General features: G+C 70.2%; 113 protein-coding genes, 3 tRNA genes, 1 other RNA gene and 2 pseudogenes (2 of these 119 cut by a window edge). 76 read left to right on the forward strand and 43 right to left on the reverse strand.

All coding sequences use genetic code 11. The features are described from left to right. Window positions 1-342, forward strand: the 3' portion of a protein-coding gene (locus IZR02_RS06875; RefSeq protein ID WP_029989217.1) for a hypothetical protein. It extends 93 nt beyond the left edge of the window; the window shows 342 of its 435 coding nt (coding positions 94-435); the start codon falls outside the window, past its left edge; the stop codon is at window positions 340-342. Window positions 343-354: 12 nt separating this feature from the next. Here the strand turns inward: IZR02_RS06875 and IZR02_RS06880 are convergent, their stop codons facing one another. The 3 genes from IZR02_RS06880 to IZR02_RS06890 form a co-directional block, all read right to left on the reverse strand. Then, a complete protein-coding gene (locus IZR02_RS06880; protein WP_025103215.1) occupies window positions 355-780 on the reverse strand; it encodes an OsmC family peroxiredoxin in 426 nt (141 codons plus the stop codon). A gap of 84 nt (window positions 781-864) precedes the next feature. After that, the gene (locus tag IZR02_RS06885; protein ID WP_025103216.1) at window positions 865-1,437 is read right to left on the reverse strand and encodes a DUF4395 family protein; all 573 of its coding nucleotides are present in this window, start codon (window positions 1,435-1,437) and stop codon (window positions 865-867) included. Window positions 1,438-1,457: 20 nt separating this feature from the next. Then, complete coding sequence (locus tag IZR02_RS06890; RefSeq protein ID WP_217316586.1) at window positions 1,458-1,871, reverse strand: TlpA family protein disulfide reductase; 414 nt, start codon at window positions 1,869-1,871, stop codon at window positions 1,458-1,460. Window positions 1,872-1,984: 113 nt separating this feature from the next. Between IZR02_RS06890 and IZR02_RS06895 the strand changes: the two genes are divergently transcribed. The 3 genes from IZR02_RS06895 to IZR02_RS06905 are packed head-to-tail and all read left to right on the forward strand — an operon-like array spanning window position 1,985 to window position 4,028. Continuing rightward, window positions 1,985-2,794 carry a thymidylate synthase gene (locus IZR02_RS06895; RefSeq protein WP_025103218.1) on the forward strand — a complete coding sequence of 270 codons (810 nt, stop codon included), beginning with the start codon at window positions 1,985-1,987 and terminating at the stop codon, window positions 2,792-2,794. Beyond that, window positions 2,791-3,267 carry a dihydrofolate reductase gene (locus IZR02_RS06900; protein ID WP_025103219.1) on the forward strand — a complete coding sequence of 159 codons (477 nt, stop codon included), beginning with the start codon at window positions 2,791-2,793 and terminating at the stop codon, window positions 3,265-3,267. Before IZR02_RS06895 ends, IZR02_RS06900 begins: the two co-directional genes overlap by 4 nt. Continuing rightward, window positions 3,267-4,028 (forward strand): SDR family NAD(P)-dependent oxidoreductase, encoded by a 762-nt coding sequence (locus IZR02_RS06905; RefSeq protein WP_025103220.1) that lies wholly within the window; start codon window positions 3,267-3,269, stop codon window positions 4,026-4,028. The genes IZR02_RS06900 and IZR02_RS06905 overlap by 1 nt, the downstream gene beginning before the upstream one ends. A gap of 7 nt (window positions 4,029-4,035) precedes the next feature. On the opposite strand, the gene IZR02_RS06910 is transcribed toward IZR02_RS06905, so the two are convergent. Next, window positions 4,036-4,575 carry an NUDIX domain-containing protein gene (locus tag IZR02_RS06910; RefSeq protein ID WP_025103221.1) on the reverse strand — a complete coding sequence of 180 codons (540 nt, stop codon included), beginning with the start codon at window positions 4,573-4,575 and terminating at the stop codon, window positions 4,036-4,038. Window positions 4,576-4,653: 78 nt separating this feature from the next. Between IZR02_RS06910 and dapA the strand changes: the two genes are divergently transcribed. From dapA to dapF, 13 genes are all read left to right on the forward strand, one after another. Further along, the gene (gene dapA / locus IZR02_RS06915) at window positions 4,654-5,631 is read left to right on the forward strand and encodes a 4-hydroxy-tetrahydrodipicolinate synthase (RefSeq protein WP_025103222.1); all 978 of its coding nucleotides are present in this window, start codon (window positions 4,654-4,656) and stop codon (window positions 5,629-5,631) included. Between the two features lie 53 nt (window positions 5,632-5,684). Beyond that, window positions 5,685-7,361: a ribonuclease J gene (locus IZR02_RS06920; RefSeq protein ID WP_025103223.1), complete on the forward strand. Its 1,677-nt coding sequence runs from the start codon at window positions 5,685-5,687 to the stop codon at window positions 7,359-7,361. Between the two features lie 91 nt (window positions 7,362-7,452). Beyond that, on the forward strand, window positions 7,453-10,167 hold the full coding sequence (locus IZR02_RS06925; protein ID WP_062766562.1) for an FtsK/SpoIIIE family DNA translocase: 2,715 nt from the start codon (window positions 7,453-7,455) through the stop codon (window positions 10,165-10,167). Further along, window positions 10,167-10,742, forward strand: a complete 576-nt coding sequence (gene pgsA / locus IZR02_RS06930; RefSeq protein WP_025103225.1) for a CDP-diacylglycerol--glycerol-3-phosphate 3-phosphatidyltransferase — start codon at window positions 10,167-10,169, stop codon at window positions 10,740-10,742. The genes IZR02_RS06925 and pgsA overlap by 1 nt, the downstream gene beginning before the upstream one ends. After that, window positions 10,739-11,227, forward strand: coding sequence for a CinA family protein (locus IZR02_RS06935; protein ID WP_062766565.1), 489 nt, complete (start codon window positions 10,739-10,741; stop codon window positions 11,225-11,227). The genes pgsA and IZR02_RS06935 overlap by 4 nt, the downstream gene beginning before the upstream one ends. 141 nt (window positions 11,228-11,368) lie before the next feature. Further along, window positions 11,369-11,677, forward strand: a complete 309-nt coding sequence (locus IZR02_RS06940) for a helix-turn-helix domain-containing protein (protein ID WP_025103227.1) — start codon at window positions 11,369-11,371, stop codon at window positions 11,675-11,677. A gap of 18 nt (window positions 11,678-11,695) precedes the next feature. Beyond that, a complete protein-coding gene (locus IZR02_RS06945) occupies window positions 11,696-11,920 on the forward strand; it encodes a DUF3046 domain-containing protein (RefSeq protein WP_025103228.1) in 225 nt (74 codons plus the stop codon). A 260-nt stretch (window positions 11,921-12,180) separates the two neighbouring features. Continuing rightward, window positions 12,181-13,227, forward strand: coding sequence for a recombinase RecA (recA, locus tag IZR02_RS06950; RefSeq protein WP_025103229.1), 1,047 nt, complete (start codon window positions 12,181-12,183; stop codon window positions 13,225-13,227). A 389-nt stretch (window positions 13,228-13,616) separates the two neighbouring features. After that, window positions 13,617-14,090, forward strand: a complete 474-nt coding sequence (locus tag IZR02_RS17880) for a regulatory protein RecX (protein ID WP_231729436.1) — start codon at window positions 13,617-13,619, stop codon at window positions 14,088-14,090. Window positions 14,091-14,139: 49 nt separating this feature from the next. Then, window positions 14,140-15,684 carry a tRNA (N6-isopentenyl adenosine(37)-C2)-methylthiotransferase MiaB gene (gene miaB, locus IZR02_RS06960; RefSeq protein WP_025103231.1) on the forward strand — a complete coding sequence of 515 codons (1,545 nt, stop codon included), beginning with the start codon at window positions 14,140-14,142 and terminating at the stop codon, window positions 15,682-15,684. Then, complete coding sequence (miaA, locus tag IZR02_RS06965) at window positions 15,681-16,592, forward strand: tRNA (adenosine(37)-N6)-dimethylallyltransferase MiaA (protein WP_025103232.1); 912 nt, start codon at window positions 15,681-15,683, stop codon at window positions 16,590-16,592. The genes miaB and miaA overlap by 4 nt, the downstream gene beginning before the upstream one ends. A 34-nt stretch (window positions 16,593-16,626) precedes the next feature. After that, window positions 16,627-17,175, forward strand: a complete 549-nt coding sequence (locus IZR02_RS06970) for a dihydrofolate reductase family protein (protein ID WP_025103233.1) — start codon at window positions 16,627-16,629, stop codon at window positions 17,173-17,175. Window positions 17,176-17,184: 9 nt separating this feature from the next. Continuing rightward, entirely contained in the window at window positions 17,185-18,057 is an 873-nt protein-coding gene (dapF, locus tag IZR02_RS06975; protein ID WP_025103234.1) for a diaminopimelate epimerase, read from the forward strand. An 18-nt stretch (window positions 18,058-18,075) separates the two neighbouring features. On the opposite strand, the gene IZR02_RS06980 is transcribed toward dapF, so the two are convergent. Continuing rightward, on the reverse strand, window positions 18,076-18,717 hold the full coding sequence (locus IZR02_RS06980; protein WP_025103235.1) for a class I SAM-dependent methyltransferase: 642 nt from the start codon (window positions 18,715-18,717) through the stop codon (window positions 18,076-18,078). A 66-nt stretch (window positions 18,718-18,783) separates the two neighbouring features. On the opposite strand from IZR02_RS06980, the gene hflX reads away from it, so the two are divergent. Beyond that, a complete protein-coding gene (hflX, locus tag IZR02_RS06985) occupies window positions 18,784-20,295 on the forward strand; it encodes a GTPase HflX (RefSeq protein ID WP_025103236.1) in 1,512 nt (503 codons plus the stop codon). A gap of 10 nt (window positions 20,296-20,305) precedes the next feature. On the opposite strand, the gene IZR02_RS06990 is transcribed toward hflX, so the two are convergent. After that, window positions 20,306-20,971, reverse strand: coding sequence for an SIMPL domain-containing protein (locus tag IZR02_RS06990; RefSeq protein WP_025103237.1), 666 nt, complete (start codon window positions 20,969-20,971; stop codon window positions 20,306-20,308). A gap of 142 nt (window positions 20,972-21,113) precedes the next feature. Between IZR02_RS06990 and ssrA the strand changes: the two genes are divergently transcribed. Further along, window positions 21,114-21,483, forward strand: a transfer-messenger RNA (tmRNA) gene (gene ssrA / locus IZR02_RS06995). An 80-nt stretch (window positions 21,484-21,563) separates the two neighbouring features. Here ssrA and IZR02_RS07000 read toward each other — a convergent pair. Beyond that, window positions 21,564-21,836 (reverse strand): annotated as a pseudogene (locus IZR02_RS07000) (tyrosine-type recombinase/integrase); the annotation flags it as partial. On the opposite strand from IZR02_RS07000, the gene IZR02_RS07005 reads away from it, so the two are divergent. Further along, complete coding sequence (locus tag IZR02_RS07005) at window positions 21,815-22,186, forward strand: hypothetical protein (RefSeq protein ID WP_025103238.1); 372 nt, start codon at window positions 21,815-21,817, stop codon at window positions 22,184-22,186. The pseudogene IZR02_RS07000 and the gene IZR02_RS07005 sit on opposite strands and share 22 nt — an antisense overlap. 202 nt (window positions 22,187-22,388) lie before the next feature. Here IZR02_RS07005 and IZR02_RS07010 read toward each other — a convergent pair whose 3' ends face one another. The 3 genes from IZR02_RS07010 to IZR02_RS07020 form a co-directional block, all read right to left on the reverse strand. Further along, on the reverse strand, window positions 22,389-22,646 hold the full coding sequence (locus IZR02_RS07010; RefSeq protein ID WP_025103239.1) for a hypothetical protein: 258 nt from the start codon (window positions 22,644-22,646) through the stop codon (window positions 22,389-22,391). Between the two features lie 678 nt (window positions 22,647-23,324). Beyond that, entirely contained in the window at window positions 23,325-23,756 is a 432-nt protein-coding gene (locus IZR02_RS07015; protein WP_025103241.1) for a hypothetical protein, read from the reverse strand. A gap of 356 nt (window positions 23,757-24,112) precedes the next feature. Next, on the reverse strand, window positions 24,113-24,619 hold the full coding sequence (locus IZR02_RS07020; RefSeq protein WP_025103242.1) for a hypothetical protein: 507 nt from the start codon (window positions 24,617-24,619) through the stop codon (window positions 24,113-24,115). Window positions 24,620-24,860: 241 nt separating this feature from the next. Between IZR02_RS07020 and IZR02_RS07025 the strand changes: the two genes are divergently transcribed. From IZR02_RS07025 to IZR02_RS07035, 3 genes are all read left to right on the forward strand, one after another. Continuing rightward, entirely contained in the window at window positions 24,861-25,238 is a 378-nt protein-coding gene (locus tag IZR02_RS07025; RefSeq protein ID WP_157544449.1) for a hypothetical protein, read from the forward strand. Between the two features lie 157 nt (window positions 25,239-25,395). After that, on the forward strand, window positions 25,396-25,614 hold the full coding sequence (locus IZR02_RS07030; protein WP_257721409.1) for a DUF3263 domain-containing protein: 219 nt from the start codon (window positions 25,396-25,398) through the stop codon (window positions 25,612-25,614). A 277-nt stretch (window positions 25,615-25,891) separates the two neighbouring features. Further along, window positions 25,892-26,401, forward strand: coding sequence for a hypothetical protein (locus tag IZR02_RS07035; protein WP_025103244.1), 510 nt, complete (start codon window positions 25,892-25,894; stop codon window positions 26,399-26,401). 27 nt (window positions 26,402-26,428) lie between these two features. Here IZR02_RS07035 and IZR02_RS07040 read toward each other — a convergent pair whose 3' ends face one another. Then, window positions 26,429-26,773 (reverse strand): hypothetical protein, encoded by a 345-nt coding sequence (locus IZR02_RS07040; protein WP_025103245.1) that lies wholly within the window; start codon window positions 26,771-26,773, stop codon window positions 26,429-26,431. A 213-nt stretch (window positions 26,774-26,986) separates the two neighbouring features. Here IZR02_RS07040 and IZR02_RS07045 point away from each other — a divergent pair, with 213 nt between their 5' ends. Beyond that, window positions 26,987-27,214, forward strand: coding sequence for a DUF2188 domain-containing protein (locus tag IZR02_RS07045; RefSeq protein WP_025103246.1), 228 nt, complete (start codon window positions 26,987-26,989; stop codon window positions 27,212-27,214). Window positions 27,215-27,281: 67 nt separating this feature from the next. Then, window positions 27,282-27,596: a DUF7882 family protein gene (locus tag IZR02_RS07050; protein ID WP_025103247.1), complete on the forward strand. Its 315-nt coding sequence runs from the start codon at window positions 27,282-27,284 to the stop codon at window positions 27,594-27,596. A gap of 57 nt (window positions 27,597-27,653) precedes the next feature. On the opposite strand, the gene IZR02_RS07055 is transcribed toward IZR02_RS07050, so the two are convergent. The 3 genes from IZR02_RS07055 to IZR02_RS07065 all read right to left on the reverse strand — a co-directional run bounded on the left by IZR02_RS07055 (window position 27,654) and on the right by IZR02_RS07065 (window position 29,284). Then, a complete protein-coding gene (locus IZR02_RS07055) occupies window positions 27,654-27,827 on the reverse strand; it encodes a hypothetical protein (protein WP_157544451.1) in 174 nt (57 codons plus the stop codon). 94 nt (window positions 27,828-27,921) lie between these two features. Further along, window positions 27,922-28,470: a hypothetical protein gene (locus IZR02_RS07060; RefSeq protein WP_025103249.1), complete on the reverse strand. Its 549-nt coding sequence runs from the start codon at window positions 28,468-28,470 to the stop codon at window positions 27,922-27,924. A gap of 16 nt (window positions 28,471-28,486) precedes the next feature. Then, window positions 28,487-29,284 (reverse strand): inositol monophosphatase family protein, encoded by a 798-nt coding sequence (locus IZR02_RS07065; RefSeq protein WP_025103250.1) that lies wholly within the window; start codon window positions 29,282-29,284, stop codon window positions 28,487-28,489. 155 nt (window positions 29,285-29,439) lie between these two features. Here IZR02_RS07065 and IZR02_RS07070 point away from each other — a divergent pair. Then, window positions 29,440-29,512 (forward strand) — tRNA-Lys (locus IZR02_RS07070). Between the two features lie 197 nt (window positions 29,513-29,709). Here the strand turns inward: IZR02_RS07070 and IZR02_RS07075 are convergent. The 8 genes from IZR02_RS07075 to IZR02_RS07110 form a co-directional block, all read right to left on the reverse strand. Further along, window positions 29,710-29,985: a hypothetical protein gene (locus tag IZR02_RS07075; protein WP_025103251.1), complete on the reverse strand. Its 276-nt coding sequence runs from the start codon at window positions 29,983-29,985 to the stop codon at window positions 29,710-29,712. Window positions 29,986-30,014: 29 nt separating this feature from the next. Further along, window positions 30,015-30,284, reverse strand: a complete 270-nt coding sequence (locus IZR02_RS07080) for a hypothetical protein (RefSeq protein ID WP_126893022.1) — start codon at window positions 30,282-30,284, stop codon at window positions 30,015-30,017. Window positions 30,285-30,348: 64 nt separating this feature from the next. Then, window positions 30,349-30,690 carry a DUF7882 family protein gene (locus tag IZR02_RS07085; protein ID WP_025103253.1) on the reverse strand — a complete coding sequence of 114 codons (342 nt, stop codon included), beginning with the start codon at window positions 30,688-30,690 and terminating at the stop codon, window positions 30,349-30,351. Between the two features lie 144 nt (window positions 30,691-30,834). Next, the gene (locus IZR02_RS07090; protein ID WP_025103254.1) at window positions 30,835-31,527 is read right to left on the reverse strand and encodes an SOS response-associated peptidase; all 693 of its coding nucleotides are present in this window, start codon (window positions 31,525-31,527) and stop codon (window positions 30,835-30,837) included. Window positions 31,528-31,605: 78 nt separating this feature from the next. After that, a complete protein-coding gene (locus tag IZR02_RS07095) occupies window positions 31,606-32,088 on the reverse strand; it encodes a YbaK/EbsC family protein (RefSeq protein WP_025103255.1) in 483 nt (160 codons plus the stop codon). 22 nt (window positions 32,089-32,110) lie between these two features. Beyond that, window positions 32,111-33,349, reverse strand: a complete 1,239-nt coding sequence (locus IZR02_RS07100; protein ID WP_025103256.1) for an MFS transporter — start codon at window positions 33,347-33,349, stop codon at window positions 32,111-32,113. Continuing rightward, a complete protein-coding gene (locus IZR02_RS07105; RefSeq protein WP_025103257.1) occupies window positions 33,346-33,783 on the reverse strand; it encodes a MarR family winged helix-turn-helix transcriptional regulator in 438 nt (145 codons plus the stop codon). The genes IZR02_RS07100 and IZR02_RS07105 overlap by 4 nt, the downstream gene beginning before the upstream one ends. A 35-nt stretch (window positions 33,784-33,818) precedes the next feature. Then, window positions 33,819-34,607 (reverse strand): IclR family transcriptional regulator, encoded by a 789-nt coding sequence (locus IZR02_RS07110; RefSeq protein ID WP_025103258.1) that lies wholly within the window; start codon window positions 34,605-34,607, stop codon window positions 33,819-33,821. A 103-nt stretch (window positions 34,608-34,710) separates the two neighbouring features. Here IZR02_RS07110 and IZR02_RS07115 point away from each other — a divergent pair, with 103 nt between their 5' ends. Genes IZR02_RS07115 through IZR02_RS07125 form a run of 3 tightly spaced genes read left to right on the forward strand, consistent with a single transcriptional unit; the run spans window position 34,711 to window position 37,331 of the window. After that, window positions 34,711-35,484 (forward strand): CoA transferase subunit A, encoded by a 774-nt coding sequence (locus tag IZR02_RS07115; protein WP_025103259.1) that lies wholly within the window; start codon window positions 34,711-34,713, stop codon window positions 35,482-35,484. Between the two features lies 1 nt (window position 35,485). Further along, window positions 35,486-36,154, forward strand: coding sequence for a CoA transferase subunit B (locus tag IZR02_RS07120; protein ID WP_025103260.1), 669 nt, complete (start codon window positions 35,486-35,488; stop codon window positions 36,152-36,154). After that, window positions 36,147-37,331 (forward strand): acetyl-CoA C-acetyltransferase, encoded by a 1,185-nt coding sequence (locus IZR02_RS07125; protein WP_025103261.1) that lies wholly within the window; start codon window positions 36,147-36,149, stop codon window positions 37,329-37,331. The genes IZR02_RS07120 and IZR02_RS07125 overlap by 8 nt, the downstream gene beginning before the upstream one ends. A gap of 21 nt (window positions 37,332-37,352) precedes the next feature. On the opposite strand, the gene IZR02_RS07130 is transcribed toward IZR02_RS07125, so the two are convergent. After that, entirely contained in the window at window positions 37,353-37,652 is a 300-nt protein-coding gene (locus IZR02_RS07130) for a hypothetical protein (protein WP_025103262.1), read from the reverse strand. A gap of 207 nt (window positions 37,653-37,859) precedes the next feature. Between IZR02_RS07130 and IZR02_RS07135 the strand changes: the two genes are divergently transcribed. The 8 genes from IZR02_RS07135 (at window position 37,860) to IZR02_RS07170 (ending at window position 47,995) form a co-directional block, all read left to right on the forward strand. Further along, window positions 37,860-39,116, forward strand: a complete 1,257-nt coding sequence (locus tag IZR02_RS07135) for an MFS transporter (protein ID WP_025103263.1) — start codon at window positions 37,860-37,862, stop codon at window positions 39,114-39,116. Between the two features lie 65 nt (window positions 39,117-39,181). Beyond that, a complete protein-coding gene (locus tag IZR02_RS07140) occupies window positions 39,182-40,588 on the forward strand; it encodes an alpha,alpha-trehalose-phosphate synthase (UDP-forming) (protein WP_025103264.1) in 1,407 nt (468 codons plus the stop codon). Between the two features lie 42 nt (window positions 40,589-40,630). Continuing rightward, on the forward strand, window positions 40,631-41,428 hold the full coding sequence (otsB, locus tag IZR02_RS07145) for a trehalose-phosphatase (RefSeq protein ID WP_025103265.1): 798 nt from the start codon (window positions 40,631-40,633) through the stop codon (window positions 41,426-41,428). 9 nt (window positions 41,429-41,437) lie between these two features. After that, window positions 41,438-43,156 carry a dihydroxy-acid dehydratase gene (gene ilvD, locus IZR02_RS07150; protein WP_025103266.1) on the forward strand — a complete coding sequence of 573 codons (1,719 nt, stop codon included), beginning with the start codon at window positions 41,438-41,440 and terminating at the stop codon, window positions 43,154-43,156. A gap of 70 nt (window positions 43,157-43,226) precedes the next feature. After that, window positions 43,227-45,026, forward strand: coding sequence for an acetolactate synthase large subunit (locus IZR02_RS07155; RefSeq protein ID WP_025103267.1), 1,800 nt, complete (start codon window positions 43,227-43,229; stop codon window positions 45,024-45,026). Between the two features lie 3 nt (window positions 45,027-45,029). Next, complete coding sequence (gene ilvN / locus IZR02_RS07160) at window positions 45,030-45,539, forward strand: acetolactate synthase small subunit (protein WP_025103268.1); 510 nt, start codon at window positions 45,030-45,032, stop codon at window positions 45,537-45,539. A 59-nt stretch (window positions 45,540-45,598) separates the two neighbouring features. Next, on the forward strand, window positions 45,599-46,627 hold the full coding sequence (gene ilvC / locus IZR02_RS07165; protein WP_025103269.1) for a ketol-acid reductoisomerase: 1,029 nt from the start codon (window positions 45,599-45,601) through the stop codon (window positions 46,625-46,627). A 102-nt stretch (window positions 46,628-46,729) separates the two neighbouring features. Then, entirely contained in the window at window positions 46,730-47,995 is a 1,266-nt protein-coding gene (locus tag IZR02_RS07170; protein ID WP_025103270.1) for an alpha-L-fucosidase, read from the forward strand. 19 nt (window positions 47,996-48,014) lie between these two features. On the opposite strand, the gene IZR02_RS07175 is transcribed toward IZR02_RS07170, so the two are convergent. Beyond that, the gene (locus IZR02_RS07175) at window positions 48,015-49,166 is read right to left on the reverse strand and encodes an ROK family transcriptional regulator (RefSeq protein ID WP_025103271.1); all 1,152 of its coding nucleotides are present in this window, start codon (window positions 49,164-49,166) and stop codon (window positions 48,015-48,017) included. Window positions 49,167-49,365: 199 nt separating this feature from the next. Between IZR02_RS07175 and IZR02_RS07180 the strand changes: the two genes are divergently transcribed. The 6 genes from IZR02_RS07180 (at window position 49,366) to IZR02_RS07205 (ending at window position 56,408) form a co-directional block, all read left to right on the forward strand. Continuing rightward, on the forward strand, window positions 49,366-50,625 hold the full coding sequence (locus IZR02_RS07180) for an ABC transporter substrate-binding protein (protein WP_025103272.1): 1,260 nt from the start codon (window positions 49,366-49,368) through the stop codon (window positions 50,623-50,625). 43 nt (window positions 50,626-50,668) lie between these two features. Beyond that, entirely contained in the window at window positions 50,669-51,574 is a 906-nt protein-coding gene (locus tag IZR02_RS07185) for a carbohydrate ABC transporter permease (protein WP_025103273.1), read from the forward strand. Then, window positions 51,564-52,478: a carbohydrate ABC transporter permease gene (locus tag IZR02_RS07190; protein WP_025103274.1), complete on the forward strand. Its 915-nt coding sequence runs from the start codon at window positions 51,564-51,566 to the stop codon at window positions 52,476-52,478. Before IZR02_RS07185 ends, IZR02_RS07190 begins: the two co-directional genes overlap by 11 nt. Beyond that, complete coding sequence (locus IZR02_RS07195) at window positions 52,475-53,449, forward strand: ROK family protein (RefSeq protein WP_081811553.1); 975 nt, start codon at window positions 52,475-52,477, stop codon at window positions 53,447-53,449. Before IZR02_RS07190 ends, IZR02_RS07195 begins: the two co-directional genes overlap by 4 nt. A gap of 65 nt (window positions 53,450-53,514) precedes the next feature. Beyond that, window positions 53,515-55,062, forward strand: coding sequence for a M81 family metallopeptidase (locus IZR02_RS07200; RefSeq protein ID WP_302183168.1), 1,548 nt, complete (start codon window positions 53,515-53,517; stop codon window positions 55,060-55,062). Then, window positions 55,059-56,408 carry an alpha-L-fucosidase gene (locus IZR02_RS07205; protein ID WP_025103277.1) on the forward strand — a complete coding sequence of 450 codons (1,350 nt, stop codon included), beginning with the start codon at window positions 55,059-55,061 and terminating at the stop codon, window positions 56,406-56,408. The genes IZR02_RS07200 and IZR02_RS07205 overlap by 4 nt, the downstream gene beginning before the upstream one ends. Before the next feature lie 58 nt (window positions 56,409-56,466). On the opposite strand, the gene IZR02_RS07210 is transcribed toward IZR02_RS07205, so the two are convergent. Then, window positions 56,467-59,301, reverse strand: a complete 2,835-nt coding sequence (locus IZR02_RS07210) for an FAD-binding and (Fe-S)-binding domain-containing protein (RefSeq protein ID WP_025103278.1) — start codon at window positions 59,299-59,301, stop codon at window positions 56,467-56,469. A gap of 74 nt (window positions 59,302-59,375) precedes the next feature. Between IZR02_RS07210 and IZR02_RS07215 the strand changes: the two genes are divergently transcribed. Continuing rightward, complete coding sequence (locus IZR02_RS07215) at window positions 59,376-60,038, forward strand: GntR family transcriptional regulator (protein WP_029989224.1); 663 nt, start codon at window positions 59,376-59,378, stop codon at window positions 60,036-60,038. A 2-nt stretch (window positions 60,039-60,040) separates the two neighbouring features. Here IZR02_RS07215 and IZR02_RS07220 read toward each other — a convergent pair whose 3' ends face one another. After that, complete coding sequence (locus IZR02_RS07220) at window positions 60,041-60,979, reverse strand: hypothetical protein (protein WP_025103280.1); 939 nt, start codon at window positions 60,977-60,979, stop codon at window positions 60,041-60,043. An 83-nt stretch (window positions 60,980-61,062) separates the two neighbouring features. Here IZR02_RS07220 and IZR02_RS07225 point away from each other — a divergent pair, with 83 nt between their 5' ends. The 3 genes from IZR02_RS07225 (at window position 61,063) to serA (ending at window position 63,601) form a co-directional block, all read left to right on the forward strand. Next, window positions 61,063-61,533 carry a hypothetical protein gene (locus tag IZR02_RS07225; protein WP_025103281.1) on the forward strand — a complete coding sequence of 157 codons (471 nt, stop codon included), beginning with the start codon at window positions 61,063-61,065 and terminating at the stop codon, window positions 61,531-61,533. Further along, window positions 61,530-61,865, forward strand: a complete 336-nt coding sequence (locus IZR02_RS07230; protein WP_025103282.1) for a hypothetical protein — start codon at window positions 61,530-61,532, stop codon at window positions 61,863-61,865. Before IZR02_RS07225 ends, IZR02_RS07230 begins: the two co-directional genes overlap by 4 nt. A 131-nt stretch (window positions 61,866-61,996) precedes the next feature. Continuing rightward, window positions 61,997-63,601 carry a phosphoglycerate dehydrogenase gene (gene serA, locus IZR02_RS07235; RefSeq protein WP_025103283.1) on the forward strand — a complete coding sequence of 535 codons (1,605 nt, stop codon included), beginning with the start codon at window positions 61,997-61,999 and terminating at the stop codon, window positions 63,599-63,601. Between the two features lie 73 nt (window positions 63,602-63,674). On the opposite strand, the gene IZR02_RS07240 is transcribed toward serA, so the two are convergent. Then, a complete protein-coding gene (locus tag IZR02_RS07240) occupies window positions 63,675-64,217 on the reverse strand; it encodes a TetR/AcrR family transcriptional regulator (protein ID WP_025103284.1) in 543 nt (180 codons plus the stop codon). 96 nt (window positions 64,218-64,313) lie between these two features. Here IZR02_RS07240 and IZR02_RS07245 point away from each other — a divergent pair, with 96 nt between their 5' ends. The 9 genes from IZR02_RS07245 (at window position 64,314) to IZR02_RS07285 (ending at window position 73,927) form a co-directional block, all read left to right on the forward strand. Beyond that, window positions 64,314-65,849: an MFS transporter gene (locus IZR02_RS07245; RefSeq protein ID WP_025103285.1), complete on the forward strand. Its 1,536-nt coding sequence runs from the start codon at window positions 64,314-64,316 to the stop codon at window positions 65,847-65,849. A gap of 82 nt (window positions 65,850-65,931) precedes the next feature. Further along, entirely contained in the window at window positions 65,932-66,975 is a 1,044-nt protein-coding gene (locus IZR02_RS07250; RefSeq protein WP_025103286.1) for a 3-isopropylmalate dehydrogenase, read from the forward strand. 62 nt (window positions 66,976-67,037) lie between these two features. Next, a complete protein-coding gene (locus tag IZR02_RS07255; RefSeq protein WP_062766578.1) occupies window positions 67,038-68,138 on the forward strand; it encodes a branched-chain amino acid aminotransferase in 1,101 nt (366 codons plus the stop codon). Between the two features lie 190 nt (window positions 68,139-68,328). Continuing rightward, the gene (locus IZR02_RS07260; RefSeq protein WP_025103288.1) at window positions 68,329-69,309 is read left to right on the forward strand and encodes a type IV toxin-antitoxin system AbiEi family antitoxin domain-containing protein; all 981 of its coding nucleotides are present in this window, start codon (window positions 68,329-68,331) and stop codon (window positions 69,307-69,309) included. A 114-nt stretch (window positions 69,310-69,423) separates the two neighbouring features. Beyond that, window positions 69,424-70,203 carry a fumarylacetoacetate hydrolase family protein gene (locus IZR02_RS07265; RefSeq protein ID WP_025103289.1) on the forward strand — a complete coding sequence of 260 codons (780 nt, stop codon included), beginning with the start codon at window positions 69,424-69,426 and terminating at the stop codon, window positions 70,201-70,203. Further along, complete coding sequence (locus IZR02_RS07270; RefSeq protein WP_025103290.1) at window positions 70,200-71,459, forward strand: MFS transporter; 1,260 nt, start codon at window positions 70,200-70,202, stop codon at window positions 71,457-71,459. The genes IZR02_RS07265 and IZR02_RS07270 overlap by 4 nt, the downstream gene beginning before the upstream one ends. After that, window positions 71,456-72,220, forward strand: coding sequence for a class I SAM-dependent methyltransferase (locus IZR02_RS07275; protein WP_025103291.1), 765 nt, complete (start codon window positions 71,456-71,458; stop codon window positions 72,218-72,220). The genes IZR02_RS07270 and IZR02_RS07275 overlap by 4 nt, the downstream gene beginning before the upstream one ends. Window positions 72,221-72,249: 29 nt before the next feature. After that, window positions 72,250-73,755, forward strand: coding sequence for a glutamate--tRNA ligase (gene gltX / locus IZR02_RS07280; protein ID WP_025103292.1), 1,506 nt, complete (start codon window positions 72,250-72,252; stop codon window positions 73,753-73,755). A gap of 100 nt (window positions 73,756-73,855) precedes the next feature. After that, window positions 73,856-73,927 (forward strand) — tRNA-Gln (locus IZR02_RS07285). A 61-nt stretch (window positions 73,928-73,988) separates the two neighbouring features. On the opposite strand, the gene IZR02_RS07290 is transcribed toward IZR02_RS07285, so the two are convergent. Together IZR02_RS07290 and IZR02_RS07295 are read right to left on the reverse strand one after the other, a co-directional pair. After that, the gene (locus IZR02_RS07290; protein ID WP_051582188.1) at window positions 73,989-74,840 is read right to left on the reverse strand and encodes a class II glutamine amidotransferase; all 852 of its coding nucleotides are present in this window, start codon (window positions 74,838-74,840) and stop codon (window positions 73,989-73,991) included. Window positions 74,841-74,929: 89 nt separating this feature from the next. After that, window positions 74,930-75,724: a hypothetical protein gene (locus tag IZR02_RS07295; RefSeq protein WP_025103294.1), complete on the reverse strand. Its 795-nt coding sequence runs from the start codon at window positions 75,722-75,724 to the stop codon at window positions 74,930-74,932. An 84-nt stretch (window positions 75,725-75,808) separates the two neighbouring features. On the opposite strand from IZR02_RS07295, the gene IZR02_RS07300 reads away from it, so the two are divergent. From IZR02_RS07300 to pepN, 4 genes are all read left to right on the forward strand, one after another. Further along, complete coding sequence (locus IZR02_RS07300; RefSeq protein ID WP_025103295.1) at window positions 75,809-77,086, forward strand: MFS transporter; 1,278 nt, start codon at window positions 75,809-75,811, stop codon at window positions 77,084-77,086. Window positions 77,087-77,095: 9 nt separating this feature from the next. After that, complete coding sequence (locus tag IZR02_RS07305) at window positions 77,096-77,602, forward strand: hypothetical protein (protein WP_025103296.1); 507 nt, start codon at window positions 77,096-77,098, stop codon at window positions 77,600-77,602. Between the two features lie 73 nt (window positions 77,603-77,675). Continuing rightward, a complete protein-coding gene (locus tag IZR02_RS07310) occupies window positions 77,676-78,686 on the forward strand; it encodes a DNA topoisomerase IB (RefSeq protein ID WP_217316587.1) in 1,011 nt (336 codons plus the stop codon). A gap of 49 nt (window positions 78,687-78,735) precedes the next feature. Further along, a complete protein-coding gene (pepN, locus tag IZR02_RS07315) occupies window positions 78,736-81,219 on the forward strand; it encodes an aminopeptidase N (protein ID WP_217316588.1) in 2,484 nt (827 codons plus the stop codon). On the opposite strand, the gene IZR02_RS07320 is transcribed toward pepN, so the two are convergent. Continuing rightward, on the reverse strand, window positions 81,216-81,746 hold the full coding sequence (locus IZR02_RS07320; RefSeq protein WP_029989230.1) for a GNAT family N-acetyltransferase: 531 nt from the start codon (window positions 81,744-81,746) through the stop codon (window positions 81,216-81,218). The genes pepN and IZR02_RS07320 overlap by 4 nt on opposite strands. Then, window positions 81,743-82,381 (reverse strand): MBL fold metallo-hydrolase, encoded by a 639-nt coding sequence (locus tag IZR02_RS07325; RefSeq protein WP_025103300.1) that lies wholly within the window; start codon window positions 82,379-82,381, stop codon window positions 81,743-81,745. The genes IZR02_RS07320 and IZR02_RS07325 overlap by 4 nt, the downstream gene beginning before the upstream one ends. A gap of 151 nt (window positions 82,382-82,532) precedes the next feature. Here IZR02_RS07325 and IZR02_RS07330 point away from each other — a divergent pair. Then, window positions 82,533-82,605 (forward strand) — tRNA-Glu (locus tag IZR02_RS07330). A 61-nt stretch (window positions 82,606-82,666) separates the two neighbouring features. Here IZR02_RS07330 and IZR02_RS07335 read toward each other — a convergent pair. From IZR02_RS07335 to IZR02_RS07350, 4 genes are all read right to left on the reverse strand, one after another. Further along, complete coding sequence (locus IZR02_RS07335; RefSeq protein ID WP_025103301.1) at window positions 82,667-83,908, reverse strand: MFS transporter; 1,242 nt, start codon at window positions 83,906-83,908, stop codon at window positions 82,667-82,669. Beyond that, window positions 83,908-84,456, reverse strand: a complete 549-nt coding sequence (locus tag IZR02_RS07340) for an ArsR/SmtB family transcription factor (RefSeq protein WP_025103302.1) — start codon at window positions 84,454-84,456, stop codon at window positions 83,908-83,910. The genes IZR02_RS07335 and IZR02_RS07340 overlap by 1 nt, the downstream gene beginning before the upstream one ends. 64 nt (window positions 84,457-84,520) lie before the next feature. Continuing rightward, the gene (locus tag IZR02_RS07345) at window positions 84,521-85,609 is read right to left on the reverse strand and encodes a DUF4349 domain-containing protein (protein WP_025103303.1); all 1,089 of its coding nucleotides are present in this window, start codon (window positions 85,607-85,609) and stop codon (window positions 84,521-84,523) included. Next, window positions 85,606-86,163, reverse strand: coding sequence for an RNA polymerase sigma factor (locus tag IZR02_RS07350; RefSeq protein ID WP_025103304.1), 558 nt, complete (start codon window positions 86,161-86,163; stop codon window positions 85,606-85,608). Before IZR02_RS07350 ends, IZR02_RS07345 begins: the two co-directional genes overlap by 4 nt. A gap of 267 nt (window positions 86,164-86,430) precedes the next feature. Between IZR02_RS07350 and IZR02_RS07355 the strand changes: the two genes are divergently transcribed. Then, complete coding sequence (locus tag IZR02_RS07355) at window positions 86,431-87,438, forward strand: TerC/Alx family metal homeostasis membrane protein (protein ID WP_025103305.1); 1,008 nt, start codon at window positions 86,431-86,433, stop codon at window positions 87,436-87,438. Between the two features lie 16 nt (window positions 87,439-87,454). On the opposite strand, the gene IZR02_RS07360 is transcribed toward IZR02_RS07355, so the two are convergent. Then, a complete protein-coding gene (locus IZR02_RS07360; RefSeq protein ID WP_025103306.1) occupies window positions 87,455-88,768 on the reverse strand; it encodes an LLM class flavin-dependent oxidoreductase in 1,314 nt (437 codons plus the stop codon). Continuing rightward, window positions 88,765-90,060, reverse strand: coding sequence for an O-acetylhomoserine aminocarboxypropyltransferase/cysteine synthase family protein (locus IZR02_RS07365; RefSeq protein ID WP_025103307.1), 1,296 nt, complete (start codon window positions 90,058-90,060; stop codon window positions 88,765-88,767). Before IZR02_RS07365 ends, IZR02_RS07360 begins: the two co-directional genes overlap by 4 nt. A gap of 188 nt (window positions 90,061-90,248) precedes the next feature. Here IZR02_RS07365 and leuC point away from each other — a divergent pair, with 188 nt between their 5' ends. The 6 genes from leuC to IZR02_RS07395 all read left to right on the forward strand — a co-directional run bounded on the left by leuC (window position 90,249) and on the right by IZR02_RS07395 (window position 96,609). Continuing rightward, window positions 90,249-91,685, forward strand: coding sequence for a 3-isopropylmalate dehydratase large subunit (gene leuC, locus IZR02_RS07370; RefSeq protein WP_025103308.1), 1,437 nt, complete (start codon window positions 90,249-90,251; stop codon window positions 91,683-91,685). 2 nt (window positions 91,686-91,687) lie between these two features. Then, window positions 91,688-92,308 (forward strand): 3-isopropylmalate dehydratase small subunit, encoded by a 621-nt coding sequence (gene leuD / locus IZR02_RS07375; RefSeq protein ID WP_025103309.1) that lies wholly within the window; start codon window positions 91,688-91,690, stop codon window positions 92,306-92,308. 61 nt (window positions 92,309-92,369) lie between these two features. Beyond that, a complete protein-coding gene (gene murA / locus IZR02_RS07380) occupies window positions 92,370-93,737 on the forward strand; it encodes a UDP-N-acetylglucosamine 1-carboxyvinyltransferase (protein WP_025103310.1) in 1,368 nt (455 codons plus the stop codon). 5 nt (window positions 93,738-93,742) lie between these two features. After that, on the forward strand, window positions 93,743-94,498 hold the full coding sequence (locus IZR02_RS07385; protein ID WP_029989231.1) for a lysophospholipid acyltransferase family protein: 756 nt from the start codon (window positions 93,743-93,745) through the stop codon (window positions 94,496-94,498). After that, on the forward strand, window positions 94,488-95,627 hold the full coding sequence (locus IZR02_RS07390) for an NAD(P)H-dependent glycerol-3-phosphate dehydrogenase (RefSeq protein ID WP_025103312.1): 1,140 nt from the start codon (window positions 94,488-94,490) through the stop codon (window positions 95,625-95,627). Before IZR02_RS07385 ends, IZR02_RS07390 begins: the two co-directional genes overlap by 11 nt. Then, window positions 95,527-96,609: a D-alanine--D-alanine ligase family protein gene (locus IZR02_RS07395; RefSeq protein WP_036292401.1), complete on the forward strand. Its 1,083-nt coding sequence runs from the start codon at window positions 95,527-95,529 to the stop codon at window positions 96,607-96,609. The genes IZR02_RS07390 and IZR02_RS07395 overlap by 101 nt, the downstream gene beginning before the upstream one ends. Before the next feature lie 20 nt (window positions 96,610-96,629). Here IZR02_RS07395 and IZR02_RS07400 read toward each other — a convergent pair whose 3' ends face one another. Further along, a complete protein-coding gene (locus IZR02_RS07400) occupies window positions 96,630-97,112 on the reverse strand; it encodes a DUF3515 domain-containing protein (RefSeq protein ID WP_025103314.1) in 483 nt (160 codons plus the stop codon). 23 nt (window positions 97,113-97,135) lie between these two features. Here IZR02_RS07400 and thiL point away from each other — a divergent pair. Beyond that, a pseudogene (gene thiL / locus IZR02_RS07405) lies at window positions 97,136-98,130 on the forward strand (thiamine-phosphate kinase). Here thiL and rsmD read toward each other — a convergent pair. After that, on the reverse strand, window positions 98,100-98,714 hold the full coding sequence (gene rsmD / locus IZR02_RS07410; RefSeq protein ID WP_025103316.1) for a 16S rRNA (guanine(966)-N(2))-methyltransferase RsmD: 615 nt from the start codon (window positions 98,712-98,714) through the stop codon (window positions 98,100-98,102). The pseudogene thiL and the gene rsmD sit on opposite strands and share 31 nt — an antisense overlap. Before the next feature lie 60 nt (window positions 98,715-98,774). Between rsmD and IZR02_RS07415 the strand changes: the two genes are divergently transcribed. The 6 genes from IZR02_RS07415 to mutM all read left to right on the forward strand — a co-directional run bounded on the left by IZR02_RS07415 (window position 98,775) and on the right by mutM (window position 103,880). Further along, window positions 98,775-100,949 (forward strand): ATP-dependent DNA helicase RecG, encoded by a 2,175-nt coding sequence (locus IZR02_RS07415; protein WP_025103317.1) that lies wholly within the window; start codon window positions 98,775-98,777, stop codon window positions 100,947-100,949. Between the two features lie 31 nt (window positions 100,950-100,980). Continuing rightward, on the forward strand, window positions 100,981-101,478 hold the full coding sequence (gene coaD / locus IZR02_RS07420) for a pantetheine-phosphate adenylyltransferase (RefSeq protein ID WP_025103318.1): 498 nt from the start codon (window positions 100,981-100,983) through the stop codon (window positions 101,476-101,478). Window positions 101,479-101,614: 136 nt separating this feature from the next. Then, window positions 101,615-102,109, forward strand: a complete 495-nt coding sequence (locus IZR02_RS07425) for a YceD family protein (protein ID WP_025103319.1) — start codon at window positions 101,615-101,617, stop codon at window positions 102,107-102,109. A 2-nt stretch (window positions 102,110-102,111) separates the two neighbouring features. Further along, the gene (gene rpmF / locus IZR02_RS07430; RefSeq protein WP_013586329.1) at window positions 102,112-102,321 is read left to right on the forward strand and encodes a 50S ribosomal protein L32; all 210 of its coding nucleotides are present in this window, start codon (window positions 102,112-102,114) and stop codon (window positions 102,319-102,321) included. Between the two features lie 10 nt (window positions 102,322-102,331). Next, window positions 102,332-103,024, forward strand: coding sequence for a ribonuclease III (gene rnc / locus IZR02_RS07435; RefSeq protein WP_029989233.1), 693 nt, complete (start codon window positions 102,332-102,334; stop codon window positions 103,022-103,024). Continuing rightward, window positions 103,017-103,880 carry a bifunctional DNA-formamidopyrimidine glycosylase/DNA-(apurinic or apyrimidinic site) lyase gene (gene mutM / locus IZR02_RS07440; protein WP_025103321.1) on the forward strand — a complete coding sequence of 288 codons (864 nt, stop codon included), beginning with the start codon at window positions 103,017-103,019 and terminating at the stop codon, window positions 103,878-103,880. Before rnc ends, mutM begins: the two co-directional genes overlap by 8 nt. Before the next feature lie 51 nt (window positions 103,881-103,931). Here the strand turns inward: mutM and IZR02_RS07445 are convergent, their stop codons facing one another. The 4 genes from IZR02_RS07445 to IZR02_RS07460 all read right to left on the reverse strand — a co-directional run bounded on the left by IZR02_RS07445 (window position 103,932) and on the right by IZR02_RS07460 (window position 107,516). Beyond that, window positions 103,932-105,251: an FtsX-like permease family protein gene (locus IZR02_RS07445; RefSeq protein WP_025103322.1), complete on the reverse strand. Its 1,320-nt coding sequence runs from the start codon at window positions 105,249-105,251 to the stop codon at window positions 103,932-103,934. Continuing rightward, entirely contained in the window at window positions 105,248-105,943 is a 696-nt protein-coding gene (locus tag IZR02_RS07450; protein WP_025103323.1) for an ABC transporter ATP-binding protein, read from the reverse strand. The genes IZR02_RS07445 and IZR02_RS07450 overlap by 4 nt, the downstream gene beginning before the upstream one ends. Before the next feature lie 99 nt (window positions 105,944-106,042). After that, a complete protein-coding gene (locus IZR02_RS07455; RefSeq protein WP_025103324.1) occupies window positions 106,043-107,122 on the reverse strand; it encodes a GNAT family N-acetyltransferase in 1,080 nt (359 codons plus the stop codon). Between the two features lie 109 nt (window positions 107,123-107,231). Beyond that, window positions 107,232-107,516: a hypothetical protein gene (locus tag IZR02_RS07460; protein ID WP_025103325.1), complete on the reverse strand. Its 285-nt coding sequence runs from the start codon at window positions 107,514-107,516 to the stop codon at window positions 107,232-107,234. A 521-nt stretch (window positions 107,517-108,037) separates the two neighbouring features. Between IZR02_RS07460 and smc the strand changes: the two genes are divergently transcribed. After that, on the forward strand, window positions 108,038-109,820 hold the 5' portion of the coding sequence (smc, locus tag IZR02_RS07465) for a chromosome segregation protein SMC (RefSeq protein ID WP_025103326.1). The gene runs 1,763 nt beyond the window's last position; only the first 1,783 of its 3,546 coding nucleotides appear in the window; the start codon lies at window positions 108,038-108,040; the stop codon falls past the right edge of the window.

A 109,820-nucleotide genomic window follows, 5' to 3' on the forward strand; every position in this document is an offset into this window, starting at 1 on the left:
ACGCCTGTCTCCATCGGGATGGGCATCACGCTCCTCGTGCTCGCACCCGTGGGCGGGTGGGCGCTGGTGCGCGAGATGCTCTTCGGGTTCGGTGCCGACCGTCTGGGACGCCTGCTCGACGCCGAGGGCGGTATGCCGCCCGTAGAGACCGAGCTCACGCCCAGCGGACGCATCGCCCGCAAGGATGCCGACGCGCTCGTCGCGCGCTACACGGCGGAGGCGGACGCGGCGCCCACCGACTGGCGGGCGCGCTACCGTCTCGGCGTTGTGCAGGACGCGGCGGGACGCCGTAAGGACGCCAGGGCGAGCATCCGACAGGCGATCAGCCTCTCCCGCGCCTGACGTCCACGCGGCTCAGGCGAGAGTCGCCTCGAGCGTGATCTCGATGCCCGCGAGAGCCTGGGACACCGGGCAACCGGTCTTCGCCCCCTCGGCGATCTCCTGGAACTTCTCCGCGGTCAGACCTGGCACCGTCGCGTTGACGTTGAGGTGGCTGCCGGTGATGCCGACGCCCGGCTTGAAGGTGACCGAGGCGCTGGTGTCGACGCGCTCCGGGGGCGTGCCGTTCTCGGCGAGTGCGTGCGAGAGCGCCATGCTGAAGCAGGAGGCATGGGCCGCGGCGATGAGCTCCTCCGGCGTCGTGGTCGTGTCGCTGCCCTCGCTGCGCGACTTCCAGTCGATCGGGAACGTCCCCAGATGCGAGGAGGAGAAGGCGACCGTGCCGGAACCCTCCGTGAGCGATCCGGTCCAGGTGGCGGCGGCTTCACTGGTGACGGGCATGGTTCCTCCGGTTCTGACGCCACCGGGGGAGCGACGTCGCTTGCTCGTCAGCCTACCGAGCGACCGGGCCTTCGGGAACCGGCGTCAGGCGGCGCGGCGCGGTCGGCCGGTGAGCCCGACGCGCTGCAGCAGGAGGTAGAGCTGGCACCCGAGGCACAGTCCGAACACGGCGTTGAGGAAGGCGGCGAGGAACGCGGCGGCGGTGGCGATCGGAAGGGCCCACGGCACCCCGGCGAGGTGGAGCAGGAGGCCGAGTCCCACGACGACGAGACCCACGCCCTGGGCGAACCGCGGGGGACGGGGATCCTCCAGCTCGGCGGGCGGCGCGAGGCGCGGACGGACGAGGCGGCGGTAGAGGACGCCCCACGGTGCGGTGGCGGGAGAGACGACGCCCCAGAGGAACAGGAGCGCGATCAGTGTGGCGAGGAGGAAGCCCGGGTCGAGGACACGCGCGACCGGCCCCGCGGCGGAGACCGCCCACCCGCCTCCTCCGATGAACGCGAACTCCGACGACGCCGTGAGCGCGAACCAGCCATCGGTGGTCCGCGCGGTGGAGATCCCGATGAGGGCCAGGAACGTCGCGACGGCGAGCAGGAGTGCGGTGATCCCGGCGGCGAAGCGGGGCCCGCGCGGATCGATTCCGGGGGGAGGCGTCATCATCTGCTCCAGACGGGGTCTCAGACGGCGGCGAGGGCGTGGGTCAGGCTCTCGCGAGCGGGTATGCCCGCGCACCGGGCCCTGACGCGCCCGGTGGCGTCGAGCACGAAGGTGGTCGGAGTCTGCAGCACACGGTAGCGCGCCGAGAGATCCGGGCGGTGCGTGAGATCGACCTCGATGTGCGCGAGGCCGGCGTCCTCGGACGCAAAGGAGCCGAGAAGACGACGCACCTGGGGGCAGCGGGCGCAGGTCTCCGTGCTGAACTGCACGAGCGTCGCCGCGGCCCCCAGCGCCGCGCCCTCCGCATCAGCGGGATCGAACCGCAGGTCGCCGCCGTCGCGGCGGCGACCCTCTCTCCCGCGGAGCACGAGCCCGACCACGGTGGCGAGCACCAGAAGCGCGGCCAGGGCGGCGAGAGCGAGCGCGGGGGACATCCTTCGAGGCTAGAGCCGTGACCGCAGAAGCGTCGCGATGTTTCGGTCCGTGACGTGCGGATCGCGTCACGGCCACCGCCTCCGCCGGGAGCGGGGCGGGTATCCTGACAACCATGAGCGCCGCTGTCCCGACTCCGTACGAAGACCTGCTCCGCGACGTGCTCGAGACGGGCACGCACAAGAGCGATCGCACCGGGACCGGGACCACGAGCGTGTTCGGGCGGCAGATCCGCTTCGATCTCGCGGAGGGCTTCCCCCTCATCACCACGAAGCGCGTGCACTTCAAGTCCATCGCGTACGAGCTGCTGTGGTTCCTGCGCGGCGACTCCAACGTCCGCTGGCTGCAGGAGAACGGGGTCTCTATCTGGGACGAGTGGGCGGATGCAGACGGCGATCTCGGCCCGGTGTACGGCGTCCAGTGGCGGTCCTGGCCGACTCCCGACGGCGGCAGCATCGATCAGCTGACCGAGGTCATCGAGCAGATCCGGCGCACACCCGACTCGCGGCGCCTGCTCGTCTCCGCCTGGAATCCCGCTGACATCCCGGACATGGCCCTCGCACCGTGCCACGCACTGTTCCAGTTCTACGTCGCCGACGGAAAGCTCTCCTGCCAGCTCTACCAGCGCAGCGCCGACATGTTCCTCGGCGTCCCCTTCAACATCGCCTCCTACGCGCTGCTGACGATGATGATCGCGCAGCAGGTGGGGCTGGAGCCCGGCGACTTCGTGTGGACCGGCGGGGACTGCCACGTCTACGACAACCACGTCGAGCAGGTGCGCGAGCAGCTCACGCGAGAGGCCTTCCCGTACCCGACGCTGCGCTTCGCGCGGAAGCCGGAGTCGATCCTCGACTACCGGTTCGAGGACTTCGTCCTCGAGGACTACCAGCACCACGCACCGATCAGGGCGGCGGTGGCGGTATGACCTGGGTGGGGCTCATCTGGGCCGAGGCCGCCGGAGGCGTGATCGGCGCCGAGGGCGGCATGCCCTGGTACGTGGCGGAGGATCTGGCGCACTTCAAGGAGACCACGCAGGGCGCTCCGGTCGTCATGGGACGCAAGACCTGGGACTCGCTGCCCGAGCGATTCCGCCCCCTGCCCGGTCGCGACAACATCGTCGTGACTCGCCAGCAGGACTGGACGGCGGAGGGCGCCCGCCGTGCGTCCACGGTGTCCGAGGCCGTACGCGGCCAGGAGAAGGTGTGGATCATCGGCGGTGCGGAGATCTTCCGTCAGGTGATCGCCGACGCCGACCGGCTCGAGGTCACCGAGCTCGACCTCACGGTCGACGGCGACACGTTCGCTCCGCCCAAGACCGGGTGGCGAGTGGTGGACGAGGGGGACTGGCAGACGTCCCGCACCGGCGTCCGGTATCGCTTCCTGAGGTACGAGCGCTGATGCCCACCGCACTGATCACCGGAGCCAGCGCGGGGCTGGGCGCGGAGTTCGCCCGTCAGCTGGCACGTCGACGCGCCGACCTCGTGCTCGTGGCCCGTTCGGAGGAGTCGCTCTCGGCTCTCGCGGGGGAGTTGCGCGGCGAGTGGGGAGTGGCTGTCGAGGTGCTCCCGGCCGATCTGTCCGAGGAGGTCGGCGTCGAGCTCGTCGCGGCTCGGCTCCGTGATCGGGACGATCCGATCGACCTGCTCGTGAACAACGCCGGTTTCGGATTGCCGCTGCAGTTCGCCGACAACGACATCGAGGACGAGGTGCGGCATCTGCGTGTGCACGTCGAGGCCTCCATGCGCCTGATGCACGCGGCCCTGCAGACCATGCGGGGGCGGGGCGGTCGGATCATCAACGTCGCCTCGGTGGCCGGTTTCATCTCACGGTCGACGTACTCCGCCTGCAAGGCCTGGCTCATCGACTTCAGCCGGTGGGCGAACACCGCCTACGGCCCGGACGGCGTGAGCGTCACGGCACTCTGTCCCGGTTTCACGCACACGTCCTTCCACGAGCGGATGGGTCTCGCGGTCGGCGAGGAGGGCGTGCCGACCTTCCTGTGGCTCGATGCCCGAGACGTCGTGCGCGAGGGGCTCCGCGACGCGGCGCGGGGCAAGGCCGTGTCGATCCCCTCCGTGCGTTACAAGGCCGTCGTGGCCGCGACGAAGGTGCTGCCTCGGTCCCTCATCGCGGCGGTCGCCCGTCGGGGTCGGGTCTGACCCGCCGTCAGCGGAACCTCCCGAGACGGATCCCGGCGAGGGCGATGGCGGCGATCGTCTCGCCGTCCGTGATGCGGCCGTCGGCGATCATCCGCAGGACCTCGCTGAACGCCACCCACTCCACGGTGTCGATGCCCTCTTCCGCGCGGCTGTCGACCGCATCGTCGACGCGCTCGATCTCCCGGGCCAGGAAGACGTGCTCCGTGGCCTCCGCGACGCCGTCGAGCGCGTGCGTCGTACCCAGATGCTCCCACCGGAGCGCCCGGTACCCGGACTCCTCGAGGAGCTCGCGTTCCGCGGCGGCACGCGGGTCCTCGCCGTCAGTGCCGCCGGCGGGCACCTCGACGGACGGGCCGATCGTGTAGCGATCGACGGTGACCAGGCAGACCCGGTCGTCGGCGTCCATCGCGACGATGAACACCGCCGGGTTCCGCACCGTCATGACGCCGTAGACGCCCCGGCCACCCGGTCCGGTGACGTCGTCCTCGCGGACGCGGATCCAGGCGTTCTCGTAGGTCGTGCGTGAGGCGTGCGTGATCCAACCCATGGTGCGAGCCTACGGCCGACAGGGGAGGAGGACCGGACACGTCCGCGACAGCGGCATCCGACCCGATACGCTGGACGCATGACGCACTCGGGCAACCCCTTCGGACAGGTTCTCGTCGCGCTCGTCACTCCGATGACGGCCGACGGCGAAGTCGACTGGCCCGCCGTCGAGAAGCACATCGATGACGTGATCACCGCAGGCGCGGACGGCATCGTCGTGACGGGAACGACCGGCGAGACCTCGACCCTGACGGACCCGGAGAAGCTCAAGCTCGTCGAGGTCGGCAAGTCCGTCTCGGCGGGACGCGCGAAGATCATCACGGGTGGCGGATCGAACGAGACCGCGCACGCCATCGAGCTGTACAAGGCCAGCGAGAAGGCCGGTGCCGACGGCATCATGATCGTTACGCCGTACTACAACAAGCCGACGCAGGCGGGCATCCTCACGCACTTCCGGCTCGTCGCCGATGCGACCGACCTGCCGGTCATCCTGTACGACATCCCCGGGCGGACCGGTGTCCCGATCAAGTACGAGACGATCCTCCGGCTCGCCAAGCACCCGAACATCCTCGCGGTGAAGGACGCCAAGGGCGACTTCTCCGAGGTGAGCCGTGTGCTCAACCAGACCGACCTCATGTACTTCTCCGGTGACGACGCGAACGTGCTGCCGCACCTGTCGATCGGGGCGACCGGCCTCATCGGCGTGACGGCGAACGTCGCCGCCGCTCCGTACCGGACCATCATCGATGCGGTGAACCGGGGCGACCTCGCCACCGCGACCGCCGAGCACAAGCGGCTGGAACCGCTGGTCCGGGCCGTCATGACGCACGTCCCCGGCACGGTCGCCGCGAAGTACATCCTGCACGGGCTGGGCCGCATCTCCAGTCCGCGTGTCCGCCTTCCCCTCGTCGGCCCGGAGGAGTGGGAGGCCGCCCTCATCGAGGACGAGCTCGATCTCGTCAGCGGCGTGCCGGGGGCGGACTTCTCGAACTTCCGGCCCGACCGCAACGCGGCCGCGGGCGGCGCCCTGCCGAAGGTGCACGGCACGACGCGCTGAGCCGCGTCACCCTGAACGAACGGACGCGTGGAGTGTCCGACTGAGGAGACAGCATGTCCATTCCCCTGGCCGAACCGTCCGCTCTCGACGAAGGGACGCTCCGGGTCATCCCGATCGGCGGCCTGGGGGAGATCGGTCGCAACATGACCGTGTTCGAGTACGCGGGCAAGATCCTCATCGTGGACTGCGGGGTGCTCTTCCCGGAGGAGCACCAGCCCGGCGTCGACCTCATCCTCCCCGACTTCGAGCCGATCCGTGACCGTCTCGACGACATCGTGGGCGTGGTGCTGACGCACGGGCACGAGGACCACATCGGGGCGGTTCCGTACCTGCTGCGGCTGAAGAGCGACATCCCGCTGATCGGCTCCGGACTCACGCTCGCCCTCGTCGAGGCGAAGCTGAAGGAGCACCGCATCAAGGCCTTCACCCTGACCGTGAAGGAAGGCCAGCACGAGAAGGTCGGGCCGTTCGACCTCGAGTTCGTCGCGGTGAACCACTCCATTCCGGACGCGCTGGCCGTCGCGATCCGCACCCCCGCGGGCATGGCCCTCGCCACCGGCGACTTCAAGATGGACCAGCTGCCCCTGGACGGCCGCATCACCGATCTGCGCGCGTTCTCGCGCCTGGGGGAGGAGGGCGTCGACCTCTTCCTCGTCGACTCCACCAACGCCGACGTCCCCGGCTTCACGCCCACGGAGCGCTCCATCGGCCCGGTCCTCGACCAGGTCATCGGCAAGGCTCCGCGCCGCGTGATCGTCGCGAGCTTCTCCAGCCACGTGCACCGCGTGCAGCAGGTGATCGACGCCGCGCACGCGCACGGGCGTCGGGTCGCGTTCCTCGGCCGCAGCATGGTCCGCAACATGACGATCGCGGAGCAGCTCGGCTACCTCAAGGTGCCGGCGGGCGTCCTGATCGACTTCAAGAAGGCACGCGACCTCCCGGACGAGCAGATCGTCTACATGTCGACCGGTTCGCAGGGCGAGCCGATGGCCGTGCTGAGCCGCATGGCCAACATGGACCACGCCATCGAGGTGAGCGAGGGCGACACCGTGATCCTGGCGTCGAGCCTCATCCCGGGCAACGAGAACGCCGTCTACCGCGTCATCGACGGGCTCACGAAGCTGGGCGCGAACGTCGTGCACAAGGCCAACGCGCGGGTGCACGTGTCGGGGCACGCCGCGGCCGGCGAGCTGCTCTACTGCTACAACATCCTCAAGCCGAAGAACGTCCTCCCTGTCCACGGGGAGTACCGGCACCTGATCGCCAACGCCAAGCTCGCCCAGGACACCGGGATCCCCGAGCAGAACACGATCATCGCCTCCAACGGCACCGTCATCGACCTGAAAGACGGCGTCGCCCGGGTGGCCGGGCAGCTCGACCTCGGGTTCGTCTACGTCGACGGCTCGACCGTCGGCGAGATCACCGATGCCGATCTCAAGGACCGCCGCATCCTCGGCGAGGAGGGGTTCATCTCGGTCATCGTCGTCGTGGATGCCGCGACCGGGCGCATCATCTCGGGGCCGGAGATCCACGCGCGCGGCGTCGCCGAGGACGACGCCGTGTTCGACGACGTCGCTCCGAAGATCGTCGCCGCGCTGAAGGAGGCGTCCGGCAACGGTGTGCGCGACACGCACGCGCTGTCGCAGGTCGTCCGTCGGACGATCGGCCGCTGGGTGAACCAGAAGCTGCGTCGGCGCCCGATGATCGTCCCTCTCGTCATCGAGGCCTGACCCTCCGATCACGGCGTGCCGTCGCGCGCCGTGATCGTCGAGTTCCGCGTGGTGACGCGGAGATGTCGGTCGCGGGTCGTACCGTGGAGGCATGGCCAGGAGCAGCACCAAGACCGAGCGCGCCTCGACGAGCGCCCCGTCGCGCCCCAAGCGGCAGGCGGCTCCGAAGGCGCAGCCCGCACCCAAGAAGTACATCGACGAGGCGGACAAGCCGCCCGTCGCCGCGCGCGCATGGAACGGGCTCGCGCACGGCGTCGGCGGACTCTTCCGGGCCTTCGGGCCGGAGACGCTGCAGAAGGACGACCGCAGGGACGGATTCCCGTTCCTGCTGGTGATCCTGGCGGCGCTCGGTGCCGTCAACGAGTGGTTCTTCATCGGCAACGAGGTCGCGGCGAACATCAGCGCCTACTCGGTGGGGCTCTTCGTCGGTCGGGTGGCCTTCATCATGCCGGTGCTGCTGCTTCTCCTGGCGGGATGGCTGTTCCGGCACCCGTCGTCCGTGCACGACAACGGGCGCATCGGGATCGGCTTCGGGATGTTCGTGCTCGCTCTGGCGGGCATCTTCCACGTCGCCGGCCCTCGTCCCCACCCGAACCAGGGCATGCCCGCGCTGAGCGAGTCGGGTGGTCTGCTCGGATGGCTCGTGGGGCAGCCCCTGACGTACCTGACCGACATTCCGGCGTACCTCATCCTCGGGCTGCTCGCCGCCCTGAGCATCCTCATCCTCACGAAGACGCCGCCGAACCGCATCGGTGCCCGCCTGGGAGACCTCTACGCGTGGATGTTCGACGCGGAGCGCCCGGAGAAGCCGGCGAAGGACACCGCGGCCGCGGTCGACGAGGCCGACAAGGTCGACGACCCGGACGTGCTGCCCTGGTGGCGACGCAACAAGACCGGTCGCGAGGAAGACCCCGACGAGGGCACGCTCGCGTCCGACGACATCACCGCGCTCCTGTCCACCACGGAGGCCACGCCGGCATACGACCAGGCCGTGACGGTGGCGAACCCGTACGACGCGGCGACCGAGGTGCTCAGCGACGTGCGCTCCGTGACGGACGCGCTCGCGGAGCAGCAGACGACCGCGCTGCTGGACGACGAGTCGGACACCGGCGAGATGCCGGAGCTGCCCGGACTGGACGGCTTCGGCACGGAGGGCCCCGGCGACCGCGGTCCGCAGGCCCCCGTGGCCCCCTACATCCTCCCGTCGCCGGGCGTGCTGTCCGAGGGACCGCCTTCGGTGGCCCGCTCGGAGGCGAACGACCGCATCGTCGAGCAGATCACCAGCGTCCTCGACCAGTTCAAGGTCGACGCCAAGGTCACCGGCTTCTCCCGCGGTCCGACGGTCACGCAGTACGAGGTCGAGGTCGGCCACGGCGTCAAGGTCGAGAAGATCCTGCAGCTCAGCAACAACTTCGCCTACGCGGTCGCCTCCAACGACGTACGCATCCTCTCGCCGATCCCCGGCAAGAGCGCGATCGGCATCGAGATCCCGAACACCGACCGCGAGACGGTCGCCCTCGGCGACGTGCTGCGCTCGGCGGCCGCGCAGAAGAGCACGCACCCGCTCACGATCGGCGTCGGCAAGGACGTGGGCGGCAACTTCGTCGTCGCCAACCTCGCGAAGATGCCGCACCTCCTGGTGGCGGGCTCGACGGGGTCCGGTAAGTCCAGCTTCGTGAACTCGATGATCACGAGCCTGCTCATGCGGGCGCGCCCGTCCGACGTGCGCATGGTCCTCATCGACCCGAAGCGTGTGGAGCTGACGAGCTACGCCGGTGTCCCGCACCTGATCACCCCCATCATCACGAACCCGAAGAAGGCCGCCGAGGCGCTGCAGTGGGTCGTGAAGGAGATGGACATGCGGTACGACGACCTCGCGTCGTTCGGCTTCCGCCACATCGACGACTTCAACCGCGCCGTGCGTGCGGGCGAGGTGGAGGTGCCCCCGGGCAGCGAACGGGTGCTCAAGCCGTACCCGTACCTCCTCGTCGTGGTCGACGAGCTCGCGGACCTCATGATGGTCGCCCCGCGCGACGTCGAGGACTCGATCGTCCGCATCACGCAGCTCGCCCGCGCCTCCGGCATCCACCTGGTGCTCGCCACGCAGCGCCCGAGCGTCGACGTCGTCACCGGCCTCATCAAGGCGAACGTGCCGTCCCGTCTCGCGTTCGCGGTCACGAGCGTCACCGACAGCCGCGTGATCCTCGACAGCCCCGGCGCCGACAAGCTCATCGGACAGGGTGATGCGCTCTTCTCGCCCATGGGCTCGTCGAAGCCGTTCCGACTGCAGGGTGCGTGGGTCGACGAGAAGGAGATCGACGCGGTCGTCAAGCACGTCACGCGTCAGGCGCGTCCCGAGTACCGTGCCGACGTCCAGGAGGCGATGGAGCCGACGAAGAAGAAGGAGGTCGACGAGGACATCGGCGACAACCTCGAGCTCCTGCTCGCGGCGGCCGAGCTCATCGTCTCCTCGCAGTTCGGATCGACGTCGATGCTGCAGCGCAAGCTGCGGGTCGGCTTCGCCAAGGCCGGACGCCTCATGGATCTCCTCGAGTCGCGCGAGGTCGTCGGCCCCTCGGAGGGCTCGAAGGCGCGCGATGTGCTCGCGACCCCCGAGCAGTTGCCGCAGGTCATGGCGAAGCTCCGCGGCGAAGACGTTCCGTCGGCTCCTGCGGCTCCGGCTGCGCCCGCCGCCGCAGCGGTGCCGCCGGCCGAACGGGATCCGTTGGAGGCGCAGTACGACGGTCTGCCGGTCGTCGAAGCGGAGGGCGACGAAGACGCCTGGGGCCTGACGGGACGCGACTGATGGCGATCCCTCGGCAGCTCCCCAACGCCATCACGGTGGCGCGCATCCCGCTCGCCGTGGTGTTCTTCGTCCTCCTGCTCGTCGGCGGGACGTACGGCCTCGCCGATCTCACCGTGCGCTGGATCGCCGCCGTCCTCTTCATCGTCGCCATCTCGACCGACTGGGTCGACGGCTACCTCGCACGTCGCTACGACATCGTCAGCGACTTCGGCAAGCTCTGGGATCCGATCGCGGACAAGCTCCTCACCGGCGCCGGATTCGTCGGGTTGGCGATCCTGGGCGAGGTCTCCTGGTGGATCGTCGTGATCATCCTCGTCCGCGAGTGGGGGATCACCATCCACCGGCTGGTCGTCGCGAGCGAGCACGTTGTCGCGGCCGCCTGGATGGGCAAGATCAAGACGGCCTTCCAGGGCGTCGCCCTCGGCTGGGCTCTCCTGCCGCTGCACGTGTTCATCGGGCTCGGCCCGTGGACCGTCGTGACGACCGTCCTCATGGTCATCGTGCTCGTGCTCACCGTCGTCAGCGGGATCGACTACATCGTCGCGCAGGTGCGCGGCGCGCGTCAGAGCCGATGAACGGCACGACGCCGGCCGAGGCTCTGGAAGCTCTGCGTGAGCGCGGCTGGACCCTCGGTGTCGCGGAGTCGCTCACCGGCGGTGCGGTGTGCGCGGCGCTCGTCGCGGTTCCCGGCGCCTCCGCGGTGCTCCTCGGCGGCGTCGTCGCCTACGCCACCCCCGTCAAGCACACGCTGCTCGGCGTCGACACCGAGCTATTGGAGCGATACGGACCGGTGCACCCGGAGGTCGCGCGGCAGATGGCTGCCGGAGTGCGCGAGGCCGTCGGGGTGGACGGTCTCCCCGCCGATGTCGGGGTGTCCACCACGGGGATCGCGGGCCCGGAGTCCCCGGATGGGCAGCCCGTGGGCACCGTCCACATCGGCGTGGTCACCCCGACGGTGAGCCGGACCCGACCGTTCCGCTTCGAAGGGGACCGCGACGCGGTGCGAGCACAGACGGTCGCGGCGGTCCTCGACGTGCTGGCTGCTGCGCTGCGGGAATAGCGACCCGCCGCGTCATGTTGATACGGATGTGCTCACATTTAAACCACAGAGTGCAAGGGTAGATTCTGTGCAAGCCAGGAGGACTAGACTGGCCGTCTCTTCGAGGGAGACCTCGATTCACGAACTGCGGAGGAGGTTCCGATGATTCTTGTACGACAGGAGATCGGCGACGTGCTGAGGGACTTCCGTCTGCAGAAGGGTCGGACGCTCCGGCAGGTCGCGAGCAAGGCATCCGTCGCTCTCGGTTATCTCAGTGAGGTCGAGCGCGGACAGAAGGAGGCCTCGAGCGAGATCCTCGCCTCGGTGGCAGAGGCGCTCGACGTCCCCATCTCCACGATCATGCGCGAGGTCGGGGACCGCATCTCGGTGCTCGAAGGCATCCAGGTCTTCCCGGACGTCGTTCCGGACGACCTGGTCGCGTCCGTGGAGCCCGAGCTCTCGCTCCGCTGACACGCGGAGATCACCCTTATGCGACGCAGTGAGTTCCTGCGCGCCGTCGACGCCGAGTTCCATACCCGAGCCTCTTCTCTGGTGAATGACCTCGTGCTCTCCGGCATGGGGGGACGAACGGCGCTCGAGGCTCTCGAAGCCGGGGTACCTCCGCGCGACATCTGGCTCGCGCTCTGCGCCGACATGGATGTCCCCGAATCCCGTCGCCACGGCGTGGGGCGTCTGGAGCCGCGCGGCCGGTGACGGCGGCTTCCCGGGTGTGCGGAAGTCCGACACGCCGGACCGGCGTGTTGTCGAAAATCTGTTCGAACCAGGCGTAGTCTTCTGCACAAGTGGTCAGACGGTTCTGGTCCCCACGATCCGCGGCTCCTCGACGCAATGTCGGAGGCCCGCCGTACCGTGAGGTCCAGGCTGAAAAGCCATACGCCTTGTCGGAGAGTTCCTTCCGCCGGAAGAGCCGCGACAGCCTACAGGCGGCAGCACACGCGCAGAAGGAGCACACCATGCCATCACCCGCCGACCGCGAGAAGTCCCTCGAGACCGCCCTCGCCCAGATCGACCGCCAGTTCGGAAAGGGCTCGGTCATGCGGCTGGGCAGCGATGAGCGTGCCCCTGTGGCCGTCATCCCCACCGGCTCCATCGCCCTCGACGTCGCCCTCGGCGTGGGAGGTCTGCCGCGTGGCCGCATCGTCGAGATCTACGGCCCGGAGTCCTCGGGTAAGACGACGCTGACGCTGCACGCCATCGCCAACGCCCAGCGGGCCGGCGGTATCGCGGCATTCATCGACGCGGAGCATGCGCTCGACCCCGACTACGCCGCGAAGCTCGGCGTCGACATCGACGCCCTTCTCGTCTCGCAGCCCGACACGGGTGAGCAGGCTCTCGAGATCGCCGACATGCTCGTGCGCTCCGGTGCCATCGACCTCATCGTCGTCGACTCGGTGGCGGCCCTGGTGCCGCGTGCGGAGATCGAGGGCGAGATGGGAGACTCCCACGTGGGTCTCCAGGCCCGCCTCATGTCGCAGGCGCTGCGGAAACTCACCGGTGGCCTGAACCAGACGAATACGACGATGATCTTCATCAACCAGCTGCGCGAGAAGATCGGCGTGTTCTTCGGCTCCCCGGAGACCACTGCCGGTGGTAAGGCGCTGAAGTTCTACGCCTCCGTGCGTATGGACATCCGCCGCATCGAGACGCTCAAGGACGGCACGGACGCCGTGGGTAACCGCACCCGCGTCAAGATCGTCAAGAACAAGATGGCCCCGCCCTTCAAGCAGGCGGAGTTCGACATCCTCTACGGCGTCGGCATCTCCCGCGAGGGCAGCCTGATCGACTTCGGCGTCGAGCACGGCATCGTCAAGAAGTCGGGATCGTGGTACACCTACGACGGCGATCAGCTGGGCCAGGGCAAGGAGAACGCGCGCACGTTCCTGCTCAACAACGCCGACATCGCCCTGGCGATCGAGAGTCAGATCAAGCAGAAGCTCGGTATCGGCGGCCCGGCCGCGGCTCCGGGTGCTGATGAGCTGGCCGAGCGTCGCCCGGCCTGATGAGTGACCAGCGTGGGGGCGATTCCGAGCGGATCGCCCCCATCATCCCTCTCTTCGGCGGACCCACGCGTGCGGAGCATCCGGCCGCAGGCGGTGCAGACGAGTCGTCGTCCGCGCCGCCTGCGCGGTCGGGGCCGCCCGCGGACGGGGCGGGACTCTGGCGCTCGACGTGGCACGAGCCCGCGTCGGCAGGGTCCCCGTCGGTCGACGACGGTTCTCCCAGCGCGAGGCACCCCGCCCGGGGTGCCGCGGCGCGGGCCGCTTCCCGAGGCGGGAAGACCACCACATTGCGCGCCGTCGGCGATGCGTCCCGATCGCCCGGCGGGGGCGAGAGCGCGGAGAACGGCCCCTCGGCGGCGGAGATCCGAGCGACGGCGGAGGAATCGTTGGTGCGGAAGCTCCGCACGCGGTCGCTGTCCGTCTCCGAGGCCCGGCTGGTGTTGAAAGGGCACGGGCTTGCGACGGACGCCGTCGAAGACGTGGTCGACGACTTCGTACGGCGCGGATACCTCGACGACGCCGTGCTCGCCGAGCTCCTCGTCACGTCCGGCGTCGAACGCAAGGGCCAGGGGCGGGTCGCGCTGTCTCGAGCGCTCGCGCAGCGGGGCATTCCTCGTGACGTCATCGACGCCGCGCTCGACGAGCTGCCCGACGACGATGCGGAGCGGGCACTGGAGTTCGCCCGGACCAAAGCGCGTTCGATGGGACGCCTCGACCCCGACGCGGCGCTCCGCCGGTTGGTCGGGCAGCTGTCGCGCCGCGGGTACGGGGGATCGGTCGCCATGAACGCGGCGAAGACGGCGCTGCGGGAAGCCTCGTTCGGCGGGGGCGTCTCCGGCGTCCGGTTCGTGGATTCCGACTGACGGTTCGCACGCGATCTGCTCTCGGCGACGCTCGTACAATGGGAGCATCATGACTATCCCCCGCAGTGAACCGACGATCATCAGCGCGTCGTCGGCGGCCGTCGACGATGACGGGCGCCAGCGATCCTACGAAGTGCGCACCTTCGGCTGCCAGATGAACGTCCACGACTCCGAGCGTCTGTCCGGATCCCTGGAGAGCGCTGGCTACATCCGCGCCGAGGCCGGAGCCGAGGCCGACGTGGTGATCATCAACACCTGCGCCGTCCGGGACAACGCCGCCGGGAAGCTCTACGGGACGCTCGGGCACCTGGCCGCCGTCAAGCGCCGCAAGGCCGGGATGCAGATCGCCGTCGGCGGCTGCCTGGCGCAGATGGACAAGCAGGCCGTGCTCGACAAGGCCCCCTGGGTCGACGTGGTCTTCGGCACGCACAACATGGGATCCTTGCCCGGCCTCTTGGAGCGCGCGCGCCACAACGGTGACGCCGAACTCGAGATCCTCGAGTCCCTCGAGGTCTTCCCGTCGACGCTTCCCACCAAGCGCGACTCCGCGCACAGCGGCTGGGTGTCGATCTCCGTCGGCTGCAACAACACCTGCACCTTCTGCATCGTCCCGAGCCTCCGGGGCAAGGAGAAGGACCGTCGCCCGGGCGACATCCTCAACGAGATCCGTCTGCTGGTGGAGGACGGCGCCATCGAGGTGACGCTCCTCGGGCAGAACGTGAACTCCTACGGGGTGGAGTTCGGGGATCGTCAGGCGTTCGGAAAGCTCCTCCGCGCCGCCGGCGAGATCGAGGGGCTCGAGCGCATCCGCTTCACGAGCCCGCATCCCGCCGCCTTCACAGACGACGTGATCGACGCGATGGCGGAGACGCCCGCCGTCATGCCGCAGCTCCACATGCCGCTGCAGTCGGGGAGCGACCGGATCCTCAAGGCGATGCGTCGCTCCTACCGCAGCGAGCGCTTCCTGGGCATCCTGGACCGCGTCCGCGAGCGCATCCCGCACGCGGCCATCACGACCGACATCATCGTCGGCTTCCCCAGCGAGACCGAGGAGGACTTCGAGGACACGATGCGCGTCGTCGAGCAGTCGCGCTTCTCCGGAGCCTTCACCTTCCAGTACTCGATCCGCGAAGGCACCCCTGCGGCCACGATGCCGGACCAGGTGCCCAAGGACGTCGTGCAGGCTCGCTATGACCGGCTGATCGCGCTCCAGGAGCGCATCTCGCTCGAGGAGAACCAGAAGCAGGTCGGCCGGGAGGTCGAGGTTCTCGTGTCCACGGGCGAAGGCAAGAAGGACACGGAGACGCGTCGCCTGACCGGGCGGGCGCAGGACAACCGGCTCGTGCACTTCGAGGTCACTCCCGGGTCCGAGCTGCCGCGCCCAGGGGATGTCGTCACGGTGACGGTGACGCACGCCGCGCCGTTCCACCTCCTCGCCGACGACCCGACGGGTGCCCCGCTCCGCATCCGTCGGACGCGTGGTGGCGACGCCTGGGATCGGGGACAGGCCGAGTCGTGCGCCGTACCGGCACAGAGCGACGGCGCTCCGCGCGCCGTCTCCCTCGGCCTGCCGACCCTCCGCGTCGGAGTGTGACCGCGCCTCGGCTCTGGGCCGTCGTCGGCGCGACCGGCACGGGGAAGAGCGATCTGGCGCTCGATCTCGCCGAGGAGCTCCGGCGGCGCGGCAACCCGGCGGAGATCGTCAACGCCGACGCCATGCAGCTCTACCGCGGCATGGACATCGGCACCGCGAAGCTGTCGGTCGCCGAACGTCGCGGCATTCCGCACCACCTCTTCGACGCGCGAGAGGTGACGCAGGACGCTGCCGTGGCCTGGTATCAGCCGCTCGCACGAGAGGCCGTGCAGCAGATCCACGCGGCGGGAGGGGACGCGATCCTCGTCGGTGGATCGGGACTCTACGTGTCGAGCGTCGTCTACGAGTTCCACTTCCCGCCCCGGGACCCCGCCATCCGCGAGCGTCTCGAGCAGGAACTCGATCGCGAGGGTGTCGGGTCCCTGCTCCAGCGGTTGCGTGAGCGTGATCCGGGGGTCGCGGCCCGAGTGGACCCGCGCAACGGGAGACGCGTGATCCGCGCGCTCGAGATCATCGAGCAGGGGAGCGCGACGCATGGTGCCGTCCTCCCCGAGACGCCGACGCTCTGGTATCCGCACACGCGTCTGATCGGGCTGCACGTGGATCGGGGCGAACTCGTCGCCCGCCTCGATGCGCGTGTGCGTCGGATGTGGGAGCACGGCCTGGTGGCCGAGGTCGCCGGGCTGCGGGACCGCGGTCTGGAGCGCGGGACGACAGCCCCGCGGGCGATCGGATACGCACAGGCGCTCGCACAGCTGGACGGTCGCTCCACCGCCGAAGAGGCGATCGCCGAGACGCAGGCTCTCACGCGACGCTATGCACGTCGACAGGTGTCGTGGTTCAAGCGCTACCCGGAGCTGGAGTGGGTGACGCCACCCGTGGCCGTCGCCGACCTGTTGCGGGACTGACCGCGATGTCGGTGGCCCGTGCGAGCATGCGCGTATGGCCACTCACTACTTCACCGCGTCCAGCCTGGACGGCTTCATCGCCACTGCCGAGCACTCCCTGGACTGGCTGCTGAGCCAGGACATCGACATGGAGGGTCCGATGGCGTACCCCGCCTTCGAGAAGAGCATCGGTGCGCTGGTGATGGGGGCATCCACGTTCGAGTGGGTCATGCGCCATGAGGAGGGCCGCTGGACGTACACGCAGCCCACGTGGGTGCTGTCGCATCGTGACCTTGCGGTGCCGGCCGGGGCCGATGTCCGGGTGACGAGTGCCGACATCCGCGACGTGCACAGCGCGATGCTCGACGCCGCGGGTGGCAAGGATCTTTGGGTGGTCGGCGGGGGAGACCTCGCCGGGCAGTTCGCCGACGCGGGGCTGCTGGACGAGGTCTGGGTGCAGTACGCACCGGTGACCCTCGGGAGCGGCGCCCCGCTGTTGCCGCGGCGGCTCGATCTGGAACTGATCGAGGTGGCTCGCAACCGCAGCTTCCTCTGCGGGCGCTATCGCGTCGCACGGCCGGGCGCAGGGTCGTCGGCTCCCTAGACTGGTCCCATGGTCGCATTCACCAAGGGGCACGGTACCGGCAACGACTTCATCATCATCGCCGACCCCGACGGGCACCTGGAGTTGACGGCGGAGCAGGTCGCCGTGCTCTGCGATCGCCACTTCGGCATCGGCGCGGACGGCGTGCTGCGCGTCGTGCGCTCGTCCGCGATCCCGGAGGGTGCAGCCGCCCTGGCAGAAGAGCCGGATGCCGAATGGTTCATGGACTATCGCAACGCCGACGGCTCCGTCGCGGAGATGTGCGGGAACGGGATCCGGGTCTTCGCCCACTACCTCGTCCGCTCGGGTCTCGCGGCGATCGAGCCCGGCAGCACGCTCCCGATCGGCACCAGAGCCGGCGTCCGTGACGTCACCCGCAGCGTGAGCGGCTATCAGGTCGACCTCGGCGCGTGGAAGCTGTCGGGACACGACCCGCTGGTGCGCGCGGACGGGCTGACCGTCACCCGTCCGGGACTGGGCATCGACGTCGGGAACCCGCACGTCGTGGTGGCACTGGCCTCGGACGCGGAGCTCGGACTGCTGGAACTCACCCGCACGCCCGAGCTGGAGCCGGCTCCGCCCGCGGGAGCCAACGTCGAGTTCGTGGTGCCCGGTGAGCCCCTCGTGCGCGACGGCATCGGGCACGTGCGGATGCGTGTCTTCGAGCGCGGCGTCGGCGAGACACTGAGCTGCGGGACGGGTGTCGCCGCCACGGCTCTCGCTGTGCGCTACTGGGCCGGCGCACAGGCCCCCGACAACTGGCAGGTCGAGGTTCCGGGCGGCACGCTCGGAGTTCGCATGTTCCCCGCCGAAGACGGGGAGCACGTCGCCCTGTCCGGGCCCGCGCAGCTCGTCTATCAGGGTGAGGTCGACCTCGTCTGAGGTCGCGGGGCGGACCTCTCAGACGAGGTCGATGGGCTCCGTCGGCGGTGTTCCGTGCTTGCGCACCTTGAGGATGCGGTACCCCTTGCCGGTCGCCGTCCGGAAGACGCTGTAGCCGGGCTGGAAGGTCGCCGCGATCCAGCGCTGCAGGGAGTCGGCGCCGAGGTTCCGCTGGACGACGAGCCACGCATCGCTGCGCTCGTCGAGCCTCGGGATCCACTTCTCGAGCAGACCGTGCAGCTCGTTCTTCCCCACCCGGATCGGGGGATTGGATCGGATCGTGCGGAAGGTCACGTCGGCGGGAACATCTTGGGGCAGTGCGGCGTTGACATTGGTGAGGCCGAGGGCTGCGGCGTTGCGACGCACGAGGTCCAGAGCCCGCTCGTTCACATCGACCGCCCAGACGGTCGCGTGCGGAGCGGCCAGCGCCATCGACAGGGAGATCGGCCCCCACCCGCTGCCGAGGTCGAGAAGATGACCTCCCGGTGGAACCGGAGGCATGTTGGCGAGAAGCACTGCGGTGCCGGCGTCGAGTCGATCCGGGCTGAAGACGCCACCCGCGGTGGTCACTTCGAGCTCACGTCCTGCCAGGGATACGCGGATCTTGCGCAGGTTCTCGGGGCTAGCCGGGGCCGCAGTGAAGTAGTGGTCGGACCCCATACGGTGAGCGTACCGGACGGCGCGGGCTAAGGTTAAGGCTCGCGAGGAAACCAGAGACAGGAACGGATGACGGAGACGAAGACACCCTCCACCGACGACCAGACGGTCGACCGCGTGCTGGCGAACGCAGAGAAGCGCTCGGAGGTGCGGATGTTCGGCGCCGCGCAGGCGCTCCAGGACGAAGCGACGGCCGCGCACTCGACCGCAGACGGCGACCAGTGGGACCTCGAGGACCGGCATGCGCTGCGGCGTGTGGGCGGTCTGTCGACGGAGCTCGAAGACGTCACCGAGGTCGAGTATCGCCAGCTGCGGCTCGAGAACGTCGTGCTCGTCGGCGTGTATCCGCAGGGCGCCCAGGAGGACGCGGAGAACTCGTTGCGTGAGCTCGCCGCGCTCGCGGAGACGGCAGGCGCCGTCGTGCTCGACGGCGTGCTGCAGCGCCGTCCGCACCCGGACGCCGCCACCTACCTGGGACGCGGCAAAGCGCAGGAGTTGAAGGATATCGTCGCCGCCGTCGGCGCCGACACCGTGATCGCCGACACCGAGCTGGCCCCCAGCCAGCGACGTGCGCTCGAAGACGTCGTGAAGGTCAAGGTGATCGACCGGACCACCGTGATCCTCGACATCTTCAGCCAGCACGCCAAGAGCCGAGAAGGTAAGGCCCAGGTCGAGCTCGCGCAGCTCGAATACCTGCTGCCGCGCCTGCGCGGCTGGGGTGAGTCGATGAGCCGCCAAGCCGGTGGACAGGTCGGCGCCGGAGGCGCGGGCATGGGCTCGCGCGGACCCGGTGAGACGAAGATCGAGCTCGACCGCCGACGCATCCGGACGAAGATGGCGCTCCTGCGCAAGCAGATCCGCGACTTCGCGCCCGCGCGCGAGGCGAAGCGGGCCGAACGCAAGCGCAACACCATCCCCTCCGTCGCCATCGCCGGGTACACGAACGCCGGGAAGTCGAGTCTGCTCAACGCTCTGACGAGCGCGGGCGTGCTTGTGGAGAACGCGCTGTTCGCGACCCTCGATGCGACCGTCCGTCGGTCCGAGACCGAAGACGGCCGCGTGTACACGCTCACCGACACGGTGGGATTCGTGCGCAACCTGCCGCACCAGCTCGTCGAAGCCTTCCGCTCCACGTTGGAGGAGGTCGGTGACGCGGACGTCGTGCTGCATGTGGTCGACGGCTCGCACCCCGACCCGGCCGGCCAGCTGCAGACCGTGCGCGACGTGATGGGCGATGTGGGCGTGCGCGACATGCCGGAGATCGTCGTCTTCAACAAGGCCGACCTCATCCCCGAGGACGAGCGGCTCGTGCTGCGCGGCCTGGAGCCGCAGGCGCGCTTCGTCTCGTCACGGTCCGGCGAGGGCATCGTCGAGCTCCGCGCGGCGATCGAGGAGGCGCTGCCGAAGCCGGCCGTCGAGCTCCACGCCGTGATCCCGTACGACCGCGGTGACCTCGTCGCGGCGATCCACGAGACCGGGATGCTGCTGTCCGTCGAGCACCAGGAGGCAGGGACCGCGGTGCACGCGCACGTGTCCGAGCGTCTCGCCGCCGACCTCGCGGCCTACGTCGTCAGCGACTGACGGCGGAGGCTCAGCGAGCGAGGAAGCGCGCCTCGACGGTCGCCGTCATGACGATGTCCTGCGGCTCGTACTCCATGGCCGGCGAGGTGTCGGCCGCGAAAGCGACGGCACCGCGCGCCTTCCCCAGCGGTGTGCCGGGCGTCGGCGCCGTGGCGGAGAGCAGGCCGGTATCGGCGATCTCCATAGGAGCCACGTCGGCGAGGCCGAGCGCGGCGGCGTAGGCCTCGGCTCTCGTCACGGCCACGTGGACGGCCTGCGTGGCCACCTCTCGTTCCACGCGAACGCGGGTCTCGGGGGTGAGGTGCCAGTCGACACCGCCGACCTCGACACCATCCCAGGCGGAGATGTCGGAGATCCAGACCGACAGTTCCGACGCCTCGGCGAAGGTCGCGGTGACGTCGATGCTCGCGTAGTAGACCGGGGCGAGACGCTTCCCGTCGGCGTTCCACGGGCGCTCCGCACGGACCGAGAGGCGGGTGCTGCTCCAGTCGAGAGCGGAGCCGGCTTCCACGCGGCCCACGATGCTGGTCCGCACGGGCTCGGCCAGGCGCATCACATGGTCGACGACCGCGGCGCGGTCCGGCCCTTCCGCGCGGACCGCGACGCGGACGGTGGCGCGCTCCGGAGCCAGACGGGCCTCGTGCTCGCCGCGGACGGTGACAGTCACATCGCTCATGGCGCCGACTCTACGCGACCTCCGCCGGCGGCGTGGAATGGCGACGCGGGCGGGAACGTTGTATCCTGTGATGCTCGGGTGTTCGTCGTCCGAGGCTGACAATTCCACAGTGTGACAGCGGCTCCTTCGAGAGAAGGACCACGGGGCTGATCGGTTTCGACAGCGCCTGTGAATCCACGAGAAGCGGGCCGAGGATGCAGAGTTATCTCGTAAACGCTCTCTGCAAAACAATAGTTGCCGAATCCAAGCGCAACGACTTCGCCCTCGCTGCCTAAGCGAGCCCGATAGTCCGTCAGACCGTATGTGATTCCGATACGGATCCTGGCGTCATCTAGGAATCTTGCTGCGTGACGGCGTCTGGACGTCACGTGGGACTCTTCCCAGGCTGGGCTCGTCGACTTAGGTGTCTGTGACAAAGGTCGGAGCCGAGCAGAACGCTTCCACAGACTGCGCCCGGAGAAGGCGTGGAGACTCAGCGTTGGACGGGGGTTCGATTCCCCCCAGCTCCACCAGGTCGCTGTCGCACAGAACGAGGCCCGCCTCCCTAGTAACCACTAGGGAGGCGGGTCTTTTTTGCGTTGTGGATTACTCGTCAGGCGGCGATGCCTGCCCACACTTTGCCCACATCTGCTGCCGTCGCTCGCTCGTCGAGCCGGTTCGCGACGTCGTCGAGGTCGTCGTCGAATAGATCGGCGTAGGTGTCGAGGGTCATCGCGGCGGACTTGTGGCCGCGCATGCGCTGCACGGCCTTGACGTGGGGGCCTGAGCTGATGGTGAGGGAGGCCGCGGTGTGGCGGAGGTCGTGCGGGGTGAGCCGCTCGATGCGGGCTTCCTCGGTCGCGCGTGCGAACCAGGACCCGCGCCCTCGCCTTGGGTGACTACCGCTACCAGAAACTCGCGAAGGCCGGCGCGACACCGGGCGAGATCGCTGACCAGCTCGGCCTCAACCCGGAGATCCCGCCTATGCCCGCGCCGAAGAAGCGACCGCAGGTGCCCGTGCAGGCTGCGCCTGTTGAGCCTGGCACTGTCCTACGACCGATCGAGCCTGCTCGGGAGCAGCCGAAGCCGGCCGCGCCCTCGAAGTGGGCGGTGCGACACGCATGGGTCGCGTTCGCCCCTGATGGCACGATGCACGGACCGTTCGACGGCCACAGCACAGCGATGGCGTTCGTCGGTGACCAGCTCAAGCCGGCACGGAAGCCAGAGCCGCACTGACCCTCAAGAAGCGACGGCCGATGAGCGACGTTGACATCGCGCAAATGCGCCTGCTCCACGATCAAGGCGAAACGGACGGCATGATCGCGCGCCAGATGGGCAGGTCACAGCCGCTTACCTCCAGCTGGCGTCGCCGGCTGGGCCTGCCTGCTAAAGGGAGCTTCCAGCGAGGAGAGTCGTGATGGGCGGGCAGATGCGGGGACTAGCGTTCCCAAGGGCGGTCGTCGGGATCGAACACCGGGATTCCGCCGCCGCTGATCTCGGCTTCGCCGTCGCCCTCTAAGGCGAGGATGCGTCTCTCAAGCTGCACGACTGCCCCGACGAGAGCGACACTCATGTCCATCGGCCCCACAAGACCGTCGGTGGTCGACTCCCGGATGTTCTCGACCAGCCCTCGGGTGATGCTTGCGTTTTCCGGCAACTGGTCAAGGAGCTGTTGCCACGGGTTTTCGTTCGTCATGCGTGCACTGTAGCGGTAGCGACGAGATGAGCGCCATGGTTCCGCTCGACGCTATCGACCCGGACGCCGCCTACCGCGAATGGGCCGACCGATTCCTCTGGCACATTGACCAGTTGCCCGCCCTCGCCGAAACCACCGGCACGATGGCGCTGGCCGTCCGCGGTGTGCGCGCCTCGCAGCTGACCGAGCGCATCGCTGGCGGCGGGTTCTACGACAACGTCCCGCTCGTCGGTGGACCCGAGTCCCGCAAAGCTCGCGCCGTGTGGGACGCGCTCCGCGTTTACCTCGTCGTCGCCTCGACTCGACTCGGCTCGGGCTTGAGGCGCCGGGGCTGCCCGCCGGGCTGCCCGGCGACGTCGAGCTCGCCCGCGAGTGGGCCTTCGCCGCGAACGCGTGGCTCTCCGACGTCGTCTACGAGATCCCACCCAGGCCCGACCTAGACGAGCTCGAGGAGCAGCTCTTCCGCCTCATCCGCCGCGCTCGCAGCAGTCTCGACATGCACACGACCCGTCGCGCTCGCCCAGAGCTCTGCACCCGTTGCGGCGAGGTCGGCGTCACCGTCGACTGGATCGACGGACCCGACGGACAAGCCCGCCTACCCAGGGTCTGCCTCGTCTGCCGCGCACTTACACACCTGCGGCTGGCAGCGCGGGTGGCTGACGAGAGAATGGATGCTGATCACTCGGTGGAATGTGCACCTACTGCTTCTGCCCGGTTCCGTCGGTATGAGGCTTCCACCTCCAACGGCGAGAAGCCTCCTCGGAACCAGGCTCCAAGGAGCGGAGGGACCGCGGCCTTCGCGATTGGGCGCAGGCGCATGTCCGAGCTGCAAGCGTCGCTGAAGGCGGCCTCCAGCATGGCAGCGACAGGTTGCTCCCTCAACGCCAACAGCAACTCGAGCGAGGTCATGGCATCCTGCGCGTCCACTTCGAGTTGCTCACGCGTCTCACCGTTCGAGCTTGGAAGGACGGTCGCCAGCTTCGTCAATGCGTGTACGACGTCCTTGATGGCGGCGGCCTTCGCCTGTTCCACGCGGCGCCGCTCCGCCCGACCTTCCGTGAACCACTCCCGGACCCAGGGCAGGACCGCGCTGCCGACGAGAGCGATCACTGCTCCTAGAACTACCGCCCACCCGCTATCCATGGACCGCACTCTATCGGCCGTGCGATAGGAGCGGAGTAATTGATCTATGTCGCCCCTTGCCTACCGCGAAGCCGCCCGCCGCGTCCGCCGATCCGTCCGCACGATCAATCGATGGCGCAAGGCAGGCATGCACATGACATGGGAGAACCAGAACCAGTACGGGCAGGGTGTCCGCGTCGTCGAAGAAGACGTCCTCCTGGCGCACTGGCGCGATCGCCTCGACGCGAACCCCGCCCACCAGTGGCGCCTACGCCGCACATTGGCCACCCACAGAGGCCAATCGGCCGCCATCGCGACGGGCGACGGCGGCCGCGAGCCGCGGGCTAAAGCGGCCTCGCCACCGGCGGAGCTTCCCCGACGTTCTTAGAACCGAGCTCCTTGCCAACGGTGATCAGGAACTGCCAGCGACCCTTCCTCATTGCAACGTCACGTGCGTCAGTCCGGTCCTCGACGAACGCGAGAGTCGCGCCCATCCAGTCCTGACCAGCTGCGTTGACTGCTTTCGGGCCCAGGATGGATACTGCATCCAGTGAGCGATCGCTCGCCTCGTGCCAGGCAAGTACCTTCGCCTTCAGTTCCTTCGCGTTTTCCTCATTGGGCTCGGTCCGCACGATGCGCGCGATGAGGGACATATCGGTCATGAAGTCGAGGTAGGCCTCGAACCGTCGTTCGCGCAGCCACTTCCGATGCTCACGAACCGACTGGATCCACACGCCGATCAGTCCGCCCGACACCGTGAGCACAGCGGCCCCGAAGGCGCCAACGAGGAGAGCGAACAACGGATTCACCGGTGAGGTGCTCGCAGCTGCGGCTCCCATCTGAATGTCCATGCGTTGAGGCTATCCACCACACCGATGAGTCGCGAAAAGGTCGAGTTGACAGCCGAGTGATATCAGACCATAGATTGATGCTTGTACCGGTCTCGCCCCCCCGGAGATCAGGCGTCGAGAGCCCCGCGAAGCACACCAGCTCCGGGGCTCTCGTGCTCCCACCAGAACGGCCCCGACGCGCGCTACCAACACACGCCGGGACCTAACCCCCACCATCGAAGCGACTCGATTGGAGGGCTACGTGGACTCCACCCGCGAGCCCGGACACGGCACCAACGCCGTCAACCACCGCAACATCGCCCACCTCTGCGTCCAACGCGACCGCGCCGGCCTCCTGCAGCTCGCGGACGTCCTCGCCGCCCAGACCTTCCCCGACGCCGCTATGCTCGCCGTCGCGCGGAGCTCGTCGACGACCGGCGCGGGGTCTTTCGTGTACCGGTTCCTCGAGCAGACGGCGTCGAGGCGGATGCTGAGCAGGGTTTCGCGCGAGAGCCGCATGGTGGCCGGGTGTCCTTTCGCCGGCCGAGAGATCTCGAGTCTAGGTGAGACCGCCGACGGACTGAACGTCGGCGGTCGGGGTGAGGATCGTGATCGTGCATCAGATCATCGACCTGGATAGCGGGGAAGACCGTAATGGGCATCCGCGCGTGGTGTGGACGTGTGAATGCGGGAGCAAGGGCTCCGGCGCTACGGAGAAGGCCGCCGCGAGCGGTTGGAAGCGGCATGTCCGCGCTGCCGCTCGCAAGGAGCACTACGGGTGAGGCCCGAGGTACTGCTTGCGTTCGAGTGGAGCTGGCCGGGACATTTGTCGGAGAAAGGGTGGGCGGATAGGTCCCGAGCTCAGCATGACGCCGGCTCGTTACTATCAGCTGCTCGTCCGTGCGGCGGAGTCGATCGTCGGGATCGCGGCCGAGCCGCTCACCGCGCGTCGCGTTCGTGAGCTCGGCGCAGTTCGTGCGGCCGCTCGCGCTCGTCGCACCGGCATGGCTGCGTGACGTGGCCGCGTGCCGGCATTCTGCCCACCCCCGCCCCCATCGCACGACGTAAGCGACCATCGCTTACCATCGCTTTCTCCGCGTGATTCCGCGGGTGCCGAACTGTCATGCGGGGCGAGGCATAGTTCGATTCCCCCCAGCTCCACCAGGTCGCTGTCGCACAGAACGAGGCCCGCCTCCCTGGTCATGTATCCGGGGAGGCGGGCTTCTTCGTGTCGGGGAACGGGCCGCAGAGACCCCCGCGGGGTCGGAACGTCGAGCTGGCTACGATGGGAGGGTGTCGTCCGAACCCCGCCCGTCCGTGCGGAGTCGGCGGCGCCGCACCGGCTGGCTCGTCGCGGTGATCGCGGTGGTGGTGGCAGCCGTGCTCCTCGTCGCCGCAGCGGGGGTGCTGGGGCGGAGGGGGGACCTGGTCACGAACGTGACCATCGCGCTGAGCTATGTCGGCGACGACGGGCGGACGTACTCGTGTACCTACGACTACAGGACCCCGCACCGCGCGCCGATGCCCCCGGAGATCGCGGAAGAGATGAACGACCGCGATTGGTCTCAGACGGGCCAGCTCATCTACGAATGGGCGAAGACCCATCTGGCCGAGTCCTGGTCCACAGAGGACGAGCTTCCTGCCGACGACCCCGGATCGACCAGAGCAGACAGCTCGTGGGCCCTCGCGCTCGACCGCTACATCACCTTCCCACCGTGGACGATCGAGACCGCGGAGGGGCCCGAGTACGCGCTCTGGTGGGAAGCCCGCCGGGGAAGCGACTGCGAAGACGGCCTGCGATAGGCTCCGCGGCGCGGTGACCGCGATCGACTATGCGGTCACCCAGCGGACGCCGTCGGCGTCGGGGGTGAAGCGGCGCCCGGCGTCCGTCTCCAGCTCCTCCATGAGCGGGATGATGACGCTCCACAGCGCCCAGTGCTCCGGAGTGCCTTCACCACCTTGTGCCCTCCCTTCCCACCGGGCGGCTGCCGGAAGCGGAACGCGGAAGCCGAACCGGGTCCCCGTCGAGTCGGTGACCTCTGCGCTCAGCGACCCCGCTCCGGCCGCCAACTGCGTCAGGGTGAAATCCCGGGGGACGATGAGTGTTCCCCGCCCACGGTCCCAGGCCTCGCGGACCGCCGTCAGGAACGGCCCCGCGATGATGTCGGTCGTCATCAGAAGTCTCCTTCCCCGATCGGCGGGACAGCGCCCGCCCGTTCGACTCCCTCACCGCGATGATCGCAGGCGCGAGGGCCGGGTGTCCGTCCCCTCTTCGGGGGACGCGAACGGATCTGCGGTCGCGTACGACCGATCCGGCGCGGGCGCAAGGGGGTCGGAGACGAGCGGCATCGCGCGCTACCAATGGGATTCACGACGAAGGGAGACGCCATGCCGAAGGGCGATGTCGACACGTTCCACCAGGAAGGCGGCTGGTTCAATCGCGTCCAGGGCGAGGTGAACACGTTCAGCGGGCCGCATGACACGAAGGACGAGGCGGTCGGCGTCGGGCGTGAGACCGCTCGGGCGCGTCAGGTCGAGCACCTCATCCGACGGGAGGACGGCACGATCGGGGAGCGGAACAGCTACGGCAACGACCCGAGGGACGTCCGCGGCTGAGACGCGGGTGGGGAGGCGTGGCATGACGGCCCTGGTGGCGGAGTCGGGCGAGGCCTACCATTCGCACATGGGGTTCATCATGTACGACAGCACGAGCCAGCTCCACATCGAGGACCGCGCGCTCGCGCACCTCAAGGTCGTGATCGCGACGAAGCTCCGACGCAACGAGAGCTTCACGGTGTCGTGGACCCACCCCGAGGGCGATGCGTACGGACGCTCCACGATCTGGCTGCATCCGTCGATCCCGCTGCGCTTCACGTTCGAAGGGCGGGAGCCGCCCAAGCTGAACCCGAAGTGGATCGACGACCTCATGCAATCGGCGAACTCCACCGGAGGCATCACGCTCGTCGACGAGATCGTCCAAGGCTCCACGACCGAGTGACATGGCAGGAGCCCCGCCTCTTCGCGAGGCGGGGCTCCTGGCATCCGGACGAGCGGCTCAGTGCGAGCGGTCCGGGTCTTCGGCGCGCACGTCGTCGCCGTCGTCGTCCGAGTCCGTGGGCGGAACGGTGCGCGGCTCGCCCTTGTTGTCCTCGGCGCCGAGGTTGTCGTTCTCCTCGGGGCCGGGGGAGGGCTCGGTGCTGATGTCGTTGCGGTCGCTGTCGTTACCCATGCGCATTCCTTTCCTCGACGGATGTCACCAGCCTCGTCCGTCTGCGGCCTCAGGCCCAGCGGCTTGACAACACCAGCCCGAGTGGTGTGCGGCGTCAGCGCTGTCCCTCGATGAGGAGGAGCCCCTGCTTCGTGTCGGCGACCTTCACCCAGCCGTCCCCGAAGAGATACGTCATGCCGTACCCGTCCTCGTCCGTGCTCATGGCGAACTGCGGGTCCTCGGTGACGTACGTGCCCTGAGCGTCTTCCTCGCTCCGCCACCCCTCCTCCTCGAGCCCCGCCTGTGCGCGCTCCGCCTCCTCGGCGGACAGGGGGGACCAGCCGTACATCTGACCGTGGTCCGAGGGCACGCTGAAGTCCGCCCAGAAGCAGAGGAGTCCCTGCGTCAGCTCGACGTCCCCGACGCGGAACTCGCGTGGCTCTGCCGTCCAGCCGGCGTCGGTGAGGGCCGCGACGGTGCCTTCGGAGATCATCGACTCGCACGTGAGCTCGTCCCCGCCCGGTGTCGCGCTCGCGCCGCCGTCTCCCGTGGGAGCAGCCGAGCCCGGCGCCGACGGCTCAGGGGGGCCGCCACCCGTGCACGCCGTCAGGGCGGCTCCCGCGAGCACGAGACCGGTCAGGATCGCGAGTCGTCGGGTGGTCATCGTGGCCTCGGGGTAGTCAGTCGTGCAGGAGACGGAGGAACTCGTCGTGAAGGGTGCCGTTGGTAGCGAGTGTCGAGCGGGCGGAGATCGTCTCGGAGCCGTCGAATGCCGTCATGCGCCCACCGGCCTCATTCACGATCGCCACAGCCGCTGCGATGTCGTACTCCTTCACATCGAACTCCGCGACCGCCTCCAGTCGCCCTTCGGCGAGGAGCATGTAGGCGTAGACGTCGCCGTACGCCCGATCGCGCCAGACGTGCGCGCTCAGGCGCAGCAGGGCATCCAGCTGCCCGGCGTCACGCCACTGCGCGATGCTCTGGAAGCTCACGCTGGCCTCGTCCAGCGAGGAGACGGTGGAGGTGGCGAGACGGCGCTCGTTGCGGTCGCTGACGGTCCAGGCGCCATGTCCGGCCGCCGCCCACCAGCGTCGACCGAGGGCGGGCATGCTGACCACGCCGACGCGCGGCACGCCGTCGATCGCGAGGGCGATCATCGTGCCCCACAGCGGGACACCGCGGAGGAAGTTCGCGGTGCCGTCGATCGGGTCGATGATCCACTGCCGGGCGGTGCTGCCCTGAGCGCCGAATTCTTCGCCGAAGATGCCGTCGTCGGGACGTTCCTCCTCGAGGATCCGGCGGATCGCCCGCTCCGTCGCCAGGTCGGCGTCCGTCACGTGCGAGTGGTCCGCCTTCGTGGAGATCTCCAGGTCGGCGGCGTCGAAACGCGGGAGCGACTGGGCATCCGCGGCGTCGGCTAGGCGGAGGGCGAGCTGGAGATCGGCGCGCAGGTCGGCGGCGTCGGGAGTGGCGGTCACGCTCTCAGGATAGTCGCCGCCCCGACGGCGCCCGCAGAGACCATCGGCCAGGATGAGGGGGCGAAACGCCCGAGCCACGCCCGGGCCGCGCTGGATTTCGTGTCGGCGCCAACCGCTGGTAATGTAATTCCTCGGTCGGGGTTATCCCGGGCCACGCACCTCTAGCTCAATCGGCAGAGCAACTGACTCTTAATCAGTGGGTTCAGGGTTCAAGTCCCTGGGGGTGCACGGAACAAGCCTCAGAGATCTCGCCATCTCCGGGGCTTTTTCTCTGCCTGTTTCGGGGCTGGATCGCTCAGGGCGGGATCGAAACCGTGCCTCTCGCGGCCGGGAGAGGCACCTTTTCGAACCGGCATGGGGCGGAGGCGACGACCTGCCGACGCGGGGATCGGAAACGCGCGCTGTGGCGGCGGGTGGCGCGCGCGTCAGGCCCGGCGGACCGAGAGCAGCTGCCAGCCCTCCGGGACCTTCGCCTCGATGCCCGCCATGTCCTCGGCCTCGATCTGCTCGACGCCGTCGACGCGCTGGAACGTCCCCGTGGCCTCCATCTTCGCCTCACCCTTGAGCATGCGCACCGGGGCGGAAGTGAGCGCGTAGCCCGGCTCACGATGAGCATCGAGCTGGGCGTGGACGTCTTCGAGGGATGTCCCGGTGACGTCGACGGTCATGGATCCTCGGGGGCGGATGAGGGCGACAAGCATCCGTCCAGTCTACGAGCGGACCGTGCTGCTCAGAGATCCCAGTCGAGCGTGGAGCGCACGTCGATGGGGGCGTCGTGGCCGGCGTCCTCGCGGATCAGGTAGACGACGACACGCGACTGCGCGGTGATGAGCACGCTCGTCAGAGCGTCGCCGGTCGCCAAGTCGATGAACGTCGGTTGCGAGCGCGCCGCTGCCTCGATCCGAGACATGAGGTCCGCGACATCCGTGCTGCGAGGCAGGAGGAAGTCGTGCCCATCGATCTCGATGTGCGTCGTCGTCATTCCCGTCTGGTTCCCCATGGGCTCCACGGTACGAACCACCTCGATCCCCGACAAGAGGGGTTGAACCCTGTCGACCCTCGTGTTAGGAGCGGGTGAGCGCGCTCTCGCTGCCGTCCGGCTGCTGCTGGTCCGCAGGCTCGGGGACGAGGTACAGACCGCTCGGGGCGTTGGCGGTGAATGCGAGGGCCTCGATCCAGGCGCGGTTGACGCTGGGCTGGCGACTGCCGTGGTACTTGTAAACCAGCGAGCTTCCGGCATGGATCCAGACCGTCGTGCGGCCGCCGCCCATGCTGACGTCGTCCTTCCAGGTGAAGCCGAAGGGCTCGCCACGGCGGAGCTTCGCGGTCATGACCAGCTGGATGTGAGTGAGAGCGCGGTCTTCGATGTCGACCTTGACGCTGTTCTCGTAGATGAACTTGCCCATCGCAAGACTCCCTTCTCTCCACGGGAACCTGTGCCAAGAGGCGCGGCCGGGGTGACCGCTGGTGTGGGGTGTGCTCAGCGTTTCACACATCCGCCCGATCTCCTATCCCACGGGGTGTCGTGCGTCCGCGCGTGTCGCCGCGTTTCACCCGACCGGGTCGAGGAGCGTGGGATCCGCGGGATCGACGGTGCGCGTGTTGCTCACTTTGCGGTCGACGACGTAGCCGTGCAGCGTCGCGGCGACATCGGCGGAGGTGTGGTCGAGCATCGCCAGCGTGTCGAGCTTGGTCTGCCCGGTGAGCTTCTCCGGTGTGAGCCAGGCGTCCCAAGTGTCCGGGGTCAGGAAGGCGGGCATCCGGTCGTGCACCTCCCCACCGGCGTCGCGTGCCTCCCGGGTGACGACGACGAAGCAGCGCACCTTCTCTCCCTCATGCTCCATCGACCAGGTGAGGCCGGCGGCGGCGAGCAGGCCGTCACCGTGGAGGAAGTGCGGGGTCTTGTGGCCCTTCTCACCCGTCCATTCGAAGTACCCGCGCATCGGCACGAGGCACCGCGCGGCGGAGAACGCCGGCGCCCAGAATCCGGCGGCGAGCTTCTCCATCCGTGCGTTGATCAGCGGGGCGCGCTGCGGACGGTTGGGGGGACTCTGCCAGTCCCACCGCACGAGTTCGAGGATGCGGCCCTCGCCGCGGTCCCGGACGATGGGGGCGCTCTCGGTGGGGGCGATCGAGTACGCGCCATGCCAGGACTTCCACCAGTCCTCCGGTCGGCCGCCCTCGGCGACGAACTCCCGGATCAGCTCGTCCGTCGTCGCGTCGTTCGCGAATCGTCCGCACATGTCATCGCCTCCGTCTGGCCGGTCGCTCGCGCCGCGGCCGGCATCGCCTCCATCATGGGGCATGGCGCGGACATCGGGTCAGACGACCTCGATCACCGTGCCGGCGGTCAGATCCGACAGCTGGGCGAAGGTCAGCGGCATGACGGTGTGCGGGTGGCCCGCCGCCGCCCACACCACGTCGTACACCTGCAGCGCGCTGTCGATGAAGGTCGGGAGGGACGTGGGATGGCCGACGGGCGCCACTCCGCCGATCGCCTGTCCGGTGGCGTCGCGCACGGTGGCGGGCGGTGCCATGACGACCTCGCTCGCCCCCACGCTTCGCGCCAGGACGGCGAGGTTCGCCCGGTGCCCGCCGCTGGTCATGACGAGGACGGGGCGGCCGTCGGCGAGGAAGACGAGACTGTTGGCGATCGCGGCGACGTCGCAGCCGATGGCGGCGGCCGCCTCGGCGGCGGTGCGCGCCGAGTCCGGAAGAACCCGGATCTCGGTCTCGACACCGGCCGCGAGGAGGTGTTCCTGCACCCGTCGGCTGCGCTCGGGGAGGGGAGGAGCGTCGGTCATGCCCCCACGGTAGCCGAGCAGGTCAGCCGGCGTCACCGACGAGGATCGCCGCCGCGTCCTCGGCGGTCGCATCAGCCGGCTCGTCGTCGATGTGCGCGAGGACCTTCCGGCCGAGGAGGATCGTCAGCGCGGCCAGCAGGACGGCGGCGGCGGCGAAGAGGTACGGCACGGTGGCGCTGAACAGGTGCCACAGCAGGGCGGCGATCGGCGGGGCCATCGCGCCGCCGAGGAAGCGGACTGCGGAGTAGGCCGAGGAGGCGACGGAGCGGGGGAGGTCTGTCGCCTCCATGACGGCTTCGGTCAGCACGGTGTTCATGATGCCGAGGAGCAGACCGCCGACGATGATGCACACGACGAGAGCGGCCGGTTCGGCGACCACGAGTCCCGCGACCACGAGATCGACGGCGAGCAGGGGCAGCACGGTGAGGATCACGTGCGTCCGCGGCATCCGGCGCATCAGCACCGGCGCGACCCACACGCTGGTGATCGCGAGGGCGACACCCCAGCCGAAGAAGGTCAGGCCGATGCCCATCGCGCCGAAGCCCAGGGGGAAGGGCGAGAACGCGAGCAGCACGAAGAAGCCGATGTTGTAGAACAGGGCGGCCACGGCGAGGATCGCGAGCGCGGGACGGCGCAGGGCCGTGAAGGGGGCGGAGAACTTCACCGGCGTGCGCTTCTCGCCCGGACCCCGCAGCAGCACGAGCACGGCGATGAAGGCGATGGCCATCAGGGCCACGACGCCGAAGAACGGGCCGCGCCAGCTCTGCTCGCCGAGGATGCCGCCGAGCAGGGGACCCACGGCGATGCCGAGGCCGAGTGCCGCCTCATACAGCACGATGGCCGCGCTGCTGCCGCCGGATGCGGCGCCGACGATCGTGGCCAGCGCCGTCGAGATGAACAGCGCGTTGCCCAGCCCCCAGCCGGCACGGAAGCCGATGACCGCGTCGACGCTGCCGCTGATCGCGCAGAGGAAGGCGAACACGACGATCAGGCCGAGACCGACGAGGAGGGTCGCCTTGGCGCCGATCCGGCTGGAGATCCAGCTGGTGACGAGCATCGCGAGGCCGGTGACGAGGAGGTAGCTGGTGAACAGCAGTTCCGTCTCGACCGGCGTGGCCTCGAGGGACTCCGCGATGGCCGGGAGGATCGGATCGACGAGGCCGATGCCCATGAAAGCGACGACGCACGCGAAGGCGACGGCCCATACCTGGGCCGGCTGCCGCCAGACCGAGGGGGCGGGTGTAGCGGGGGCGGTGTTCAACGGATGTCTCCTGTCCGGTCGGCAGAGGTGCGGGCGGCGAGGATCTCGGCCGCACGGGTGAGGGCATGCCAGTCGTCGTCGTCGAGGTCGGCGAACCGCGGTGCGATCGTCTCCCGGAACTCGGAGCGCCAGGCGGCCAGGGCCGCCGTGCCGTCGGGGGTCGCGGCGACGACGGTGGCACGGGAATCGTCGGGGTCGGGGGAGCGGCGGACGAGGCCCTCGCGTTCGAGGGTGCCGAGCAACCGGGTCATCCCGGGCTGTGTCGTGCGGGCCGCCGCGGCGAGCTCGCCGACGCGACGGGGACCCGACTGGTCGAGCAGGCTGAGCACCCGCCATTGCGCGGCGGGCGCCTCGTTCCCCGCGTCCTGGGCGGCGATGCGACCCAGCGCGTAGCCCGAGAGCACGAGCGACGGGATGACCTCAGAGCGATTCATACCAGAAAGTATATACCGGCTGGTATGTATTAAGGTCACCGTCGGGCGTGCGCGATCCTCGCCGAGAGCTGATGCGCGTGAGCGAGGAGGATCCGGCCCAGCTCGGCCTGACGCTCCGGGCCGAAGCGGAAGGCGACACCGGTGAGGCTGAGCGCCCACTCCGGGCGTCCGGCGCGGTCGAACACCGCCGCGCCGAGGCCCCAGCTCCCCTCGACGATCAGGCCGGGGTTGACGGCGAACCCGCGTTCCTTCGTCTCGGCGAGGCGCTTCCGCAACGGGCGCTCGCCATGAGCGCGTCCCCAGTTCTCGACGAGCTCCGGATGGCGCTCCAGGTAGGCATCCACATCGTGGTCGGGGAGGAACGCGAGGATCGCGAGGCCGGCGCTCGCCACGCCGAGCGGGAAGCGCACCCCCTCGCTCAGCACGAACGAGCGGATGGGGAACGACCCCTCCTCGCGCAGCAGGCAGACCGTCTCGTCCGCGCGGCGGACGGAGAAGAACGCGCTCTCCTCAGTCTTCACGGCGAGCGACCGCACGATGTCCCGGGCCAGGGCCGTCACGTCGTATCGTGCGGCGGCCACGGATCCCATGAGGAAGAGCTCGGGTCCGGGCATCCAGCGCGTGCTGTCGGCGTCGCGGTCGACGAGTCCCTCCGCGCGGAGGGCGCTGAGCAGGCGATGCGCGGTGGGCCGGGAGAGGCCGGCGCTGCCGGCGAGTTCCTGCAGGGTGGCGCCGTCGGTGCCGGCGGCCGTCACCAGTCGCAGGAGCCGCGCTGCCCGCGCGACCGCCTGAGTGCCGGGGACCGGGTTCGTCGCAGTGTCCACATAGTGGACGCTAGTGGCGCGGGCGTCCACATCGCAAGAGGGCGCTGGTCATGGCTCCGCCGGGGCGGGAGGCTGGTGGGGACACGGAACCGAAGGAGCAGACGTGATCGACAAGCAATGGGAGTCCGCGGCGGCCGCGGTCGCCGACATCCCGGACGGCGCCTCGCTCGCGGTCGGAGGCTTCGGGCTCTCCGGGAACCCGATCGCCCTCATCGAGGCGCTCCTCGCCCAGGGCACGACAGACCTGAGCGTCGTCAGCAACAACTGCGGGGTGGACGACTGGGGCCTCGGCATCCTGCTCGCCGCGCAGCGCATCCGGAAGATGACGTCGTCGTACGTGGGGGAGAACAAGGAGTTCGAGCGGCAGTTCCTGTCCGGGGAGCTCGAGCTGGAGCTGACCCCGCAGGGCACGCTCGCCGAGAAGCTGCGGGCGGGAGGATCCGGAATCGCGGCGTTCTTCACCCAGACGGGCGTCGGCACCCAGGTGGCCGAGGGCGGTCTGCCTCGCCGGTACCACGCCGATGGCTCGATCGCGGTGGCCTCGCCGCGCAAGGACGTACGCACGTTCACGGTGCACGGCGAACCGCGCGAGTTCGTGCTGGAGGAGGCGATCACCACCGACTTCGCCCTGGTCCATGCGGTCCGCGGCGACCGGCACGGCAACCTCGTGTTCCGGAAGGCGGCGCGGAACTTCAACCCGCTCGCTGCGATGGCCGGGCGCGTGTGCATCGCGCAGGTGGAGCGGCTCGTCGAACCGGGAGAGCTCGACCCGGACGCGATCCACCTGCCCGGCGTCTTCGTGCACCGGATCGTCGAAGTCGGCGAGGACATCCCCCAGCGCATCGAGCGACGGACCGTCGCCGCGGAAGGAGCCTGACATGGCGCTCACGAGAGACCAGATGGCCGCGCGTGCGGCGGCCGAGCTGCCGGACGGCGCGTATGTGAACCTCGGCATCGGCCTGCCCACGCTCGTGCCGAACCACGTCCCGTCCGACGTGACCGTGGTGCTGCAGTCGGAGAACGGCATCCTCGGGGTCGGGCCCTATCCGCGGGAGGACGAGGTCGACCCGGATCTCATCAACGCGGGGAAGGAGACGGTGACCACGCTGCCCGGGGCGGCGTTCTTCGACTCCGCCCTCAGCTTCGGCATGATCCGCGGCGGGAAGATCGATGCCGCGATCCTCGGGGCGATGCAGGTCTCCGCCACGGGCGATCTCGCGAACTGGATGATCCCCGGCAAGATGGTCAAGGGCCCAGGGGGTGCGATGGACCTCGTGCACGGCGCCGGACGGGTGATCGTGCTGATGGAGCACGTCGCCAAGGACGGCTCGGCGAAGATCGTCGACGCGTGCACGCTGCCGTTGACCGGACGCGGCGTCGTGGACCGGATCATCACGGACCTCGCGGTGATCGACGTGACGCCGGACGGGCTCGTCCTGGTCGAGCTCGCGCCCGACGTCTCGGTGGAGCAAGTGCGGCAGGCCACGGAGCCGCCTCTCCGCCTCGCCCCGGAACTGGACAACGGAAGGACCGAGATCAATGAGTGAGAACGATGTCGTCATCGTCGCCGCGGCGCGCACCCCGCAGGGGCGGCTGAAAGGACAGCTCGCCGCCTTCACCGCGCCGCAGCTCGGATCGTTCGCGATCCGCGGTGCGCTGGAGCAGGGCGGGGTGGACCCGGCAGACGTCGATGCGGTCATCGTGGGGCAGGTGCTCGCCGCGGGGTCGGGACAGAACGCCGCCCGTCAGGCCGCCATCGGCGCCGGGATCGGCTGGGACGTCCCCGCCCACTCCGTGAACAAGGTGTGCCTGTCCGGTCTCACGGCCGTGATCGACGCGGCGCGCATGATCCGGACCGGGGACGCCGAGGTCGTCGTCGCCGCTGGCATGGAGTCCATGACCCGCGCACCGCACCTGCTCATGGGATCGCGCGATGGCTGGACCTACGGCACCGTCGAGGTCCTCGACCACATGGCCTACGACGGGCTGACGGACGCCTACGACCGGGAGAGCATGGGCGCGTCCACTGAGCGGCACAACGCGCGCTACGAACTCACCCGGGAGGCCCAGGACCAGGTCGCCGCGCTCTCGCATCAGCGGGCCGCCGCCGCGCAGGAGAGCGGTGTGCTCGACGCGGAGATCGTCGCCGTCGAGGTGCCGCAGCGCCGGGGCGAACCCGTGCGGGTGACCCGAGACGAGGGGGTGCGCCCCGAGACCACGGTGGAGACCCTCGCGGGACTGCGCGCCGCCTTCGCCGAGGGCGGCTCGATCACGGCGGGCAACTCATCCCAGATCTCGGACGGCGCCTCCGCCGTCGTCGTCACGACTCGCGGGACGGCCGAGGCCAAGGGCTGGCCGGTGCTCGTGACCGTCGGGGCGAGCGGCCAGACCGCCGGCCCGGACAACTCGCTCCAGGCGCAGCCGGCGCGGGCGATCGAGCAGGCATGCCGGAAACAGGGCATCACGCCGCAGGACCTCGACCTCGTGGAGATCAACGAGGCGTTCGGGGCCGTCGTGGCCCGCTCGCAGACCGAGCTCGGGCTGGACGGGGAGATCGTCAACGTGCACGGCGGCGGCATCGCGATCGGTCATCCGATCGGTGCCTCCGGCAACCGCCTCGTGGTGCACGTCGCGCACGAGCTGGCCCGCCGGGGAGGCGGAACCGCGGCGGTCGGCCTGTGCGGCGGCGGCGGTCAGGGCGAGGCACTCATCCTCACCCGGTGACGCGGGAGGCGCGGGGGTGCGTCAGGACCGCTTGTCCTGGGCGTGCCCCTGCGCGTCGGCGAGGGCCTTCTGCGAACGGAACTGCAGACGCTGCGCCTTCTTGGACTTCTTCACCGACTGCGGGGAGTCCGCGTCCACCGGCACGCCGTGGCGCTCACGGCGCATGTCGACGACCGCGCCGACCGCGAGCGCCATGGTGATGCCCCAGCTCACCCACGACAGGAGCGAGCGCCAGGTGATGGGTTCGTTGCGGGTGCCGCGCAGCAGCGAGATCCCAGCCGAGATCGCGGCGACGAGTCCGGTGCTGAAGAGGTAGCGCATGCCCCTACGGTACCCGCAGGGAGCGCACGCGGGTCGGTGGCTTGACAAGGCGGGGGAGCGACTGGCAGGGCATGCGTCCTGAGGCACCGGATATCATGGGAGGGTCGCGGTTCGCCCGCGGCCGCAGAAACCGTGTATCTACCGGCCGTCGGCATCTCCGGCGGACAGCGGCGGCACCCGACATCGCGTCGTCGACGCGCGAGAGCCATGACACACGCCAGCACCACGCCCGATATCGCCGAGCCGAGCCTCTTCCGCCTCGCCGGCCTGCCCTACTTCCTCATCGCGTTCATCGCGCGTCTGCCCTTCGCCATGATGGTGGTCGGCGTGCTGACCGTCGTCGTGTCGGCGCGGGAATCCCTGTCGCTCGGCGGGCTCACGTCCGCTGCGGTCGGTCTCGGCACCGCCTGCTTCGGCCCGCTCCTGGGCGCCGCCGCCGACCGCTTCGGCCAGCGCACGGTCCTCCTCGCGCTCGCCGTGGGCAACGCGGCGATGCTCCTGCTCTTCACCGCGGTGGTCTACGGTCCGGCCGCCGACGGCTTCGTGCTCCTCACCGCGATCGGCATCGGTGCGACGGCTCCGCAGGTGGCGCCGCTCTCGCGCTCCCGTCTGGTCACGATCATCGGCGAGCGGATGCCGGCGGAGCGCCGCGCCCGCACCGTCTCCGGCACGATGGCGTACGAGTCGGCCGCCGACGAGACCGTCTTCGTGTTCGGTCCTTTCCTCGTGGGCGTCCTCGCCTCGGCACTCGCACCCTGGGCCCCGCTGGTCGGCGCCGCCGTGCTGACCCTGGTGTTCGTCGGGGCCTTCGCGCTGCACCCGAGCGGACGGCATGTCTCGCAGGACCGCACCGAGGACGGTCGGGCGCCCTCCGCCGTTTCCGAGCTGTTCCGGCCGCAGCTCCTCATCGTCGTCCTCGGCATCCTCGGCGTCGGCATCTTCTTCGGAACCATGCTCACCTCGCTCACGTCGCTCATGGCCGACCTCGGCGCCCCGGAGCAGGCGGGCCTGCTGTACGGCGTGATGGGCGTCGGCTCCGCGCTGCTGGCCCTGGGTGTCGCGTGGCTCCCCGCGCGGTTCTCGCTCCGGGCGCGATGGCTCGTCTTCTCCGGAGTCCTCCTCGCCGGCTCGCTGCTGCTCGGCATCGTCGACTCGCCGGCGGGGATGATGCTCGCCCTGGCCATCATGGGCATCGGCATCGGCCCGACCCTCGTCACCCAGTACAGCTTCGGAGCGGCGCGGAGCCCCCGTGGCCGATCGGCGACGGTGATGACGATGCTCGGCTCCGGCGTGATCGTCGGCCAGTCGATCGGCGCCGCGGTGGCGGGGGAGGTCGCGGAGAGTCTCGGCACGTCGGCCGCCCTCGTGCTTCCGATGATCGCGGCCGGCATCGCGTTCGCGGCGGGTCTCGCCAACTGGGCCCTCAGCGGTCTGCACCGCGGAACGTCCGCTGTCAAGGCCTGAGCGCGGACCAGCGGTCGGCGCTCATCCTCGGTAGGTTGGAAGCTCCTGGACCGAGGAGTGCCCCTGTGACCGCTGCTGATTTCGTCGTCGTCGCCAACCGCCTCCCGGTGGACCGGGTCGTGGGGCCCGACGGCGAGGAGACCTGGCGGACGTCGCCCGGCGGCCTCGTCGCCGCCCTCGAGCCGATGATGCGCCGCGTGCACGGCGCCTGGGTCGGCTGGCCCGGTCAGCCGGACGTGGAGCTCGAGGCCTTCGACGCCGACGGGATCCATCTCATCCCGGTGTCGCTGAGCTCCGAGGAGGTCGCGGACTACTACGAGGGCTTCGCCAACGACACGATCTGGCCGCTCTACCACGACGTCATCGCCCCGCCGCAGTACCACCGTGAGTGGTGGGAGGCGTATGTGCGGGTCAACCGCCGGTTCGCCGAGGCCGCCGCGGCCGCCGCCGCTGAGGACGGCACCGTCTGGGTCCACGACTACCAGCTCCAGCTGGTGCCCCAGATGGTCCGCGAGCTGCGCCCCGACGTCACGATCGGCTACTTCCACCACATCCCGTTCCCCGCGCACGGCCTCTACGCGCAGCTTCCGTGGCGCGACCAGGTCCTCCGCGGACTGCTCGGCGCCGACGTCATCGGCTTCCAGCGGGCGCAGGACGCGACCTACTTCCTCACCGCGGTGCGACGCCGGCTGCGCTACGAGGTGAAGGGGCCGAACATCACGGTCCCGGAGCAGGGCGGCTCGCGGACGGCGATCGCCAAGGCGTTCCCGATCTCCATCGACACCGCCCCGTACCTCGAACTCGCCGCGCGGGAGGACGTCCGGGCGCGGGCCGCGGAGATCCGCGCGAGCCTCGGCAACCCGAAGCGCATCCTCCTCGGCGTCGACCGCTTGGACTACACCAAGGGCATCGGGCACCGGATCAAGGCCTACGGCGAGCTCCTCGAAGACGGCCGCCTCGATGTGGAGGACGTCACGCTCATCCAGGTGGCGAGCCCGAGCCGGGAGCGGGTGGACGCCTATGCGCACCTCCGGGACGAGATCGAGCTCGCGGTGGCCCGCATCAACGGCGACCACGACACGGTCGGCCACTCCGCCATCCGCTACCTGCATCAGGGGTACCCGCGCGAGGAGATGGTCGCCCTGTACCTCGCGGCGGACGTCATGCTCGTGACGGCGCTGCGCGACGGCATGAACCTCGTCGCGAAGGAGTACATCGCCACGCGGACGGACAACCGCGGCGTGCTGGTGCTCAGCGAGTTCACCGGCGCGGCGGACGAGCTCCGTCAGGCCGTGCGCGTCAACCCGCACGACATCGCCGGGCTCAAGGACGCGATCATGGAGGCCGTGGAGATGTCGCCCGCCGAGCAGGGACGCCGCATGCGGTCCCTGCGCCGACGTGTTCTCGACAACGACGTGAACGCCTGGTCGTCGTCCTTCCTCGAGGCCCTCGCGGACGTCCGCAGCCGCTGACCGCCTTCCTGCACCCCCTACTTCCTCTCGATCGGAGACACCGTGACGCGCCCCTGGATCCCCGGAACCGCCGACGCCGACCTCACCGCCCTCGCGACGACGCCGCGCCTGGTGGTCGCCCTCGACTTCGACGGCACCGCCTCCCCGCTCGTCGTGGACCCCATGGCCGCGCGGGCGCTTCCCGAGGTGGCCGTGCAGATGAATCGCCTCGCTGCGATGCCCGACACCGTGGTCGCCTACGTCTCCGGGCGCAGCATGCACGACCTCCGGGAGATCACCGAGCACACCGACGACTCCGTCGTGGTGCTCGCCGGCTCCCACGGCGCGCAGTACTGGTTCCCCGGCGAGGGGGCCGCCGACGCGCCGGGCGATGCGACCGAGACCGGGGCGCGGGAGGAGCTGTGGGCGGCCGCGCAGCCGATCATCGACCGCTACGAGGGGGCGGAGCTGGAGCCCAAGACCTTCGGCATGGGCGTGCACACCCGCCGCGCGGACCGGGACACCGAGGAGAAGGTCTTCGCCGAGATCGACGCCCTCGTCGCCGAACGCTTCCCGCACTGGCGGCGGCGCGCCGGTCACCGGGTGCTGGAGTTCTCGTCGCGGAACGAGGGCAAGGACGCCGCGATGATCGCCCTCCGGGAGCGCTTCGACGCGACGGGCATCCTCTTCGCCGGCGACGACGTGACCGACGAGGATGCGATGCGCGTGCTGCAGGAGGGCGACCTCGGCGTGCGCGTCGGACCAGGGGAGAGCGCCGCGACCCTCCGTGTGGACTCCCCACAACAGATCGCCGCGCTTCTGGAGACGCTCGCGAACGAGAGGGCCGTCGCGCAGGAATAGACTCTCGTCATGTCCTCGCATGATCCCTCCGCCAGCGCGCCCATCGACATCAAGCCCCGCAGTCGCGTCGTCACCGACGGCATCGAGGCCACGACCTCCCGCGGCATGCTCCGCGCCGTCGGCATGGGGGATGCCGACTGGGACAAGCCGCAGATCGGCATCGCGTCCAGCTGGAACGAGATCACGCCCTGCAACCTGAGCCTCGACCGGCTCGCGCAGGGCGCGAAGGAGGGCGTGCACTCCGGCGGCGGGTACCCGCTGCAGTTCGGAACCATCTCCGTCTCGGACGGCATCTCGATGGGCCATGAGGGGATGCACTTCTCGCTCGTGTCCCGCGAGGTCATCGCCGACTCGGTCGAGACCGTGATGATGGCCGAGCGCCTCGACGGCTCCGTCCTCCTCGCCGGCTGCGACAAGTCCATCCCCGGCATGCTCATGGCCAGCGCGCGCCTCGACCTGTCGAGCGTCTTCCTCTACGCCGGGTCGATCGCACCGGGCTGGGTCAAGCTCTCCGACGGCACCGAGAAGGACGTCACGATCATCGACTCGTTCGAGGCGGTCGGTGCCTGCCGTGCCGGCCTCATGAGCGAGGAGGACCTCAAGCGCATCGAGTGCGCCATCGCTCCTGGTGAGGGCGCGTGCGGCGGCATGTACACGGCCAACACCATGGCCTCCGTCGCGGAGGCGCTCGGGCTCAGCCTCCCGGGCTCCGCCGCGCCGCCCGCCGCCGACCGCCGTCGCGACTACTTCGCGCACCGCTCGGGCGAGGCGGTCGTGAACCTGCTCCGCCAGGGGATCACGACGCGCGACATCCTCACCAAGGAGGCGTTCGAGAACGCGATCGCCCTCGCGATGGCCCTCGGCGGCTCGACCAACGTCGTCCTCCACCTCCTCGCGATCGCCCGCGAGGCGGAGGTCGAGCTGAGCCTGCACGACTTCAACCGCATCGGCGACAAGGTCCCGCACGTGGCCGACATGAAGCCGTTCGGCAAGTACGTCATGAACGACGTCGACCGGCACGGCGGCATCCCCGTGATCATGAAGGCGATGCTCGATGAAGGGCTGCTGCACGGCGACGCGCTCACCGTCACCGGCAAGACGCTCGCCGAGAACCTCGCCGAGCTCGACCCGCAGCCGATCGACGGCGAGGTCATCCACACGTTCGACAATCCCATCCACGCCACCGGCGGACTCACGATCCTGCACGGATCGCTCGCGCCGGAGGGTGCCGTCGTCAAGACCGCCGGCTTCGACGCTGCCGTCTTCGAGGGTCCCGCGCGGGTCTTCGAGCGGGAGCGCGCCGCCATGGACGCGGTCGCCGAGGGCAGCATCGAGCCGGGGACGGTCATCGTCATCCGGTACGAGGGCCCCAAGGGCGGACCGGGCATGCGCGAGATGCTCGCCATCACCGCGGCCATCAAGGGCGCGGGGCTCGGAAAAGATGTACTACTCTTGACGGACGGACGATTCTCAGGCGGCACAACCGGCCTGTGCATCGGCCACATAGCACCCGAAGCGGTGGACGCAGGTCCTATCGCCTTCGTGCGCGATGGTGATCTGATACGGGTCGATATCGCAGCTCGCTCTCTCGATCTACTCATCGACGAGGCAGAGCTCGCCTCCCGCCGCTCTGGCTGGGAGCCGCTTCCCCCGCGCTACACCCGAGGCGTTCTTGCCAAGTACTCGCGCCTCGTGCGGTCCGCCGCCGAGGGCGCGACGACCGGCTGATCCATCGACCGGCTCAGCAACCGCTCGATCGGAGCGCCGGTGTCCCGCACAGTTCATCAGAAGGAAAGTCATGACTGCTGACTCCGTCTCGGCCGTGCCGAGGCCGCCCGCCCGCCCATCCGCTCCGGAGATCACCGGTGCGGAGGCCGTCGTCCGCTCGCTCGAGCTTCTCGGCGTCACGGACGTCTTCGGCCTTCCCGGCGGCGCGATCCTCCCGGTCTACGACCCGCTCATGGACGCCTCGCAGCTCCGCCACATCCTCGTGCGGCACGAGCAGGGCGCGGGCCACGCGGCCGAGGGCTACGCGTCCGCATCCGGCAAGGTCGGCGTGTGCATCGCCACCTCCGGTCCCGGAGCGACCAACCTCGTCACGGCGATCGCCGACGCCTACATGGACTCGGTGCCGCTGCTGGCGATCACCGGTCAGGTGTTCTCGACGCTGATGGGCACGGATGCGTTCCAGGAGGCCGACATCGTGGGGATCACGATGCCGATCACGAAGCACTCGTTCCTGGTGAAGGACGCCGCGGACATCCCCGGCGCCATCGCCGCGGCCTACGAGATCGCCGGCACCGGGCGCCCCGGTCCGGTGCTCGTGGACATCACCAAGGATGCGCAGCAGGCGACGGCACCGTTCGTGTGGCCGCCGAAGATCGACCTCCCCGGGTACCGACCGGTGACCAAGGCGCACGGCAAGCAGATCCAGGCGGCCGCCGCCCTCCTCGCGGAGGCGAAGAAGCCGGTGCTGTACGTGGGCGGAGGCGTCGTCCGCGGCCGGGCCGCGGCCGAGCTGCTCGAGCTCGCCGAGTCGACCGGCGCGCCCGTCGTGACGACGCTGATGGCGCGCGGCGCGTTCCCGGACTCGCACCCGCAGCACCTGGGCATGCCCGGCATGCACGGCACCGTTCCCGCCGTGCTCGCGCTGCAGGAGGCCGACCTCCTCGTCTCGCTCGGCGCCCGGTTCGACGATCGCGTCACCGGCAAGGCCGCGCTGTTCGCGCCGCACGCGAAGGTCGTGCACGTCGACATCGATCCGGCGGAGATCTCCAAGATCCGCACGGCCGACGTGCCGATCGTGGGCGACGTGCGCGACGTGCTCACCGACCTCGACGCCGCCTTCCGCGGAGCGACGGCCGACGCGAAGCCCGACATCGAGGAGTGGTGGTCGTACCTCGACGGGCTCCGGAACGAGTTCCCGCTCGGGTACGCGCCGACGACCGACGGTCTGCTCGCCCCGCAGTACGTGATCCAGCGCATCGGCGAGCTCACCGGTCCGGAGGGCATCTTCGCCTCCGGTGTGGGGCAGCACCAGATGTGGGCCGCGCAGTTCATCAAGTACGAGCGTCCGAACGCCTGGCTGAACTCCGGCGGAGCGGGCACGATGGGCTACTCGGTGCCGGCGGCCATGGGCGCCAAGGTCGCGGAGCCGGAGCGCCAGGTCTGGGCGATCGACGGCGACGGCTGCTTCCAGATGACCAATCAGGAGCTCGCCACCTGTGCGATCAACAACATCCCGATCAAGGTCGCGATCATCAACAACTCGTCGCTGGGCATGGTCCGGCAGTGGCAGACGCTCTTCTACGACGGCCGTCATTCCAACACCGACCTGAACACCGGGCACGGCACGATCCGCATCCCCGACTTCGTGAAGCTCGCGGAGGCGTACGGCTGCCTCGCGATCCGCGTGGAGAAGGAGGAGGAGGTCGACGCCGCCATCCAGCTCGCGCTGGAGACGAACGACCGCCCCGTGGTGATCGACTTCGTCGTGAGTGCCGACTCCATGGTGTGGCCGATGGTGCCGCAGGGGGTCAGCAACAGCTATGTCCAGTACGCGCGCGACCACGCGCCCGCGTTCGACGAGGAGGACTGAGCCATGTCGACCCACGTCCTGAGCCTGCTGGTGGAGAACACCCCCGGCCTCCTGACCCGCGTCGCCGGCCTGTTCGCGCGCCGGGGCTTCAACATCGACTCCCTCGCCGTCGGCGTGACCGAGGTGCCGGGGATCTCCCGCATCACGGTCGTCGTCGACGTGGAGGAGCTGCCGCTCGAGCAGGTGACCAAGCAGCTCAACAAGCTGATCAACGTCATCAAGATCGTCGAGCTGGACCCGGCGTCGTCCGTGCAGCGCGAGCACATGCTCGTGAAGGTGCGCACGGACAACGCCAGCCGTTCGAACGTGATCGAGGTCGTCAACCTCTTCCGCGCCTCGGTCGTCGACTACGCCGCCGACGCCCTCGTGATCGAGGTCACCGGAGACAAGGGCAAGGTCGAGGCGCTGCTGCGCGCTCTGGAGCCCTTCGGCATCAAGGAGATCGCCCAGTCCGGCCTCCTCGCGATCGGCCGCGGCGGCAAGAGCATCACCGAGCGCGTCCTGCGCGGCTGACCCTTCGACAGACTCAGGGACCGCGCGTCCCGCACAACCACAACCAAGGAGAGAAACCAGTGAGCACCGAGATCTTCTACGACGACGACGCCGACCTGTCCCTGATCCAGGGCAAGAAGGTCGCCATCGTCGGCTACGGCTCGCAGGGCCACGCCCACGCCCAGAACCTGCGCGACTCGGGTGTCGAGGTCGCGATCGCCCTCAAGGAGGGCTCGAAGTCCGCCGCGAAGGCCGAGGAGGCCGGCTTCCCCGTGAAGACCGTCGCCGAGGCGACCGAGTGGGCCGACGTCATCATGATCCTCGCGCCGGACCAGCACCAGCGCACGATCTACAGCGAGTCGATCGCCCCGAACCTGACGGCGGGCAAGACCCTGGCGTTCGCGCACGGCTTCAACATCCGCTTCGGCTACATCGACGCTCCCGAGGGTGTCGACGTGATCCTCGTCGCGCCGAAGGCTCCCGGCCACACCGTGCGCCGCGAGTTCGTCGCCGGTCGCGGCATCCCGGACATCATCGCCGTCGAGCGCGACGCGTCCGGCCAGGCCTGGGACCTCGCGCTCTCGTACGCGAAGGCGATCGGCGGCACCCGCGCCGGCGTCATCAAGACGACCTTCACCGAGGAGACCGAGACCGACCTGTTCGGCGAGCAGGCCGTGCTCTGCGGTGGCATGAGCCACCTGGTGCAGGCGGGCTTCGAGACCCTCGTCGAGGCGGGCTACCAGCCGCAGATCGCCTACTTCGAGGTGCTGCACGAGCTCAAGCTCATCGTCGACCTCATGTGGGAGGGCGGCATCGCCAAGCAGCGCTGGTCGATCTCCGACACCGCCGAGTTCGGCGACTACGTCTCCGGTCCGCGCGTGATCGACGAGCGCGTCAAGGAGAGCATGAAGGGCGTCCTGTCCGACATCCAGTCCGGTGCGTTCGCGAAGCGCTTCATCGAGGACCAGGACAACGGGGCCGAGGAGTTCCTCGCCCTCCGCGCCAAGGAGGAGCAGCACCCCATCGAGGCGACCGGCAAGGAGCTGCGTTCGCTCTTCGCCTGGAAGCAGCAGGACGAGGACTACGTCGACGGCAGCGCCGCGCGCTGATTCGACTCGCGAACGAACGGGCGTTCCTCCGGGGGCGCCCGTTCGGCGTTCGGTACGGCATTCAGCGGCGCAGACATCGGATGTCTGTGCCAGGATGGACGCATGCGACAGGAATGGTTTGATGACGCCCGCTTCGGCATGTTCGTCCACTTCGGCCTCTACAGCGGGGCCGCGCGGCACGAGTGGGTGCAGAACTACGAACGCCTCACCGACGAGGAGTACCGCCCCTACTTCGACAACTTCGACCCCGACCTCTTCGATGCCGCGGCCCTGGCGAAGACCGCCAAGGAGACAGGGATGGGTTACGTCGTGCTCACGACGAAGCACCACGACGGCTTCTGCCTCTGGGACTCGAAGCTGACCGACTTCACCTCCGTCACGGCGGTCGGGCGGGACCTCGTGCGCGAGTACGTCGACGCTCTCCGTGCCGAGGGCATCCGTGTCGGCCTCTACCACTCGGTCATCGACTGGCATCACCCCGATTTCACGGTGGACTGGAACCACCCCCGACGTGACGACGAGAACGCGCACGCCCTGAACGAGGGGCGTGACATGGCCCGCTACCGGGAGTACCTGCACGGTCAGGTCCGCGAGCTGCTCACCGAGTACGGCGACATCGACTACCTGTTCTTCGACTTCACCTACCCGGAGTCCAAGGACGGCTGGGAGGGCAAGGGGCCGCAGGACTGGGACGCCGAGGCGCTGCTCGCGCTGTGCCGTGAGCTGCAGCCGGAGATGCTCGTCAACGACCGGCTCGGCATCCCCGCGGACTTCGTGACGCCCGAGCAGTACCAGCCGACGGCTCCGATCGTCCGCGACGGGTTGCCCCTCGTATGGGAGGCGTGCCAGACGCTCAACGGCTCCTGGGGCTATCACCGGGACAACACCGACCAGAAGTCGCCGGTGCTGCTCGTGCAGATGCTCGTCGACTCGGTGTCGATGGGCGGCAACATGCTGCTCAACATCGGTCCGGACGGGCGCGGGGCGATCGCGCCCCGGGACGCGGCGACCCTCGCCGAGATCGGGGAGTGGATGCGGCTCCACGACCGCGCCGTGATCGGGGCCGGCCACGCGCCGTTCACGCCGCCCCGAGAGGGCGTGTACACGCTCCGCGGCGACCGGCTCTACCTGAGCCTGTTCAGCTGGCCGCTGGGCTTCGTGCATCTGCCCGGTCTTGCGGGCAAGGTCTCGTATGCGCGCCTGCTGAACGACGGGTCCTGGCTGCGCACGAGCGTCAGCGACCCGGACCAGCAGGCCGACCTGATGACGCCGGCGGGCGAGGCCGAGGGGACGCTCACGGTGCACCTCCCGGTACGCCGTCCCGACGTGCTGATGCCGGTCATCGAGCTGCGGCTGACGGGGGAGTGAGGCCGTCGGTGGCGACGGCTCAGGCCGTCGCCACCGGGATCTCCATGCCCTCCAGCGCGAGGCGCGCGGCGCCGTGCAGGATCGCGTCCGCGCCGGTGGCCGCAGCCTCGATCCGCAGGCGCTGGGTCGCGAGCGGGTGGCAGGCCTCGTAGACCCGGCTGCGCACCGCGGCGATGAACGGCTCGGAGGCGCTCATGCTCCCGGTGAGGAAGAGGGCGTGCGGGTTGAAGAAGTTCACGACCCCGGAGAGCGCCTGACCCAGGTGGGTCCCGGCGGTGCGGACGAGCGTCGTCGCCAGCGGGTCCGCGTCCCGTGCCAGTGTCAGCACGTCGGCCGTGGTGCGGACGTCGGTGTTGCCGCGCTCGCGCATCTGGCGGACGAGGCTCGCGCCGCTGGCCACAGTCTCCAGGCAGCCGGTGTTGCCGCAGGAGCAGGGGATGTCCCCGCTGCCGTCGATCCGCGTGTGCGTGATGTCGCCGGCCGCAGCGGTGGCCCCGCGGTGGATGTGGCCGTCCACGATGATCCCGCTGCCGATCGCGGTGCCCGCCTTGACGGTGATGCTGTGCTGGGTGTGCCCGAGCTGGCGACGGTGCTCGCCGAGGGCGGCGAGATTCGCGTCGTTGTCGACGACGACGGGGACGCCGTGGCGCTCCGCGAGGTGCTCGCCGACGCGGAATCCGGGCCACCCCGGCATCCGCGAGGGCTGATCCACGGAGCCGGTCGCGACGTCGACGGGGCCGGGCAGGCTCACGCCGATCGCGTGGACCCGCGTCTCGGCGAGCAGGCGCTCGAACACCTCCGACACTCTCTCCAGCGTGGCCTCCGGGCCGTCCGCGACGTCGATCGCGATGGTCTCCGAGTGGAGCAGGCCGCCGCTGAGGTCGTGCCGCCCGATGCGGGCATGGCGCCCGCCGAGATCGGCGGACAGCACGATGCCGTCGCCGGCGATCCGGAGCACGCGCGGCCGTCGTCCGCCGCGGGAGGTGCCGGCCCCGGCCTCCTCCAGCACGCCCGCATCGAGAAGCGCCTGCACGCGCAGGCCGACGGTGGAGGCGGCCACGCCGAGAGCGGAGGCGAGCTCCGAGCGGGAGCGGGCCTGACCGCGCGCGACGAAGTCGAGGATGCGCCGGGTGTGCGGATCGTCGACGGGGGTGTCGGCGGGGTTCGTCATGGAGGCCCTTCGTCTCGGAGCATCGTCAGCGTAGCGGGGGTGTCGCATGTTTCGGGGGAGTGACGAATTATCACCACCCTATAAACATCGGATGTTCAGCTTGCGGCACCTTGCGAACTATGACAGCGTAACTTCATACGAAATCCTAATTGGTTAGTTCGAGTCTCGAAATAACCGTTCCCTTCTCAGGAGGCATTCAATGAAGAAGTTGCGTGTGGGGGCTGTCGCCGCTGTCGCGGGCGTGGCCGTGGCGATGACCGGCTGTGCGAGCAGCGGGGGATCCGGAGGCTCGGCCGACGGCGACACCATCGTCGTGGACATGTGGGCCGGCAGCGAGTCGGACGTCGACGCGCTGGAGGCGCAGATCGAGTTCGCGCAGAAGCAGAACCCGGACATCAAGATCAAGCTGCAGACTTCGCCGTGGAGCGACTTCTTCACGAAGCTCACCACCAACATGGCCAGCGGCAACATGGCCTGCATCACCGGCATGAGCGGTGCGCAGCTCGGCGGCTACACGGCGGGCTTCCGTCAGCTGAGCGACGAGGACCTCGAGACCGCCGGCATCGACTGGTCGGAGTTCAACCCGAGCGCGGACGGCATCCTCAGCTTCGAGGGCAAGGTCTACGGCGTGCCGTTCGACGTCGCCACCATGCTCGTCTACTACAACCAGGACATGCTGACGGCCACCGGCGCCGCGACTCCGGAGATCGGCTGGACGTTCGACGACTTCGCCACGATCGCGGCCGACGCCACGAAGGACGGCAAGTACGGCTTTGGCATGGGCATGGGCGGCTACCAGTGGATGTCGATGCCGATCGCCTACTCCGCCACGCAGCCCGCCTCCGAGGACGGCACACTGCACATCGACGACGAGGACTTCGTCGACGCGGCGTCCTGGTACGCCGGCCTGGTCACCGAGAAGAAGGTCGCGGCTCCGGTCGCCTCCGCGTCGGACACCGGCTGGGGCGAGAACCAGTACACGGGCGGCAACGCGGCGATGGCCGTCGACGGCACCTGGAACGCGGTCAGCTACCTCAACAACGAGTCCGGCTTCGCCGCCGGCATGGTGCCGCTGCCCGCCGGCGTGGACGGCAACCCCGGCCCGATCCTCGGCTCCGGCTACGGCATCGCCGAGAACTGCAAGAACCCGGAGGCCGCGCTGAAGGTGCTCGGCTCCCTCGTCGGCGAGGACGCGCAGGACTACATCGCCTCGTCCGGCCGCTCCTACCCGGCCCGCACCTCGTCGCAGCCGCTGTACTTCGAGTCGATCGACGAGCAGTACCGGGACCAGGTCCAGTCGGTGTTCGAGGCCGCGTTCGGCGACACGGTGCCGCTCTACATGACCAAGAACTGGCAGAAGCTCGACAGCTACATCCAGCCCAACCTCGTCAGCGTCTACAACGGCCAGATGACGATGGAGGAGCTGCTGTCGAACGCCCAGGCGCAGTTCGGCGAGTGAGCCGGATCCGGCCCGCACAGCAGTAACAGAGAGAGACGACGAGATGACGATCACGACGAGACGTCGAGGATCGCTCGCCAAGGTCGAGGGCCGCCAGGCGCTGGGTTTCGCAAGCCCGGCCCTGGTGGGCCTCGCCCTGTTCACGATCGTGCCCGTGGGGCTGTCGATCGTGATGAGCGTGTTCGACTGGCCGACCTTCGGCGAACGCACCTTCAACGGGGTGGACAACTACGTCAAGCTGTTCACCAGCAGCCCGGACTTCTGGCCCGCGCTGCGGAACTCGGCCGTGTACACGCTGCTGTACGTGCCGTTGAGTGTCGCTCTCTCGCTCGTGCTCGCCCTCGGACTCGGCCCCCGCATCCGCGGCCGCGGTGCCCTGCGCGTCCTCTTCTTCATCCCCGTCGTGACCCCGATGGTCGCGAACGTCCTGGTGTGGAAGATGATGCTGCAGCCCCAGGGGCTCTTCAACGGCCTCTCGGTCACCTGGTTCGGCATCGAGCTGCCAAACTTCCTCGCCGACCCCAACTGGGCGATGATCATGGTCGTCGTCATGAGCGTCTGGCAGGGTCTCGGCTACAACATGCTGATCTTCTCGGCAGCCCTCGAGCAGCTCCCGGAGAGCGTGCTGGAGGCCGCCAGCATCGATGGTGCGCAGGGGTTCCGGCGGGTCTGGAGCATCATCATCCCGATGATCTCGCCGTCGATCTTCTTCGCGACGATCATGACGATGATCACCTCGCTCCAGGTCTTCGTCCAGCCGCAGATGCTCACCGGAGGCGGCCCCGGCAACGCCACCAAGCCGCTCGTGATGTACATCTGGGAGCAGGGCTTCACGTTCGGCGACCTCGGGCTCGCCGCCGCCGCCGCATGGATCCTCTTCGCGATCATCATCGCGATCACGGGCATCCAGTTCGCCGCACAGAAGAAGTGGGTGCACTATGAGCACTGAGACCCTCGTCCGGCCCACCGGCACCGCCCCGCGGCGTCAGCGCGAGCGGGAGCGGGCCCGCGGAGCGGCGACAACGCCCGGCGCGCGTGCCCGGCTGATCCTCGCGCACGTCACCATCTACGTCGCGGCGCTCATCTTCATCGCGCCGCTCGTCTACGCGTTCTTCTCGGCCCTCAAGCCGAACTCGGAGATGTTCTCGATGCCGCCGACCCTGGTGGGCTCCGAGATCCGCTGGAGCAACTTCGTCGACGTCTTCGCCTACGGACCGTTCCTGACGTACATCATGAACTCGTTCATCGTGGCGATCGGCGGCACCCTGGTCGTGCTGGTGGTGTCGACCACGGCCGGATACGCGTTCGGGCGCCTGCGGTGGAAGGGCAGGGACGCGGTGTTCGTCCTCTTCCTCGCCACGCTGATGGTGCCCGCCGAGGTGCTCGTCATCCCCATGTTCCAGGTCATGCAGTGGTTCAACTGGGTCGACACCTATCAGGCGCTCATCCTGCCCTTCGCGTTCGGCGCCTTCGGCACGTTCCTGATGCGGCAGTTCTTCCGCGGCATCCCCTACGAACTGGAGGAGGCGGCCCGTGTCGACGGCGCAGGTCCCGTCCGGTCGTTCCTGCAGATCATCCTGCCGCTGTCGAAGTCCGCGGTCGCCGTGCTCGCGGTCTTCACGTTCCTCTCGTTCTGGAACAGCTACCTCTGGCCCCTCATCGTCACCGTCGACTACAACGCGCATGGCACGCTGCCCGTCGGTCTGGCGAGCTTCGCCGGCCTCACCGGCACCCGCTGGGACCTGCAGATGGCCGCCGCCATCATCTCGATGATCCCCACCACCCTGCTCGTCATCGTGCTGCAGAAGCACCTGGTCAAGGGCATCGCGATGGCCGGGCTGGGCGGACGATGAGCGCGGTCGGGCAGCAGACGGACGACCCTCGACGAACCACCACGGGCCTCGCGGCCGACCTGGCGCTGGCGGGGGTGGACATCGGGGGCACGAAGATCGCCGCCCTCGTCGTGGACGCCTTCGGAGCCGTCCTCGCACGCGGAAGCGTGCCGGCGCCCGCGAGCGTCGGCGGCGCGGCGATGGCGGATGCGGCGGCCGGTCTCGTCGCGCGGCTCGCGGCCGAGGCCGGTGTCACGGTCGCCGCGGTGGGGGTGGGTGCCGCGGGGGTCATCGACCACGAGAGCGGCACCATCCGCGCCGCGTCCGCCCTGTTCGCGGACTGGGCGGGTTTCCCGCTCGGCCCGGAGCTGGCGCAGCGCCTCGGCGTCCCGGTGCGGGTGGAGAACGACGTGAACGCCTTCCTCCTCGGTGAAGCCGCCGCGGCGGGTCCGAGCGTGCCCGATGTGCTCGGTGTGATGCTCGGCACGGGCGTCGGCGGCGCGCTGGTCATCGGCGGGGAGCTGCACCACGGCCCGCACGGCGCGGCCGGGGAGATCGGGCACACGCCCGGCTACAGCGACCTCGTCTGCACCTGCGGGCAGACCGGCCACCTGGAGACCCTGGCCTCCGGGACGTCGATCGCCCGGCGCTTCGCGGAGCGCACCGGGCGCTCGGTGAACGATGCCAGGGAGGTCGCGGAGGCCGCCAGGGCCGGCGACGCCGACGCCCGCGCGGTGTTCGACGCCGCCGGACGTGCGCTCGCTCTCGCCTGCGCCAGTGCGGCGACGCTCCTCGACCTGCCGACCGCCATCGTCGGCGGCGGGGTCACGGCGGCCTGGGACCTCCTGGCGCCGTCGATCGAGCGAACCCTTCGCACCGACGCCCCGGTGTCCGGCATCGCGCTGCGCATCGTCCCCGCCGTCCTGGGCGCTGACGCCGTCGCGCTCGGCGCCATCGAGAGCGCCCGGCGCGCCCTCGCCCCCGTTTCCTGACCACGACTGCGACCGCAGAGGAGAACAGCACCGTGACCGCACGCCCGGAAGCCCACGAGATCTGGATGGGTCCGCTGCCGCCGCTCGCCGAGGGCGGGCTCGCGCGGCCCCGGATCGGCATCGGCGGCATCTCCATCGAGTCGAGCACCTTCTCCCCGCACATCTCCGGGGACGAGGCCTTCACGATCCGGACCGGCGACGCGTTGCGGGCGTACTACCCGTTCCTCGATGCCGGGCGTGAGCTCGCCGAGGCCGCGGAGTGGGTCCCGCTCACCCACGGCCGGTCGCTGCCCGGCGGCGCCGTGGACCCGGACACCTATCAGCGGATGAAGGATGCGCTCGTCGAGGGGATCCGCGCGCAGGGGCCGTTCGACGGCTTCTTCTTCGACATCCACGGCGCGATGAGCGTCGTCGGGATGGACGATGCCGAGGGCGATCTGGCCCTCGCGGTGCGCTCGGCGTTGGGGGCGGACACCCTCGTCTCCACGTCGATGGACCTGCACGGGAACGTGTCGGAGACGCTGCGCGACGCGGTGGATCTGCTCACCTGCTATCGCATGGCCCCGCACGAGGATTGGCTGAACACGAAGGAGCGAGCGGTGTGGAACCTGCTCGACCGTCTCCGTGGCCCGCACGGCGGCGACGTGCAGGCGCGGCGGCCCTTCACCGCCTGGGTGCCCGTTCCGGTGCTGCTACCGGGGGAGAAGACGAGTACGCGGCTGGAACCCGCGCAGAGCATCTATGCCGAGCTCCCCGGGATCGAGGCCCTGCCCGGTGTCGTCGACGCCTCGGTGTGGATCGGCTACGCGTGGGCGGACGAGCCGCGCTGCCAGGCCTACGTCGTGGTCACCGGCGACGACCGGGAGGTCATCGCCCGGGAGGCGGAGCGCGTGGCCCGGATGTTCTGGGAGGCGCGGGAGGACTTCGTCTTCGTCGCGAAGACCGGAAGCCTCGACGACGCACTGGAGGAGGCTCTGGCGTCCGGAGCCCCGCGTCCGTACGTGATCTCCGACTCCGGGGATAACCCGACGGCCGGGGGAGCGGGCGATGTGACCTGGACCCTCGCCCAGCTGCTCCAGCGACCCGAGCTCACCGACGGGACGCACACGACGCTGGTCGCCTCGATCTTCGATCCGCGGGCCGTCGCCGAAGCCGTGGAGGCGGGCGTCGGTGCGACGGTCACGCTGTCCGCCGGAGCTGCGGTCGACTCCGGGCCCCACGGACCGGTCGAGATCACCGGCACGGTGTTCTCCGTCACCGACGGCGACCCGGACGCCGGCACCCAGGTGGTGATCGCTGTCGGCGGGCTGCACGCCATCGTGACCGCGCGCCGCAAGCCCTTCCACCATCTCTCCGACTTCCGGATGCTGGGGCTCGAGCCGACGACGGCCGACGTCGTGGTCGTGAAGATCGGCTATCTGGAGCCGGAGCTGTACGAGCTGGCGGCGGGATGGACGCTGGCGCTCACCCCGGGCGGGGTGGACCAGGACCTGCTCCGCCTCGGACACCATCGCTTGCGCCCCGGGGTGTTCCCGTTCGACACGACCGGCGACCCCGACCTGACCGCGGTGGTCGTGCGCCGCGGCGCCGAGGAGGAGGACACGGCATCATGATGAACTTCGAGAAGCGCACCGGCCCCGACTTCGGTGCGGCGGCCCCGGTCTACCCGGCGAACGGCGTGCCGGACTGGTACCGCGACGCCAAGCTCGGCTTCTTCGTGCACTGGGGCCTGTACTCCGTGCCGGCGTGGGCCGTGCAGCACGGGGAGGGCGTGAACATCCCCACCGAGGACGCCTATGCGTGGCACCAGTACGCGGAGTGGTACGGCAACACGGTCCGCATCCCGGGCAGCCCGACGTGGGAGCGCCACCAGCGCACCTACGGACCCGGGACCTCCTACGAGGACCTCGCCGACCGATGGGACGCCGCCGCGTTCGATGCCGACGCCTTCGTCGGCGAGCTCGTCGCGGCCGGGGCCCGCTATGTCGTGCCTACGACCAAGCACCACGAGGGGTTCTGTCTGTGGGACACCGCCACGACGGGATTCAACGCCGTCGCGCGCGGCCCTCGTCGCGACCTCATCTCCGAGTTCCACGACGCCACGCGGCGGGCCGGAGCCAGGTTCGGTGTGTACTACTCCGGAGCGCTCGACTGGCACGTGAGCGACTTCCCGCCGATCGAGTCGGACACCGACCTGTTCCGGTTCCGTCGCAACGACGCCCCCTTCTCCCGGTACGCCGCCGCGCAGCTCGAGGAGCTCGTGGAGCGGTTCGCGCCCGACGTGCTCTGGAACGACATCGAGTGGCCGGACGGCGGCAAGGGCACGGAGGACTACGCCGTGGCCGCACTGCTGCGGCGTTACTTCGACGCCGTCCCGGACGGCGTCGTCAACGACCGGTGGGGCGTGCCGTACCACGGCTTCCTCACCCGCGAATACACGGACATCCCGGACATCATCCCCGAGCCCTGGGAGTCGACCCGCGGGCTCGGCTACTCGTTCGGGTTCAACCAGGCGGAGGACGAGCGGCACTCGCTCTCCGGGGCGGCCCTGATCAGGCTCCTCGTCGACGTCGTCGCGAAGAACGGCAACCTGCTCATCAACGTGGGCCCCGCGGCGGACGGGTCCATTCCGGCGCTGCAGCGGAAGGCGATGCAGGAGCTCGGCGACTGGCTGGCCGTGAACGGCGCGGCGATCTACGGCACGCGGCCCTGGACGCGGATGGGGGAGCGGACGGGGGCTCCTCGTCGCTACACCACGTCGACGGATGCGGTGCACGTGCACGCGCTGGACCCGGCGGCAGGCGAGTTCGAGCTGCCGTCCGAGCTCGCGGGCGCTGCGCTGTCGTGGGCGGACGGGACTCCGGCCCAGACGTCCGCGGACGGCGGTTCGACCCGCATCGTGGTCCCGGCCGGACTCCGCGAGGCTCCGGTCGCCGTGCTCACCGCGCACGGCGCCTGACACAGGCGCCGCAGAAGGGCCCCCGTCGGTGATCCGACGGGGGCCCTTCGTCGCTGGACTAGTGGCGCGTGCGCTCCTCGAGCACCTCGATCACGTGGCGGTACGGGCGGCCGGTGGCGCGGGTCATGCCGATCTCGCAGGTGCGGTTGGCCGACACGAAGGCGTCGAAGCCGCCGCGGGCCGCATCGGCCGCGGAGACCTCGGCCGATTCCTGCGCCGTCGCGCTCGCGGTGAGCTCGGGGTGCAGCATTCCTCGGTCGCCGGCGAACGCGCAGCAGCCCCAGCCGTCGGGCACGAAGACCTCGTCGGCGACGGCGGCAGCGATCGTTGTCAGCGCGCCCGTCGCGCCGAGCGCGGTCGTCGAACAGGTCGGGTGCACGGCGATCGAGGGGAGCTTCGCATCGACGGAGAGGCGCGGCAGCACCTCCCGCGCGACGAACGTGGTGGCGTCCTCGATGCGCAGACCGGCGTACTCCGGATGGGCGGCGACGGCCTGGGTGAGCATCACGTCGAGGCCCTCGGTGCAGGAGGCGGCGTCGCAGACGACCGGGAGCTCCCCGTGGCGGCTGGCGTCCCAGAGCGAGGCCAGCACCCGGTCCGACATGAGGCGATAGCCGTCGAGGTGTCCCTTGGACTTCCACGGCGTCCCGCAGCAGAGCCCGCCGTTCTCCTCGGGGACCACGACGGGGATCCCGGCGCGGTCGAGCAGCGCGCGCAGGGCGTCGCGGGAGCCGGGGCCCTCGTCCTCCGGGCCGAACATCGTGCCGATGCAGGCGCCGAAGAAGACGGCCTGCGCATCGGGCGGGGACAAGGGTCGCGCCGGAGCAGTGCCGCCGCGGGGGAGGCCGCCGTCATAGAGGGGCACGGTGTCGGCGCCGAGCACCGCCCGTCCGATCCGCGTCGCGCCGCGCACGAGCGGGACGGGAAGCGCGTCGGCGACCGTCAGGGCGACGCCCCCGGCGCGCGTGACGGTGCTCCAGTGCTTCGCCGCCGTTCCCCACGCGGCCCCCTCCACGGCGTTCTCCTGCTCGGCGCGGAGGCGGCGGACGAGGTCGCCGGTGTTGATGTCCACCGGACACGCGACGCCGCACATGCCGTCGACCGCGCAGGTCTGCACGCCGTCGTAGTCGTAGTCCGCGCGCAGGTCCCGCAGCAGCGTCGTGTCGCCCTGCTCCTCGGCCCAGGCCATGTCGCGGCGCAGCACGATGCGCTGCCGGGGTGTGAGCGTGATGCTCTTGCTCGGGCACGTGGGTTCGCAGTAGCCGCACTCGACGCAGCGGTCCACCTCCCGCTCGACCGTGGGCACGCGCTTCAGATCCTGCAGATAGGAGTCCGGGTCGTCGGACAGCACGACGCCGGGGTTGAGGATGCCGTCCGGATCGAACAGCCGCTTGATCTCCCACATCATGTCGGTGAGCTCGTCGCCGTACTGCCGCCGCACGAACGGCGCCATGATGCGGCCGGTGCCGTGCTCGGCCTTGAGGGATCCCTCCTGCGCGAGGACGAGCTCGACGAGGTCGTCCGTGAAGCGGCGGTACCGCGCCACGCTGTCGGGATCGTCGAAGCGCTCGTTCAGCAGGAAGTGGACGTTGCCGTCCTTCGCGTGCCCGAAGATGACGGACCCCTCGTAGCCGTGCTCCGCGAACAGCTCGATCAGGCGTTCGCAGGTGGCCAGCAGCCGGGGGACGGGGACGACGATGTCTTCGAGGAGGGCGGTCGTGCCGGACGGCCGCGCTCCGGCGACCGCCGTGTAGAGGCCCTTGCGGACGTGCCACAGCGCGGCGCGCTCTGCCGCACCCGTGGTCAGTCGCGGAGTGACGGCAAGGGGGAGGGCGTCGAAGTGCGCCTGCGCGGTCGCGCTCGCGACGGCGAGGGATTCGTCGTCGGCGGCGTGCACCTCGACGAGCAGCGCGGCGTGGCCCTGGACGTCGATCTCGGAGATCGCGGCGGGGACGTCGCTCAGGCCCTGGGCGACGCGCAGTGAGGCGGCGTCCAGGAGCTCGATCGTCGCGAGCCCGAGCTCCGTGAGAGCGGGGAGCGCGGTCATCGCCGCCGACAGCGTGTCGAAGACGAGCAGACCGGTGGCGATCGCGGGGCGCACCTCGATGGTGCGGAAACGGGCCTCCGCGACGAAGCCGAGGGTCCCTTCCGATCCGATGAGGAGGTGTTCGAGGATCCGCACCGGGTCGTCGAAGTCGAGCAGGGCGTTCAGTCCGTAGCCCATGGTGTTCTTCATCGAGAACTGCTGTCGGAGGAAGGCGACATTCTCGGGCGAGGCGAGCAGCCGCTCCCGGAGCGACGAGAGTCCGGCGAACAGGGCGGGTTCCGCGGCGCGGAGCACGTCCGCGGCGTCCGCGCGTCCGGTGTCCAGAATCGTCCCGCTGGGGAGCACGACGACCATCGAGGTGATCGTCTGGTACGAGTTCTCCGTGATGCCGCAGGCCATGCCGCTGGAGTTGTTGGCGACGACACCGCCGATCGTGCAGGCGATCTCGCTGGCCGGATCCGGCCCGAGCTTGCGGCGGTACCGGGCCAGCCGGGTGTTCACCTGCCGGACGGTGGCTCCGGGGCCGACCCGCACCGCGGCGCCGTCGTCCTCGATGTGGATGTCACGGAAGTGGCTGCGCGTGTCGACGAGGATGTCGCCGCTGATGCCCTGTCCGGAGAGGCTGGTGCCGCCGGAGCGGAACGTGAGCGTGCGTCCGGCCGCCCGGACCGCCGAGAACGCGCGGGCGACGCCCTCCGCGTCCGCGGGGGACAGCACCGCGTCCGGGACGAGCAGGTAGTGCGAGGCGTCGTGGGCGCGGGCGAACCGGTCGATGGATCGGGCGTGGACCTGCGTCTCGGCTCCCAGCAGCGCCGGGTCGAGAGGGTGGTCGAGGGTGGTGGGCACGGTGCTCCTCTGCTCCGCTCAAAGATTGTCAGACAAGTGTACTGAACGACGGACGCCTCACTAGACTGTTCCGCATGACCTCGATCGCGGAGCGCCCCCTCGGCGTGGTCGGCGTGGTCGACGCCGTGACCGGACAGCTGCGCACCCGGATCCTCTCCGGCGAGATCCGCTCGGGGGAGCCGCTCACCGAGGCGGCGGTCTCCCAGGCCTACGGCGTCGCCCGTCCCAGCGCGAAAGCGGCCATCGAGCAGCTGGTGGCCAGCGGGCTGCTCGTGCGGACGGCGCATCGCACGGCGCGCGTGGTCGGCATCGAGGCGGAGACCGTTCGCGACGTCTACCGCACGCGGATCCGGCTGGAGAGCGCGGCGCTGCGCGAACTGGCGGAGACCGCCGCCGTGCCGGCGGCCGCTGTGGCGGCGAACGCCGAGCTGCAGGCGATGGCACCGGGCCCCGATCCCGCGACGGTCGACCCCGACCTCCGTTTCCACACGGCCCTCATCGACGGGCTGGGCAGCGAGCGCACCAGTCGCATGTACCGGAGCGTGCTGGACGAGGTGCGGCTGTGCATGGCGCAGGTGCAGGGGCGGCGTCTCCTCGACGCGGAACTCATCGCCGCGCAGCACGCGGAGATGCTCGAGGCCGTCGCCGCCGGGGACGCGGAGCGCGCGGCCGCGGTGCTGCGTGCCCACCTCGCCTCGGCGGAGGATCGTCTCGTCGAGGCCCTGGGCGCCTCCTGACGTCAGCCCGCGTCGGCGGGGGCGTCCTCGATCTGGATCGGGGCATCCGTCGGGTCGGCCCAGACCGGAGCAGGCAGAGGCGTGTCGACCTGGCCGGCCTGGATCGCGCGGAGGGCTTCGGTGATCTCGTCGGCATTCTCGGGCACCGCCAGGCCGCAGGTGCGCAGCTCGGACGCGAACTGCAGGGTGAGCCGGATCTTCCCCGCCTCGATGGCCTCGGAGGTGGTGCCGGTGCGGATCTCGCTGCCGGTCTGGATCGCGGGCACCTCGTCGCAGACGTGATAGACCTTGCCGCCGTCGACCCACACGACCTCATCGGCCCCGAGGAGCTGGATCACGGCGGACTGGTCCGCGGTGTACTGCTCGACGGACGGCGGGGCGAGGCTCGTCCCGACGATCGCGGCGAGGACGGCGAGGACGATGCCGACGATGCCGGCGGTCGCCTTCTGTCCCTTGTCCATGTCCTTGTTCAGGAAGATGAGGATGACCAGGGGGAGGAAGGCGACGACCGCGATGATCGCGCCGAGCTGGTTCTGGACGAAGAACCGCGTCCTGTCCGCGCGCCGCGCCGGGTCGAGGGTGTTGGCCTTCTTCCACAGGATCGAGCCGATGATCGACAGTGCCGCGATCACGACCAGCAGGACGAGCAGGGCGATGAACGCCCACTGCGGGAACTGCGCCGTCGCTCCCTGCTCTTCCAGGAGGCCGGTGTCCGGATCGCGGACGAGCGCGCCGCCCTCGTCGACGAACTCGCGCTGGCGCAGGAGCCAGAAGATGCCGACGGCCTCGCCCGCGATCGCGAGCGCCCAGAGGAGCGCGGCGATGATGCGGAAGCGCGTCGCGGAGGCCTTGGCCTCCGGGCTCGGCGTCCAGCCCGCGGGCGGTTCGCCGGTCGTGGCACGACGCGGCGCGGCGGAAGACGTCTGCTCGTTCTCGGCCATGGTTGTCCTTTCCCCCGAAAGTGCCCGGCGACCCCGCCGAGGCATCCCCGAGCCTAGTGGCCGCGGTGTCCTACGCTGGAGAGATGACATCCGATTCGGACGACGCCCTGAGCTGGGAGGGCGACGACAGCGCGGAGCGACGCCCCCGGGACGCCGCACGGCGCACCACGCCGGCTCCGGAACCGACCCCGGCCGAGGCCGTCACCCCCGCGGCGTCCGCACCGGCGTCGGGGGACGAGACGACCGCGGCGCCCTCCGGGCTCAGCAACGCGATGCTGGTACTCGTCGGCGTCGTCGGCGGCGTCTACCTGCTCTACACCCTCGGCTGGATCGCGGGCGGTCTCCGGCTGCAGCCGCTCGCCTCGTTCCTCGTCGCGGATTTCATGTTCCTGCCCTGGTTCGTGCTGGCGATCGCCGCCCCCGCGCTGTGGTTCCTCGCGACATGGGTGCTGACGCGGGGCCGGGCCTCCTGGATCCGAGCCGCCGTGCTCCTGGCGGGCGTCGTGCTGCTCGTGCCGTGGCCGTTCGTGACCGTGGGGGTGATCGGCTCATGACCACTCCGAAGTCCCCGTCCGCGGTGGCGACCGGCTCGCCGCGCTGGCTCGTATGGACCGTCGTCGCCCTCGCCGGGCTCTTCTACGCCTACGCGGTGTGGAACGCGGTCGCCCACCTCATCACCATGGCCCAGACCGGCCTCACCGGCACCGGATGGGCGACGCTCCTGTTCGGCGTGGTGTTCCCCGTCCTCGTGTTCGGGTTCGCCTTCGCGATCGGTCGGCGGCGGCGGGTGGGCGAGCTCGCTCTGACGTTCCTCGCCGGACTCGGGATCGTCGCGGTGTTCTGGATGAGCCTGCTCGCGCTGAGTCTGACGCTGCCCAGCGCCTGAGCAGGATCCGTCACGCCGTCACACGGCACGGAGCGGTCCCGGCGCTCCGGTAGAGTTGTCGCGATCGCGCCCCCGACGGTGTGCGGCGCATCGGCCCCTCCCGCCTGTCGCGCTGCCCCGAAGGATCCACTGTGCCGAAGCCTGTCGTGCTCATCGCCGAAGTACTCTCTCCCGCCACGATCGAGGCGCTCGGCCCCGACTTCGACGTCCGCCACGTCGATGGCACCGATCGCGAGGCGCTCTTCGCCGCCCTCGCGGAGTCGGACGCGGTGCTCATCCGCTCCGCCACCCGCATCGATGAGGAGGCGCTGTCGCACGCGCCGAAGCTCAAGGTCGTCGCGCGGGCCGGTGTCGGCCTCGACAACGTCGACATCAAGGCCGCGACCGCGGCCGGCGTCATGGTCGTCAACGCACCGACGTCGAACATCGTCTCCGCCGCCGAGCTGACGGTCGGCCACATCCTCAGCCTGGCCCGCCGGATCCCGGCCGCGCACGCCTCGCTGTCCGCCGGGCAGTGGAAGCGCAGCTCCTTCACCGGCGCCGAGCTCTTCGAGAAGACCGTCGGCATCGTCGGACTCGGCCGGATCGGCGCTCTCGTCGCCGCTCGCCTCGCCGCCTTCGACATGCGCGTGGTCGCGTACGACCCCTACGTCACCTCGGCGCGCGCCCAGCAGCTCGGCGTGCAGCTCCTCTCGCTCGACGAGCTCGTCGCCGAGGCCGACTTCCTCACGATCCACATGCCCAAGACCCCGGAGACGACGGGCATGATCGGCGCCGAGCAGTTCGCCGCCATGAAGCCGACCGCCTTCGTCGTCAACGTCGCCCGCGGCGGGCTCATCGACGAGGAGGCGCTGCACGAGGCGCTCGTCGCCGGCGAGATCGCCGGCGCCGGCCTGGACGTCTTCACCTCCGAGCCCCCGGCCGAGGGTGGCAGCGCCCGCGCTCTGCTCGACCTCCCGAACGTCGTCGTGACCCCGCACCTCGGTGCGAGCACGGAAGAGGCGCAGGAGAAGGCCGGCGTCTCGGTCGCGCGCTCGGTGCGGCTCGCGCTCGGCGGCGACCTCGTCCCGGACGCGGTCAACGTCGCGGGCGGCGTCATCGATCCGTACGTGCGTCCCGGCATCTCGCTCGTGGAGAAGCTCGGCCAGATCTTCGCCGCGCTGGCCACGTCGCCGCTCACGAGCCTCGACGTCGAGGTGCACGGCGAGCTCAACGACTACGACGTGAGCGTGCTCAAGCTCGCCGCCCTCAAGGGTGTCTTCACGAACATCGTGAGCGAGACCGTGTCGTACGTGAACGCGCCGCTCCTGGCGGAGCAGCGCGGCATCACGGTGCGCCTGCTCAAGGACGACGTGAGCGAGGAGTACCGGAACGTCATCACCCTCACGGGGGCGCTGTCCGACGGATCGCAGCTCTCGGTGTCGGGCACGCTGACCGGACCGAAGCAGGCCGAGAAGCTCGTCGGCATCAACGACCACGCCCTGGAGCTGCCGATCGAGAAGCACCACGTCGTGATGCTCTACACCGACCGCCCCGGCATCGTGGCCGTCTACGGGCAGAAGTTCGGCGAGGCCGGGATCAACATCGCCGGCATGCAGATCTCGCGGCTCGCAGCGGGGGACCAGGCGCTCAGCGTGCTGACGCTCGACTCGCCCGTCTCCGAGGAGTTGCTGGACGACGTGCGCGGCGCCATCGACGCCGACCTCTTCCGCCAGATCGAGATCACCGAGGTCTGACACCGCAGAGCGGGGGAGAAGGGCGGGAGCGCGATGCTCCCGCCCTTCTCCGTATCTGCAGCCTTTTCCGGCGTCAGGCGGTGGCCCGCAGCACGAGCGCGATGAGATCGGCGAGCTCGTCGCTCCGCGGGACCAGGCGCTCCGGGCCGTGCACGTCGAGCGAGTTGTTGAAGTAGAGGCCGTCGCTCACGAGCATCACGAGGTCGAGGCTGGCGGTGTCACGGACGTGCGGACGGATCGTCTCCGCCCAGCGGCGCCGGGTATCCCGGAGCATGTCGGACGCGGCGGTCGAACCGCCCTGGGCCAGCCGGGTCGTGGCGATGAGCGCCCGATCGAGGGCGTCGTCCTCCATCACCGAGGTCCGGACGTAGTACGCGACGGGACCTTCGTCGGCGGTGCGCATGCGCTCCAGGTCGAGCGTGGTCAGGTGGTCGAGGCGCTCCAGGAGCCCGGCCTCGAGGTCGTCCTTGGAGCGGAAGTGGTAGAGCAGGCCGCCCTTCGACACGCCCGCGGCCTTCGCCGTGGCCTCGAGCGTCGCGGCGCGTTCGCCCTCGTCGATGAGAATCGCCTCGAAGGCGTCGAGGACCTTCTCGCGGGCGAGGGGAGGGCGGGGCATCGGTCATCCTCTGAGCGGAAACGGGAGGGCGGCATCTGTTACTATACCAGCCGGACGGTTTAGTAACGAGTCGTCCGCAGGAAGGAAAGGTGTTCCATGACCCGTACTGCGTCGATCCCGACGACAGAGACGGAAGCTTCCCGCGTCGGGGCTCGGGGGTGGGCGGCGCTCGTCGTCCTCATGCTCCCGGTGCTGCTGGTGTCGGTGGACAACACGGTGCTGAGCTTCGCGCTGCCCGAGATCTCGATCTCGCTCGCGCCGAGCGGGGCCGAGCAGCTCTGGATCATCGACGTCTATCCGCTCGTGCTCGCCGGACTCCTGGTGACCATGGGAACGCTCGGGGACCGCTTCGGGCGTCGCCGCCTGCTCCTCATCGGCGCCACCGGATTCGCCGTGGTCTCCGCGCTGGCCGCCTTCGCGCCGACCGCGGGCCTGCTGATCGCCGCCCGTGCGCTGCTCGGCTTCTTCGGCGCCATGCTGATGCCGTCGACGCTGTCGCTGCTGCGATCGATCTTCCAGAACCGCGACCAGCGCCGCATGGCCATCGCGGTCTGGGCGTCCGCGTTCTCCGCCGGATCCGCGCTCGGCCCGATCGTCGGGGGCTTCCTCCTCGAGCACTTCGCGTGGGGCTCGGTGTTCCTCATCGCCGTCCCCGTCCTCATCCCGTTGCTCATCGCCGCACCGCTGCTCGTGCCGGAGAGCCGTGACCCCAACCCCGGCCGCATCGACCCGCTCAGCATCGCCCTCTCGATGGCCGCGATGATCCCGGTCGTCTACGCGATCAAGTCGTTCGCGGTCGACGGTCCGTCGCTGTACGCCGGGGGATGGGCTCTGCTCGGTCTTGTGATGGGGACGCTGTTCGTGCGCCGTCAGCTCCGCGCCGACACCCCGATGCTCGACATGGCGCTGTTCCGCCGTGGGTCGTTCTCGGGCGCGATCCTGGTGAACCTGCTCAGCGTCGTGGCCCTCGTCGGGTTCCTCTACTTCGTCTCGCAGCACCTGCAGCTCGTGCTGGGGCTCTCGCCGATGGTCGCGGGCCTCGCTCTCGTGCCCGGGATGGCGGCCATGATCGTCGCCGGACTCACGGTGGTGCCGATCTCGCGGCGGGTTCCGCCGCATGTGCTCATCCCGGCGGCGCTGGTGTTCTCCGTCGCGGGGTACCTCATCGTCGCCTTCACGACGCACGAGCACGGCGTGGCACCGCTCATCCTCGCCTTCGTCGTCCTCGGCATCGGCATCGGTGCGGCCGAGACCATCTCGAACGAGCTCATCCTCTCCAGCGCCCCCGCGGCGAAGGCGGGTGCCGCGAGCGCGGTGTCCGAGACGGCGTACGAGCTCGGCGCCGTGCTGGGGACCGCGATCCTCGGCGGCATCATCACCGCGTTCTACCGCGGCGCGCTGGTGCTGCCCGAGGGGCTTCCGGCCGAGGTGGCCCGCGCTGCGCAGGAGACGCTGGCCGGCGCGTACACCGCCGCCCACGAGCTCCCGGCCGCGCTCGGCGACGCCCTGTGGCAGGCGGCGGCCGACGCGTTCGGCTCGGGAGTCACGGTCACGTCGCTCATCGGTGCGGGCCTCGTCGTCGTCGCGGCGGTCATCGCGGCCGTCACACTGCGCAAGGCACCCACGCACTGACCACTACGCTGGGGGGACCGGCCCGTCCGACCCGCGGTCGCGCCGCGGCCGGTCCACCCCCGTGCAGTGCGCAAGGAGTCTCATGTCGCGTGTCGTGAAGCTGGCCGTCATCCCGGGTGACGGCATCGGTCCCGAGGTCATCGCCGAGGCGGAGAAGGTGCTCGACGCCGTCACCGCCGACAGCGCCGTGACGTTCGACAAGACCCGCTTCTCGCTCGGTGCCGGCCGGTACCTCGAGACCGGCGACACGCTCACCGACGAGGACCTCGCCGCGATCTCCGCCCACGACGCGATCCTCCTCGGCGCGGTCGGCGGCACGCCGGGGGACCCGCGCCTGAAGGACGCGAACATCGAGCGCGGACTCCTGCTGAAGCTCCGGTTCACCCTCGACCACTACGTGAATCTGCGCCCCTCGAAGCTCTTCGCCGGAGCGCCCGGTCCGCTGTCCGACCCGGGCGAGGTCGACTTCGTCGTGGTCCGTGAAGGGACGGAGGGGCCCTACGTCGGCAACGGCGGAGCGATCCGGAAGGGGACGCCGCAGGAGGTCGCGAACGAGACCTCCGTGAACACGGCGTTCGGCGTCGAGCGGGTCGTCCGCTACGCCTTCGCGCTTGCCGAGCGCCGCCGTCAGAAGCTCACCCTCGTGCACAAGACCAACGTGCTCGTGCACGCCGGTGCGATCTGGCAGCGCATCGTGAACGAGGTCGCCACCGAGCACCCCGACGTCGCCGTCGACTACCTGCACGTCGACGCCGCCACGATCTTCCTCGTCACCGATCCCTCGCGTTTCGACGTGATCGTGACGGACAATCTCTTCGGTGACATCCTCACCGACCTCGCCGGCGCCGTCACGGGCGGCATCGGCCTCGCCGCCTCGGGGAACATCAACCCCGATGGCGCCTTCCCGTCGATGTTCGAGCCCGTGCACGGCTCGGCTCCGGACATCGCGGGTCAGCAGAAGGCCGACCCGACCGCCGCGATCCTCTCCATCGCGCTGCTGCTCGACCACCTCGGCCTGACGGCCGAGTCGGCGCGTGTCAGCGCCGCGGTCGAGGCGGACATCGCCGCCCGCAGCGGTGCCCGCACCACCGCGGAGATCGGCTCCGCGATCACTGCCCGTCTCTGAACGGCGGGCGTAGGCTGACAGGGCGCGAGGATGCGCCCACCCCACGAGGATTGGATGACGACATGACGACGATCGACGCCGAGACGAGCGTGGCTCCCCTGGAGTTCGCCGTGACGAAGAACCTGAACGCGGCCTCGCCGGCACGCGTCGCCGAAGTGCTGGAGAACCCCGGTTTCGGGGTCGTCTTCACCGACCACATGGTCGACATCTGCTGGTCGGCCAAGGGCGGCTGGCACCGTCCGCGCGTGCAGCCCTACGGCCCGATCCCGCTCGACCCCGCGGCGTCCGTGCTGCACTACGCGCAGGAGATCTTCGAGGGCATCAAGGCCTACCGGCACGCGGACGGTTCGATCCACACCTTCCGTCCCGACCGCAACGCCGCGCGCCTGCAGGCGAGCGCCCGCCGCCTGGCGCTGCCGGAGCTGCCGACGGAGTACTTCATCCAGTCGCTGCGCGAGCTCATCGCCGTCGACGGCCGCTGGGTGCCCTCCGGCGCCGACCAGAGCCTGTACCTGCGGCCGTTCATGTTCGCCAAGGAGGCCTTCCTCGGCGTGCGCGCGGCGCAGAAGGTCGCCTACTACGTGATCGCGAGCCCCGCCGGTGCGTACTTCACGGGCGGCGTGAAGCCCGTGCGGATCTGGCTCTCCGAGGACTACGCCCGCGCGGGTCGCGGTGGCACCGGCAAGGCGAAGGCGGGCGGCAACTACGCCTCTAGCCTCCTGCCGCAGGCCGAGGCCAGTGCGAAGGGCTGCGACCAGGTCGTGTTCCTCAACGAGAACCGCGATGTCGAGGAGCTCGGCGGCATGAACGTCGTGTTCGTGTTCAAGGACGGTCGTGTCGTCACGCCCGAGTCGGACAGCATCCTCGAGGGCATCACGCGCGACTCGCTGCTGCAGCTGGCCGAGGACCGCGGCTACACGGTCGAGAAGCGTCCGATCTCGATCGACGAGTGGCGTGAGGGCGTGGCCTCCGGTGACATCGTCGAGGTGTTCGCCTGTGGCACGGCCGCGGTCGTGACCCCGATCGGAGCGCTCGTGGGCGAGGGCTTGGACGAGCCGCAGCCGCTGGGCGAGCTGGCGCTGTCCCTCCGTGAGGAGCTCACCGACATCCAGTACGGGCGCCGCGAGGACAAGCACGGCTGGCTGCTCCGCCTCGACGCCTGATCCGATTCCCCGAGGCCCCGTCTTCCCGTCGACACCCCGCCGTGTCGACGCGTGGAAGGCGGGGTCTCGGCGTGTACCGGGGGGCTCGCGCGCTGGGACTGTTCCTGCACAATGCGGGGGGAGTGGGGGAAGAGAGGTGGGGGGTGTGGAGAACGAGAGGTGAGGGGAGTAGGCGGGGGAGAGTGAGGGGATGTCGCGGCGCCTCTCGTTCTCCGAAGCCTGGGATCTTGTGCGATCGCGGGAGGAGGTCCTCGACACGGGGGTCACGGAACGGGAGCTGAGGGAGGCGGTCGCGCACGGCAGGCTGCGACGGGTGCACCGCGGGGCGTATGTCGACGCGGAGGTCTGGGGCCAGCTGTGGCCCGAGGGAAGGCAGCTCGTGCGGGTGTGCGCCGTCCGTCGGGCCAGCCTCGGCGGAGGTCCGGTGTTCTCGCATCTCTCCGCGGCGGCGCTCTGGGGGCTGCCGCTCGTGGGGCCGATCCGGGACGACGTGCACACCGCGATCCGCAGCCGTCGGCACAGCAGGACCGAGGCCGGGGTCGTCCGACACCAGATGACGCTCGATGAGAGCGACATCGTCCGGCGGCACGGGATCCGGTGCACCTCGTTGATCCGTACCGTGGTCGACCTCGCCCGGCTGCTGCGCCCGGAGGCCGTCGTCGCGGCCGGGGACGCGGCTCTGCGGATGGTCTCGATCGACGGACACGAGGTCGACCACGGTGAGGTCGACGCCTGGCGGGCCGAGGTCGACCGGCTGTGCGTGGCGGGGCTCCGGGGCGTGCGTCGCGCGCGGTGGATCGGAACCTTCGCCGACGGACGGGCGCAGCTTCCGGGCGAGAGCGTGAGCCGCCTGCAGCTCCACCGACTCGGCTTCCGGGACATCGATCTGCAGGTTCCCCTCGTGGGCCCCGACGGCGCGCGGTACTTCGCCGACTTCGGGTTCCCGCGGTCGCAGGCCTTCGGGGAGTTCGACGGGGAGGACAAGTACCGGGACGCGGAGCTGCGGACGACGCCCACGGCGGCCGATGCGGTGATGGCGGAGAAGCACCGCGAGGACGAGATCCGCGGGGTCACGGGGTGGCGCGTGGTGCGCTGGGGCTCCTCGCACATCCGCACCCCCGAGGATCTCGGGCGCCGGCTCGCCGCGTTCGGCATCCGCCCGCCCGGCTGAGGTCTGTCGAGCCCCGGGGTCGCGTCGAGACCCCACCCCGCCTCCGCACGTGAGCGGGGGTCTCGACGAGAGAGCGGGGTCTCGACGGGGGAGCAGGGGATCTAGGGTGGAGGGATGAAGATCGCTCGGTTCCGCCACGACGACGCCATCATGTACGGGATCATCGACGACCGCGAGCTCGTGGTCCTCGCCGGGGACCCGATGTTCTCCGGGTACGAGACGACCGGCGCGCGTATCCCGCTGACCGAGGCCACGCTGCTCGCGCCCGTGATCCCGCGCTCCAAGGTCGTGTGCGTCGGGAAGAACTACCACGACCACGCCGCCGAGATGGGCGGAGTGGCCCCCGAGGAGCCGCTGCTGTTCCTCAAGCCGAACACCGCCGTGATCGGCCCGGACGACGCGATCGTGCGTCCTGTCGCGCTGTCCGAGCGGACGGAGTACGAGGGCGAGCTCGTAGTCGTGATCGGGCGGATCGCCAAGAACGTGAAGGCGGAGAACGCCCTCGACCACGTGCTCGGCTACACGATCGGCAACGACGTCACGGCGCGCGACCTGCAGCGCAAGGACGGGCAGTGGTCGCGGGCGAAGGGCTTCGACACGTTCTGCCCGCTCGGCCCCGTGATCGAGACGGACTTCGACCCCACGCAGGCCACGATCGAGACGCGGGTGAACGGCGAGGTCCGCCAGCATGCGCCGCTCACCGACATGATCCACTCGGTCGCCGCGATCATCGAGTACGCCTCCGCGGTGTTCACGCTCCTTCCGGGTGACGTCATCATGACGGGGACCCCCGCCGGCGTGGGCACCTTCGAGGCGGGTGACACGGTCGAGGTCGAGATCTCCGGACTCGGCATCCTCCGCAACACCGCGCGCGACGCCGCTCCCGCGTCATGACCGAGGTCGCCCTCACGGCGACGCAGCAGCAAGCGGTCCAGCGCCGCACCGTGCTCGTGCTGTCGCTGGGGCAGGTGCTCGGCGGCATCGCGTTCGGAGCCACCGTGTCGCTCGGTGCGCTGCTCGCCGCGGACATCTCCGGCAGCGACGCGCTCTCCGGACTCGCGACGGCGTCGGTGACCCTCGGAGCCGCGGTCTGCGCGATCCCGCTGGCCCGGATGGCCGCGCGCCTCGGACGGCGTCGTGCCCTCACCCTCGGCAATCTCTTCGCCCTCGTCGGCATCGCCGTGGTGATCCTCGCGGCATCCGTACGCGTCTTCCCGCTCCTGCTCGTCGGCATCCTGCTGATCGGTGCGGGGAACGCGGGCAACCTGCAGTCCCGGTTCGCGGCCACGGACCTCGCGGCCCCGCAGCATCGTGGGCGCGACCTCTCGATCGTCGTGTGGTCCACGACGATCGGCGGCGTGGCGGGCCCGCTGCTGCTCGGTCCGGGGGAGATCGTCGGCCAGGCGATCGGCATGCCGCCGCAGACCGGCTCGTACGTCTTCTCGTTCGTGGCGCAATGCGCGGCGCTCGCGCTCTACCTCGTCGCCCTCCGCCCGGATCCGCTCCTCGCCGCGCAGCGACTCGCGCAGGCGGCGGCCGCGACGACGAGCGCCGCCGTGGCGGACCGCCCGCACGTGGCCCGCTACGCGATCTTCGCCATCGCGGGCTCGCACGTGGTGATGGCCTCGGTCATGGCGATGACCCCGGTGCATCTGTCCCACATGGCGCACGGCGCCCACGGTGCGGCGGCGACCCCGGCCGACGTCTCGGCGCTCGTCGGGATCACCATCGCGCTGCACGTCGGCGGCATGTACGCGCTCTCGCCGGTGTTCGGAGTGCTGGCCGACCGCTGGGGGCGGCTGCGCGTGGTGCTGCTCGGGCAGGCGCTGCTCGGCGGTGCCCTGGCCTTCGCCGTCTTCGCGGGCACCGAGGCGTGGGGTGTCATGGTGGCGCTCATCCTCCTCGGCCTCGGGTGGAGCGCCGGCACGGTCGCCGGCGCCGCCCTGCTCACCGAGGCGTCGGCCCCCGACGTCCGCACGCGGCGACAGGGACGCAGCGACTCGCTGATGAGCCTGTCAGCCGCCGCCGGGTCGGTCCTCGCCGGCGTCGTGCTGTCGAACTTCCAGTACGCCGGGCTCGGCATCGCGGCCTCCGTGCTCGTCCTCGCGATCGTCGCGCTGTCGCCGCTCGCCCGGAGCAGCGCGCGGTGAAAGCCTGGGACGGCGTCGGGGAGGCCTATGCCGCCTCGTACGCCGCCCTGTGCGCGGGCACGGTCGATGTCCTCGCCGCAGCCCTCGGACCAGCGGAGGGTCGCAGCCTCCTCGACGTCGGGGCGGGGGAGGGCGGCCTCGCGGCCCGCTTCGTCGGCCTGGGGTGGAACGTCACGGCCTGCGAGCCCGAGCCCACCATGCGCGCCGTCGCCCGCCGGCGGCACCCGACGCTGCGCATCATCGACGGCGGCCTGCCGACGCTGCCCTTCGACGACCGTTCCGTCGACGCCGTCGTGGCGAACTTCGTGCTGAACCACGTCTCCTCCCCGCGGACCGCCGCCCGGGAGCTGGGGCGGGTCGCACGGGAAGCGGTCGCCGCGACGACTTGGACCCGTTCCCCGTCGTGGTTCTGGACAGAGGTCGTCGAACGCGCGGGGCTGCCGCCGTCTGCGGGGGAGAGGCTTCCGGCCGAGGAGGACTTCGATCGCACGGCGGACGGCTTCGCGGCCATGCTCGTCGACGCCGGACTCCCGGAGGTGTCGGTCACCGAGCACACCTGGACCTGGCACGCCGACCCGGACGCCCTGTGGGTCTCGGTCGAGGGCGGTGTGGCCGGCGCCGGGGCGCAGTATGCGGGGCTCTCCTCTGTCGAGCGATCCCGGTTCCGTGCAGGGTTCGAGGAGACGGTCGCCGCGCATCGGGTGGGAACGGTGCTGCCCCTGGAGCACCGCGCGGCCGTGGCGGTCTCGCGCCGGGGCTGACCGGCCCGCACCCGTAGAATCGAAGGGCTATGGCTACTCCGCATCCCCTCACCACGACCGCCAGCGGCGCCGACGTCCGCGTCCGCTTCTGCCCCTCCCCGACGGGGCTGCCGCACGTCGGCATGGTCCGCACGGCTCTGTACAACTGGGCGTACGCCCGTCACAACGGCGGCAAGATGGTGTTCCGCATCGAGGACACCGACGCCGCCCGCGACAGCGAGGAGAGCTTCCGCCAGCTCGTCGACGCGCTCACGTGGCTGAAGATCGACTGGGACGAGGGCGTCGAGGTCGGCGGCCCGCACGCCCCGTACCGCCAGTCCGAGCGGCACGACATCTACCGCGAGGTCATCGACAAGCTCCTCGCGACGGGCGCGCTCTACGAGAGCTACTCGACGGCCGAGGAGATCGACGCCCGCAACGAGGCCAACGGCCGCGCGAAGCAGCTCGGCTACGACAACTTCGACCGTGACCTCACCGATGAGCAGAAGGCCGCCTTCCGCGCCGAGGGCCGGCAGCCCGCCCTCCGCCTGCGGGTGCCGGACGAAGACCTCACGTACGTCGATCTCATCCGCGGCGAGGTCACCTTCCCCGCCGGCTCCTTCCCGGACTTCGTCGTCGTGCGCCCCAACGGCGTGCCGCTATACACCTTCGTGAACCCCGTCGACGACGCGCTGATGGGCATTACCCACGTGCTCCGCGGCGAAGACCTCATGCCGTCCACTGCGCGACAGCTCTCGCTCTACGCGGCTCTCATCGACGCAGGTGTGACGACGTTCGTGCCGCGGTTCGCCCACATGCCGCTCGTGCTGGGGGAGACCGGAAACAAGAAGCTCTCCAAGCGCGACCCGCAGGCCGATCTGTTCCTGCACCGGGAGCGCGGCTTCATCCACGAGGGCCTGCTGAACTACCTCGCGCTGCTGGGCTGGTCGATCGGCCCGGACCGCGACGTCTTCTCGCTCGACGAGTTCATCGCCGCGTTCGACATCGAGAACGTGAACCCCAACCCGGCCCGCTTCGATCAGAAGAAGGCCGAGTCGATCAACGGCGACCACATCCGCATGCTCGACGTGAAGGACTTCGCCGAGCGCACGGTGCCGTACCTCGCCGCGGCCGGCCTGTTCGACGAGCCGACCCACGAGCAGCTCGTCCTGGCGTTCCGTGCGGCTCCGCTGGTGCAGGAGCGCGTGCAGCTGCTGGGCGAGGTGCCGGGCATGCTCGGCTTCCTGTTCCGCGACGAGGTGTCGTACGACGCGGATGCGCTCAAGGGGCTGCCGGCCAACGCCGCCGAGGTGCTCGACGCCTGCGTCACCGCGCTGGAGCCGGTCACGGACTTCACCCCGGAGAAGATCCAGGAGGCGCTGTCGACGGCGCTCGTCGAGAACCTCGAGCTGAAGCCGCGGGTGGCCTACGGGCCGCCGCGTGTGGCCATCACCGGACGCCGCGTCTCGCCGCCCTTGTTCGAGTCGATGGAGCTGCTGGGCAAGGACGAGTCGTTGCGGCGCCTGCGCGCGCTCTCGGCGTTCCTCGCGAACTGATCCGCGACGCGCCCGAGCGGCGACACGGCACCGGTGGTTTTGGTGATCGGTCGCCGCTCGGGTAAGCTTGACTCTCGGTGCGAGGCTCCGGTTTCGCCCTTGGGGTATGGTGTAATTGGCAACACGGCTGATTCTGGTTCAGTTGTTCTTGGTTCGAGTCCAGGTACCCCAGCACTTCGAAAACCCCCGCTCCGGCGGGGGTTTTTCGTTTCCGGCACGGTGGCCTCAGTTCTTCACGCGGCTTCGAGGAAGGGCTCGTACCGATAACCCGTCTCGTCGAGGATCGACACCGTCGATTCGGGGACCTCCAGGAATGCGCCCGGCAGATCGTTCAGCGGCTCGGAGACGATCACGTGCGCCCGGCGGCCGAAGACGCGCAGCCGTTCGGCATCGGGGTACATCCGGCGAAGAGTCTCGATGTCGGTGGAGTGGAAGAGGGAGCGGGAGCGCCCAGCCGTCGAGTACCGGAACGCCCAGACGGTGGTGCCCTCGGAGACCGCGAAGGTTCCCTGCACGGGGAAACGGACGCCATGCTCGCGCCCCACGCGCTCGGCCTCCCGGATGGCCGCCCGCATCCCCGCGATCGGATCGTCCTGCAGGCCGTGGGTCAGAGCGAGGTGGAACAGCACCTCGGAGTCGGTGGTGCCCTGGATCTCCGGGTAGAGGGAGGGATCGACGGCGAGAGTGAGGTCGCGTTTCACGGTCAGGAAGTCCGCCAGGCCGCCATTGTGCATGAAGAGCCAGTTCGCGTACCGGAAGGGGTGGCAGTTGGTCTGCTGGACCGGCGGCCCGGCGGCCGCTCTCACATGGCTGAAGAAGAGCGGGCTGCGGATCGTGCGGGAGATCTCGCGCAGGTTCAGATCGTTCCAGGCGGGCTCCATGCTGCGGAACAGTGCAGGCTTCGGAGGCTGCCCAGAGTCGTCACCGTTCGACGCCGGATACCAGCCGAGGCCGAACCCATCCCCGTTCACGGTCTCCGCGCCGAGGGGCGAGTCCAGGGACTGCGCCACGAGGGAATGTCGCGCGTCGAGGATCACCTCCGACGGGTGCAGTGGTTCTCCCACATACGCCAGCCACCGACACATGTCGACACCTCGTCCCCGACCCGGTCAGGTCTGTGCCCGACGATACGCTCGGTCGGCCTCCCCGGCGAGACCCGCGGATGGCTGACCGGCTACTCGCACTCCCCGAGGAACCCGAGATAGCACACGGCCTCATGCGTGACGGCCGGCTCGGCATCGTCGTTCGAGACCTGGCGCGTCGCCGTCTCCGGCGTCCGGGTGAGGTGCCCGAAGTCGCCGAGGGAGGCCACGTACATCCCGTCCGCGTCCTCCGCGATCATCCGGTCGATCTCGGTACGGTGCTGCGCGCACAGGTCCGCGGAGGCCGGGACGAGGTCGACCCCGGCGCATGCTCCCGCGTACTCGGCCTCCATGAGCCCGATGCAGTCCGTCCAGTCCTGGTCCACCGCGCACGGGCTCACGCCGTCGTCGGCGACGAGGTACTTGCCGGTCTCGTACTCCTCGCTGTGGAAGGTCTCGGGCTTCTCCGGTACGTCGATCTTGGTCCAGTGGCGTGCGGTCGCGAAGGCGAACACCGTCACGATCGCGGCGATCAGGAGCAGCGCGCCCACGATGCCCAGCGTCACCCAGAGTCCGACCCGGCTCTTCCGCTCCGGGCTCTCCGCGGGCGTGGGGGTCCACGGGGCGGCGACCGGTGCCGGCGGGGGTGCCGCGGCGAATCCCGGCGCGGCGGCGACGGGGAGCTCGTGTCCCCCGAGCGGTGCCGCCGCCGCAGGGGCGGTCGGCGCCGTGGCCGTGGTCGCGAGGAAGTAGTCGTACCAGGCCCGGCTCGCCTGCTCGTCCGCGGCGACCTGCTGCGCCTCGGCGTCGGTGAGCACGAGGCCCCACGCGTCACGGGCCGGTGCATGGGGGAGGGTGGAGCGGAAGTCTTCGAACGACACGGGCATGTTCGCAGAATATCGGCTTCTTCCCCGCGACCCCGGCGGTCATCCGATGTCCCCGGCTCCTGGAACAATGACGAGGTGATCGGTATGAAGTCCTTCTGGAACGAGTTGCCCACCGAGGGACGCTGGCTGCTGTCGACCGTGGCGATCCAGACCCTCGGGCGGGGGATGACGCTGCCGTTCACGATCATCTACCTCCACGAGGTCCGCGGCTTCGACCTCGGGTTCTCCGGAGCGCTCATGAGCCTCATCGCGATCACGGGGCTCGTCGTCACCGGTCCCGGTGGCACGCTGATCGATCGCTTCGGCGCCCGGCGCGTGCTGATCGTGGGACTCCTGGCGATGATCGCGGGGTGCACGCTCCTCGCCTACGCCACGCATCCCGCCGTCGCGACGGTCGCGGTCGTGCTCATCGGGATCAACTTCGGGGTCTCCTGGCCCGGCTTCAACGCCCTCATCGCCTCGGTGGTCGACGGCGAGGTCCGTCAGCAGTACTTCGGCGTGAACTTCGCCCTCGTCAACCTCGGCATCGGCGTGGGCGGGATCATCGGCGGGTTCTTCGTCGACGTGACGGAGCCGTCGACGTTCACCACGATCTTCCTCATCGACGCGGCCACGAGCCTCATCCCGCTCGCTCTGCTCCTTGGCCCGCTCCGGCACGTGCGCACCCAGGCGGACCCGGACCCTGCGGTGACCACCGAGGGCGGTTACCGGGAGATCCTGCGGCGCCCCGCGGTGCTCTGGATGACGCTGCTGACCTTCTTCTCCGTCTTCATCGGCTACGGACAGATCGAGGCGGGCTTCCCCGCCTACGCCCGTCAGATCGCCCAGGTCTCGACCGCCGTCGTCGGCATCTCGTTCGCGGTGAACACGGCCGTCATCGTGCTGCTGCAGTTCGCCGTCCTCCGGCTCATCACCGGGCGCCGGCGCACCAGGGTCATGCAGGTCATGGCCCTCATCTGGGCCGTCTCCTGGGTCATGCTCGGCGCCGCGGGCCTGCTTCCCGACTCGGTCACGGCTGCGATCGCCGTCATCGCGTTCATGGGCGTGTTCGCCTTCGGGGAGACGATGATGCAGCCGACGATCCCGGCCATCTACAACGATCTCGCGACGGACCGCACCCGCGGGCGCTACAACGCCCTCAACTCCGCGGCCTTCCAGGGTGGTGCCATCCTCGGCCCGCTCGTCGCGGGAGTGCTCCTCGGCGTCGGCGTCAGCGGCTGGTTCATCGCGGTCATGGTCGCGGGCAGCCTCGCCGTCGGCGTGCTGGCGGTCGTACTGGAGCGGGTGCTCCCGGCAGCGGCCAACGGCAGCAGCGCCGAGGTCCATCGAACGGACGAGGTCGAACGGACGCCGCCGGTCTAGGCTCCGAGCATGGCCCTCGAACCGCTCTTCCTCCGTCTCGACCGGATCGCGGGTGGGCGGCAGGCCGGCGTGCTGATCAGCGACGCCGGTCGCACCCATCCGCGGACCGTCCGTGCCTTCACCTGGATCCTCTGGCTGCTCGTCGCCGAGCTGGTGCTCGGGGTGGGTGCCGTAGTGGTCGCCCTGGTGCTCGCCGCCGACGGCGACAGCGTGCCGTTCGCCGTGTGGATGCGCACCCTCGTGGTGCTGGCGATGACCGCGACGCTGTTCTACTTCGCCTGGCGCGCGCGCCGCGGATGGCGCTGGGCCTATCTCCGCCTGCGGCTGTTCGCGCAGATCTTCCCGGTCATCACGCTCGTCATGGCGGCGATCCCCGGCCTCTACCCGGTCTGGATGGTCACCGAGCAGATCGTCTTCAGCCTGATCATGATCGGCATCGCGGACTTCCTCACCAGCGACCACATGCGGGCGGTCTTCGCGAAGGACGCCGACCCGGATAGCACGCCGGCGGGGTGAGACGCCACTCCCTTCCGGCCGAGACCGCGGTCACTCCACACTCGGAGGAGCTGCACGGCGGGAGGAGAGACGCATGGCGCGACTGGTGCGAGTGGTGCCCGGCCAGGACCCGGGTTTCACACGGAAGCGGACGAGCTCGGGATTCCGGTACGTCGATCCGACGGGGGAGCCGGCGCCCGAGGCGGATCGCGAACGCATCAGCGACCTGGTGATCCCGCCGGCGTGGCAGGACGTGTGGATCGCGGCCGACCCGCTCGCGCACATCCAGGCCGTCGGGATCGACACCGCCGGGCGCAAGCAGTACCTGTATCACCCGCTCTGGCGGGTCTCCCGCGACCGTCGCAAGTTCGTCCGTGCGCTGGACCTCGCCGCAGCTCTGCCCAGCGCTCGGGCGCAGGTCACCAAGGCGCTCAAGGAGGACGGGCAGACGAAGGAGCGCGCCCTCGCGATCGCCTTCCGCCTCCTCGACGACGCCGCGCTGCGGATCGGTTCGGAACGCTACCTGGCGCGTCACGGCAGCCGGGGCCTGACCACGCTCCGCCTCCGCGACGTCCGTATCGATGGCGGCGACGTCGCCCTCTCTTTCCCGGCGAAGAGCGGACAGACCGCCGCGATCGAGATCACCGACGAAGCCCTCGCCGAAGCCCTGACCGACTTCGCGAGCGGTGCCTCGACCGCTTTCCTCCTGGCGTACCGGAAGGGTCGGCGGCGGGTGAAGATCACGCCCGCCGAGGTCAACACGTACCTCAAGGACGTGCTCGGGGCCAGCTTCTCGGCAAAGGACTTCCGGACGCTGCACGGCACGATCATCGCCGCGGACGCCCTCGCCCGCATCGGAGCCCTCGACCGCCGCGGTCAGCGGAACCAGGCCGAACGTCTCGCGGTGCAGGCGGCGGCGACCGCCCTCGGCAACACGACCGCGGTCGCCCGCAACAGCTACATCGATCCCCGTGTGTTCCGGCAGTACGGTCGGGGGCGGACGCTCGACCTCGACGTGACGCCCGAGACGGCGATCCGGCGACTGCTGGGCGGACCGGAGACGTCGCGGAAGGTCAACCGGCGAGGAACGGGGCGGCGCGGTTGAACGCGCCGACGCTCCCCGGTCGTCGCCGGGAAGATGCCAGGATGGGGGGATGCACACCGCGAACCTGACCCGTGAGGAGACCGCGGCGCGATCCGCTGCGATCACCCTGCACCGCATCCGCGTCGAGCTGGACCTGACCGGAGCCCCGGAGCGGGCGCGCACGGGCTTCCCGACCACGACCGTCCTGGAGTTCGATGCGACCGTCCAGAGCACGTGGCTGGACTTCATCGGCGAGGAGGTCGTCCGCGTCGAAGTGAACGGGGAGCAGCGGGATGTCGTCTACGACGGGGCGCGCCTGACGATCGACGGCCTCGCGGCCTCGAACGTCGTCCTGGTCGAGGCGGTCGGTGCCTACAGCCGGTCGGGGGAGGGTCTGCACCGGTTCCACGACCCGGCAGACGACCGCACCTACCTGTACACCCAGTACGAGCCCGCGGACTCCCGCCGGGTGATGGCCTGCTTCGAGCAGCCGGACATGAAGGCGGAGTACACCTTCGTCGTCGACGCGCCGTCCGGGTGGGAGGTGCTCTCGAACCAGTCGCCGGCTCACGTCGACCTCGGCGTCGGCGTGCAGCGGGTGCAGTTCGCCCCCACCCTGCCGATCTCGAGCTACGTCACGGCGATCGCGGCCGGCCCCTATGCCCGCGTCGACGGGGAGTGGACCAGAGACGAGCAGCAGGTCGCCCTCGGGGTGTTCGTCCGCCGCTCGCTCGTCGATCACCTCGAGGCCGACGAGATCCTCGAGGTCACCCGGCAGGGGCTCGACTTCTTCACCGACGCCTTCGCCTATCCCTATCCGTGGGGCAAGTACGACCAGGTCTTCGTCCCCGAGTACAACCTCGGTGCGATGGAGAATCCCGGTCTGGTCACCTTCACGGAGGGCTACCTCTCGCGCGGCGCCGCCACCAAGGCGCAGCGGGCGAGCCGGGCCAACACGATCCTCCACGAGATGGCGCACATGTGGTTCGGCGACCTCGTCACGATGACGTGGTGGGACGACCTCTGGCTCAAGGAGTCGTTCGCCGACTACATGGGCTCGCACGCCTCGGCGGTGGCCACCCGGTTCCACGACGCGTGGGTGACGTTCGCCATGCGTCGCAAGGCCTGGGCCTATCAGCAGGATCAGCTCCCCACGACCCACCCCATCGTCGCCGACATCCCCGACCTCGAGGCCGCGAAGCTGAACTTCGACGGCATCACCTACGCCAAGGGCGCTTCGGTGCTGAAGCAGCTGGTCGCCTTCGTAGGCGACGAGGCGTTCTTCGAGGGGGCTCGCCGGTACTTCGCCGCCAACGCCTTCGGCAACACCACTCTCGACGACTTCCTCGTCGAGCTCAGCGCGGTGTCCGGCCGGGACATGACCGACTGGGCGGCCGCCTGGCTGCAGACGACGGGCGTCTCGACGATCTGGACGGAGACCGACGCCGACGGAGGACACCACCTCGTGCAGGACGACGTCCGTCCGCACCGCCTGCGGATCGGGCTGTACGACCGCGTGGATGGCCGCATCGTGCGGCGGGAGCAGCGGGAGCTGGACCTGATCGGGGAGCGCGTGGACATCGACCTCCCCGAGGCCGATCTCGTGCTGCTCAACGACGACGACCTCACCTATGCGAAGGCGCGCCTCGACGAGCGGTCCCTCCGCACCGTCGAGGAGTCGCTGTCCGACATCGAGGACCCGCTCGCCCGGGCGCTCGTGTGGTCGTCGCTCTGGAACGCCACCCGTGACGGCGAACTCGACGCGGCTCGCTTCGTCGCGATCGTGCGGGCGCACGCGCCGCGGGAGTCGAACGGCGGTCTGCTGGCCGCAGCGCTCCTCGACGCCGCTTTCGCGCTGCGGCATTTCGTCCGCGACGACCGACGCGACGCGGAGCAGCGCGCCTGGACCGAGGCCACGTGGTCGACGCTGCAGCAGGCGGACGCCGGCAGCGACGCCCAGCTCTCCTGGGCGCGCGCGCTGGCGGCGGCCTCGGCTTTCGATGACATCCATCACGCCGAGGTCCGTGCCCTGCTCGACGGCGATGTGCCCGAAGGGCTCGTCGTGGATCCCGACCTGCGCTGGCAGCTCCTCACGGCCCTCGTGACGACCGGCCACGCCGATCTCGCGGACATCGCTGCGGAGGAGGAGCGGGACGACACCGGCGACGGACGCACCGCCGCCCGCCGCGCTCGCGCCTCCGTCCCCGACGCGGCGGTGCGCGCGGCCGCCTGGACGGCCGCGTGGGACGACCGGTCGCTCACCAACGACCACCTCGATGCCGAGATCGGCGGCTTCCGCGCCGGCGGCCGCCGCGACCTCATCGAGTCCTTCGACGAGGAGTACTTCGAGCGGATCGGGACCGCGTGGTCGGAGCGGAGCATCGAGATCGCTCGTCGCCTGGTGATCGGTCTGTTCCCCGCGCGGTCCTCGCTGGACCTGGTCGATGCCTGGCTGTCGGCCACCCCCGAGGCCCCGGCGGCGCTGCGACGACTCCTCATCGAGCAGCGCGACCACCTCGCGCGTGACCTGCGGGTGCGGGGCGCTCAGGGCTAGGTCGCGGCCTCCACGGTCATGCCCATCACGGTCCGCACGATCCATGGATGGGCGTGGTCATCGGCGATGTGGCTCATGCCGAGCTTCTCCGCCACGCCTCGTGACGCCTGGTTCTCGGGGTGGATGATGGCGGTGAGGAGTATCGGCGCGAACGTCTGCGCGACGAGGTCGACGCAGGCGCGCGCCGCCTCGGTCGCATAGCCGCGCCGCTGGCGGTCGGCGCGGACGTGATAGCCGACTTCGAGGACGGGGGAGTCGTTCACCGACTGCCAGGTGAGACCGCAGTCGCCGAGGAACTCCCCGTCGTGCGTCTCGATGATCCAGAGACCGTGGCCGTCCTCGCGGTAGCGCTGCTGCATGCGCGCGATCCACGCGGCGGCTTCGGTTCGCGACTTCGGCGCCGGGTAGTAGGCCATGACTTCCGGATCCCCGAGGAGCGCCGCCATCTCGTCGAGGTCGTCGGCGGTCATCTCCCGGAAGGCGAGCCGCGGCGTCGGGGCGGGCAGGAGGCGTCGCGGTGCGGTCACAGATCCACGGCGTCCCCGGGTTCGAGCACGAGGAACTCGCCGCCGCCCTGCTCGGTCGCCCACTGCAGCCGCTGGCGGTGCATGTTCTTGCCGATCACGGACAGGGTCATGTCGTGCGTGCCGAACGCGCGGCGGGGCTTCACGGCGAGCACGTAGTCGATGGCTTCCCCGATCTTGAGCCACGGGGCTCCGAGCGGCGCGGCGAGGGTGCCGACCTCGACGCCCTCGGGCACCGCATAGGAGTCGCCGGGGTAGTAGAACGTGTCGTTGACGAGCACGCCCACGTTGTCGATGGTCGGGATCGACGAGTGGATCACCGCGTGCGTGCCGCCGAAGAAGCGCAGGGTGAAGGCGCCGACCTCCACGGTGTCGCCGGGGGAGACGACGGTGACCTCGTAGCCCTCCGCCGCCTTCGCCACGCCCTCCGGTCCGAAGATGGGGGTGCCTGGGGCCGCGCGGAGGATCCGGTCGAGGTGCTCCGGCGTCCAGTGGTCGGGGTGCTCGTGCGTGAGCACGATGGCGACCAGTCCGCTGAGATCGTGCAGCGGGGCGGTGAAGGATCCCGGATCGATCAGGAGGGTGTCGTCGTTCTGGTCCAGGCGAAGGGTGGCATGTTCGAACTTGGTGACGCGCATGAGAAGAGTCAACTCCTTCCCGGGGTCTGCGGCAAACGGAAATCGGCGCGCCACGCCCGGGATCTGGGGTGAAGCGGCCTCGATTTGGCGCAGTGAGAATCGCCGTGGCATACTTGAACGGTTGTCGCGGAACGGAAAAGTTCCGCAAGACGGCCCCATCGTATAGCGGCCTAGTACGCCGCCCTCTCACGGCGGTAACGCGGGTTCGAATCCCGCTGGGGTCACACAACACGACGAAAGCCCTCCGGTTCTCCGGGGGGCTTTCGTCGTTCCCGACCGTGCGCGTCAGTCGTCCGCGCGCAGCGACAGGGTCCGGAACGCGCGGGCCCGGAGCGGCACGAGCATGAGCGTCATCATCGCGCCACCGGCCACGACGAACGGCACCCAGACGGCGGTGAGGGAGGCGAGTGCGCCGAAGCCCGCCATCGCGAGCGGCATCAGGCAGTCGTCGCCGAGCCGGGTGAGGGAGCCCATCCGACCGAGGAACGCGGTGTCCACCGTCGCGGCGAACGTCGCGCTCAGCAACACGGAGGCGTATCCCGCGGTGGCACCGACCACAGCCGCGGCGACGGCCACCGTCCAGACGGGGCCGAACCCGAGCGCGACGATGCCCGCTCCCTGGACGAGGAGAGCGCCGAATCCGCTCCGCGCCTCGTGGCGCGGCCGCCATCTCGCGACCGCGGCAGCCCCCACGGCGGCACCGAGGCCGAGGAGGCCCTCGAACAGGCCGACCGCGGGAGCTCCCCAGCCTTCGGCGTGCGCCCGCAGGGCGAGGCCGATGCCGACGGCCGGCCCGACCGCGAGGTTGAGCCCGGAGAGGGCGATGACGAGCGTGCGCGTCGTGGGGTTCGCCCCGAGGTGGGCGAACGCCGCGCCGATCGCGCGCAGGGACGACGTGCGCGGGGCCCGGGCGAGCCGGAACCGCGGGCGCAGGGCGATCGCCAGGAATCCGACGACGAGGGCGAAGGTCACCGCGTTCGCCGATGCGCTCCCCGCGAGACCGGCCTGCGCGACGAGCAGGCCGCCCAGCGCGGCGCCGCCCATCGTGCCCAGGCGTGATGCCGTCTGGATGACAGCCGCGTAGGAGGGGAGATCGTCCGTGCGCACCAGCTGTCGCCCGATGGTGCCGGCCGAGGGCTCGTAGAACGCGTCGCACACCCCGAACGCCACGGCGGCGGCGAGCAGGACGGGCACGGTCGGCGCCTGCGAGACCGTCCACACGGCAGCGGCGACGAGCACGCCCACACGCGCCGCGTTGCAGACCATCATCACCCGGCGGGCGTCGGCGCGATCCGCGATGACTCCGCCGAAGAGCAGGACCATGGCGCGCGGAATCGTGCCGGCGGCGACGACGAGTCCGGCGACGGCGGGGGAGGCGATCTGCACGGCCGTCCACGCCACCGCGATCGTCCACACGGCGTCGCCGGCATCGGACAGGGCCTTCACGCCGATCCACGCGTGCACCATCCGGTCGCGCCGGAACGGAGGAGGGGCCGAGAGCTCGAGGGGCGGGGTGAGTGCGGTCATCACGGTTCCGTGGGGAACGCGTGGGCGAAGAAGAACACGGGCGTGCGCTCCTGGCCGTCGTCCTCGTCGATCGATGCCTGCCAGTCCCGCAGCGCCTGCAGGACGCGTGCGGAGAGATCGCGCAGCTCGTCCGGGGTCGCCCAGGCGGTGGCCTCCGTGTTGGAGGCGTCGTAGTCCGCCACGGCGGGATCGCCTCGGCGGCGGCGCCAGCGCTGCAGACGGTCGATCTGCATGCGGATGCCCTGCCGCTGTGCTTCCCGGGCGAGGAGCGCATCGGCGGGGGAGTCGGCGAAGTCCTCCACCGACCAGGTGAGGCCGCGTCGTGCGACCGTCCACCAGCTCGTGCGCCGATCGCCGGTCGGGTCGGGGGCACGCGCGACGATCCCGGCGCGCTCGAGCATCCGGAGGTGATGGCTGATGCTGCCGACCTGGCTATCGAGTGCGCGGGCGATCGCCGTCACCTGCGACGTGCCGTAGAGCAGGAGGTGGTCGTAGATGCGACGCCGCAGCGGATGGTGCACGGCGGTGATCACGGAGATGTCTTCCACGCCCCGAAGGCTATGCAGCGGTTAAGAGACACACAAGACTTCTTGTATACCGCGGAACGGCGGGTCATTCCTCCGTGCGGGGCTCAGCGGGCGCGGCCTTCCGGCGCCGTCGGCCGCGGCGGACGAGCCAGACGACCAGGACGACGACAGCGGCCACCGCGAGCCAGGGAAGGAGGAAGCCGAACGCGATCACCAAGGCGTTGAGCGAGACGACCAGACCGTTCCATCCGGCTCGCAGCCCGTCGCCGAAGCCCGCGGGGTCGGCTGCGGCCGGGGCGTCCGCCCGCGACAGCTCCACGGTGAGGGACGACAGGGCCACCTGGTCCTCCAGGGCGGCGAGCTGCTGTTCGTACGACTCAAGCTGCGCCTGGCGATCGGTGAGCGCGACCTCGGCCTCGATGAGATCGGCGACCGAGCCCGACTGGCTCATGAGCTCCGTGAGCCGCTGCACCGAGGCGCGGGTCGACTCCACGCGGGCGCGGAGATCGATCGCGGTGGCGGTGACGTCCTGCTTCGTGACGGAGGACGACAGGACCTCGCCGGTGTCGCCGAGGGCGGCGATCACCGTGGTCAGGTCGTCGGCGGGGACGCGGACCGTGATCCAGCCGTACCCGGAGTCCGCGGGGACCCGCTCGGCGGGGGCATCCGTCGCGACCGCCTTGCCGACCTCGGTGCTCTCGACGTAGCCGCCGTGGTCCGCGGCGAGGTCGCCGATGGCGGCAGCGGCGTCGACGATGTCCTTCACGCGCAGAGAAGCCTGGGCCGTGGCGACGATCTCCCTGGCATCCTCGGCGGATGCCGCCGCGTCCGATCCGACGGCACCGGGGAGGGTCGCCCCTTCGACGGCCCGGTCCGGCACGGCCGAGCCCGCCTCGTCGGTCGACCAGCCCACGACGCCGTCCGCGGTGGACACGGACGAGCCGCCGCCCCCCACGGCACCGAGGATCGGCGGCGTCACCAGGACCCCGACGACGAAGGCCGCCGCGATCCCGCCGGCCGTGAGCCACCGGCGTCGACGTCTCCTGGCGCGCTCTGCGCGCGGCGGAATCGGCGGCCGCTCACCCTGGATCTCGCTGAAGACGGCGTCCTCGATCCGCGCGACGGTCGCGTCGGACACGGGCGGGAGGCTCTGCCGCGGGGTCTGGTCGTTCATGCGTCCCTCACTTCCTTGACGGCGCCGCGCAGCTGGGTGCGCACGCGCGAGAGACGGTTCCGGACGACGGCGTGCGTCACGCCGAGCTCGTCGGCGGCGGCCTGGTAGGCGTAGCCCTCGGACGCGCACAGCCGGAAGATCTCCCGGTCGAGCTCGTTCAGGGTGCCCACCTCCGCGGCGATCCGCGCGGCGAGCGCCGCCGTGATCACCTGGTCCTCGACGCTGACGACGTCGGGGAGCTGGTCGTCGGCCGCGTCCGTCGTGTGCGCCTGGTCGCGGCGCCGCTGACGCAGCCGGTTCGCCGCTTGGAAGCGGCAGATCGTCGCGAGCCAGGGGAGGATCGATTCTCCCTGCAGCTCCAGGCCCGGAAGCTTGCGCCAGGCGACCACGAAGGTCTCCTGCGTCACGTCCTCCGCGTCGGCGGCGGCGCCCAGGATGCCGTGGGCGATCCAGTACACGGGGCGCACGTGGGCACGGTACAGCGCGCGGAAGGCACTCTGGTCGCCGGCCGCCGCCTGGGCGGCCCAGCGCTGGTCACTCGTCTGTGCGGGCATCCTGGTTCCGTTCGGTGTCTCTCCCTGGAGAGTGTCGGCGGATGTCCCATCGTCTCAGCACGGATGCGGATCCGCCGTCGTGTGTCGACTTCCTCGTCCCGATGACCCCCACCTCCGGTAGCATGGCCCGGGCGAGAGGGAGTATCCCGAATCCGCGCGTAACGTCATCACGAGCACCGACATCGCTGCTCCGGGCGCGCGCCGCACATCTGCGGGGGAGAGACTTTCGACTCATTCCCGACCCCTCGCGAAAGGTGCACAGCGCCCGTGGACATCCCCGTCTGGTTCGAGATCACCTCGATGGTCGTCCTCACGATCATCCTGATCGGCGACCTGCTCCTCATCCGGCTGCGCCCGCACATCCCCTCCACCAAGGAGTCGACCCTCTGGGTCGTGTTCTATGTGGGCCTCGCCCTGCTCTTCGCGGTGCTGCTGGGAACCGTGGGCGGATGGCGGAACGCCGGGGACTTCATCACCGGGTGGGCGCTGGAGTACAGCCTCTCCGTCGACAACCTCTTCGTCTTCGTGCTGATCATGGCGCAGTTCGCGGTGCCGCGACGTCTGCAGCAGCAGGTGCTGATGGTCGGGATCATCATCGCGCTGGTCCTGCGCGGGCTGTTCATCCTCGTCGGCGTGACGATCATCGAGAACTTCTCGCCGATCTTCTACCTGTTCGGCGCCTTCCTTGTCTACACCGCCATCCGGCAGGCGATGCCGGAAGGCGAGCACGAGGACGACGTCAAGCGCGAGAACTTCATCGTCCGGCTGCTCCGCCGCCGGATCGACATCAGCGAGACCTACGACGGCTCGAAGATCCGCACGACCGTCGACGGGAAGCGGATGTGGACGCCGATGATCATCGTGTTCATCACGATCGGCGTCACCGACCTCATCTTCGCGATCGACTCGATCCCCGCGATCTTCGAGATCACGACCAACGGCTTCCTCGTCTTCGCCGCCAACATCTTCGCTCTCATGGGGCTGCGCCAGCTCTACTTCCTCCTCGGCGACCTCCTGGACCGCCTCCGCTACCTGCACTACGGCATCGCCGTGATCCTCGGGTTCATCGGCATCAAGCTGATCCTGCATGCGCTGCACGTCAACGAGCTCCCGTTCATCAACGGCGGCGAGCACGTGGAATGGGTGCCGGACATCGACAACATGGTGTCGCTCGCCGTGATCCTCGTGTCGATGACGGTCGCGACGATCGCGAGCCTGATCGCCTCGTCCCGGGAGAAGCGCGCCGAGAAGCGCACCATCCCGGTCGGCGACTGAGTCCGCGCGGAGCGGGTCAGAACGCCTGCAGATTCGCCTGCAGACCGCCGTCCGCGTAGTCGCGACGGAGGAGCCCGCGGCGGCGGAGGATCGGCACCAGCTCGTCGAGGGTGCGGTGCAGGGTCACGGGATGGAAGTCGCCCCAGAGGAGCACGCCGTCGTTGCCCCACTCGCCGAGTTCCTCGACGAGATCGGCGAACTCCTCCGCGGTACCCACGAACCCGCTGCGGTCGCGCAGCCGGCCGGTGCGGGCGAGTGCGGTGAGGTGCGCGCGGAGCGGGGCGTCCTCGCCCCGATCGCCGATCAGGCGCTGGATGCTGCCGCGGGAGACGTGCGCTCCGAAGATCGACGTGTCGAGGGGGCGGTCCAGATCGAGGGTCGTGAGATCGGTCTCCAGATCACTCGACTGCTTCCGGGCGATCTGCGCGAGTGCGGCGTCGTCCGGGTGTGCGGAAGCGGCCACGATCCGGTCGGCCTCCTCGGCGGACGCCGTGATCACGGGCTGGATCGCGAAGAGGATCTTGACGTCCTCGGCCCGGCGTCCGCGGGCGAGAGCCGCGTCGTGCACCCGCTGCCGATACTCCCGCACCGACTTCTCGTGCAGGGGAGCGAGCGCCAGCTGGACGTCCGAGTTCGCCCCCGCGAACGCCAGGCCGCGCCCGGAGCCGCCGGGGGAGACGATGGCCGGCTCGCCGTCCGTGAAGGGCAGGGCGTTCAGAGGGCCGTCGAAGTCGTAGTGGGGGCCGCGGTGCTGCACCGGACGCATACGCGTGCCGTCCGCGTAGACCCCGGAGACGGGATCGGCGACCAGCGCACCGTCGTCCCAGCTCCGCCAGAGCGCGCGGATGCCGGCGAGCCATTCCTCGGCACGGTCGTACGCCTCGTCATGGCCGAGTTGCGGGGCCGCCGAGAAGTGCCGGGCGCTGCCGGTGTCGGTGACCACGTTGAGGCCGAGCCGGTGCCCGCTCAGGTGCTGCAGGGTCGCGAACTGCCGCGCCGAGGTGTAGGGCAGCGAGGCCGCGGGGTTCACGGTGGGCACCACCCCGAGATGACGGGTCGCCTGGAAGAGGTACGGTGCGAGCAGCAGGGGATCGTGCTTCGGGCCGCCGAACGCATGACGCACGCGCAGGTCGATCGTGTCCGCCGAGCCGAGCGAGGGGCTGTCCTCGATGATCACGAGGTCGAAACCGGCCTGCTCCAGGGTGCGGGCGGCTTCCTGGTAGACCTCCGGTCGCGTCCAGTCGTAGTCCCAGTCCAGGGACGGATATCCCCACCCCTGAGGACCGAAGCCTCGGGCGAGGAACCACCCGAAGTGCTGCAGGCGGCTCATGCCACCGTCTCCCTGACGCTCTCGAGCACCCGCGCGAGGTCGCCGATCAGGTCGTCGACATCCTCGATGCCGATCGACAGCCGCAGCGTGCCGGGGCCGACGCCGAGGATCCGACGCTCCTCGTCGGTGCGCTGCGCGTGGCTGGTCGTGCCGGGGTGCAGCACGAGCGACCGCACGTCGCCGATGTGCGTCATGTGGGTGAACACGGACACCTCCTCCACGAAGCGACGGGCCGCTGGGAGACCGCCGCGCAGCGTGAAGGTGAAGATGGAGCCGAATCCGCCGTCGAGGTAGCGCAGCGCGGTCTCGTGGTGAGGATGCGAGGGCAGGCCGACGTAGTTCACGCTCTCCACGGCGTCGTGTGCGGCGAGCCAGCGTGCGACGGCGAGGGCGTTCTGCGACTGGCGCTCCACGCGCAGGCTGAGCGTCTCGGTGCCCTGGCCGATGAGGAACGCGTTGAGGGGCGAGGGCGAGGCACCGAACCGCGGAGCCACCGACTCCCTGGCGTATCCGATGCGTGCGCGGCCGCCGTGCCGGGCGAAGACGCTGGGTGCGCCGCCCCGCCCCGGCAGCACGAGGTGCGGGGCGTTGTGCCCGGCGCGCTCCGCATCGAACCGGCCGTCGTCGATCACCACGCCGCCGAGCACCGCGCCCTGGCCCGCGAGGAACTTCGACGCGGAGTGCACGACGATGGCCGCGCCGTGCTCCAGCGGCCGGAGGAGGGCGGGCGTGGCCAGGGTGTTGTCGACGATCAGGGGGACGGCGATCTCGTCGGCCACGGCGCTCACCGCCGCCACGTCGAGCACGTCGTTGCGGGCGTTGGCGAGCGACTCCGCGAACAGCGCCCTGGTCGTCGGGCGTACGGCCTCCCGCCAGGCATCCGCGTCGGCGATGTCGTCCACGAACGTCGTCTCGATGCCGAGGCGGGCGAGGTTGTCCAGGAACAGCCCGCGGGTGCCCTCGTAGATGTGGGTCGAGGAGACGATGTGGTCGCCCGCGCCCACGACCGAGAGCAGAGCGGTGGTCACCGCGGCCTGTCCGCTGGCCACGAGCACGGCGTCGGCACCGGACTCCAGGCTCGCGAGCTGCCGCTCCACCGCGTGCACCGTGGGGTTGCCGGTGCGGGTGTACCCGAATCCGGTGCCGGTGCCGAAGTGGTCGGCGGCGTGATCGAAGTCGTCGAACTCGAACCCGGCCGTCAGGTAGATCGGCGTCACACGGGAGGCGGCAGCGGCTCGGCCTCTCGCGGCGTGGACGGCGCGGGTGGCGAAGCGGGCGGTCTCGACGGTCATGCGGGGGCCTCTCGGTCGATCGGGTGAGCAACAGAGTGTCACGGCGTGTCTCGGCGTGTCCGAGCGGTGGTAACCTGACGTCATGCGGACCGTGCTCCTTCTTAGCGGCCGCGGCGAGACCTCGATCTGAGCCCCTCCTCGTCGCGGAGTCCATCGTGGGCCGAACCGCCATCCACAGGAGACACGCCATGACCACCACCGCCGGTGCGGATTCCGCACGCCCCAGGACGCTCGCCGAGAAGGTCTGGGACGACCACCTCGTCGTCAAGGGCGAGGACGGCCAGCCCGACCTCATCTACATCGACCTGCACCTCGTGCACGAGGTCACCAGCCCGCAGGCCTTCGACGGCCTCCGCAGCGAGGGACGGCCGCTCCGCCGGCTCGACCTGACCATCGCCACGGAGGACCACAACACGCCGACGTGGGAGATCGACAAGCCCATCGCCGACCTGACCAGCCGCACGCAGATCGAGACGCTGCGCCGCAACGCCGCCGAGTTCGGCGTGCGTCTGCACTCACTGGGGGACGCGGAGCAGGGGATCGTCCACGTCGTCGGCCCGCAGCTCGGCCTCACCATGCCCGGGATCACCGTGGTCTGCGGCGACTCGCACACGTCCACGCACGGCGCGTTCGGCGCGATGGCGTTCGGCATCGGCACCAGCGAGGTCGAGCACGTCATGGCGACCCAGACGCTGCCGCTGAAGCCGTTCAAGACGATGGCCATCAACGTCGAGGGCACGCTGCGTCCCGGCGTCACGGCGAAGGACATCATCCTCGCCGTGATCGCCAAGATCGGCACCGGCGGCGGTCAGGGCTACGTGCTCGAGTACCGCGGCAGCGCGATCCGCGCGCTCTCCATGGAGGGCCGCATGACGATCTGCAACATGTCGATCGAGGCGGGCGCCCGCGCCGGCATGGTGGCTCCGGACGAGACGACGTTCGCCTACCTCGAGGGGCGTCCGCACGCGCCGAAGGGCCAGGACTGGGACGACGCGGTCGCCTACTGGCGCACGCTGCCGACCGACGAGGGCGCCACCTTCGATGCCGAGGTCTTCATCGACGCCGACGAGCTGGAGCCGTTCGTGACGTGGGGGACGAACCCCGGCCAGGGCAGCTCGCTCTCCGCCTCGGTGCCGAACCCGGCGGAGATCGCCGACCCGAACGAGCGGGCCGCCGCCGAGCGGGCGCTGGAGTACATGGACCTGACGCCGGGCACGCCCCTGAAGGAGGTGCCGGTCGACGCGGTGTTCATGGGCTCGTGCACGAACAGCCGCATCGAGGACCTCCGGGCCTTCGCCTCCATCATCCAGGGCAAGAAGAAGGCCGACGGCGTCCGGGTGATGGTCGTTCCCGGCTCCGCCCGCGTGCGACTGGAGGCCGAGGCCGAGGGCCTGGACCAGGTCATCAAGGACTTCGGAGCGGAGTGGCGCTTCGCAGGATGCTCGATGTGCCTGGGCATGAACCCCGATCAGCTCGCCCCGGGGGAGCGCTGCGCCTCCACCTCGAACCGCAACTTCGAAGGGCGCCAGGGCAAGGGCGGCCGCACGCACCTCGTGTCGCCGCTCGTCGCGGCGGCGACCGCCATCCGCGGCACCCTGTCCAGCCCGAGCGATCTGGAGGCCTGACCATGGAGAAGTTCACCACCCACACGGGCATCGCCGCGCCGCTGAAGCGGTCGAACGTCGACACCGACCAGATCATCCCCGCGGTGTTCCTCAAGCGTGTCACCAAGACGGGCTTCGAGGACGCGCTGTTCCACGGCTGGCGGCAGGACCCGGAGTTCGTGCTCAACCAGGCGCCGTATCAGGGGGCGTCCGTCCTCGTCGCCGGGCCCGACTTCGGCACCGGTTCCAGCCGTGAGCACGCCGTCTGGGCGCTTCGCGACTTCGGCTTCAAGGTCGTGCTGAGCCCGCGGTTCGCCGACATCTTCCGCGGCAACGCGGGCAAGCAGGGCCTCCTCGCGGCGACCATCTCCGAGGCGGATCTGGAGCGGTTCTGGGCGATCATGGACGCCGATCCCGGCGCGCGCATGACGGTCGACCTCGAGGCGCGCACCGCCGCCATCGGCGACCCCACCGGAGGCGCGGAGGCCCGCTTCCAGGCCGACATCGGGATCGACGATTACACTAGATGGCGGCTCCTCGAAGGGCTCGATGACATCGGGCTCACGCTGCGCAACGAAGACAAGATCGCGCAGTTCGAGGCCCGTCGCGAGTCGTGGCGGCCGCGGACCCTCCCCGTCCAGTGAGACGGAGGGGGCGGGGGAGCCAGGGGTAACCCCGCCCCCGATGAATGAAGTGAGGCCCCGAATGACGACACCCGTGCGCGACGCTCTCTCCGACGACGTCCCCGCGCTGACCGGAGACGTCCTCGCCATCCGCGGAGGTCGTCCGCTGCGCGGACGGGTCGACGTGAAGGGCGCGAAGAACCTCGCCACCAAGGCGATGGTCGCGTCCCTGCTCGGGGAGACCACGAGCGTCCTGCGCGACGTGCCGGCCATCAGCGACGTCGCCGTGGTGCGCTCGCTGCTCGAGGTGCACGGCGTCCGCGTGTCGGAGGGCGACGAGCCCGGCTCACTGGTCTTCGACCCCAGCGACGTCGAGTCGGCCCACTTCGAGGAGATCGACGCCCACGCGGGCGCCTCCCGGATCCCGATCCTGTTCTGCGGCCCGCTGCTGCACCGCCTCGGCCAGGCCTTCATCCCCGACCTCGGCGGGTGCCGCATCGGGGACCGTCCGATCGACTTCCACCTGGACGCACTGCGCAAGTTCGGCGCGATCGTCGAGAAGCTCCCGAGCGGCATCCGCCTCTCCACGGGAGGAACCCGCCTGCACGGAGCGAACATCCACCTCCCGTACCCGAGCGTCGGCGCGACCGAGCAGGTGCTGCTGACCGCCGTCCGCGCCGAGGGCGTCACGGAGCTGCGTAACGCGGCGATCGAGCCCGAGATCATGGACCTGATCGCCGTCCTGCAGAAGATGGGCGCGATCATCTCCTACGAGCCGAACCGCGTCATCCTCATCGAGGGCGTCGAGAAGCTCCGTGGCTACGACCACCGGTCGATCTTCGACCGCAACGAGGCGGCCTCGTGGGCCTCGGCCGCTCTGGCCACGGACGGCGAGATCTTCGTCGGCGGTGCCAAGCAGCAGGAGATGCTCACCTTCCTCAATGTCTTCCGCAAGGCGGGCGGCTGGTTCGACATCCAGGAGGACGGCATCCTCTTCCGCCGCGACGGCGACATCAAGCCGGTCGTGATCGAGACCGACGTGCACCCGGGCTTCATGACCGACTGGCAGCAGCCGCTCGTGGTCGCCCTCACCCAGGCGCACGGCCGCTCGGTCGTGCACGAGACCGTGTACGAGAACCGGATGGGCTTCACCGAGGCGCTGGTCAAGATGGGGGCCGACATCGTCGTGCATCCGCGCGGCCTGCAGGACGGCCCGCGGCGCGTGCCGCGTCGTGACCTGGAGCAGGCTGCCGTCATCACCGGTCCCACGCCCCTGCACGGCGCCGACATCGTGGTGCCCGACCTGCGCGGCGGCTACAGCCACGTGATCGCGGCGCTGACGGCCACCGGCGAGTCGAAGGTGTCGGGCGTCGACATCCTGAGTCGCGGATACGAGAAGTTCCTCGCCAAGCTCGACGCGCTCGGCGCCGACTTCGACGTCCTCCGGTGAGCCCGATGGCTTCCCGGTCGCCGGAGAAGACACGGCCGAGCGTGTTCTGGCCGCTCGCTGCGATCGTCGTCCCGCTGGTGTCGCTGATCGCGAAGGTCCGCATCATCGGGGCGGAGAAGCTCCCGCGAGAGGGTGCTTTCGTCCTCGCGCCGAACCACTACTCGGAGTTCGATCCGCTGATCGTCGCCTTGGCGGTCTGGCGGATCGGGCGCGCTCCGCGATTCATGGCCAAGGAGAGCCTCTTCCGCGTGCCCGTGCTCGGGTGGTTCCTGCGCAAGACGGGGATGATCCCGGTCGCACGCACCTCGTCGGCGTCGTCCGCGAAGCAGACGATGGCGCAGTCGGCAGCTCTCGTGGAGCACGGCCGCGGTGTCATCGTGTACCCGGAGGGCACGCTCACGCGTGACCCCGACATGTGGCCGATGCGCGGCAAGTCGGGGGCGGTGCGGCTCGCCCTCGCCGACGGCATCCCGCTCATCCCGATGGCGCAGTGGGGCACCCAGGCGATCATGGGCCGCTACCAGAAGGGGCTCAGCCTCTGGCCGCTCCGCAAGCCCGTGACCGTGATCGTCGGCGACCCCGTCGACGTCTCCGACCTCCGCGGTCGCGCCGGCGAGCCGGCGGCGCTGACGGAGGCCACCAACCGACTCATGAACGCGATCACCGCGCTGCTGGAGCAGGTGCGCGGCGAGAAGGCCCCCGCGGAGCGCTGGAACCCGGCGAGCCACGGACAGAAGGAGACCGGACGCCTTGACCCCTAAGAGAACCGCGCCGGCCGGACCCCTCGTCGCCGTGATCGGCGCCGGCAGCTGGGGCACCACGTTCGGCAAGATCCTCGCCGACGGCGGCGCCCACGTGACGATGTGGGCGCGTCGGGCCGAGCTCGCGCATGAGATCGACGAGGCGAAGCGCAACTCGCGTTACCTGCCGGGCATCAACCTGCCCCGCACGATGGCGGCCACGCACGAGCTGGCGACCGCGCTCGACGGCGTCGACCAGGTGTATCTGTCCGTGCCGAGCCAGTCGCTGCGGGAGAACCTCAAGGCACTGCGCCCGCTGATCGCCTCGGGCGACGCCAAGATCGTCAGCCTCATGAAGGGCGTCGAGCGGGGCACCGGTCTGCGCATGAGCCAGGTCATCCAGCAGGAGCTGCAGTGCGACCCCGACCGGATCGCCGTGGCCTCCGGACCGAATCTCGCCCTGGAGATCGCGCGGGAGCAGCCGACCGCGGCCGTGATCTCGTCGCGCAGCCAGGAGACCGCGGACGTCGTGGCCCGGGCCGCGCGCAACTCCTACTTCCGGACGTTCGTGAACACGGACGTCATCGGCACGGAGTTCGGCGGAGTGCTCAAGAACCTCATCGCCGTCGCCATCGGCATCGTCGACGGCGTCGGCTACGGCGAGAACACCAAGGCGTCGATCATCACCCGCGGCCTCGTCGAGATGACCGACTTCGCGGTCGCGAACGGCGCCCAGCCGGAGACCTTGCAGGGACTGGCCGGTCTCGGCGACCTCATCGCGACCTGCCAGTCGCCCCTGAGCCGCAACAACACCGCCGGGCGGCTGCTCGGGCAGGGCTACAGCTTCCAGGACGTGGTGAAGCAGATGCAGCAGACGGCCGAGGGGCTCGCCTCGGTCGCGCCGGTGCTGCAGCTCGCCCGCGAAGCCGATGTGCACATGCCGATCGTCGAGCAGGTGAAGATGGTGCTCGACGGCAAGATGGATCCCCGGGACATCGCCCCGCATCTCACGACGGACGACGACACCCCGCAGGGGGAGAGGACCAACCATGGACAAGCAGACGGTGGTGGTGCTCTTCGGAGGGCGCTCCAGCGAGCATTCGATCAGTTCCGCAACGGCGGGGGGAGTGCTGGGCGCGATCGATCGTGACCGGTATGCCGTGATCCCGGTGGGGATCACCCGCGAGGGTGCCTTCGTCCTCGAGGACGACGACCCGGCGAAGTTCCCGCTCGACGCCGCGCATCTCCCGGAGGTCGTCGACAACGGCACCCGGGTGCTCTGGCCGGAACCCGGGGGCGATCGCACCCTGCGGGTCGTGCATCCGGGCGGCGAGACCGAGGGACTCGGCGAGATCGACGTCGTGCTGCCGATCCTGCACGGACCGCACGGCGAGGACGGCACGATCCAGGGCTACTTCGACACGCTCGAGGTCCCCTACGCCGGGGGCGGCGTGCTCGACTCGGCGCTGTGCATGGACAAGCACTTCATGAAGATCGCCCTGCAGGCCGCCGGGATCGCGGTGGCGCCGGGCGTGACCGTGCGCCGTCGTGAGTGGGATGCGGATCCCGATGCCCTCCGCGCCCGCGCCGCCGACTTCGGCCTGCCCGTCTTCGTCAAGCCCGCTCGCGCCGGGTCGAGCGTCGGCGTTTCGAAGGTGTCGGCGCCGGAGGAACTCGACGCCGCCCTCGCCATCGCGTTCGCCGAGGACGACAAGGTGCTCATCGAGGCCGGTGTCACCGGGCGGGAGATCGAGGTGGCCGTCCTCGAGACGGCCGACGGCGTCCGCGCCTCCCTCCCCGGCGAGATCGTGCTGACCGACCGAGGTTTCTACGACTTCGAGGGGAAGTACCTCGGCGGCGACGGCGTCGACGTGGTGTGCCCGGCGGAGCTGACCGAGGCGGAGGTGGCCGCCGTCCAGGAGGCCGGCGTCCGGGCCTTCCAGGCGGTCGACGGTCGCGGCCTCGCCCGGGTGGACATGTTCCTCACCCCGACCGGCGAGCTCGTCGTGAACGAGCTCAACACGATGCCCGGATTCACGCCCATCTCGATGTTCCCGAAGTGCTGGGTGGCATCGGGACTGAGCTACGGCGACCTCATCACGGAACTGGTCGAGGCGGGCCTGCGCCGCTGACGGCGTGGTTCCCCGCGTGCTCAGCTCGCGGGGAACTCCACCCGGTCGGTGCACTGCGCGGTCGCCGGGGCGAGCCCGGACTGGATGTTCGACGACAGGCTGTCGACGATCGACTGGAAGTCGACCTGCTCGCCGCGGCGGATGATCACCTCGATGGCCGGTTCGCGACCGTAGGTGACGAGGCGCTGGCGCTCCTCCTCCTGCTCCAAGACGAGCCAGTCGACGCCGCCGAGTGTGGTGCAGACGAGATCGGACGGGGCGGGCGGCTCCACGCCGCATCGCAGGACGACCGTGGGGTCGCCCCAGGCGCCGGTGGCCTGCGCGTCGGTCCACACGCGCTCGTACCCGCCGACGGTGTCCGGCAGGAGCACGGAGACGTTCGCGCAGGCCGGGTCGTTCGCGTCGGCCGCCGGCTCGAGGTGCACGGTCGTGGAGCATCCGGCGAGTCCGGCGGCGAGGGCGATCGCCCCCGCGACGGCAGCGAGGCGGCGGGAACGAAGCATGTATCCAGGCTACCTTTGACGACATGCCCTCCCGACCCGACTCCGACGATCCGCGCCTGGGAGATCTCTCGGAGGGTCGCATCCTCCGCGCCATCCTCCAGCGCACCGCGCCGGGCGCGCACACGCTCCTCGGTCCCGGTGACGACGCCGCCGTGATCGCCGCCCCCTCGGCATCGGTCGTCGCGACGACGGACACGCTCGTGCACGGGCCCGACTTCCGGCTCGCCTGGACGAGCGGGTACGACCTCGGCTGGAAGGCGGCGGCGGTCAACCTCGCCGACATCGCCGCGATGGGCGCACGCCCGACCGCGCTGCTCGTGGCTCTGGCGGTGCCGCGCGACCTCCGGCTGTCCTTCGTGGAACGCCTGGCCGACGGCTTCCGCGAGGCCTGCGCGGCGCTCGCCCCCGGGTGCGCAGTGGTCGGCGGGGATCTCACGGTGTCCGAGGTGCTCACGGTCGCTGTGACGGCTCTGGGCGACCTCGAAGGCCGCCCCCGGTGACCAGGGCGGGGGCACGACCGGGCGATGTCGTCGCCGTCGCCGGAGAACTGGGTCACGCCGCACACGGGCTGGCCGTGCTGTTCGGACGCTTCCGAGACGGCGAGACGCCGGTCCCGGTCGATCCCGCGGCTCTCGCACCCGGGGAGAGCGCTGCGGTCGCCGCGCAGCTGCGGCCGTCGCCGCCCATCGGCCTCGGCGTCGTCGCGGCCGCGGCCGGCGCGACCGCGATGATGGACGTCTCGGACGGCCTCGCCCTCGACGCGCGGCGCCTCGCGGACGCCTCCGGCGTCACCCTCGCGCTGGACGGCGCCGCGCTCGGCGCGAGTCCGCAGCGGGCGCTCGCGGGCGGCGAGGACCATGCGCTGCTCGCGACGTTCCCCGACGGCGTGCTGCCGCCGGGCTTCCGTGCGATCGGCGTCGTGCGTCCGCGCGGCGAGGAGGACCTGCTCTGCGACGACGGTCCCGTGGACGTCAGCGGCTGGGATCCCTACCGGGACTGGGACTCCGTCTCGGGCTGAACGTCCGCCGACGCGGCGTCCTGCGTGCCGGGCTCCGCCCACCACAGGGTCGTGTCGCCGTAGGTCTTCTCCCGGAACACCCGGAGCCCGGCTGCCGCGAAGTCGGGGGCGGCGGAGCGCCGGGCGCGTTCGACGACCACCACGGCATCGTCGCTGAGCAGCGGAGCGAGGGCGGCGAGGTCGCCGTCCATCGCCTCATCGTCGATGTCGTACGGCGGATCCGTGAACACGAGGTCGTAGGGCCCGGACGCGCGGCCGAGGAACGCTCGGACCGTCGCCTCCTGCACCCGTGCGGTCGCGGTACCGGAGGCCTTCGCGACGGCCGCGGCGTTGTGCCGCACGACGGCTGCGGCCTGCCGGCCCCGCTCGACGAGATCGGCGCTCCGGGCGCCGCGGCTCAGGGCCTCGAGCCCGAGCGCCCCCGAGCCCGCGTAGAGGTCGAGCACGCGGGCGTCCGCGATCGCGTCGAGCGACTCCAGGGCGCCGAACAGGGATTCGCGCACGCGGTCGCTCGTGGGTCTGGTCCCGGCGCCGGGGACGTCGAGCCGGGTGCCGCGTGCCGTTCCGGCGATGATCCTCGTCACCCGTTCACGATACGACAGGCCGCGGACGGTCGTGTCCGTGCGGTTCCCTAGACTCGGAGCATGTCGCTCACGCTCGAATCCTCGCTCGAGGAGGCCCTCGGCGCGGCGTCGGCCAAGACGCTCGACCGCGCCTTCGGCATGAAGACCGTCGGCGACCTGCTCGCGCACTACCCGCGTCGGTACGCCGACCCGGGGGAGCTCACCCCCATCCGCGACCTCCCGATCGGGGAGACCGTCACGATCGTCGCCGAAGTCCTCTCGTCGAGCTTCCGCCGGATGCGCAATCGACCGGGGGCCATGGTCGACGTCGTCATCGGCGACGGCGTCGGTCGCATGTCGCTGACTTTCTTCGCGAAGAACGTCAGCGCGGCGGAGTGGCGCTCCAAGGACCTGGCGGTCGGGCGCCGTGGTGTGTTCTCCGGCAAGGTCGGCGAGTTCAACGGCATGACCCAGTTCGCCCACCCGGAGTACGAGCTGTTCGACGATGAGGACGCGGCGCGCCGGCGGGCGGATGCGAGGGCGGCGGTCCCGATCCCGATCTATCCGGCCACCTCCGCGATCCAGACGTGGCAGATCGCCCGGCTCGTCGGGCGCGTCCTCGACGACCTGTCGTCGGTCCCCGACCCGCTGACCCCGGAGATTCGCACCCGCGAAGAGCTGCTGACGGCGCGGGAAGCCCTGGAGGCGATCCACCGCCCGCGCTCCCGCAACGAGATCGATCCCGCGGTGCGCACGCTGCGCATGCACGAGGCGCTCACGCTCCAGACGGCCCTCCTCCAGCAGCGCGACGCGGTGCGCGCCCTGGCCGCCACCTCGCGGCCGGCGGCGCCCGGCGGGCTGCTGGAGCGCTTCGACGCCGCCCTGCCCTACACGCTCACGCCGGATCAGCAGACCGTCGGCGCCCAGATCGCAGACGATCTCGTCGGCTCCTGGCCGATGAACCGGCTCGTGCAGGGCGAGGTCGGTTCGGGAAAGACGCTGGTGGCCCTGCGGGCGATGCTGCAGGTCGCCGAGAGCGGGGGGCAGGCGGCCCTGATCGCCCCGACGGAAGTCCTCGCGGCGCAACATCTGCGTTCGATCACGAAGATGCTCGGCCCGCAGCTCGCCCCGCTGCTGATGCCGACGCTGCTCACCGGGCAGATGCCGGCGGCGGATCGCCGCAAGGCCGCGCTGCGCGTCGCCTCCGGCCAGGCGCTGATCGTGGTCGGCACCCACGCGCTCCTCGGGGAGAAGACCACGTTCGCCGATCTCGGTCTCGTCGTGGTCGACGAGCAGCACCGCTTCGGAGTCGAGCAGCGGGAGGCGCTGCGGGCGAAGGGGTCAAGCCCGCACGCGCTCGTCCTCACCGCGACCCCGATCCCGCGGACGGTCGCGATGACGGTCTTCGGCGACCTCGACACCTCGGTCATCCGCACGATGCCGGCGGGGCGCGCCGGCATCGAGTCGTACGTCGCGCCGTTGGCCGAGCACCCGGGCTGGTTCAACCGGGTGTGGGAACGGGCGGCGGAGGAGATCGCGCAGGGTCGGCAGGTGTTCGCCGTCTGCGCGGCCATCGACACCGCGGCGAAGACGGCCGAGGCGGGGGAGCAGGCGCTGCTCGCCCCGGAGGGCGGCAAAGGCCCTCGGTGGGGTGTCGTGCAGCTCGACGAGGCGCTGGCCACGCATCCGACCCTCGGCGGTCTGCGACGTGCGGTGCTCCACGGGAAGATGCCCTCGGAGGAGAAGGACGCCGTCATGCAGGCCTTCGCCCGCGGGGAGATCGACCTCCTGCTCGCGACGACCGTGATCGAGGTGGGCGTGGACGTCCCCAACGCCTCGACGATGATCGTGCTGGACGCCGACCGTTTCGGAGTGTCCCAGCTGCACCAGCTCCGTGGTCGGGTGGGCCGAGGCGGTGTCCCGGGTCTCTGCCTGCTCGTGACCGAGGCCGAGGCCGGATCGGTGGCCCGCGAACGCGTCGATGCGGTTGCCGCCACCCTCGACGGGTTCGCGCTGGCCGAGGTCGACCTCGAACTCCGCGGCGAGGGCGACGTGCTCGGCGCGGCACAGGCCGGGGTGCGGTCGTCCCTCAAGCTGCTGCGCGTCGTGAAGGACGCCGCTCTCATCACCCGGGCCCGCGAGCTCGCGGAGGACATCCTCGCCGCCGACCCCGAGCTGGCCGCTCACCCCGGGCTCCGGGAGGCCATCGGACGGCGCGTCACCGACGAGGATCGCGCGGCGCTGGCGAAGAACTGATCGCCGTTCCGGGTGCCCTAGGCTGGATTCCATGAGCAGCCGGATCGCCGTCGTCCCGGGTTCCTTCGATCCGCCGACCCTGGGTCACCTCGACGTGATCCGGCGCGCGGCCGCCCTCTACGACGAGCTGCATGTGCTCGTGGTGCACAACCCGGGCAAGGAGGCGATGCTGCCGATCGCGCAGCGGCTCTCCCTCCTGGAGCGTTCGATCGCCGAGGACGGCATGGCGGGCAACATCGTCATCGGCTCCTGGAGCATGGGACTCCTCGTCGACTATGCGCGCGACGTGAACGCCGGTGTGCTCGTGAAGGGCATCCGCTCGCAGGTCGACGTGGCGTACGAGTCGCCCATGGCGATCGTCAACCGGCACCTCGCCGACATCGAGACCGTCTTCCTGCTGCCCGACCCCGCGCATGCGATGGTCTCGAGCTCGCTGGTGCGTCAGGTCGCCGGTCTCGGGGGCGACGTCTCGCCGTTCGTCCCGCCGGCTGTCGCCTCGTTCCTGGACACCGGCGCGCGCGGGATCTGATCGGGGATCGCGGTCCCGTTCCCGGCGGTCTCCCGGCCCTCCTCACCGGTGACCCGGGTAGCATGGCGGGGTGCGTTCCCGACTCAACAGCCCTTTCGTCCTCCCCGTCCGTGACATCGTCCGGCGCCCGGGGGAGATGCGCGAGCACTCCTTCTCGGTGCCCCTGACGGAGCAGTGGGGGGAGGGCATCGTCTCCTTCGAGGCGGGCTCGGAACTCGATCTCGACGTGCGGCTGGAGTCCGTCCACGAGGGCATCCTCGTCACCGGAGAGGCGGAGGGCGAGTACGTCGGTGTGTGCGGTCGATGCCTCACCGACATCGCTCGGCCCGTCGAAGTCGAGTTCCAGGAGCTTTTCGCGTATCCTGGTGAGGAAGAAACTGACTTCGAGGTTCAAGACGACCACGTGGATCTTGAAACTCTCGTCAGGGATGCGGCCGTACTGGCCCTTCCTTTTCAGCCGGTGTGTCAGCCGGATTGCCTCGGGCTCGACCCGGTCACAGGCGAGAGGCTGACCGAGAGCACCGGAACGGAGCAGGCCGCTCCCATCGATCCTCGGTGGAGCGCGCTCCAGCAGATCACAGACCAGGACGGCACGGCAGAACGCGGTGCCGCCGAGAAAGAAGAGAGCTAGTCATGGCTGGTAACCCCCCGAAGCGCAAGGTCTCCCGTTCGAACACCCGCTCGCGCCGTGCGCAGTGGAAGGCCGAGGCCCCCGCGCTCGTCAAGACCATCGAGAACGGCAAGGTCGTCTACAGCCGTCCGCACCAGGCGAAGGTCGTCACCGACTCGCAGGGCACCGAGCTCTTCCTCGAGTACAAGGGCCGCAAGGTCGCCGACGTCTGAGTCGCGAACCGTGACGGAGGTCCCCGGGGGGACGAGGCCTCTCCCAGATAAGCTCCGCGTCGAGATCGACGCGGAGCTTCTGGAGTTGGCCCTCACCCACCGCTCCTACGCGTACGAGCACGGCGGCATCCCGCACAACGAGCGTCTCGAGTTCCTCGGCGACTCGGTGCTGGGTCAGGCCGTGACCGTCATGCTGTTCACGCGGCACCCCGAGCTCGACGAGGGGGAGCTGGCGAAGCGCCGGGCGAGCGTCGTGTCGACGGTCGCGCTGGCGGAGGTCGCTCGCGGCATCGATCTCGGCAGCCACCTGCTGCTCGGGCGCGGTGAGGAGCAGACCGGTGGGCGTGACAAAGACTCGATCCTCGCGGACACCATGGAGGCCGTCATCGGCGCCACCTATCTGTCCGCCGGGCCCGAGGCCGCGACGGCGCTCGTCCTGCGTCTGACCGAGCCGCTGCTCGCCGACCCCGAGCGGTACGGCGCGGCGATGGACCCGAAGACGAGCCTGCAGGAGCTCGCGGCCCGCCTCGGCGCCACGCCTCCGCAGTACTCGGTCGAGGCCAGCGGCCCCGACCACGACCGGCGCTTCACGGCGACCGTCGCCGTCGGCGACGTGCGGATGACGGGCGCCGGCAGCAGCAAGAAGACGGCGGAGATGGCCGCGGCCCTCAGCGCCTGGCGCACGCTCAGCGAGCGTGCCTGAGCTCCCCGAGGTCGAGGTCGTCCGCTCCGGCCTCGCCCCTGCCGCGGTCGACGCGGTCATCACAGGCGTCAGCGTCTTCGACGAACGCGCCCTCACCCGGCATACCGCCGGAGCTGCGGACTTCGTCCAGCGTCTGGAGGGTCGCCGCTTCACCGCGGCCGCGCGGAGGGGCAAGTTCCTCTGGCTCCCCGTGGACGATGGCGACTCCGCTCTGATCGCGCATCTGGGCATGAGCGGCCAGATGCTGCTCCGCGCGCCGGACGCGCCGACCGAGCGCCACGAGCGTGTCCGCCTCGGGATCGAGCATCCCCGACACGGCGAGCTCGCGATCGTGTTCGCGGATCAGCGGACGTTCGGCTCCCTCGCCGTCGACGCTCTCATCGCCGACGGCCCCTCCCGCATCCCGACACAGGTCGCGCACATCGCTCGCGACCCGCTCGACCCGTTCTTCGACGACCGGGTCTTCCGGGCCGCTCTCGCCCGGCGGCACAGCGCGATCAAGCGGGTGCTGCTGGACCAGGGCGTGGTGAGCGGCATCGGCAACATCTACGCCGACGAGTCGCTGTGGGCGGCCCGCATCCATCCGGAGACACCGGCCGACGCTCTGCCGACCCGAGCCGTGAATCGCCTGCTCGCGGAAGTGCGGTCGGTCCTGCAGAAGGCTCTCGCCGAGGGCGGCACGAGCTTCGACGCCCAGTACGTCAACGTCAACGGGCAGGCCGGTTACTTCGCGCACTCCCTGAACGCCTACGGTCGCGGAGGGAAGCCCTGTCCGCGCTGCGGCACGCCGATCACCCGTGCCGCGTTCATGAACCGCTCTTCGCACTTCTGCCCGCGCTGCCAACGGAGGCGCTGACCGGGGCCGAGTCGCGCGTGGCGGGCCGGACGGACCCGGCCCGCCACCGTCTCACGCCGGAGCGAAAGCCCGATCCAGCAGCGGGCGGGTCGCCCAGGTGCTCGCCCACACGACACCGATGCCGACGGCGACGACAGTCGCGATCGTCATCAGCGAGAGGGGCGCGACGATCAGCGCGATGCCCACCAGCGGGAACACGAGCACGGCAGCGCACAGCGCGGATCCGACCGCCGTGACCAGCAGTGGCGACATGATCGCGCGACGGCGCGCGCGGTCCACGGTCTCGACGGGCATGCCCAGATGGTGCAGGCTTTCGTGCAGGTCGCTCTTGTCGAGCACGTCCGAGGCCTGATTCACGCCGACGGAGGCGGCCACCATGAGGAACGACCCGATGAGGGTGATGATGAGCCCGGTGCGGATGTCCTCCGCGAGCGCAATGCTGGACGGATCGTCGCTCGCCCCGATCGTGTCGAGGAGCGCGACGCCGGTGCCCGCGAAGACGGCCATGAAGCTCGCCATCGCGATGCCGCCGACCTGACGCCAGGCCGCCTTCGGGGAGTCGAGAACGAGGCGGGCCGCGAGCAACCGCTCCGGGCGCTCCGCCCGCCGGAGCTGGCGCCCCGCCGAGACCTTCAGCACCCACGGACCGAGCAGATTGAGAACGCTCAGCGCGAGGGCGAACATCGCAGCGAGTACCGCGATCGTCGCCACGACCCCGCCGATCATCGGGAACACCTTGATGAGCGCGAACGCGATGGCGATGCCCGCGACCGCGATGACGGCGCGGATCCAGTGCACGTTCGTCGGCGCCGTGCGCGTGCGGACCCCGAGCGGCGAGATCACGACCCGACGCAGCCCCACGACGGCGCTGCCCGCGGCGAGCAGCAGGACGCCGCCCACGACGGCGGCGATCATCACCGGGGAGAGAACGACGGCAGCCAGGCCGAGCGGCTCGCCGCGGAACGGTATCAGACCGATGAGCGGACTCAGGGCCAGGTGACCCCCGATACCGATGACGGCGCCGGCGGCGGCGACGAGGACCGACTCGACCACCGTGGCCGTCGTCACACCACCCGGGGTCACCCCGAGCAGCCGCAGCGTGGATAGCCTTTCGTCGCGGCGCCGCGCGGACAACCGGGCGGCGGCGCCGCCGAGCGAGGTCAGCGGCACGACAAGCAGGACGAGAGCGATGGCGGCGAGGCCCTGATAGAGAACAGCCTCGTCGTCGGTCCAGGTCCAGAAGGCCTGGGCCCCGCCGACGACGGTGAGGACGAGGGTCGTGACCACCGCGAAGGCGACGATCGGCAGCGCGAGGACGCTGCGCTGGCCGGGAGCCGGGCGCAGGAGCAGGCCGAGGACGGAGAGATTCATGCGTTCACCGCCGAGCCGAGGATGCGGCCGTCCCTGACGGCGACGGTGCGCGTGCAGCGTGCGGCGACGTCGGCGTCGTGCGTGACGACGATGAGGGTGCGGCCCTGCCCGGTCGTGGACCAGAGGAGAGCGTCCATGACCTCGGCGGAGGTGTGCGAGTCCAGAGCGCCGGTCGGCTCGTCGGCGAAGACGAGGTCCGCACCCGTCGCCTGGGCTCTGGCGATGGCCACGCGCTGCGCCTGTCCTCCGGAGAGCTCGCCGATGCGCCGTTCCTCCATACCGCCGAGACCCAGCGCCGCGAGCCACGACGCCGCGTGGGGGAGGGCGTCCTTCTTGGCGACGCCGTTGATCATCGAGGCGAGGGCGACGTTCTCCACCGCCGTCAGCTCGGGGATCAGCAGTCCCTGCTGGAAGACGAACCCGAAGCGCTCGCGACGCAGCCGGGAGCGCGCCGCCTCACCCAGCGCGGTCACGTCGATGGCCGTGCCCGTCGAGGGCTGGAAGACCACGCGGCCGCTGTCCGGTGCGGTGATTCCCGCCAGCACATGCAGGAGCGTCGTCTTCCCCGAGCCCGACGCGCCCATGATGGCGACGGACTCGCCACGGTGCACCGCGAGGTCGACACCGGCGAGGGCGTGGGTGACGCCGTAGGTCTTGACGAGGGCGTGGGCTTCGATCACGGGAGTGTTCATGTTCCCAGCCTCGCCGCGGGGCCGTGCCGGTGTCGTCGGCCCGGCGGATGAAGCTGAGCGGTGGCCGTCATCCGGGAGGATGACGGCCACCGCTCGTCGTCAGATCTTCTTCTGCCACGCCCCTGCGTACGACACGGGCACGAAGCCGATCGCCTCGTTGATGTCGAGCATCGGCCGGTTCTCCTCCGCATTGAACGTCGAGACCACGGTCGACCCCGGGACGAGCTCCCGCCAGCGCAGGAGGTTGGCGCATTTGACGATCGTGCCGAGACGGTGGCCGCGGTGATCCTTCGCGACCAGCGTCCCGAACTGGTGGGTGGTCCCGGTCTTCTCCGCGCCGATCAGCAGCTCGTTGTACGCGACGAGCGTGCCGGACGGGACATGCTCCACCGCCACGACGGAGACGGTCTGACCAGCGCCCGTGAGACGCGCATCCCGGCGGATCACCCGCTCCGCGTCGTACACCTCGGCGACGAAATCCATATCGCCACTGGGCGCATCGGTCGACAGCCGGGCGAGGACGGCGGCATACCCGTCGCGGAGCTCCGGCGGGGTGGGCAGCTCCCACTCGACCACGCGGTAGTCCGGCCCCGCGGCCGCGAGGGCCGCGTCCAACGCCCGGCGCAGGGGCTCCGGATCGGCGCGCAGATCGAGTTCGCTGTTGCGCTCGGCCTGCTCCAGGGTGAAGCCGTGGGCCTCGACGACATCGCTCAGCGGTGTCGCCGGGATCCGTCCCCAGCCGGTCCGGGGCTGGAGCATGCGGTCGCCCTCCTCGGGCCGGTGCAGAGTCCAGATCTGCAGGACGCTCCGGCCGCGCGCCCTGGCCTCGGCCTCGGCGCGGTCGAGCAGCGCGTCCTCGACACCGCGTCCGGCGTGGGCGGCCGGGACGAGGAGATCGAGCTCGGCGGCGCGCGCGTCCTCCTCCTGCGGGAAGGACACCGTCACCATGCCGATGATGTCGTCCCCCTCCCTGGCGACGAATCCGAGGTCCAGCGCATCGGAGTCGTCCTGCCAGTTGGGCAGCATCTGCGCGGCGTCCGGGGCGAGGTCGGGGAGACCGACCTGCTCGTCGCAGATCCGTCGATTCAGGGCGCCGTACGCGCGGAAGTCCGCGGCGTTCGCATCGTCGAGGGTGGCCGGGACGATCAGCGGCGTGATCGTCAATGCGGCGGTCGTCATGTCAGGTCCTTCGTGTCGGAGGGAGGGGGAGGTGCCGGGTAACCCGGCGTCCGTCCGCGGGTGTACGGACGGACGCCGGGCCGGCGTCGATGCGGTCGTCATCGCCCGGTCAGCGCATCCCGCGCTGCATGTCGTACATGAGGAGGGCGTGCGACTCCGCGGCCGAACGGTGACGCTGCTCTCCGACGAGGAACAGGTCGCCGGGATCGACGGTCCACGACCGGCGCGGACGACGGGGCCGCTGCGCCCGCTGGAACAGCCAGAGGCCGATCCGGAGCGAGAGGCGGTCCGCGATGCCGAGCTCACGGAGCTCGTCGTCGCGGGGGATCTGGAGGACCTCGCGGTCCTCGGTATCGGGCGGATGGGTGGTGCTGCGTGACAGCGTGATGTTCACGATGGTTCCTTCGAAAGGGGTGGATGGGTGCGGAAGCACCACGTCAGGACCGAGTCGTCGGCCGCGGCGGGTGCGGACGAGAGCAGCGCCTGCGGAGCCGCGGAATGCGGAGGCCGGAGGCGGCGGGGATCCATGATCCGAGGGGATCAGAGGGTGGGACGCGACAGAACAGGCGGGAGAAGACCCGGATCGGGCCTGCGTTCCCAGGCTGCGGTTCTAGCGGAGCGAGCCGTGACGGACGCCGGCGGTCACCGATGCCGCGAGGCGCGGCGCGGAGTGCGCGGGCGCGGCGAGGCCAAAGACCTCTGCGGTGTGCTGAGTGATCATCATCGGTAACCTCCTTTCGTGTGGCGATCCGGAGGCCACCGTAGCGAAACTCTCAGGAGATCGTCAAGCATTTCGTGGTAGCACCGGCGTGTCGCGGTGGAGCCAGGGTCCGCGATGACCGCGCGGGATACCGGCCGTTCCGCGGGATTCCGGTAGCGTAGCGGCGTGAATCTCCCCGGACGAGCGGTCGCCCCATGCACCTGAAGAGCCTGACGCTCAAGGGGTTCAAGTCGTTCGCGCAGCCCACGACCTTCGTGTTCGAGCCCGGCGTCACGTGCATCGTCGGACCGAACGGCTCCGGCAAGTCCAATGTCGTCGACGCCCTCGCGTGGGTGATGGGGGAGCAGGGGGCGAAGACGCTCCGCGGCGGGAAGATGGAAGACGTCATCTTCGCCGGCACCTCGACCCGTGGTCCCCTCGGGCGCGCCGAGGTGCAGCTCACGATCGACAACGCCGACGGCGCGCTGCCGATCGAGTACGCCGAGGTCACCATCAGCCGCACGCTCTTCCGCAACGGCTCCAGCGAGTACGCCATCAACGGCGAGAGCTGCCGTCTGCTCGATGTGCAGGAGCTGCTCAGCGACTCCGGCCTGGGTAGGGAGATGCACGTCATCGTGGGTCAGGGTCGGCTCGACACCGTGCTCCAGGCCTCGCCGGAGGATCGACGCGGCTTCATCGAGGAGGCGGCCGGCATCCTCAAGCACCGTCGTCGCAAGGAGAAGACGCTGCGCAAGCTCGACGCGATGGAGGCCAACCTCACGCGTCTGAGCGACCTCGCCGGGGAGATCCGCCGACAGCTCAAGCCTCTCGGGCGCCAGGCGGAGATCGCGCGCGAGGCGCAGACCATCGCCGCCGTCGTGCGCGATGCCAAGGCCCGCCTGTTCGCCGACGACGTCGTGGCGCTGCGCACAGCCCTCGCGGACCACACCCGGACCGAGCAGGAGCGGCACACCGAGCGTCTCGTGCTGTCCGACCAGGCCGAGACGGTGCGCGCCGGGATCGCTCGGCTGGAGAAGAACCAGAACTCGATCGCGGTCGACGAGGCACGCAGCGTCGCGTTCGGACTCGAACAGGTGCAGGAGCGGATGCGCGGGCTGTACACGCTCGCCAACCAGCGCCTCGCCCTCCTCGGGTCCGAGGAGGACGACGCGGCCGTGACCGCGGTGACCGTCACGCAGGCGACCATCGACGAGGCGAAGGAGGACATCGAGACGATCTCCTCCGGCCTCGGCGACGCCCAGGACGCCGCGGCCGCCGCCAGCCGCGAGGTCGTGAACGCCCGTGCCGAGCTGGACACTCTCGACGTCGACATCGCGGAGCAGAGCGCGCTCGTCTCCGAGTACGACATGCGGCTCTCCTCGCTCCGCGGGAATGCCGATGCGGCCGCGTCCGCATTGGCCGCCGTCCGCGGGGCGGTGCTCCGTCAGGAGAACGCCCTCGAAGCAGCGCACGCCCGGCGGCGCGAGGCTGAAGAGGCCCTGGAGGCGATCGACGACGCGGAAGCTCCCGAGGGCACGGCCGTCGAGTATGCCGCGGCCTACGAGAGCGCTCAGCGTGCGGCGACGGCGGCGGAGGCGGAACGGGAGAGCCTTCGCGAGCGCCTGCACGCCGCGGAGCGCGAGGTCGACGCCCTCACGGCGAAGGCCGCCGCGTTGAGCAGTGCGCTGTCGCTCTCGGGAGGTGCCGCCGAGATCGTCGCGGAGGGCGGCCCCGGAATCCGCGGTCTCGTCGGCGATGCCGTGCAGGTGCGGGCGGGATACGAAGCCGCGATCGCGGCCGTGCTCGGTCCCCTGGCCGAGGGTGTGCTGGTCGGTTCCGCGGAGGACGCGTTCCTCCTGGCGGCGGAGGCCGCGGAGCGCCGCCGTGGGGTGGTCGACTTCGTGGTCGCCGAGGCCCCGAGGGAGCGGGCGCCGCATCCGGCCGTCGACGGCGTGATCGCCGCGACCGAGACGGTGACCGCGCCGGACGGCGTCCTCG

Source organism: Microbacterium paraoxydans (genome assembly GCF_019056515.1).
Taxonomy (GTDB): Bacteria; Actinomycetota; Actinomycetes; order Actinomycetales; family Microbacteriaceae; genus Microbacterium.

Bases quoted from the DNA above. Each gene is read 5' to 3' on its own strand.
- IZR02_RS06880 (WP_025103215.1), bottom strand. From the start codon at position 780: ATGCCCGTCACCAGTGAAGCCGCCGCCACCTGGACCGGATCGCTCACG.
- IZR02_RS06885 (WP_025103216.1), bottom strand. From the start codon at position 1,437: ATGACGCCTCCCCCCGGAATCGATCCGCGCGGGCCCCGCTTCGCCGCC.
- IZR02_RS06890 (WP_217316586.1), bottom strand. From the start codon at position 1,871: ATGTCCCCCGCGCTCGCTCTCGCCGCCCTGGCCGCGCTTCTGGTGCTC.
- IZR02_RS06895 (WP_025103218.1), top strand. From the start codon at position 1,985: ATGAGCGCCGCTGTCCCGACTCCGTACGAAGACCTGCTCCGCGACGTG.
- IZR02_RS06900 (WP_025103219.1), top strand. From the start codon at position 2,791: ATGACCTGGGTGGGGCTCATCTGGGCCGAGGCCGCCGGAGGCGTGATC.
- IZR02_RS06905 (WP_025103220.1), top strand. From the start codon at position 3,267: ATGCCCACCGCACTGATCACCGGAGCCAGCGCGGGGCTGGGCGCGGAG.
- IZR02_RS06910 (WP_025103221.1), bottom strand. From the start codon at position 4,575: ATGGGTTGGATCACGCACGCCTCACGCACGACCTACGAGAACGCCTGG.
- dapA (WP_025103222.1), top strand. From the start codon at position 4,654: ATGACGCACTCGGGCAACCCCTTCGGACAGGTTCTCGTCGCGCTCGTC.
- IZR02_RS06920 (WP_025103223.1), top strand. From the start codon at position 5,685: ATGTCCATTCCCCTGGCCGAACCGTCCGCTCTCGACGAAGGGACGCTC.
- IZR02_RS06925 (WP_062766562.1), top strand. From the start codon at position 7,453: ATGGCCAGGAGCAGCACCAAGACCGAGCGCGCCTCGACGAGCGCCCCG.
- pgsA (WP_025103225.1), top strand. From the start codon at position 10,167: ATGGCGATCCCTCGGCAGCTCCCCAACGCCATCACGGTGGCGCGCATC.
- IZR02_RS06935 (WP_062766565.1), top strand. From the start codon at position 10,739: ATGAACGGCACGACGCCGGCCGAGGCTCTGGAAGCTCTGCGTGAGCGC.
- IZR02_RS06940 (WP_025103227.1), top strand. From the start codon at position 11,369: ATGATTCTTGTACGACAGGAGATCGGCGACGTGCTGAGGGACTTCCGT.
- IZR02_RS06945 (WP_025103228.1), top strand. From the start codon at position 11,696: ATGCGACGCAGTGAGTTCCTGCGCGCCGTCGACGCCGAGTTCCATACC.
- recA (WP_025103229.1), top strand. From the start codon at position 12,181: ATGCCATCACCCGCCGACCGCGAGAAGTCCCTCGAGACCGCCCTCGCC.
- miaB (WP_025103231.1), top strand. From the start codon at position 14,140: ATGACTATCCCCCGCAGTGAACCGACGATCATCAGCGCGTCGTCGGCG.
- IZR02_RS06970 (WP_025103233.1), top strand. From the start codon at position 16,627: ATGGCCACTCACTACTTCACCGCGTCCAGCCTGGACGGCTTCATCGCC.
- dapF (WP_025103234.1), top strand. From the start codon at position 17,185: ATGGTCGCATTCACCAAGGGGCACGGTACCGGCAACGACTTCATCATC.
- IZR02_RS06980 (WP_025103235.1), bottom strand. From the start codon at position 18,717: ATGGGGTCCGACCACTACTTCACTGCGGCCCCGGCTAGCCCCGAGAAC.
- hflX (WP_025103236.1), top strand. From the start codon at position 18,784: ATGACGGAGACGAAGACACCCTCCACCGACGACCAGACGGTCGACCGC.
- IZR02_RS06990 (WP_025103237.1), bottom strand. From the start codon at position 20,971: ATGAGCGATGTGACTGTCACCGTCCGCGGCGAGCACGAGGCCCGTCTG.
- IZR02_RS07010 (WP_025103239.1), bottom strand. From the start codon at position 22,646: ATGACGAACGAAAACCCGTGGCAACAGCTCCTTGACCAGTTGCCGGAA.
- IZR02_RS07020 (WP_025103242.1), bottom strand. From the start codon at position 24,619: ATGGACATTCAGATGGGAGCCGCAGCTGCGAGCACCTCACCGGTGAAT.
- IZR02_RS07040 (WP_025103245.1), bottom strand. From the start codon at position 26,773: ATGACGACCGACATCATCGCGGGGCCGTTCCTGACGGCGGTCCGCGAG.
- IZR02_RS07045 (WP_025103246.1), top strand. From the start codon at position 26,987: ATGCCGAAGGGCGATGTCGACACGTTCCACCAGGAAGGCGGCTGGTTC.
- IZR02_RS07050 (WP_025103247.1), top strand. From the start codon at position 27,282: ATGGGGTTCATCATGTACGACAGCACGAGCCAGCTCCACATCGAGGAC.
- IZR02_RS07055 (WP_157544451.1), bottom strand. From the start codon at position 27,827: ATGGGTAACGACAGCGACCGCAACGACATCAGCACCGAGCCCTCCCCC.
- IZR02_RS07060 (WP_025103249.1), bottom strand. From the start codon at position 28,470: ATGACCACCCGACGACTCGCGATCCTGACCGGTCTCGTGCTCGCGGGA.
- IZR02_RS07075 (WP_025103251.1), bottom strand. From the start codon at position 29,985: ATGCTTGTCGCCCTCATCCGCCCCCGAGGATCCATGACCGTCGACGTC.
- IZR02_RS07080 (WP_126893022.1), bottom strand. From the start codon at position 30,284: ATGGGGAACCAGACGGGAATGACGACGACGCACATCGAGATCGATGGG.
- IZR02_RS07085 (WP_025103253.1), bottom strand. From the start codon at position 30,690: ATGGGCAAGTTCATCTACGAGAACAGCGTCAAGGTCGACATCGAAGAC.
- IZR02_RS07090 (WP_025103254.1), bottom strand. From the start codon at position 31,527: ATGTGCGGACGATTCGCGAACGACGCGACGACGGACGAGCTGATCCGG.
- IZR02_RS07095 (WP_025103255.1), bottom strand. From the start codon at position 32,088: ATGACCGACGCTCCTCCCCTCCCCGAGCGCAGCCGACGGGTGCAGGAA.
- IZR02_RS07105 (WP_025103257.1), bottom strand. From the start codon at position 33,783: ATGAATCGCTCTGAGGTCATCCCGTCGCTCGTGCTCTCGGGCTACGCG.
- IZR02_RS07120 (WP_025103260.1), top strand. From the start codon at position 35,486: ATGGCGCTCACGAGAGACCAGATGGCCGCGCGTGCGGCGGCCGAGCTG.
- IZR02_RS07125 (WP_025103261.1), top strand. From the start codon at position 36,147: ATGAGTGAGAACGATGTCGTCATCGTCGCCGCGGCGCGCACCCCGCAG.
- IZR02_RS07130 (WP_025103262.1), bottom strand. From the start codon at position 37,652: ATGCGCTACCTCTTCAGCACCGGACTCGTCGCCGCGATCTCGGCTGGG.
- IZR02_RS07135 (WP_025103263.1), top strand. From the start codon at position 37,860: ATGACACACGCCAGCACCACGCCCGATATCGCCGAGCCGAGCCTCTTC.
- ilvD (WP_025103266.1), top strand. From the start codon at position 41,438: ATGTCCTCGCATGATCCCTCCGCCAGCGCGCCCATCGACATCAAGCCC.
- IZR02_RS07155 (WP_025103267.1), top strand. From the start codon at position 43,227: ATGACTGCTGACTCCGTCTCGGCCGTGCCGAGGCCGCCCGCCCGCCCA.
- ilvN (WP_025103268.1), top strand. From the start codon at position 45,030: ATGTCGACCCACGTCCTGAGCCTGCTGGTGGAGAACACCCCCGGCCTC.
- IZR02_RS07170 (WP_025103270.1), top strand. From the start codon at position 46,730: ATGCGACAGGAATGGTTTGATGACGCCCGCTTCGGCATGTTCGTCCAC.
- IZR02_RS07175 (WP_025103271.1), bottom strand. From the start codon at position 49,166: ATGACGAACCCCGCCGACACCCCCGTCGACGATCCGCACACCCGGCGC.
- IZR02_RS07180 (WP_025103272.1), top strand. From the start codon at position 49,366: ATGAAGAAGTTGCGTGTGGGGGCTGTCGCCGCTGTCGCGGGCGTGGCC.
- IZR02_RS07185 (WP_025103273.1), top strand. From the start codon at position 50,669: ATGACGATCACGACGAGACGTCGAGGATCGCTCGCCAAGGTCGAGGGC.
- IZR02_RS07190 (WP_025103274.1), top strand. From the start codon at position 51,564: ATGAGCACTGAGACCCTCGTCCGGCCCACCGGCACCGCCCCGCGGCGT.
- IZR02_RS07195 (WP_081811553.1), top strand. From the start codon at position 52,475: ATGAGCGCGGTCGGGCAGCAGACGGACGACCCTCGACGAACCACCACG.
- IZR02_RS07200 (WP_302183168.1), top strand. From the start codon at position 53,515: ATGGGTCCGCTGCCGCCGCTCGCCGAGGGCGGGCTCGCGCGGCCCCGG.
- IZR02_RS07205 (WP_025103277.1), top strand. From the start codon at position 55,059: ATGATGAACTTCGAGAAGCGCACCGGCCCCGACTTCGGTGCGGCGGCC.
- IZR02_RS07215 (WP_029989224.1), top strand. From the start codon at position 59,376: ATGACCTCGATCGCGGAGCGCCCCCTCGGCGTGGTCGGCGTGGTCGAC.
- IZR02_RS07220 (WP_025103280.1), bottom strand. From the start codon at position 60,979: ATGGCCGAGAACGAGCAGACGTCTTCCGCCGCGCCGCGTCGTGCCACG.
- IZR02_RS07225 (WP_025103281.1), top strand. From the start codon at position 61,063: ATGACATCCGATTCGGACGACGCCCTGAGCTGGGAGGGCGACGACAGC.
- IZR02_RS07230 (WP_025103282.1), top strand. From the start codon at position 61,530: ATGACCACTCCGAAGTCCCCGTCCGCGGTGGCGACCGGCTCGCCGCGC.
- IZR02_RS07240 (WP_025103284.1), bottom strand. From the start codon at position 64,217: ATGCCCCGCCCTCCCCTCGCCCGCGAGAAGGTCCTCGACGCCTTCGAG.
- IZR02_RS07245 (WP_025103285.1), top strand. From the start codon at position 64,314: ATGACCCGTACTGCGTCGATCCCGACGACAGAGACGGAAGCTTCCCGC.
- IZR02_RS07250 (WP_025103286.1), top strand. From the start codon at position 65,932: ATGTCGCGTGTCGTGAAGCTGGCCGTCATCCCGGGTGACGGCATCGGT.
- IZR02_RS07255 (WP_062766578.1), top strand. From the start codon at position 67,038: ATGACGACGATCGACGCCGAGACGAGCGTGGCTCCCCTGGAGTTCGCC.
- IZR02_RS07260 (WP_025103288.1), top strand. From the start codon at position 68,329: ATGTCGCGGCGCCTCTCGTTCTCCGAAGCCTGGGATCTTGTGCGATCG.
- IZR02_RS07265 (WP_025103289.1), top strand. From the start codon at position 69,424: ATGAAGATCGCTCGGTTCCGCCACGACGACGCCATCATGTACGGGATC.
- IZR02_RS07270 (WP_025103290.1), top strand. From the start codon at position 70,200: ATGACCGAGGTCGCCCTCACGGCGACGCAGCAGCAAGCGGTCCAGCGC.
- gltX (WP_025103292.1), top strand. From the start codon at position 72,250: ATGGCTACTCCGCATCCCCTCACCACGACCGCCAGCGGCGCCGACGTC.
- IZR02_RS07290 (WP_051582188.1), bottom strand. From the start codon at position 74,840: ATGTGTCGGTGGCTGGCGTATGTGGGAGAACCACTGCACCCGTCGGAG.
- IZR02_RS07295 (WP_025103294.1), bottom strand. From the start codon at position 75,724: ATGCCCGTGTCGTTCGAAGACTTCCGCTCCACCCTCCCCCATGCACCG.
- IZR02_RS07300 (WP_025103295.1), top strand. From the start codon at position 75,809: ATGAAGTCCTTCTGGAACGAGTTGCCCACCGAGGGACGCTGGCTGCTG.
- IZR02_RS07305 (WP_025103296.1), top strand. From the start codon at position 77,096: ATGGCCCTCGAACCGCTCTTCCTCCGTCTCGACCGGATCGCGGGTGGG.
- IZR02_RS07310 (WP_217316587.1), top strand. From the start codon at position 77,676: ATGGCGCGACTGGTGCGAGTGGTGCCCGGCCAGGACCCGGGTTTCACA.
- pepN (WP_217316588.1), top strand. From the start codon at position 78,736: ATGCACACCGCGAACCTGACCCGTGAGGAGACCGCGGCGCGATCCGCT.
- IZR02_RS07325 (WP_025103300.1), bottom strand. From the start codon at position 82,381: ATGCGCGTCACCAAGTTCGAACATGCCACCCTTCGCCTGGACCAGAAC.
- IZR02_RS07335 (WP_025103301.1), bottom strand. From the start codon at position 83,908: ATGACCGCACTCACCCCGCCCCTCGAGCTCTCGGCCCCTCCTCCGTTC.
- IZR02_RS07345 (WP_025103303.1), bottom strand. From the start codon at position 85,609: ATGAACGACCAGACCCCGCGGCAGAGCCTCCCGCCCGTGTCCGACGCG.
- IZR02_RS07350 (WP_025103304.1), bottom strand. From the start codon at position 86,163: ATGCCCGCACAGACGAGTGACCAGCGCTGGGCCGCCCAGGCGGCGGCC.
- IZR02_RS07360 (WP_025103306.1), bottom strand. From the start codon at position 88,768: ATGAGCCGCCTGCAGCACTTCGGGTGGTTCCTCGCCCGAGGCTTCGGT.
- IZR02_RS07365 (WP_025103307.1), bottom strand. From the start codon at position 90,060: ATGACCGTCGAGACCGCCCGCTTCGCCACCCGCGCCGTCCACGCCGCG.
- leuC (WP_025103308.1), top strand. From the start codon at position 90,249: ATGACCACCACCGCCGGTGCGGATTCCGCACGCCCCAGGACGCTCGCC.
- leuD (WP_025103309.1), top strand. From the start codon at position 91,688: ATGGAGAAGTTCACCACCCACACGGGCATCGCCGCGCCGCTGAAGCGG.
- murA (WP_025103310.1), top strand. From the start codon at position 92,370: ATGACGACACCCGTGCGCGACGCTCTCTCCGACGACGTCCCCGCGCTG.
- IZR02_RS07385 (WP_029989231.1), top strand. From the start codon at position 93,743: ATGGCTTCCCGGTCGCCGGAGAAGACACGGCCGAGCGTGTTCTGGCCG.
- IZR02_RS07395 (WP_036292401.1), top strand. From the start codon at position 95,527: ATGGACAAGCAGACGGTGGTGGTGCTCTTCGGAGGGCGCTCCAGCGAG.
- IZR02_RS07400 (WP_025103314.1), bottom strand. From the start codon at position 97,112: ATGCTTCGTTCCCGCCGCCTCGCTGCCGTCGCGGGGGCGATCGCCCTC.
- IZR02_RS07415 (WP_025103317.1), top strand. From the start codon at position 98,775: ATGTCGCTCACGCTCGAATCCTCGCTCGAGGAGGCCCTCGGCGCGGCG.
- coaD (WP_025103318.1), top strand. From the start codon at position 100,981: ATGAGCAGCCGGATCGCCGTCGTCCCGGGTTCCTTCGATCCGCCGACC.
- IZR02_RS07425 (WP_025103319.1), top strand. From the start codon at position 101,615: ATGCGCGAGCACTCCTTCTCGGTGCCCCTGACGGAGCAGTGGGGGGAG.
- rpmF (WP_013586329.1), top strand. From the start codon at position 102,112: ATGGCTGGTAACCCCCCGAAGCGCAAGGTCTCCCGTTCGAACACCCGC.
- IZR02_RS07445 (WP_025103322.1), bottom strand. From the start codon at position 105,251: ATGAATCTCTCCGTCCTCGGCCTGCTCCTGCGCCCGGCTCCCGGCCAG.
- IZR02_RS07450 (WP_025103323.1), bottom strand. From the start codon at position 105,943: ATGAACACTCCCGTGATCGAAGCCCACGCCCTCGTCAAGACCTACGGC.
- IZR02_RS07455 (WP_025103324.1), bottom strand. From the start codon at position 107,122: ATGACGACCGCCGCATTGACGATCACGCCGCTGATCGTCCCGGCCACC.